At 36.5% G+C, this 115,343-nt stretch carries 106 protein-coding genes and 3 pseudogenes (1 of these 109 cut by a window edge); 24 read left to right on the top strand and 85 right to left on the bottom strand.

Annotated elements, in window-relative coordinates; translation table 11 throughout:
* Positions 1-246 precede the first annotated feature (246 nt).
* Positions 247-597: a YugN family protein gene (locus LDX58_RS04685; protein ID WP_227935693.1), complete on the top strand. Its 351-nt coding sequence runs from the start codon at positions 247-249 to the stop codon at positions 595-597.
* A 40-nt stretch (positions 598-637) separates the two neighbouring features.
* Here LDX58_RS04685 and LDX58_RS04680 read toward each other — a convergent pair whose 3' ends face one another.
* Positions 638-1,081: a TcaA NTF2-like domain-containing protein gene (locus LDX58_RS04680; protein WP_227935692.1), complete on the bottom strand. Its 444-nt coding sequence runs from the start codon at positions 1,079-1,081 to the stop codon at positions 638-640.
* Between the two features lie 169 nt (positions 1,082-1,250).
* Between LDX58_RS04680 and ytvI the strand changes: the two genes are divergently transcribed.
* A complete protein-coding gene (gene ytvI / locus LDX58_RS04675) occupies positions 1,251-2,309 on the top strand; it encodes a sporulation integral membrane protein YtvI (RefSeq protein ID WP_372459100.1) in 1,059 nt (352 codons plus the stop codon).
* A gap of 70 nt (positions 2,310-2,379) precedes the next feature.
* On the opposite strand, the gene LDX58_RS04670 is transcribed toward ytvI, so the two are convergent.
* The 7 genes from LDX58_RS04670 to cyoE all read right to left on the bottom strand — a co-directional run bounded on the left by LDX58_RS04670 (position 2,380) and on the right by cyoE (position 8,852).
* Positions 2,380-3,093 carry a FixH family protein gene (locus LDX58_RS04670; RefSeq protein WP_227935691.1) on the bottom strand — a complete coding sequence of 238 codons (714 nt, stop codon included), beginning with the start codon at positions 3,091-3,093 and terminating at the stop codon, positions 2,380-2,382.
* A gap of 97 nt (positions 3,094-3,190) precedes the next feature.
* On the bottom strand, positions 3,191-3,745 hold the full coding sequence (locus tag LDX58_RS04665) for a DUF420 domain-containing protein (protein ID WP_227935690.1): 555 nt from the start codon (positions 3,743-3,745) through the stop codon (positions 3,191-3,193).
* A 194-nt stretch (positions 3,746-3,939) separates the two neighbouring features.
* The gene (locus tag LDX58_RS04660; RefSeq protein ID WP_227935689.1) at positions 3,940-4,284 is read right to left on the bottom strand and encodes a cytochrome C oxidase subunit IV family protein; all 345 of its coding nucleotides are present in this window, start codon (positions 4,282-4,284) and stop codon (positions 3,940-3,942) included.
* Position 4,285: 1 nt separating this feature from the next.
* Positions 4,286-4,906 (bottom strand): cytochrome c oxidase subunit 3, encoded by a 621-nt coding sequence (locus LDX58_RS04655; RefSeq protein WP_227935688.1) that lies wholly within the window; start codon positions 4,904-4,906, stop codon positions 4,286-4,288.
* Positions 4,907-4,909: 3 nt separating this feature from the next.
* Entirely contained in the window at positions 4,910-6,778 is a 1,869-nt protein-coding gene (gene ctaD, locus LDX58_RS04650; RefSeq protein ID WP_227935687.1) for a cytochrome c oxidase subunit I, read from the bottom strand.
* A gap of 29 nt (positions 6,779-6,807) precedes the next feature.
* Positions 6,808-7,830: a cytochrome c oxidase subunit II gene (gene coxB / locus LDX58_RS04645; protein WP_227935686.1), complete on the bottom strand. Its 1,023-nt coding sequence runs from the start codon at positions 7,828-7,830 to the stop codon at positions 6,808-6,810.
* A 77-nt stretch (positions 7,831-7,907) separates the two neighbouring features.
* Positions 7,908-8,852, bottom strand: coding sequence for a heme o synthase (gene cyoE / locus LDX58_RS04640; protein WP_227935685.1), 945 nt, complete (start codon positions 8,850-8,852; stop codon positions 7,908-7,910).
* A gap of 292 nt (positions 8,853-9,144) precedes the next feature.
* On the opposite strand from cyoE, the gene LDX58_RS04635 reads away from it, so the two are divergent.
* Positions 9,145-10,041, top strand: coding sequence for a COX15/CtaA family protein (locus LDX58_RS04635; RefSeq protein WP_227935684.1), 897 nt, complete (start codon positions 9,145-9,147; stop codon positions 10,039-10,041).
* Between the two features lie 136 nt (positions 10,042-10,177).
* Here the strand turns inward: LDX58_RS04635 and pyc are convergent, their stop codons facing one another.
* The 3 genes from pyc to glsA all read right to left on the bottom strand — a co-directional run bounded on the left by pyc (position 10,178) and on the right by glsA (position 15,156).
* A complete protein-coding gene (gene pyc, locus LDX58_RS04630) occupies positions 10,178-13,624 on the bottom strand; it encodes a pyruvate carboxylase (protein ID WP_227935683.1) in 3,447 nt (1,148 codons plus the stop codon).
* Positions 13,625-13,840: 216 nt separating this feature from the next.
* A complete protein-coding gene (locus LDX58_RS04625) occupies positions 13,841-14,122 on the bottom strand; it encodes an Fpa/YlaN family protein (RefSeq protein WP_227935682.1) in 282 nt (93 codons plus the stop codon).
* Positions 14,123-14,226: 104 nt separating this feature from the next.
* Positions 14,227-15,156 (bottom strand): glutaminase A, encoded by a 930-nt coding sequence (gene glsA / locus LDX58_RS04620; protein WP_227935681.1) that lies wholly within the window; start codon positions 15,154-15,156, stop codon positions 14,227-14,229.
* A gap of 230 nt (positions 15,157-15,386) precedes the next feature.
* On the opposite strand from glsA, the gene LDX58_RS04615 reads away from it, so the two are divergent.
* Positions 15,387-15,902 carry a peptidyl-prolyl cis-trans isomerase gene (locus LDX58_RS04615; RefSeq protein WP_227935680.1) on the top strand — a complete coding sequence of 172 codons (516 nt, stop codon included), beginning with the start codon at positions 15,387-15,389 and terminating at the stop codon, positions 15,900-15,902.
* Between the two features lie 119 nt (positions 15,903-16,021).
* Positions 16,022-17,359, top strand: a pseudogene (locus tag LDX58_RS04610) (IS3 family transposase).
* A gap of 59 nt (positions 17,360-17,418) precedes the next feature.
* Here the strand turns inward: LDX58_RS04610 and LDX58_RS04605 are convergent.
* Positions 17,419-18,750 (bottom strand): PhoH family protein, encoded by a 1,332-nt coding sequence (locus tag LDX58_RS04605; RefSeq protein WP_227935679.1) that lies wholly within the window; start codon positions 18,748-18,750, stop codon positions 17,419-17,421.
* A 339-nt stretch (positions 18,751-19,089) separates the two neighbouring features.
* Positions 19,090-19,545, bottom strand: coding sequence for a pyridoxamine 5'-phosphate oxidase family protein (locus LDX58_RS04600; protein ID WP_227935678.1), 456 nt, complete (start codon positions 19,543-19,545; stop codon positions 19,090-19,092).
* A gap of 161 nt (positions 19,546-19,706) precedes the next feature.
* Here LDX58_RS04600 and LDX58_RS04595 point away from each other — a divergent pair, with 161 nt between their 5' ends.
* Positions 19,707-19,910 (top strand): YlaI family protein, encoded by a 204-nt coding sequence (locus LDX58_RS04595; protein ID WP_227935677.1) that lies wholly within the window; start codon positions 19,707-19,709, stop codon positions 19,908-19,910.
* Between the two features lie 46 nt (positions 19,911-19,956).
* Here LDX58_RS04595 and LDX58_RS04590 read toward each other — a convergent pair whose 3' ends face one another.
* Together LDX58_RS04590 and typA are read right to left on the bottom strand one after the other, a co-directional pair.
* Positions 19,957-20,289, bottom strand: coding sequence for a YlaH-like family protein (locus tag LDX58_RS04590; RefSeq protein ID WP_227935676.1), 333 nt, complete (start codon positions 20,287-20,289; stop codon positions 19,957-19,959).
* An 11-nt stretch (positions 20,290-20,300) separates the two neighbouring features.
* A complete protein-coding gene (gene typA / locus LDX58_RS04585; protein WP_227935675.1) occupies positions 20,301-22,136 on the bottom strand; it encodes a translational GTPase TypA in 1,836 nt (611 codons plus the stop codon).
* Positions 22,137-22,392: 256 nt separating this feature from the next.
* On the opposite strand from typA, the gene LDX58_RS04580 reads away from it, so the two are divergent.
* Positions 22,393-22,578 (top strand): DUF5325 family protein, encoded by a 186-nt coding sequence (locus LDX58_RS04580; RefSeq protein ID WP_227935674.1) that lies wholly within the window; start codon positions 22,393-22,395, stop codon positions 22,576-22,578.
* Positions 22,579-22,644: 66 nt separating this feature from the next.
* On the opposite strand, the gene LDX58_RS04575 is transcribed toward LDX58_RS04580, so the two are convergent.
* The 3 genes from LDX58_RS04575 to LDX58_RS04565 all read right to left on the bottom strand — a co-directional run bounded on the left by LDX58_RS04575 (position 22,645) and on the right by LDX58_RS04565 (position 25,002).
* Positions 22,645-23,532 carry an NAD(P)-dependent oxidoreductase gene (locus tag LDX58_RS04575; RefSeq protein WP_227935673.1) on the bottom strand — a complete coding sequence of 296 codons (888 nt, stop codon included), beginning with the start codon at positions 23,530-23,532 and terminating at the stop codon, positions 22,645-22,647.
* Between the two features lie 3 nt (positions 23,533-23,535).
* Complete coding sequence (locus LDX58_RS04570; RefSeq protein ID WP_227935672.1) at positions 23,536-24,336, bottom strand: inositol monophosphatase family protein; 801 nt, start codon at positions 24,334-24,336, stop codon at positions 23,536-23,538.
* 477 nt (positions 24,337-24,813) lie between these two features.
* On the bottom strand, positions 24,814-25,002 hold the full coding sequence (locus LDX58_RS04565; protein ID WP_227935671.1) for a YkzI domain-containing protein: 189 nt from the start codon (positions 25,000-25,002) through the stop codon (positions 24,814-24,816).
* A gap of 265 nt (positions 25,003-25,267) precedes the next feature.
* Here LDX58_RS04565 and LDX58_RS04560 point away from each other — a divergent pair, with 265 nt between their 5' ends.
* Positions 25,268-25,897 (top strand): YktB family protein, encoded by a 630-nt coding sequence (locus LDX58_RS04560; protein ID WP_227935670.1) that lies wholly within the window; start codon positions 25,268-25,270, stop codon positions 25,895-25,897.
* Positions 25,898-25,976: 79 nt separating this feature from the next.
* On the opposite strand, the gene LDX58_RS04555 is transcribed toward LDX58_RS04560, so the two are convergent.
* Both LDX58_RS04555 and LDX58_RS04550 read right to left on the bottom strand, forming a co-directional pair.
* Positions 25,977-26,243, bottom strand: a complete 267-nt coding sequence (locus tag LDX58_RS04555; protein ID WP_227935669.1) for a UPF0223 family protein — start codon at positions 26,241-26,243, stop codon at positions 25,977-25,979.
* Positions 26,244-26,259: 16 nt separating this feature from the next.
* A complete protein-coding gene (locus tag LDX58_RS04550; RefSeq protein WP_227935668.1) occupies positions 26,260-27,213 on the bottom strand; it encodes an NAD(P)H-dependent flavin oxidoreductase in 954 nt (317 codons plus the stop codon).
* 146 nt (positions 27,214-27,359) lie between these two features.
* Between LDX58_RS04550 and LDX58_RS04545 the strand changes: the two genes are divergently transcribed.
* Complete coding sequence (locus tag LDX58_RS04545; RefSeq protein ID WP_265416567.1) at positions 27,360-28,835, top strand: aminotransferase class I/II-fold pyridoxal phosphate-dependent enzyme; 1,476 nt, start codon at positions 27,360-27,362, stop codon at positions 28,833-28,835.
* A 122-nt stretch (positions 28,836-28,957) separates the two neighbouring features.
* On the opposite strand, the gene LDX58_RS04540 is transcribed toward LDX58_RS04545, so the two are convergent.
* The 4 genes from LDX58_RS04540 to LDX58_RS04525 form a co-directional block, all read right to left on the bottom strand.
* A complete protein-coding gene (locus LDX58_RS04540; protein ID WP_227935666.1) occupies positions 28,958-29,086 on the bottom strand; it encodes a GapA-binding peptide SR1P in 129 nt (42 codons plus the stop codon).
* Positions 29,087-29,268: 182 nt separating this feature from the next.
* Positions 29,269-29,721: a hypothetical protein gene (locus tag LDX58_RS04535; RefSeq protein ID WP_227935665.1), complete on the bottom strand. Its 453-nt coding sequence runs from the start codon at positions 29,719-29,721 to the stop codon at positions 29,269-29,271.
* A gap of 108 nt (positions 29,722-29,829) precedes the next feature.
* Entirely contained in the window at positions 29,830-30,912 is a 1,083-nt protein-coding gene (locus LDX58_RS04530; RefSeq protein WP_227935664.1) for a M23 family metallopeptidase, read from the bottom strand.
* Between the two features lie 224 nt (positions 30,913-31,136).
* Positions 31,137-32,000, bottom strand: a complete 864-nt coding sequence (locus tag LDX58_RS04525; protein ID WP_308017464.1) for a polysaccharide deacetylase family protein — start codon at positions 31,998-32,000, stop codon at positions 31,137-31,139.
* Positions 32,001-32,118: 118 nt separating this feature from the next.
* Here LDX58_RS04525 and LDX58_RS04520 point away from each other — a divergent pair, with 118 nt between their 5' ends.
* From LDX58_RS04520 to LDX58_RS04510, 3 genes are all read left to right on the top strand, one after another.
* Positions 32,119-33,159 (top strand): FUSC family protein, encoded by a 1,041-nt coding sequence (locus LDX58_RS04520; RefSeq protein WP_227935662.1) that lies wholly within the window; start codon positions 32,119-32,121, stop codon positions 33,157-33,159.
* A gap of 87 nt (positions 33,160-33,246) precedes the next feature.
* A complete protein-coding gene (locus tag LDX58_RS04515; protein ID WP_227935661.1) occupies positions 33,247-34,866 on the top strand; it encodes a glycine betaine uptake BCCT transporter in 1,620 nt (539 codons plus the stop codon).
* Positions 34,867-35,128: 262 nt separating this feature from the next.
* Positions 35,129-35,587: a thioredoxin domain-containing protein gene (locus LDX58_RS04510; protein ID WP_227935660.1), complete on the top strand. Its 459-nt coding sequence runs from the start codon at positions 35,129-35,131 to the stop codon at positions 35,585-35,587.
* A gap of 302 nt (positions 35,588-35,889) precedes the next feature.
* Here LDX58_RS04510 and lpdA read toward each other — a convergent pair whose 3' ends face one another.
* From lpdA to LDX58_RS04485, 5 genes are all read right to left on the bottom strand, one after another.
* On the bottom strand, positions 35,890-37,299 hold the full coding sequence (gene lpdA, locus LDX58_RS04505) for a dihydrolipoyl dehydrogenase (protein ID WP_227935659.1): 1,410 nt from the start codon (positions 37,297-37,299) through the stop codon (positions 35,890-35,892).
* Between the two features lie 4 nt (positions 37,300-37,303).
* The gene (locus tag LDX58_RS04500) at positions 37,304-38,596 is read right to left on the bottom strand and encodes a dihydrolipoamide acetyltransferase family protein (protein ID WP_227935658.1); all 1,293 of its coding nucleotides are present in this window, start codon (positions 38,594-38,596) and stop codon (positions 37,304-37,306) included.
* Between the two features lie 94 nt (positions 38,597-38,690).
* On the bottom strand, positions 38,691-39,668 hold the full coding sequence (locus LDX58_RS04495; protein WP_227935657.1) for an alpha-ketoacid dehydrogenase subunit beta: 978 nt from the start codon (positions 39,666-39,668) through the stop codon (positions 38,691-38,693).
* A gap of 3 nt (positions 39,669-39,671) precedes the next feature.
* Positions 39,672-40,757: a pyruvate dehydrogenase (acetyl-transferring) E1 component subunit alpha gene (gene pdhA / locus LDX58_RS04490; protein WP_227935656.1), complete on the bottom strand. Its 1,086-nt coding sequence runs from the start codon at positions 40,755-40,757 to the stop codon at positions 39,672-39,674.
* Between the two features lie 422 nt (positions 40,758-41,179).
* Positions 41,180-41,827 carry a YkyA family protein gene (locus tag LDX58_RS04485; RefSeq protein ID WP_227935655.1) on the bottom strand — a complete coding sequence of 216 codons (648 nt, stop codon included), beginning with the start codon at positions 41,825-41,827 and terminating at the stop codon, positions 41,180-41,182.
* 375 nt (positions 41,828-42,202) lie between these two features.
* Here LDX58_RS04485 and LDX58_RS04480 point away from each other — a divergent pair.
* The 4 genes and pseudogenes from LDX58_RS04480 to rnjA all read left to right on the top strand — a co-directional run.
* Positions 42,203-42,280, top strand: a pseudogene (locus LDX58_RS04480) (YjcZ family sporulation protein); the annotation flags it as partial.
* Between the two features lie 146 nt (positions 42,281-42,426).
* The gene (gene def, locus LDX58_RS04475; RefSeq protein ID WP_227935654.1) at positions 42,427-42,963 is read left to right on the top strand and encodes a peptide deformylase; all 537 of its coding nucleotides are present in this window, start codon (positions 42,427-42,429) and stop codon (positions 42,961-42,963) included.
* Between the two features lie 448 nt (positions 42,964-43,411).
* Positions 43,412-43,621 (top strand): DNA-dependent RNA polymerase subunit epsilon, encoded by a 210-nt coding sequence (locus LDX58_RS04470; protein ID WP_227935653.1) that lies wholly within the window; start codon positions 43,412-43,414, stop codon positions 43,619-43,621.
* 3 nt (positions 43,622-43,624) lie between these two features.
* Positions 43,625-45,292 (top strand): ribonuclease J1, encoded by a 1,668-nt coding sequence (gene rnjA / locus LDX58_RS04465; RefSeq protein WP_227935652.1) that lies wholly within the window; start codon positions 43,625-43,627, stop codon positions 45,290-45,292.
* A 127-nt stretch (positions 45,293-45,419) separates the two neighbouring features.
* Here rnjA and LDX58_RS04460 read toward each other — a convergent pair whose 3' ends face one another.
* The 4 genes from LDX58_RS04460 to LDX58_RS04445 form a co-directional block, all read right to left on the bottom strand.
* Positions 45,420-45,659 (bottom strand): hypothetical protein, encoded by a 240-nt coding sequence (locus tag LDX58_RS04460; protein WP_227935651.1) that lies wholly within the window; start codon positions 45,657-45,659, stop codon positions 45,420-45,422.
* Between the two features lie 368 nt (positions 45,660-46,027).
* Positions 46,028-47,260, bottom strand: a complete 1,233-nt coding sequence (locus LDX58_RS26380; protein ID WP_227935650.1) for a peptidoglycan recognition protein family protein — start codon at positions 47,258-47,260, stop codon at positions 46,028-46,030.
* Between the two features lie 98 nt (positions 47,261-47,358).
* The gene (locus LDX58_RS04450) at positions 47,359-47,811 is read right to left on the bottom strand and encodes a TlpA disulfide reductase family protein (RefSeq protein ID WP_227935649.1); all 453 of its coding nucleotides are present in this window, start codon (positions 47,809-47,811) and stop codon (positions 47,359-47,361) included.
* A gap of 80 nt (positions 47,812-47,891) precedes the next feature.
* Positions 47,892-48,443 (bottom strand): peroxiredoxin, encoded by a 552-nt coding sequence (locus tag LDX58_RS04445; protein WP_227935648.1) that lies wholly within the window; start codon positions 48,441-48,443, stop codon positions 47,892-47,894.
* Between the two features lie 534 nt (positions 48,444-48,977).
* Here LDX58_RS04445 and LDX58_RS04440 point away from each other — a divergent pair.
* Positions 48,978-49,817 carry a mechanosensitive ion channel family protein gene (locus LDX58_RS04440; RefSeq protein WP_227935647.1) on the top strand — a complete coding sequence of 280 codons (840 nt, stop codon included), beginning with the start codon at positions 48,978-48,980 and terminating at the stop codon, positions 49,815-49,817.
* Positions 49,818-49,855: 38 nt separating this feature from the next.
* Here the strand turns inward: LDX58_RS04440 and LDX58_RS04435 are convergent, their stop codons facing one another.
* The 16 genes from LDX58_RS04435 to ku all read right to left on the bottom strand — a co-directional run bounded on the left by LDX58_RS04435 (position 49,856) and on the right by ku (position 67,663).
* Positions 49,856-50,101 (bottom strand): YkuS family protein, encoded by a 246-nt coding sequence (locus tag LDX58_RS04435; RefSeq protein WP_227935646.1) that lies wholly within the window; start codon positions 50,099-50,101, stop codon positions 49,856-49,858.
* 207 nt (positions 50,102-50,308) lie between these two features.
* On the bottom strand, positions 50,309-51,427 hold the full coding sequence (locus LDX58_RS04430) for an N-acetyldiaminopimelate deacetylase (RefSeq protein WP_227935645.1): 1,119 nt from the start codon (positions 51,425-51,427) through the stop codon (positions 50,309-50,311).
* 149 nt (positions 51,428-51,576) lie between these two features.
* Complete coding sequence (dapD, locus tag LDX58_RS04425; protein ID WP_227935644.1) at positions 51,577-52,299, bottom strand: 2,3,4,5-tetrahydropyridine-2,6-dicarboxylate N-acetyltransferase; 723 nt, start codon at positions 52,297-52,299, stop codon at positions 51,577-51,579.
* A gap of 103 nt (positions 52,300-52,402) precedes the next feature.
* The gene (locus tag LDX58_RS04420) at positions 52,403-53,299 is read right to left on the bottom strand and encodes an AEC family transporter (protein WP_227935643.1); all 897 of its coding nucleotides are present in this window, start codon (positions 53,297-53,299) and stop codon (positions 52,403-52,405) included.
* Positions 53,300-53,565: 266 nt separating this feature from the next.
* The gene (gene aceA, locus LDX58_RS04415) at positions 53,566-54,855 is read right to left on the bottom strand and encodes an isocitrate lyase (protein ID WP_227935642.1); all 1,290 of its coding nucleotides are present in this window, start codon (positions 54,853-54,855) and stop codon (positions 53,566-53,568) included.
* A 307-nt stretch (positions 54,856-55,162) separates the two neighbouring features.
* A complete protein-coding gene (locus LDX58_RS04410; RefSeq protein ID WP_227935641.1) occupies positions 55,163-55,687 on the bottom strand; it encodes a DUF4309 domain-containing protein in 525 nt (174 codons plus the stop codon).
* 136 nt (positions 55,688-55,823) lie between these two features.
* Positions 55,824-57,320, bottom strand: coding sequence for a glycine betaine uptake BCCT transporter (locus LDX58_RS04405; RefSeq protein ID WP_227935981.1), 1,497 nt, complete (start codon positions 57,318-57,320; stop codon positions 55,824-55,826).
* Between the two features lie 187 nt (positions 57,321-57,507).
* Positions 57,508-58,620, bottom strand: coding sequence for a mechanosensitive ion channel family protein (locus LDX58_RS04400; protein WP_227935640.1), 1,113 nt, complete (start codon positions 58,618-58,620; stop codon positions 57,508-57,510).
* A gap of 351 nt (positions 58,621-58,971) precedes the next feature.
* Positions 58,972-59,208, bottom strand: a complete 237-nt coding sequence (locus tag LDX58_RS04395) for a hypothetical protein (protein WP_227935639.1) — start codon at positions 59,206-59,208, stop codon at positions 58,972-58,974.
* A gap of 152 nt (positions 59,209-59,360) precedes the next feature.
* The gene (locus tag LDX58_RS04390) at positions 59,361-59,672 is read right to left on the bottom strand and encodes a DUF2680 domain-containing protein (RefSeq protein ID WP_227935638.1); all 312 of its coding nucleotides are present in this window, start codon (positions 59,670-59,672) and stop codon (positions 59,361-59,363) included.
* A 359-nt stretch (positions 59,673-60,031) separates the two neighbouring features.
* Complete coding sequence (locus tag LDX58_RS04385) at positions 60,032-60,268, bottom strand: YozQ family protein (protein WP_227935637.1); 237 nt, start codon at positions 60,266-60,268, stop codon at positions 60,032-60,034.
* A gap of 77 nt (positions 60,269-60,345) precedes the next feature.
* Positions 60,346-60,501 carry a hypothetical protein gene (locus LDX58_RS04380; RefSeq protein WP_227935636.1) on the bottom strand — a complete coding sequence of 52 codons (156 nt, stop codon included), beginning with the start codon at positions 60,499-60,501 and terminating at the stop codon, positions 60,346-60,348.
* A 520-nt stretch (positions 60,502-61,021) separates the two neighbouring features.
* A complete protein-coding gene (locus LDX58_RS04375) occupies positions 61,022-62,614 on the bottom strand; it encodes an ATP-binding response regulator (RefSeq protein WP_227935635.1) in 1,593 nt (530 codons plus the stop codon).
* A 66-nt stretch (positions 62,615-62,680) separates the two neighbouring features.
* Complete coding sequence (locus tag LDX58_RS04370) at positions 62,681-63,511, bottom strand: CheR family methyltransferase (protein ID WP_227935980.1); 831 nt, start codon at positions 63,509-63,511, stop codon at positions 62,681-62,683.
* A 36-nt stretch (positions 63,512-63,547) separates the two neighbouring features.
* Entirely contained in the window at positions 63,548-66,259 is a 2,712-nt protein-coding gene (locus LDX58_RS04365) for a response regulator (RefSeq protein ID WP_227935634.1), read from the bottom strand.
* 528 nt (positions 66,260-66,787) lie between these two features.
* Complete coding sequence (gene ku, locus LDX58_RS04360; protein WP_227935633.1) at positions 66,788-67,663, bottom strand: non-homologous end joining protein Ku; 876 nt, start codon at positions 67,661-67,663, stop codon at positions 66,788-66,790.
* A gap of 94 nt (positions 67,664-67,757) precedes the next feature.
* On the opposite strand from ku, the gene LDX58_RS04355 reads away from it, so the two are divergent.
* The gene (locus LDX58_RS04355) at positions 67,758-69,614 is read left to right on the top strand and encodes a DNA ligase D (RefSeq protein ID WP_227935632.1); all 1,857 of its coding nucleotides are present in this window, start codon (positions 67,758-67,760) and stop codon (positions 69,612-69,614) included.
* Positions 69,615-69,949: 335 nt separating this feature from the next.
* Here LDX58_RS04355 and LDX58_RS04350 read toward each other — a convergent pair whose 3' ends face one another.
* Together LDX58_RS04350 and eutH are read right to left on the bottom strand one after the other, a co-directional pair.
* Entirely contained in the window at positions 69,950-70,621 is a 672-nt protein-coding gene (locus LDX58_RS04350; protein ID WP_227935631.1) for an NAD(P)H-dependent oxidoreductase, read from the bottom strand.
* Positions 70,622-70,696: 75 nt separating this feature from the next.
* Positions 70,697-71,773 (bottom strand): ethanolamine utilization protein EutH, encoded by a 1,077-nt coding sequence (gene eutH / locus LDX58_RS04345; protein ID WP_227935630.1) that lies wholly within the window; start codon positions 71,771-71,773, stop codon positions 70,697-70,699.
* A gap of 238 nt (positions 71,774-72,011) precedes the next feature.
* Here eutH and LDX58_RS04340 point away from each other — a divergent pair, with 238 nt between their 5' ends.
* Positions 72,012-72,203, top strand: a complete 192-nt coding sequence (locus LDX58_RS04340) for a YjcZ family sporulation protein (RefSeq protein ID WP_308017452.1) — start codon at positions 72,012-72,014, stop codon at positions 72,201-72,203.
* Between the two features lie 225 nt (positions 72,204-72,428).
* Positions 72,429-73,130 (top strand): purine-nucleoside phosphorylase, encoded by a 702-nt coding sequence (gene deoD / locus LDX58_RS04335; protein ID WP_227935628.1) that lies wholly within the window; start codon positions 72,429-72,431, stop codon positions 73,128-73,130.
* Positions 73,131-73,794: 664 nt separating this feature from the next.
* On the opposite strand, the gene LDX58_RS04330 is transcribed toward deoD, so the two are convergent.
* From LDX58_RS04330 to LDX58_RS04295, 8 genes are all read right to left on the bottom strand, one after another.
* Complete coding sequence (locus LDX58_RS04330; RefSeq protein ID WP_227935627.1) at positions 73,795-74,751, bottom strand: hydroxymethylglutaryl-CoA lyase; 957 nt, start codon at positions 74,749-74,751, stop codon at positions 73,795-73,797.
* On the bottom strand, positions 74,751-75,956 hold the full coding sequence (locus LDX58_RS04325; protein ID WP_227935626.1) for a CaiB/BaiF CoA transferase family protein: 1,206 nt from the start codon (positions 75,954-75,956) through the stop codon (positions 74,751-74,753). The genes LDX58_RS04330 and LDX58_RS04325 overlap by 1 nt, the downstream gene beginning before the upstream one ends.
* Before the next feature lie 21 nt (positions 75,957-75,977).
* Positions 75,978-76,697 carry a FadR/GntR family transcriptional regulator gene (locus tag LDX58_RS04320; protein ID WP_227935625.1) on the bottom strand — a complete coding sequence of 240 codons (720 nt, stop codon included), beginning with the start codon at positions 76,695-76,697 and terminating at the stop codon, positions 75,978-75,980.
* Positions 76,698-76,883: 186 nt separating this feature from the next.
* A complete protein-coding gene (gene aroD, locus LDX58_RS04315) occupies positions 76,884-77,666 on the bottom strand; it encodes a type I 3-dehydroquinate dehydratase (protein WP_227935624.1) in 783 nt (260 codons plus the stop codon).
* A gap of 329 nt (positions 77,667-77,995) precedes the next feature.
* Positions 77,996-78,835 carry a sugar phosphate isomerase/epimerase family protein gene (locus LDX58_RS04310; protein ID WP_227935623.1) on the bottom strand — a complete coding sequence of 280 codons (840 nt, stop codon included), beginning with the start codon at positions 78,833-78,835 and terminating at the stop codon, positions 77,996-77,998.
* Between the two features lie 146 nt (positions 78,836-78,981).
* Positions 78,982-80,739, bottom strand: coding sequence for a thiamine pyrophosphate-binding protein (locus tag LDX58_RS04305; RefSeq protein ID WP_227935622.1), 1,758 nt, complete (start codon positions 80,737-80,739; stop codon positions 78,982-78,984).
* Positions 80,740-81,735 (bottom strand): zinc-dependent alcohol dehydrogenase, encoded by a 996-nt coding sequence (locus tag LDX58_RS04300; protein ID WP_227935621.1) that lies wholly within the window; start codon positions 81,733-81,735, stop codon positions 80,740-80,742. It lies immediately after the preceding gene.
* 72 nt (positions 81,736-81,807) lie between these two features.
* Complete coding sequence (locus LDX58_RS04295; RefSeq protein WP_372459116.1) at positions 81,808-83,232, bottom strand: aldehyde dehydrogenase family protein; 1,425 nt, start codon at positions 83,230-83,232, stop codon at positions 81,808-81,810.
* A gap of 333 nt (positions 83,233-83,565) precedes the next feature.
* Here LDX58_RS04295 and LDX58_RS04290 point away from each other — a divergent pair, with 333 nt between their 5' ends.
* Positions 83,566-84,915, top strand: a complete 1,350-nt coding sequence (locus tag LDX58_RS04290; RefSeq protein ID WP_227935619.1) for a hypothetical protein — start codon at positions 83,566-83,568, stop codon at positions 84,913-84,915.
* A gap of 84 nt (positions 84,916-84,999) precedes the next feature.
* Positions 85,000-85,551, top strand: a complete 552-nt coding sequence (locus LDX58_RS04285; RefSeq protein ID WP_227935618.1) for a shikimate kinase — start codon at positions 85,000-85,002, stop codon at positions 85,549-85,551.
* 139 nt (positions 85,552-85,690) lie between these two features.
* Here LDX58_RS04285 and LDX58_RS04280 read toward each other — a convergent pair whose 3' ends face one another.
* The 8 genes from LDX58_RS04280 to LDX58_RS04245 all read right to left on the bottom strand — a co-directional run bounded on the left by LDX58_RS04280 (position 85,691) and on the right by LDX58_RS04245 (position 91,557).
* On the bottom strand, positions 85,691-86,704 hold the full coding sequence (locus LDX58_RS04280) for a LacI family DNA-binding transcriptional regulator (protein WP_227935617.1): 1,014 nt from the start codon (positions 86,702-86,704) through the stop codon (positions 85,691-85,693).
* A 90-nt stretch (positions 86,705-86,794) separates the two neighbouring features.
* Positions 86,795-88,075, bottom strand: a complete 1,281-nt coding sequence (locus tag LDX58_RS04275; protein WP_227935616.1) for a TRAP transporter large permease — start codon at positions 88,073-88,075, stop codon at positions 86,795-86,797.
* A gap of 34 nt (positions 88,076-88,109) precedes the next feature.
* The gene (locus tag LDX58_RS04270; protein WP_227935615.1) at positions 88,110-88,643 is read right to left on the bottom strand and encodes a TRAP transporter small permease; all 534 of its coding nucleotides are present in this window, start codon (positions 88,641-88,643) and stop codon (positions 88,110-88,112) included.
* Positions 88,644-89,167: 524 nt separating this feature from the next.
* Positions 89,168-90,202, bottom strand: coding sequence for a TRAP transporter substrate-binding protein (locus LDX58_RS04265; RefSeq protein WP_227935614.1), 1,035 nt, complete (start codon positions 90,200-90,202; stop codon positions 89,168-89,170).
* Positions 90,203-90,420: 218 nt separating this feature from the next.
* Positions 90,421-90,681 carry an HPr family phosphocarrier protein gene (locus LDX58_RS04260; protein WP_227935613.1) on the bottom strand — a complete coding sequence of 87 codons (261 nt, stop codon included), beginning with the start codon at positions 90,679-90,681 and terminating at the stop codon, positions 90,421-90,423.
* Positions 90,682-90,833: 152 nt separating this feature from the next.
* On the bottom strand, positions 90,834-91,004 hold the full coding sequence (locus tag LDX58_RS04255) for a hypothetical protein (protein WP_227935612.1): 171 nt from the start codon (positions 91,002-91,004) through the stop codon (positions 90,834-90,836).
* Between the two features lie 34 nt (positions 91,005-91,038).
* On the bottom strand, positions 91,039-91,332 hold the full coding sequence (locus tag LDX58_RS04250) for a spore coat protein (RefSeq protein ID WP_227935611.1): 294 nt from the start codon (positions 91,330-91,332) through the stop codon (positions 91,039-91,041).
* A gap of 21 nt (positions 91,333-91,353) precedes the next feature.
* The gene (locus tag LDX58_RS04245) at positions 91,354-91,557 is read right to left on the bottom strand and encodes a hypothetical protein (protein WP_227935610.1); all 204 of its coding nucleotides are present in this window, start codon (positions 91,555-91,557) and stop codon (positions 91,354-91,356) included.
* A 193-nt stretch (positions 91,558-91,750) separates the two neighbouring features.
* On the opposite strand from LDX58_RS04245, the gene LDX58_RS04240 reads away from it, so the two are divergent.
* Positions 91,751-92,659 (top strand): PucR family transcriptional regulator, encoded by a 909-nt coding sequence (locus tag LDX58_RS04240; protein WP_227935609.1) that lies wholly within the window; start codon positions 91,751-91,753, stop codon positions 92,657-92,659.
* A 112-nt stretch (positions 92,660-92,771) separates the two neighbouring features.
* Positions 92,772-93,869, top strand: coding sequence for an ABC transporter ATP-binding protein (locus LDX58_RS04235; RefSeq protein ID WP_227935608.1), 1,098 nt, complete (start codon positions 92,772-92,774; stop codon positions 93,867-93,869).
* Positions 93,870-94,002: 133 nt separating this feature from the next.
* On the opposite strand, the gene LDX58_RS04230 is transcribed toward LDX58_RS04235, so the two are convergent.
* The 18 genes and pseudogenes from LDX58_RS04230 to LDX58_RS04150 all read right to left on the bottom strand — a co-directional run.
* Positions 94,003-96,180, bottom strand: a complete 2,178-nt coding sequence (locus LDX58_RS04230) for a malate synthase G (protein ID WP_227935607.1) — start codon at positions 96,178-96,180, stop codon at positions 94,003-94,005.
* Positions 96,181-96,393: 213 nt separating this feature from the next.
* Entirely contained in the window at positions 96,394-97,143 is a 750-nt protein-coding gene (locus tag LDX58_RS04225) for an IclR family transcriptional regulator (RefSeq protein ID WP_227935606.1), read from the bottom strand.
* 737 nt (positions 97,144-97,880) lie between these two features.
* A complete protein-coding gene (locus LDX58_RS04220) occupies positions 97,881-98,849 on the bottom strand; it encodes a sugar phosphate isomerase/epimerase family protein (protein WP_227935605.1) in 969 nt (322 codons plus the stop codon).
* Positions 98,850-98,861: 12 nt separating this feature from the next.
* Complete coding sequence (locus LDX58_RS04215; protein WP_227935604.1) at positions 98,862-99,902, bottom strand: Gfo/Idh/MocA family protein; 1,041 nt, start codon at positions 99,900-99,902, stop codon at positions 98,862-98,864.
* Position 99,903: 1 nt separating this feature from the next.
* Complete coding sequence (locus tag LDX58_RS04210; protein WP_227935603.1) at positions 99,904-100,941, bottom strand: Gfo/Idh/MocA family protein; 1,038 nt, start codon at positions 100,939-100,941, stop codon at positions 99,904-99,906.
* A gap of 270 nt (positions 100,942-101,211) precedes the next feature.
* A complete protein-coding gene (locus tag LDX58_RS04205; protein ID WP_227935602.1) occupies positions 101,212-101,934 on the bottom strand; it encodes a ThuA domain-containing protein in 723 nt (240 codons plus the stop codon).
* Positions 101,935-102,018: 84 nt separating this feature from the next.
* A complete protein-coding gene (locus tag LDX58_RS25830; RefSeq protein WP_308017450.1) occupies positions 102,019-102,282 on the bottom strand; it encodes a substrate-binding domain-containing protein in 264 nt (87 codons plus the stop codon).
* Complete coding sequence (locus tag LDX58_RS25825; RefSeq protein WP_308017462.1) at positions 102,254-102,730, bottom strand: substrate-binding domain-containing protein; 477 nt, start codon at positions 102,728-102,730, stop codon at positions 102,254-102,256. Before LDX58_RS25825 ends, LDX58_RS25830 begins: the two co-directional genes overlap by 29 nt.
* 38 nt (positions 102,731-102,768) lie before the next feature.
* The gene (locus tag LDX58_RS04195; RefSeq protein ID WP_227935601.1) at positions 102,769-104,301 is read right to left on the bottom strand and encodes a response regulator transcription factor; all 1,533 of its coding nucleotides are present in this window, start codon (positions 104,299-104,301) and stop codon (positions 102,769-102,771) included.
* The gene (locus LDX58_RS04190) at positions 104,298-106,055 is read right to left on the bottom strand and encodes a sensor histidine kinase (RefSeq protein WP_227935600.1); all 1,758 of its coding nucleotides are present in this window, start codon (positions 106,053-106,055) and stop codon (positions 104,298-104,300) included. Before LDX58_RS04190 ends, LDX58_RS04195 begins: the two co-directional genes overlap by 4 nt.
* Before the next feature lie 145 nt (positions 106,056-106,200).
* Entirely contained in the window at positions 106,201-107,484 is a 1,284-nt protein-coding gene (locus LDX58_RS04185; RefSeq protein ID WP_227935599.1) for an ABC transporter substrate-binding protein, read from the bottom strand.
* 83 nt (positions 107,485-107,567) lie between these two features.
* Positions 107,568-108,395: a carbohydrate ABC transporter permease gene (locus LDX58_RS04180; protein WP_227935598.1), complete on the bottom strand. Its 828-nt coding sequence runs from the start codon at positions 108,393-108,395 to the stop codon at positions 107,568-107,570.
* Positions 108,395-109,261: a carbohydrate ABC transporter permease gene (locus LDX58_RS04175; RefSeq protein WP_227935979.1), complete on the bottom strand. Its 867-nt coding sequence runs from the start codon at positions 109,259-109,261 to the stop codon at positions 108,395-108,397. Before LDX58_RS04175 ends, LDX58_RS04180 begins: the two co-directional genes overlap by 1 nt.
* 229 nt (positions 109,262-109,490) lie before the next feature.
* Complete coding sequence (locus tag LDX58_RS04170; protein ID WP_227935597.1) at positions 109,491-109,874, bottom strand: hypothetical protein; 384 nt, start codon at positions 109,872-109,874, stop codon at positions 109,491-109,493.
* Positions 109,875-110,251: 377 nt separating this feature from the next.
* On the bottom strand, positions 110,252-111,919 hold the full coding sequence (locus LDX58_RS04165; RefSeq protein WP_227935596.1) for a glycoside hydrolase family 13 protein: 1,668 nt from the start codon (positions 111,917-111,919) through the stop codon (positions 110,252-110,254).
* Positions 111,920-112,118: 199 nt separating this feature from the next.
* Positions 112,119-113,087 carry a S8 family peptidase gene (locus tag LDX58_RS04160; RefSeq protein WP_265416563.1) on the bottom strand — a complete coding sequence of 323 codons (969 nt, stop codon included), beginning with the start codon at positions 113,085-113,087 and terminating at the stop codon, positions 112,119-112,121.
* Between the two features lie 689 nt (positions 113,088-113,776).
* Positions 113,777-114,124, bottom strand: a pseudogene (locus tag LDX58_RS04155) (biotin synthase BioB); the annotation flags it as partial.
* Between the two features lie 125 nt (positions 114,125-114,249).
* Positions 114,250-115,343, bottom strand: partial view of a glycosyl hydrolase family 18 protein gene (locus LDX58_RS04150; protein WP_227935595.1) — the 3' portion only. The gene runs 199 nt beyond the window's last position; the window shows 1,094 of its 1,293 coding nt (coding positions 200-1,293); its start codon lies off the right edge, out of view — the gene reads right to left on this strand; it ends in the stop codon at positions 114,250-114,252.

Below are 115,343 nucleotides of genomic sequence, written 5' to 3'. Positions count from 1 at the left end.
TAGCATTATCTAAAAGAATTAAACTCCTACCCTTAAACTAATAATCTAAATTGACATGAAGTGTTTGTTTTGACTACGAGATTGCATCGAAATCCGTTTTTGGCTACATTCATTCCTGCAAAACTAAATAAATTAAACAGCATTTAGAAGGATTCCATAAAACATTCACGATTATGGATTGCAACTGTAAGCTTTTCATACTATCATAAGTAGAGTACATATTTATGAATTGGAGGCAGATTCAAAGTGAAATTTGAACATATTGAACTTGCAGATAAAGAAATTAAGTTTGAAACAATTCGTTACGCAGCAGAGTCAATCGGCTTTATACATGCTGGTCAATGGGACTACTCCCGTGTAACGTTTGACTACAAAATTGAAAACCAAGGTGATATTTACTACCTTCGATTACCAGCATATGCAATTAAAGGTGATATTCCAAAAGACGATACCATCGTCAAATTGATGACTCCTATGCTTGGAAAGCATTACTACCCTCATGGTGTTGAATATGAAGGAGAAACTTTCCCTGAAGCGATCGTTAATAAATGCACTAAAAAACTCGAGTTACTTAAAACCACTTTAGAAGCTAAATAAACAAGAGGAAATAAGACAACAAGGCATGAGCCTTGTTGTCTTATTTCGTCTCCTTTATAGTAACAATCCGTAAAGAGTCGTCACCACCTCGTACAATTTCAAAACGAACGGATCTTTCAATTATATTTTCCTGACCGAACTCTACTACTTTTACTTTCTCATTCACGTCTGCATGAAATTCACCTAATTCATCTTCATAGATCGTTTCAACAACGAAAGCATTAAGTTCTTTTGTTGTATTATTACTATGCATATCATCGACATAACGCCTTAACGAATGGTAAAAACTATTATTCGTTATGAGATAAGATTCCAATTCATTAAAATTACCTGTATTAACAGCTTCAATCAATGTTTCTTTATAGGATTGTAAAAATAACTCTATTTCTTCTGCTTCTGAGCCCTCTACTATTGTGAACTGATCTGTATCGGCCCCACAGGCTGAAAGCAGCAGGATGAAAATTATCAGGCTTAAATGTTTCATTTATACGCTCCTTACTATTTCAAATTAAACAAACTAGCAAGATTATATCATAATCTATCTTCATATGTGTGAACGTCTAATGGACTTTAAATAGTTTGCCTGTTATTCTAGTCTGGTTCGTACTATAATAGATAGTAGCATTTCTTTTTTATGAGAGAGGAGTCTCAAATTGCCGGTATTTATGAAAAAAAAGACATTTATTATTTTACTTACTATAATTGCAACTGTTATTGCAGGTTATTTTATCTTACCAATCTCCATCCCACTTATTTCCGCATTCGTAACAGCACTTATTTTATCACCTGCTGTGAATGCTCTTCATAAACGCGCGAAACTAAAAAGAAATATAGCCGTAATGATTGTTTTTACATTTTTTGTTTTTTTTATTGGACTTACTGGATATTTCATTACGACACAAGTCATTACACAAGGTACTCAAATCGTTGAAAACTTTCCACAATATATAAACGATATCAACCGTGCCTGGTGGAATTTTCAACGTGATTGGGAAGTAAAGTATGAAACTCTCCCTCCAGAATTTGTACAGGAAATTAATGTTCATGTCTCTAAAACTCTATCTAATATAAGAACAACTATAGCCGAAAGAAATTTAATAAATGATGTCGCCTCAATTATAACAAGTATTCCAGGCTACCTAGTCACATTTATTGTTTATCTAATTGCTCTGTTTCTATTTTTACTTGAACTTCCATCTCTAAAACGTAAAACTTTTTCATATCTATCTGATCGAACAAAAGAAAAAGTGAATTTTATGACATCAAGATTAAGTTTTGTAATTTGGGGCTTTTTTAAAGCACAGTTTCTAGTAAGTATTATCATTTTCATATTTTCTCTAATTGGCTTGTTGCTTATAGTTCCCGAGGTTGCTTTGTTAATGGCATTTATTATTTGGATTATTGATTTTATCCCATTAATCGGTTCAATTGCAATATTAGCACCATGGGCCATTTTTCAATTAATAGCTGGGAATGCAAATATTGGGACCCAACTACTTATTCTAGCAGCGGTACTCTTGATCATTCGACGAACCGTAGAACCTAAGGTAATGGGACAGCATATTGGTTTATCACCTCTAGCCACTTTAATTGCCATGTACCTAGGCTTAATGCTATTTGGAGTAATGGGCTTTATAATTGGTCCACTCATTGTGATTGCTTTTACGTCTGCGAAAGAAGCCGGTATTATCAAATTAAACTTTAAGATATAAAGAAAACACGCTCTTATGGAGCGTGTTTTCTTTAATCTTAAGAATAAATGAGAAAGAGATGTTACTATCATTAAAAGTTTAGCTCAATATCGACATGCTCGTGGATATTATCATCTTCAATATGTAAAATAGCATAATACATCCCCGAGAAATCATCAATGTTTGAAAGGACGTATTGCCCATCAGCCCCTTCTATTAGATCAATCCATTTTGCTTGTTCTTCTTTATTCTCAGACATTTCAAGTGCTACTCTTCCTCCTTTATAAGGAGAGCCGTCTACTTCAACAGAAATAATAAGTCGGTCTTTTTTTAATACCTTTTCAATATTAACATCGGAATGTTGATGTTGATGTTGATGCACATCTACCTGTCTATCGTTGTTTTCTTCTGCATCTCCAACCTGAATTTGAGCGGTTGGCATTCGGTGTAATCCCCTTGCTGTAACATGAGTTTGTACATGGTAAATGCCAGATTCTGCAAATGCATATTCAATGAAATAAACATGGCCATCTTGTCGATCAGCCACTATGAGATCACTTTGCTCCCTTTCACCTTCCAACCATATTTCAAATCCTACCTCATTGGCATCATCAACTAAATCTTCACCTTGAGTAACAGCACTACTAAATATAACTGATTCTCCTATTTCTGCCGTTTCAGGAACACTCAGTTCAACGTCTATTGGAGTCAATTTATCCATATTTCCTGCTCCAACTTGTTCTTCTTGACCACAAGCCGTCAATAATAATGTTACCAATAAAGGGAGATACCATATTTTTTTCATTTCTTCCACCTCGTCATATCATTTAAGTATCGCTGAACAAAAAGACTAAATCCAGAGAAGAATTTAGTCAACGTTTATCTAGATTGTATAATTAACGTTAATAATACGGTGAAATCATAACATATACAAGAACACCAGTTAAACTTACATATAACCAAATCGGCATCGTCCATCGAACAATTTTACGATGACGTTCATTTTCCATATTCCAAGCCCGTGCTACTGATATTAACGCAAGTGGCACAATAATAGCTGCTAAGACAATATGTGTGATTAAGATAAAATAATACACTCCTGCCATTAAGCCAGTCCCACCATACGGAGTCGAATCTGATAGCAAGTGATGACCGACATATGTTACTAAGAAAAGAGTCGTTGTAATAAAAGCTGCATAAATAAAACGACGATGAACTGTTACATTCTTCTTTATAATAGCGACTAGTGCACCCACTAAAAATAAAAATGTGAAAGAATTAAAAATTGCATTTAACATCGGAAGGATTTTAACATCAAATGCTGTGAAATTTTCTACTCCAGGTAAACCCGCTAAAAGAGCGACTAATCCATTTATAACAATTGTGATAATTATGATGGCCGGCTTATAATTTCGTTTTCTATCTGTCTGTTGTAAGACATCTTGGCGTTGATTCAAGACCTTCACTCCTTTAAGGTTAATTATTAAACCATTTATATTATACAACAATACAGAACAAAATAAGCAAACTAGGTCTTACAAACTTATGAACAAAAAAAAGCTTTAGTTTTATCTTCAAATTTAGACGATCAAAACAAATCGATGAAAAAAACAGCTCTCATCAAAAGATGAAAGCTGTTTCATTTTGTATCTTAGTACTTTACAACACCAATTAGCAACATTAAAGCTGCAATCGTTGGAACTGTAATAAAGATACCTGAAATCATAAATGCCGTTGCCCAACTATGATCCTTATCTTTCAAATGCATAAAAAAGATCAATTGAAGAGCAAACTGAATCACTGCTAAAAGTAAGATAAAAGGAATCGCAAATGATCTTGGAATGATATCCGCACCAACTGCTAAAAACGACATAATTGTTAAGAAAATCATTAAAGCAAATACAACAATTTGCTTGCGAATTTCCTTACTAATTTGGCGTTTTTCTTCCTCTGTCATTGCACTTTTATCGAATGGTTGACTTAAGTTATCTGCCATATTAATGACCTCCTACTCCCATAAGATAAACGACTGTGAAGATAAACACCCACACCACATCAATGAAATGCCAGTATAAACCAGCAACGTAGAACTTAGGAGCATTAGTTAATGTAATGCCACTCTTATTGTAACGAATAAGCAAGACTGTAATCCAACTTAAACCAAACGCAACGTGAGCACCATGCAAACCAACAAGTGAGAAGAACGAAGAAGAAAACGCACTTGTTGTATAACCAAATCCTTGATGGACATACTCATAGAATTCATAAACTTCAAAACCTAAAAACCCAATACCAAGTAATACTGTAATCCACATCCAAACTTTGAATGAAGTGAAATTATTTTTCTTCATTGCAAACATCGCCAAGACACTTGTTAAACTACTAGTTAAAAGCAACATCGTCATGATGAAAACTAATGGTAAATGAAACATTTCCTCTGAACTAGGTCCATCAGCAATTCCATTACGGAGTCCTAGATAGGTTCCAAAGAACGTTGCAAATAAAATCGTTTCACCGCCAAGGAAGAACCAGAAACCGAGAAACTTGTTTTTTCCTTCTAATGTGGCTCTCTCAGGATGAGATGGAAGCCCTTTTGAAGTATCTACATGACCCGCCATTTCTTAGTTTCCTCCTTTCTTAAGATCCGCTTTTACTTGCTCAACTGGAATGTAATATCCATGATCTTCTTTTACTGATCGAACGAACATACATCCGAATGTTAAGGCTAAACCACCAATGGCGACAATCCAAGGATTAATAATTGGATTTTCCATATTCATCATAATGAAACCAAAGCCTGCAAAGAAAAGGCCAACTGACATGATCAATGGAAGAATTGAACCGTTTGGCATATGAATAGCTCCAACTGGTTCAGCTGGCTTCATCGTCCCATCACCATGAATCTTTTCATAAAATAAAGGATCCAAAGAACGAACTTGTGGTAATTGAGCAAAGTTATACTCTGGTACTGGAGTAGGTATTGCCCACTCAAGCGTACGAGCATCCCAAGGATCTGCAACCGTCACACGCTCACCTTTAAACGCTGAATAGATAACATTAATCACGAGTATGATAACCGCAGTAGACATAAAGAATGTACCAATTGTACTAATAAAGTTAAATGTATCCAGTCCTTGATCGCCAAGATACGTGTACACACGACGAGGCATACCCATAAGACCGAGTAAATGCTGAATAAAGAATGTTAAGTGAAAACCAATAGTGAAAACCCAGAAAAATATTTTTCCTAGTGTTTCATTCAACATATGACCAAACATTTTTGGATACCAATAAAATACACCTGCAAATATTCCGAGTACGATACCACCAACAATAATGTAGTGGAAATGGGCAACTACAAAGTACGTATCATGGTAAAGGTAATCAACAGGTGCCATTGCAAGCATTACCCCTGTTACTCCACCAAGTACAAATGTCGGAACAAATGATGAGGCAAATAACATTGCCGTATTAAATGTAATTTTCCCGCCCCACATCGTAAAAAGCCAGTTGAAAATCTTAATACCAGTTGGGACCGCGATGGTCATAGTAGCAATCGCAAAAATCGAGTTCGCTACCGGCCCCATACCTACTGTGAACATATGGTGAGCCCAAACCATGAATCCTAAGAAAGCAATAACAATTGTAGCAAATACCATTGCTGTGTATCCGAAGAGACGCTTTCTTGAAAAGGCTGGAATAACCTCAGAAATAATTCCAAAAGCAGGTAATACAAGAATATAAACTTCTGGGTGTCCGAAGATCCAGAAAATATGTTGCCATAAAACAGTATTACCACCCATGCCTGGAATGAAGAACTGCGCTCCAAAAATACGATCTAACATAAGAAGGGCAAGTCCTGCAGCAAGTGGTGTAAAAGCAAATAAAATTAATGTTGAAGAAATAAATGACGTCCACACAAATAGTGGTAAACGCATCATTGTCATACCAGGTGCACGCATATTAACAACTGTTACTAGAAAGTTAATAGCAGAAATTAATGTACCAATACCTGAAATCTGTAAACCTAGTACGTAAAAATCAAGTCCTGTTCCAGCGTAATCACGGCTAGATAGTGGAACATATGCTGTCCATCCCGCATCGGGACCTCCGCCAAAAAACCAGCTCATGCTTAGTAATAATCCACCGGCAAAGAAAATCCAGAAACCAAGTGCGTTTACAAATGGAAACGCAACATCCCGGGCTCCGATTTGCAGTGGGATGACAAAGTTCATAAATGCAAATAACAAAGGTGTGGCAGCTAAGAATAGCATTATCGTACCATGCATTGTGATAAATTCGTTAAATGTTTGACCACTTAAGAAATTCATCTGAGGATACATGAGCTGGATCCGCATAAATAACGCCATCACACCAGCTTTTACAAAGAAAAGCGTCCCTGCAATCAAATACATGATTCCAAGCTTCTTATGGTCAACCGTTGTTAACCAATCCCAAACAACGCTTTTTTCCTGTTTTTGTGCAGCCAAAGGGTTTACCTCCTTTTTAATCAATTAATTTAATTCTTTATATCTAACGAACGTAAATAACCAATAAGCGCTTCCATATCTGAATCGCTAATTTGTGGAAATGCCGGCATATTGTTTCCTTGTTTAAGTGACTCTGGGTCACGAATCCAAGCTTCTAAGTTAGTATCATTGTTTTCTAAATAGCCAGCAACTACTTCACGGTTTGCAAAGTTTGATAAAGCAGGACCTGCTGCTGTACCCATACCGCCTATAGCGTGACAGCCAATACAACCATTCTCTTCAAAAACCGCGCGGCCATCTGCTAATGCTTCAGTAGGTGCTTCTACTTCAGCTTGCATACCAGCAACCCAAGCATCATACTCTTCACGCTCAAGTGCAATAACTTTAAAGTCCATTAAAGCATGTGCAGGTCCACAAAGTTCCGCACACTTTCCTTTAAAGACTCCTGGTTCAGATGCTTCTAACCATAAGTGATTAGTGATTCCAGGAATCGTATCAACTTTACCACCTAAAGCAGGCACCCAGAATGAATGCTGCACATCTTGTGCGTGCAATTCAAAGATGACTTTTTCGCCAACAGGAATATATACTTCCTGACCAGCCGTAAAACCTTCTTCTTCATAATCAAACTGCCACCAAAATTGGTGACCTGTTACTTTGATAGAGACTGTATTTTCCCCAACCTCAGGGTCAGGTTCTGTATCTGCTAACATAAATTGTCCAGTAATCGTTGGAACAGCTAAAATAGTTAACAAGATAATTGGGATAACAGTCCAAGTAATTTCAAGAGCCGTATTTCCATGTACTTGCTTAGGAATCTCATCGTCTCCAGGAGATCGACGGTACTTTGCAAGAATAATGAAAAAGATTGCAAATACGACAATTGTCACTAAGGCCATGATGTACAACGATAATAACATGTTGTCAAATAACCATTGTGATTGTGGTCCCTTTGGATCAAGGGCAGTTAAGTTCGTCTCTCCACATGCTGTAAGCACAAATGCTAACAGGGAAAGAGGTAGAAAACGCCATGCAGTTTTCCAAAGTTTCATCTGACAATCCAACCTCACTTTCATAACGTAGTATTATACTACTAATAAATATATCTACAATTATCATTCATATTGGTTTAAATGAGTTTAATATGAACAATAACCATAAGAACAAATAAAATAGTTAAATAGTTGAGCGAGTAAACAAACATCCATCTAGCCCATTTAATGTCGTCCTTCATTTTAAAACCTGCAAAACCTAGAACGACCCAACCTAAACCTAATATTGCCGCAACAATGGTATACACTAATCCAAAAGGATACAGCATTAATGATACAGGTAGTAATGCAATCACATAAACGACCATTTGACGTTTTGTCACTTCAAAACCTGCAACAACTGGCAACATTGGAATTCCAGCAGCACGGTATTCTTCCACACGTTTCATTGCTAATGCAAGGAAGTGCGGAGGTTGCCAAAAGAACATAATAAAGAATAAAACCCATGCATAAGTGTGTAATCCTCCGTCAATCGCAGCCCAACCTATTAATGGAGGGACAGCTCCAGAAAAACTACCTACAATTGTATTTAAAGTCGTAGTACGCTTTGTCCACATTGTGTAAAGCACTACGTAAATAAATAACCCAACCAATCCTATTACAGCTGCTGTTGCAGTTGTAAGTGCTAGAAATCCAATTCCAATTGCAGATTGGGATAAACCTACTAACAAGACATGATTAGCAGAAAAACGACCTGTTACTGTCGGACGATCTTTCGTTCGCTCCATTATGTGGTCGATATCTCGATCAATATAGTTATTTAATGTACATCCACCTGCCATCACAAGCGCTGCTCCAATTAAAGCAAAAATCATTGGCCATAAATGTGAACCGATTCCTGTACTTGTATAAACAGCCGCTAAGTAGATTCCGGCAAACGTAGTAATTAAATTAGATGTAACAATCCCCTGTTTAGCAAGCACAAGGTAATCTTTCCAATATTTTTGCTGACTAGCAGCTACTGATGAATCAGGACCAGCTATTACCTCTGTTGCTTCAAACGCTGTATTAGTCTTATTCATCAATTCTTCACCTCCTTTATAGAGTCAACCAATATGAGCACATAAAAAAACAAACTAGGCAATGTATCTCACCCATGTGCTACAAATCACATTATATCTTAAAATCTACTTAGTTTCATTAAAATCCTGAGTTTCACATTATCTTCACATTTAAACATATCCATAAAAAGTTCACCTTAGTTAATTTGACTTTTATATCGGTTCTTTTTAAGATCAATAAGAAAGCTATTAAGATTCCATTGCTAACTCTAGCATAAATCAACTCAATTTTATAGAAGGAAAGGTGAATTGAATGCATAAAAGATTAAAAATCTACGGCATTCTGACCTCTATTGGAGTTCTAATCGTTCTCTTACAAGGTGCACTCGTAACAAAGACTGGATCTGGAGAGGGATGTGGCGCAACTTGGCCTTTATGTTTCGGTGAAGTGATTCCTACGAATCCTGCTATTGAAACGGTTATTGAATACAGTCATCGAATCGTCTCTGGTTTAGTCGGAGTGATGATTATCATCCTTGCAATCTGGTCATGGAAACAGTTAAAGCATGTGAAAGAAGTAAGATTCATGGCAGTTGCTTCAGTTATTTTAATCATTTTCCAGGGACTACTTGGAGCAGGTGCTGTTGTTTTTGGGCAATCTAATGCGATATTAGCGTTGCATTTTGGTATTTCAGCTATGTCACTTGCAGCAGTCGTTTTATTAACAATTTTAGCGTTTGAGGATGGCAAGTTACAAAAAGTCGCAACAAAGGTTTCCACTTCTTATAAAGCCTTTTTCTTCTTTGTCATCACATATTGCTATGCTGTTATTTACACCGGTGCCTATGTGAAACACATGGAAGCAACACTAGCATGCGCAGGGTTTCCTACGTGTAATGGCGTTTTATTCCCTGGGTTTTCAGGACCTATTGGTGTTCAGTTTCTTCACCGACTGGCAGGGATATTCTTAGTCCTCGTTTTACTTATACTAATGATTTGGACCATCACTCGTTTTAAGAAAGAAATCGTCCTTGTTTGGGTAAGTGTTGTTGCCTTTAGTTTAATCATCTTGCAAATGATTACTGGAATCTCTGTTGTCTTTACTCAAAATGAAATTCTTACGGTCGGCTTATTACATGCACTAATTATATCTGTTTTATTTTCTAATTTATGTTATATGGCTATGATTTTACTTCGCAAATCACAATAGTTAATACAGAAAAAATGACAGCATTTGCTGTCATTTTTCATTTATGTCCTTTATTTTAACAATTATACCTTAACGACCTATGATAGATATGTTATCTTAAAACGGTTGAAGGAAATCAATTCCTTCAACCGACTCATTATACTAGTTCAATTAATAAATCTCCCGTTAAGATTGGGTCGCCATCACTAACAAAAACATCTTTTACAACTCCATCAAATTGTGCTTGAACCGTTGTTTCCATTTTCATTGCTTCAGTAATCATTAAATGATCACCTTTCTTTACTATATCACCTTTAACAACCAATGTTTTCACAACTGTCCCCGGCATAGAAGCTCCTATTTGATTAGAGTTATTTTTATCTACCTTCGGACGAGTTACCGTTGAGGATTTAACATTTAAATCCTTAATAATGACTTCACGAGGCTGTCCATTTAACTCAAAGTAAACAATTCGTGTCCCATCATCTTTTGGTTTTGAGATCGAGACAAGTTTAACAATTAGTGTCTTTCCTTTTTCAATCTCTACTTCAATTTCTTCACCAAGACGTAGACCATAGAAGAAGGTTGGCGTGTCTATTACTGAAACATCACCAAACTGTTGGCGGAACTGTTCAAAATCGATAAACACTTTAGGATAGAGAGCATAAGAAAGCATATCATGGCTCGTTACTTGACGTTCTAAAGTCTTAAAGAGCTCTTCCTTAATCGCTTGGAAATCTACTGGCTCCATCGATTCTCCTGGTCTACCTTCAATTGGTGTTCTTCCTTTAAGGACAATGTCTTGAAGCTTTTTAGGAAAGCCTTGATAAGGTTGACCCAGCTGACCTTGAAATAATTCAACAACAGAATCTGGAAAATCTAGCTTCTCTCCTTTTTCGTATACATCTTCTTCCGTTAAGTTATTTTGAACCATATAAAGGGCCATATCACCAACTACTTTCGAAGATGGAGTTACTTTTACAACATCGCCAAACATATCATTAACAGTTCTGTACATTTTCTTTACTTCATTCCAACGAGCTCCTAGTCCAACTGCTTTGGCTTGTTGTTGCAAGTTACTATATTGTCCACCAGGCATCTCATGCTCATACACTTCTGTATGTGGTGCATTCATTCCGCTTTCAAATCCTGCATAGTATTTACGAGTATAATCCCAGAATTCTCCTAACCTTTCTAGTGACTCAATATTCACATTAGGTTGGCGCGAAGAACCACTCATTGCATAGTACAAGCTATTGGCACTTGGTTGAGATGTTAATCCCGCCATTGAACTAACTGCTACATCTACAATATCAACACCCGCTTCTATTGCACGCGCATACGTGAAAATTCCGTTTCCACTTGTGTCGTGAGTGTGCAAATGAATAGGGATATCTACTGACTCTTTAAGTTCTGACACGAGTTGATAGGCTGCCTCTGGCTTCAATAAGCCTGCCATATCTTTAATACCAAGAATATGAGAGCCGGCTTGTTCAAGCTCCTTTGCTAGGTTTTTGTAATACGTTAAATCATATTTAGAACGAGAAGGATCTAAAATATCTCCCGTATAACAAATAGATGCCTCTGCAATTTTGCCGCTATTTCGAACAGAATCAATTGCAAGTGTCATTCCTTTAACCCAATTCAAGCTATCAAAAATTCGAAAAACATCCACTCCGGCATCTGCTGATTTTTCCACAAATTCCTCGATGACATTGTCTGGGTAGTTTGTATACCCGACGGCATTTGATGCTCGAAGCAACATCTGGAATAGAACGTTCGGAGCTTGCTTTCTTAATGTTAACAAACGCTCCCACGGATCTTCGTGTAGAAAACGCATCGTAACATCAAATGTCGCTCCTCCCCACATTTCTAATGAAAATAAATTAGGCAGTAGTCTCGCAGTTGGTTCAGCGATCCGCTTCAGATCATGTGTCCGAATTCTCGTCGCCAGCAACGATTGATGTGCATCACGAAATGTAGTATCAGTTAAAAGAACTTCTTTTTGCTCCTTGACCCAATTAGCTAAGCCTTCAGGACCTCTTTCATCAAGAATCTGTTTCGTTCCGGTTGGAATTGGATCAGTTAACTTCAATTTTGGAATAGGTGCTTTATCAAAAATAGGCTTTTTAGATTGTTCTAATCCTGGATAACCATTCACAATCGTTTCGCCAATAAAGGAAAGCATCTTTGTTCCACGGTCTTTTCTTTTTGGGAAAACAAACAGCTCCGGAGTTCGGTCAATAAAGGATGTGTTATACTCTCCATTAAGAAATTTCGGATGCTGAACTACGTTTTCAAGAAAAGCAATGTTCGTTTTAATTCCACGAATACGGAATTCTCTTAAATTCCGTAACATTTTTGCTGCAGCACCTTCGAACGTTAATGCCCATGTAGACACCTTCACAAGTAAAGAATCATAATAAGGTGTGATCACCGCTCCTTGAAATCCATTTCCAGCGTCTAATCGAACTCCAAATCCGCCACCTGAACGGTATGCATTAATTCGACCGGTATCTGGCATAAAGCCGTTACTTGGATCTTCCGTCGTTACACGTGATTGTATAGCAAAACCAGAACAAGTGATCTTTTCTTGAGGTGGAATAGCTAGCTTAGCCCCATGTAATGGTTCGCCATCTGCAATAAATAATTGTGATTGGACAATATCTATACCTGTAACCATTTCGGTTATGGTGTGTTCTACTTGTACACGAGGATTAACCTCAATAAAGAAAAATTCACCTGAATCAGTAACTAAAAATTCAACCGTTCCTGCATTAACATAGTCAATATGTTCCATTAACTGAACAGCCGCATCACAAATTTTCTCTCTAACTCCTTCACCAAGAGAAACGCTAGGTGCAATTTCTACTACTTTTTGATGTCTACGTTGAACTGAGCAGTCTCGTTCGTATAAATGAACGATATTGCCATGTTTATCTGCTAGAATTTGCACTTCTATATGCTTAGGATTTTCTATGAATTTTTCTACATAAACCTCATCATTACCAAATGCAGATTTCGCTTCAGATTTCGCACGATCATAAGACTCTTTGAGGTCTTCAGCACTCCGGACAATACGCATTCCACGTCCACCACCACCGAGAGAGGCTTTAATAATAAATGGAAAGCCATGTTGATCCGCAAACGTTTGTACATCTTCCACACTTTCTACAGGTCCATCACTTCCTGGAATAACAGGCAAGTTAGCTTTTAGTGCTTGCTCACGAGCTTGGACCTTATCACCAAACATGACTAAATGCTCCAATTCAGGACCAATAAAGATAATCCCCTCATCCTGGCAGCGTTTTGCAAAATCAATGTTTTCTGATAAGAAACCATACCCAGGATGAATGGCATCTATATCATGAAGTTTAGCGATTTCTAAAATGCCTTCAATATCTAAATAAGCCTCAATTGGTTTCTTTCCTTCCCCTACTAAATAAGCTTCATCCGCCTTATAACGATGATAGGCACCTGAATCTTCTTTGGAATAAATGGCAACCGTTCGAATATGTAATTCTGTACAAGCACGGAAGATACGAATTGCAATTTCTCCGCGATTAGCAACTAGTACCTTTTTGATATTTGTTAAGCCGTTCATAAAAGCACTCCTCTTCTACTCTCTAAATTGTCTGTACTCATTGCACATTTGTTTTTCTTTTTTGCAAAAAACAGTGTTCACTTCTATAATCTAGTATAGATAAAAGGTAAGCGTTTTGGCAATGTATTTTTAGATTGTTCAAATTTATCGAAATTATGAGAACGATTTCATTCCATTGAATAAATAAAAATCAAGCTATTCAAAATAGCTTGATTTTTATTTTCGAACAGATGCCTCATGTAAGTCATCTAGTTTCCGTTGTAGTTCACCCAAGATTTGCTTGCCGTTTTCTACATTTACTAATCCAAGACGTACAGCAAAGTCTATCTCCCTTGATAATCCAAACATTTGTGTATCGAGAACCTCTTCATAAAGAGGACACTGAGGCATTGTTAAATTTTCCAACTGAACTTCAATAAGCTGCTGAATTTTTCCCGCATCTGATTTCAGAAGGGCAATAGCTTTTTCTTTATCTCCAGTCATCATTTCTGTTGACATGTGACCCCTCCTTCAAGTGAATTTCCCTTGTCTTAATAGTATCTTTTTCAAATCAAAATTGCAACGATTTTCGCACTGTCGGAGCGGTCAATTGCTTTTGAATTTTAAAAAATACTTAAATGATAACGAGATGCTAACAGTTCTAATAATTTCATTCCTGCAATACTATTCCCTTTTTCATCTAAAGCAGGACCATAAATACCAATGCCGATACTACCCGGGACTGCACCGACAATTCCACCTGAAACACCACTTTTAGCAGGTATTCCAACACGTATAGCGAATTCACCAGAAGCATTATACATTCCGCATGTAACCATAAATGTTTTAACTAAACGTGCAATTTCTGCTGGAATAACAGAATATTTATCGCTGGGGTGTTCCCCTTGATGCGCTAAAGCATAGCCAATCTTTGCTAAATCTTCACAATTTACCTCGATAGCACATTGCTTCGTATAAAAATCAAGAAGTTCATCCACATCACTTGTAATAATACCATGCTGTTTCATAAAATAAGATAATGCGCGATTTAAATTTGCCGACTCAAATTCCGACTTAGCAACTTCTTTATTTATATTAATTTGATTATTTCCACTTAACTCTCTAACCAAATTTAAAAGACGCTTTAATTTTCCCTCATTCGAATTCCCTTTAATTAGAGAACTGACTGCTAATGCTCCAGCATTGATCATTGGATTTAACGGTTTTGATGGAATATTCGACTCTAATTTCGATATAGAATTGAATGGGTCTCCAGTTGGTTCCATTCCTACTTTACTAAATACAATCTCCCTTCCATGATCCATCAGTGCTAATGCGAGCGTAAGCACTTTTGAAATGCTTTGTAACGTAAATAATTGATAATGATTTCCTTCGCTAAAGCATGTATCCTTTCCATCATAAATAGAAACAGCCACATCTGCAGGATCAGCTAACGATAAGGCTGGAATATAATTAGCAACGTTCCCCTCTTTAGTGTATTGCTTAACTTGATTAACCATTGATCTTAAGTCATCACCGTAACGACAAACCAATTGAATCACTCCAAATTTATTATTGATGATACTAGTAGAACTTTGTTTAAACGTTTTACCCCATTTAAATTAATTCCATTTCTAACAGTTTTAAAGAGTGTAAATACGCTGTCTGTGATTGCTTAGTGTGAGAAACGATATGAATCAACTAATTATATCTTTTACCAGAAGTGACAAAAACATCGAAACACTTTATACTTTAAGAGGAATTTGTTTTAGGAGGGAACGATATGCAAGAGTTTGTTTTTTTTATTGAGGGTGATGTATCCCATCCTCTCACCATTGATCCTACTGTATGGATTTTCGACGAAAGAAAGGTTGATCTAGATACATACTTTGATGAAGTGAAGTCTTTAGACGACGAGGAGACCGCTTATAAAAAAGCGATATCTGCTCAGTGGGATAAAGAAATCACAGAAGGATCTGAACCTCCACGTCCAGATTCAAACGACAATAAGATAAAATATGATAAGCAAAAACTTCAACAAGGTTCTTTCGGTATGCCATTAAATCCATTTTTATTAAACGCAGAACCACAACCAGACATAACAAAAGTCGAGATCATTCAAGCTGATGGTCAAAGTCAGTCCTTTGAGTATTCAGTTCTTAAATCTGGCATCATCGGCTTTTCACACAAAGGTAAACCACTTAAGTCAGATGGTCCTATCCATTTTTACTTCGGCGATGGATCTAACCGAAACCAGCCTATAAAAAACGTCAGGAAATTCATCCTGCATCATTCATAGGAAATCTTAAAAAGGATGACTCGCCATAAACTGTACCCTATAGAGTAGACACTTTTAAAAAAGTCTACCTATAGGGTACTTTTTTGTATAATTAAGAAAAATGGCATTGGGGAAATCAAATGAGCAAAAAAATCTTTACAGAGAAGGAAATTAAATTTATTATCAAATAATCCACATGTGAAATCTGTCAGTTCTAAGGGGATTACTTATACTGACGAATTTAAGCGTATTTTTATTGCTGAAAATGAAAAAGGGAAATTTCCTAGGCAGATATTTGAAGAAAACGGGTTCAATATAGATATTATTGGACGAAAGCGAGTTCAATCATCAGGCAACAGGTAGCGTGCTGCCTATAGAGATAATGGAGTATTAGGATTACGTGATACTAGAAAAGAAGGTTTAGGAAGACCTCGAGAAAGAGAACTTTCGTTAGAAGAAAAATATGCAAGGCTTGAAGCTCAAACTCAATTACTAAGAGCTGAGAACGAGCTACTAAAAAAGTTAGACATGATGGAAAAGGGGTTAAAGGAAACAGATAGAAGTATCATCTGAACAGAAGTTTCTCCTTATTCAGACGGTTATTAAAAAAAATAAACTTAAAATTATGGTTAGTTTCTTATGTCAAATTGCAGGAGTTTCACGCTCTGGTTATTATAACTACTTCTCTTTGGAATCGAAGGGAAAAAGGGAGCAATATGAGAGAGAGGATGTAATTCTGAAAGAGAATATCTTGAAAGCTTTTAATTTTAAACGACGTAAAAAGGGTGCGAGACAAATTAAAATGACTTTAAAGGGTCAGTTTAACCTTATCTATAACTTGAAACGAATCCGTAGAATTATGAAAAAATATAATATAGTGTGCCCTATTAGGAGAGCCAATCCGTATAAAAAGATGATAAAAGCAACTCAAGAACATACAGTTTTACCGAACTTATTGAACAGAGAATTTAAGCAAGACTTACCAGGAAAAGTATTACTAACTGATATTACCTACTTGTATTATGGGGAACGGCCAGAAAACTTATTTATCCACCATCGAAGACGGTTCAACCAATGAATTTCCGGCCTATCACGTATTAGATTGAATTACGTTAGACCTAGCCACAGATACATTAGTAAAGCTTAAGAAGAATAGAAGAGTAAAGCTCACAAAAGACGCCTTCATTCATTCTGACCAAGGAGGACACTATACTAGCCCCACTTTCCAGAAACACGTTAAAAAGTTAGGTCTAGGACAATCTATGTCTAGAAGAGGAAACTGTTGGGATAACGCTCCACAAGAATCATTTTTCGGGCATTTTAAGGATGAAGCATATATTAAACCGTGTTCGACTTTAAAAGAGCTTAAAAAGGAAATAAAAAGTTACATGACGTATTATAACCATTACAGATATCAATGGAATTTAAAGAAGATGACCCCTGTTGAATACAGAAATCATCTTCTAGATGTAGCATAGTCTTTTTTAAAAATGTCCTTTACATAGGGTACAGATTACCAAGAGCCTTCCTTTTCCCATTATAATAAATCAGCTGCGAGTTGAGCTAAACCTGATCGCTCACCTTTTACTAACTTAACGTGTCCACTTACTGTTTGGTCTTTAAATCTTTCTACTACATAGGTTAACCCATTGTTGTATTCGTCTAAATACGGATGATCAATTTGTTGAGGATCTCCCATTAACACTAGTTTACTTCTTTCACCAACACGGGTTAAGATCGTCTTCACCTCATGCTTTGTTAAGTTCTGTGCCTCATCAATAATAATAAATTGATCGGGTATACTCCGCCCCCTAATATAGGTTAAAGCTTCAACTTGAATCGAACCCATTCCTGCAAGTATATGATCTAACTCTCCTGGTTTCTTTGTATCAAAGAGAAACTCTAAGTTATCATAAATAGGTTGCATCCAAGGCCTTAATTTTTCTTCCTTTTCCCCGGGTAAATAACCGATATCTTTACCAAGAGGAACAACAGGTCTAGCAACGACAAGTTTTTTATATTTTCCTAAGTCTTCTGTTTGCATAAGCCCCGCTGCTAATGATAACAGCGTTTTCCCAGTACCAGCTTTCCCTACCATTGTCACTAAATTGATGTCGTCACGTAATAAAAGTTCAAGTGCCATTCTTTGTTGAACATTTCGTGAACGTATACCCCATACATGATCAGGTTCACTCACAAATTTCTTCACTTTTTTCCCGTCTGGTTCAACCTTACCTAGCGCTGAACTTGAACTCCCAAGTGCATCTTTCATAATGATAAATTGATGTGGATAAAATGGGTGTTTGGTTAGCTCAGATATCGCAAGTTCACCATTTGAATAAAATTTCTGCATCACATCGGCATCAACATAAATTTCAACATAACCAGGATACACATGATCAAATTCTACTACACGATCGCTAAGGAAATCTTCTGCAGGTAAGCCAAGTGCGTCCGCCTTTACTCTTACAAGGGCATCTTTACTTACTAAAATAACTTGTCTGCCATCTAACTTCTCTTCTTCCTCGAGCATTAGATTCAATGCTACAGCAATAATACGATTATCATTTGTCATTTCCGCAAAAGAATCTTTTAACCTGAGGAATGACCTGTGATTTAATTCAACTCTTAATTTACCTCCTGATTCAACCGGGACACCTTCATGCAATTTCCCCATCCCTCTAAGATTATCTATAATTTTTGAAAATTGACGTGCATTTCGCCCAATCTCGTCCATATTTCGCTTTTTAGAATCGACCTCTTCAAGTACAACTGCTGGTATAACCACTTCATTATCCTGAAATGAATTGATAGAGTATGGATCCTGTAAGAGTACGTTCGTGTCCAATACGTAGATTTTTTTCAACATTCCGCCCCCTGACTAAAGAATCGTTTGACAACTACTTACTATTAAACTTATGCAAAATTCAAAAGTTTGTTCACTACCTCTTACTATGAATGTATGTATAAGCTCTTGAAGTTAGACGAACGAATCACAGATACAAGTTAATATTAAAAAAGGCAACTCACCAGGGTATTGAAAAAGATACTTCGAGGAAGCAAAAATGGCGCTGGACGTTGTGCGCCTGAGGATTGAGAAACCCCCTCATACCAGGCTTTAAAACAAAGCAACGGTTCCGTGCATAGCTTAAAGAGCACTGAAAAAGGCGCAAATCGTCCCTTTTTTAGTGGCTTCCTTACTACAGACTTACCCCTTTTTCAAGGCTTCCATCACTTGACGATCTAACTTTGCAGCTGCTTGCGCATCATATGTTTTTATATATTTAGGTTCTGTTGACATTTTAGAACCGTAAAACATTACATCACGAACCTCTGTAACATCAACTTCTAATAAAGCCAATTTCAAGGGGATATTATTCATTTCTTCACTTAAGATTTTGGCGTCCCCTGCAATCGAATAAGTAGAGCCTTTAGCAATTAAAGTAATAACAATCCCTTTATTCGCTAATATATTTTTAATTATTCGAGATCGATTATCAACAGAAAATCTAACTGTTTGCAGATCTGGTGCATATACCCAAGAAATAGCGTGCACATTTGGAGTTCCCATTTCAAAATCTACAGTTGAAATCGTAACATATTGTTCTTTCTGGAGAAGTGGTAACATTTCCTCGGTTAAACCTTGTTCAACTTGGTTTGCCATCATAAATCCCCCATTTCAATTACAGTATAGAAATGATTATTTCTATACATATCATAACGTAAAACAACCCTTATATGAAAGCTTTCTCTATATTATTTAAAGAAGATAGCTTTTTATCATAAAATTGCTTACAATAAAAGGAGAGATTGGAGTGTTGTTTGATGAGAGTCAAATGTGTATTATGTGATAAAATCGATAAATTAGATGATCAATTACCTTTAGCAAAACGTTTACGCAATCGTCCGATTCATACATATATGTGCGATACATGTTATGATCGAATAAAAAAAAGAACAGAAGCGAGAAAAGAAGCAGGATCTTTTCAATTAGCTTTTGAAAAAAAAGAAGAGAGCGATTGGGTGTAAGCCATCGCTCTCTTTGCTTGGGTTAAAACAATTAAACACACCTATTTTAAAGTTGTTCTTTTTCTTTCCGGTGACGATGAAGGCGAAATCTATATAAACCAAGAATTACGCCTGAAATGATTAACACAGCTATAATAGGAGCTCCGAATGCAAACTCAAGAAACCACATTACAAAACTTCCAACCAACAGCATGATGTAAACAATCACCTTCTTTAGAACAGGAAGTTCCGTAGCAAAACCTAGATTAAAAACAATAATCGTAAGAGCTACGACAGCAAGAAAAGAATAAAAACCATTCCACGGATTTTCTAACGTAGCTTGCATAAGCCACGTTAGGCCTTCCACTTCTTGTTCTGTCAACTGCTCGTTGTTCATCATAAATCACCCTCTTACTTCGCTGCTAACTTTCTACGTTTCTCTTCACGCTCGCGTTCTGATTTAACAAGAATCTTTTTACGTAGTCGAATCGATTCAGGAGTAAGTTCACAATACTCGTCTTCGTTCAGATACTCAAGCGCTTCTTCAAGTGTCATGATTCTAGGCTTTTTCATTGTAACAGTAAAATCTTTATTTGCAGAACGAACATTTGTTTGTTGTTTCATTTTCGTAATATTCACTGCTAGGTCGTTATCACGAGTATGTTCCCCAACAATCATACCTTCATAGATTTCAGTACCTGGTTCAATAAATATCGTCCCACGATCTTCAACTTGCATAATTCCATATTGACTTGCCTTCCCCGTTTCCATAGAAACAAGAACACCTTGACGACGTCCGCCAACTTGGCCAGGAGCCATTGGAGCATAACTATCAAATGAGTGATTTATGATTCCATAACCACGTGTTTGCGAAAGGAATTCTGTTGTATAACCAATCAAACCACGAGCAGGGACTAAGAATTCTAGACGAACTTGTCCACTTCCGTTGTTTGTCATATTTAACATTTCACCTTTACGCTCACCAATTGATTCCATAACAGAACCCGTATATTCTTCTGGAACATCAATTTGTACACGTTCCATTGGCTCTGATTTAACTCCATCAATGACACGTATAATAACCTCTGGTTTTGATACTTGCAATTCATATCCTTGACGACGCATGTTTTCAATCAAAATAGATAAGTGAAGCTCACCTCGACCGGAAACAACCCAAACATCAGGTGAATCGGTATTCTCAACTCGAAGACTTACATCTGTTTCTAATTCTGACTTTAAACGTTCTTCAATTTTTCTACTTGTTACAAATTTACCTTCTCGTCCAGCAAACGGGCTGTTGTTTACAAGAAAAGTCATTTGAAGAGTTGGCTCATCAATACGTAAGATTGGCAATGCTTCTTGGTGTTCTACTGGACAAACCGTTTCTCCAACATTAATTTCTTCCATTCCAGAAATGGCAATCAGATCTCCAGCTTTTGCTTCTTCAATCTCCGTACGCTTTAGACCTAAGAAACCAAACATTTTCGTTACACGATATTGTTTCACAGAACCATCTAATTTCATCAAAGCTACTTGTTGTCCAACTTTGATTGTACCTCTGAAAACTCGTCCAATCCCAATTCGACCAACATAATCGTTGTAGTCAAGCATTGTAACTTGGAACTGAAGTGGCTCATCACTGTTATCAATTGGGGCAGGGATCGTTTCAATAATGGTATCAAATAATGAAGACATATTTTCATCTTGCTTATCTGCATTCATACTTGATGTTCCATTAATAGCTGATGCATACACGACTGGGAATTCCAATTGATCTTCATTCGCTCCAAGGTCAATAAAAAGATCAATAACTTCGTCTACAACCTCTGCAGGTCGAGCAAAGTCACGGTCAATTTTATTTACAACTACAATTGGAGTCAGGTCTTGCTCTAGCGCTTTCTTTAAAACGAAACGTGTTTGTGGCATACAGCCTTCATATGCATCAACAACAAGAAGAACACCATCAACCATTTTCATGATTCGTTCCACTTCGCCACCAAAGTCCGCATGTCCTGGTGTATCCATAATGTTAATTCGTTTATCTCCATAATTAATCGCTGTATTTTTAGCAAGAATGGTAATACCACGCTCTTTTTCAAGTGCATTCGAGTCCATTGCTCGCTCTTCTACTTGTTCATTTTCACGGAATGTACCCGATTGTTTAAGCAATTGGTCAACAAGCGTTGTCTTTCCGTGATCAACGTGGGCAATAATCGCAATGTTACGTATATCGTTACGAGTTTTCATTTTTTTCTCTCCTTATTTGTTCATTAACTGTACAAGTATATCATAAATTCAATTTAATGCTACAGTTATCGACGTTTTTCACATATTTATTATTTCACCTTTTATACTAGCATTAACCTTTTTGACTTGCATTAAATCATGTATTTTTACTATCTATGACATGTTTACCTTATTTGTCACATTGTTAGGGTTTTTCTTTTTTAAAATTAGCGTTAAACTTAGGAAAGTGAAATGATCGTTTTAGGGGGATTTTTAGATGAAGAAGGAGAACGTATTGTTTTTGTTACTTGCCACTATTAGTGTCATTTGTATTATGAGTATCGGTGTAGCTATTGCCGAAAAAAGTTTCTTAATTGGTATTTTAGCTATTGCAGGCGTGATAATTGCCACAGGACTTGGCTTCACCCTTCGTAAAAAACTGAGGGAATCGAACGAATTATAAAATGAAGTCAAGAGTACTCTCTCGACTTCATAAATTGAGGTAACGTTAATCGACACGTTACCTTTTTTATCTTCTTTTCAGAGTAATTCCTGTTTTTTCTTCAAGAGGCCGTATTATCGCACTAATATCTTTATTTCCATACTTTTCTTTTGCTTCAGCTACTTTTCGTTCTCCTAACTTAACTACATCTAAAGGCATATCGATTTGCTCAGCAAGTTCTAACGCAAGCCGGATATCTTTATGTAATAGATCTATCGAAAAACGGGGTTCAAATTTTCGATCAAGTATGGCATCAACAGACCAATCCATACTTTTTGAAAATCCAGCACTTCTTTTAATCAAATCATAAGCAATGGCAGGATCAACACCTGATTTCTCAGCCATTACATAGCACTCCGCTAAGGCTGCTTGATGAACTCCAACCAACATATTGTTTAACAATTTAACGACTGTTCCACTTCCTGTAGGACCAACGTGCACAATATAATCCCCAAACGCTTCCATGATTGGTTTAGTGAGCTCAAATGTCTCTTGCTCGCCTCCGCACATAATTGTTAATGTACCAGCTTGTGCACCCATTGGACCTCCACTAACAGGTGCATCCAAAAACATTGCTCCTTTTTCAGCTAATAAGGTAGACACATGGATATTTGTCTCCCGATTTACAGTTGAATGATCGATAATGATCTTTCCTTTGCTCGCCCCAGCAATTAATCCTTGTTCTCCTTCATACACATCAATTATTGTCTCAGGTACTGGCAAACATGTCATTACTACATCTACTTGTTCCATTAACTCTTTTGGTGTTCTCGATTCATGAGCACCGTATGAGATAGCGGTTTCGATGGGACCTCTGCTACGACTGACAACATAAGTTTCATGACCTATATCGATGAGATGTTTAGTCATAGGTAATCCCATTGTACCTAATCCAATAAAACCGATCTTCTTCATTTTTTACAACTCCTCTCCAACGTACGAAGAAACCATTTCTTTATGTAGTTGCGGTTTACCAACAATTACTGGGCTAGCTGTTAAAAAGTCAAGTGGGTCGCCTCTAAACGTTGACGCTTTACACCCAACCTCATCTAATAAGACAATTCCAGCTGCGTAGTCCCAGGGTGAAAGATTTACACTTATATATCCATCCAATCGATCAGCAGCAACATATGCAATTTCAATCGCTGCTGATCCATATGAGCGGATACTTCTCACATCTCGAACAAGTGCCATTAATGGGTTTTTGTATGGGTTTCCCTCTTCAATTAACCATTTAGCATTTAATCCAATAATGGACTCATGAAGAGGCCGTTCCTTAACAGGCACTAATGCCTCATTGTTTATGTATGCTCCATGATCTCGGACTGCATGAAATAATTCATCATTCATCACGTCATAAATAAGTCCAACCATTCCTAGGCCTTCATGGTAGATCCCAACCGAAATAGCAAAATTATATTTTTGGTGAATAAAGTTCATTGTTCCATCAATTGGATCTATAATCCAAACCGTTCCAGTTAATGAGTCAAGTTCTTCAGCAATTCCTTCTTCGCCAAAAAAATAATGTGTAGGAAATTCTGCTTGGATTTTTTGATAGAAGAATGATTCAATTGCCCTGTCAACTTCTGTAACTAAATCATTCGCATTCGACTTCGTTTCAATATGAATGGGGTTGGCTAAGGATTGCTTAACCAATCCAGCTGCTTCATAGATCCATGCTCTTGCTTTTTTCTCAAGCTCTAACCAGTCCACCGACATTAACATGACCTCCTAATAGGAACTTAACTTTCTTTTTCCATTATGACATAGATTTTCCAAATAGAAAAATACTTAATATAGTTTGTCCATTAGGCTTGCTCTATTGTTTAGCACAAGATGCCTTAAGCTTAATGTATAAGCACACTGAACAAACATTCCAGCTCTATATACTTTCCGAAAAAATCATTTTTTAGTCAGTTATCATATAAGCCGTTTATAAACTTTCTGATTTATAGAGTCTGTTCATAGTTTTTTTCCCTTTATGAATAGACTAAGAAGCAATAAGCTACATCTTTAAAAGTCTCACTATGAGTGGGTTTCTCATAGTAAGACGAGTAGCGAGCGGAGCCATTTCAAGTCTTATAGTTGAACACGCTCTTATAATGTAAAGACAACAAAATAGAGGAAGATCCAGATGAAAGAACCTCCCTCTATCACATTATTTTAAGATTTCCATTAGCAATTCTTAACGAATGTTCATACCTCTAACTGAATCAGTTCACGTCGAAGCTTTTCAAGACGTTGCTTGGTTGCCTTAATCATCACTAAATCCTCATCAAGCATTGCATCGTGTAGAGTTGCGAGCTCATAATCAATTTCAAGGCGTAATACGGGAATTCTCAATTCTCCATCTTTGCGAATAAACGTTTGCATCACTTGTTCCATACGGCTTCACTCCCCTAGCTTTTTTTAATCAATTACTAACCATTCAGTATAAAACTAAATTTTCTGTTATTTTTACTAATTTTATTATAGCATAAGAAAAGAAAGAATTAAATGCAAATTAAAAAACAAATTTTTACAATTTAATTCGCAATTTATCCTTGATTTAAATCGTCTCATCTAACTTATTCCATTAACTCTTAAAATTCGAGATCATAAGTCGTCTATGATAAAATACTGTTATAAATGAAAAAGTGAGGTTAGGTATATGAGCTTAAAAGGGTTTACCAAATCAGATTTTGATGTTTTTACGCTTGATGGTTTAGAAGAAAGAATGAAAGCCATTCAAACACAAATACAACCAACTTTCAAGCAATTAGGAGACATCTTATCGAATGATCTTTCCATTTTACTTGGGAATGAAATGTATCTTCATATCGCAAAGCATGCAAGAAGAAAAGTGAATCCCCCCAACGACACATGGATGGCTATTTGTCATGATAAACGTGGTTACAAAAAGCATCCTCATTTCCAGTTAGGACTTTTTGATGATCATTTATTTATTTGGTTTGCATTAATATATGAAGCACCTAATAAATCTTTGATTGCCACTTCGTTCCTAGATGACCTTGAATTACTATTGAATTTACCAGCTGATTTTGTCATTTCGCTAGATCATATGAAAAAAGAAGCTACTACACTTAGTGACAAAAACGCAGATGAATTGAAAGCTGACTTAATACGTTTACGCGATGTTAAAAAAGCAGAGTTTTTAGTCGGGCGCCACATTACACCTGATAATCCCCTGCTAAAAGACGGACAAGCCCTAGTTGACTTCACAAAAGAAACATATGAGCAATTGCTTCCTATCTATCGAAAGGCAATGCAGCAAACATAATACTAAATCATAACAACAAAGAAAACGCATTGAATTTTAATTACGATTCAATGCGCTTTCCTATTTTAGAACTTTGCCATTACATTTTTATTTTTGTTGATGTCTCTTCGCGTGCCTTTTTTATCACTTGATAGCTAGAAATACTAAGTTCCTCATCATATTGCTTGAATAATTGTTTTTCCTCGCTCTTACCTGGTACTATTTCCTTAAAACGGCGATAGTGCGCCAACAGTTTTTCTCGATCAACTCCACCTTTATAAGCCTTTTCGACGATCTCAAAAAACTGAATTACGTCTACAACCTCTTCTGTTGACCAATCTATTGAAATTGGCAATTTAGAATCCATCTCTTATATCCCCTTTCTAAGCCTTCCAATTCAATCGAATTTGCTTTGCTTCCTCCATTATTTTAGTCATTAAATCAGCAACTGACAACTCCTCTTGAATGCGTCCAACAACTTGCCCTGCCCATCCAAAGCCTTTATCTTGGTTCCCTTCATAAATGTAGTTTTTGTTAGCCTCACCACTGATATACTCTTTTAGATCATCATAAGTAGGGTCTTTCGTTTCAATTGCAATGATCTTTTCTGTCCAAGCGTTTGTGAGAGCCCTTGCCGGGGTTCCAATTGAGCGTTTTATGACAGTTGTATCGTTTTCTGTAGCTGCAATCAACTGTTCTTTATAAGTAGGATGCGCATGAACACATTCCTTTGTAGCAATGAACCTTGTTCCCATTTCAATGCCTTCTGCACCTAAAGCAAGAGCAGCCATTAAGCCCCTGCCGTCTCCAATTCCACCTGATGCTATAACAGGAATAGAGACAGCATCTACAACTTGAGGGACTAAGACAATTGTACCTGTATCAGCCCTCCCTAAATGCCCGCCCCCTTCATATCCTACAACCATTACTGCATCTGCACCTAACTCTTCAGCTTTTACCGCTTGCCTTTTTGCAGCAACTAAAACTAATTTCTTAATAGTAGTCCCCCTTAGCTTTTCTAAAATCGGCGCTGGATTGCCTCCCGTCATTGAAATAACAGGAACATTTTCTTCGATAGCGACTTGTAACATATGTTCGAATGTACGACCATGTTCGCCGATTGCAAAGTTAACACCAAATGGTTTTTTCGTTTGTTTTCTGACTTTTTGTATTTCTTGTCTTAGTGCTTCAGGTGAAGAAAGCGACATAGCCGTTATTTGACCTAGTCCTCCAGCCTCTGAAACGGCTGAAGCTAATTCTGAATAAGCAAGATAGGCTAGCCCACCTTGAATGATTGGATATTGTATTTCTAACAGTTCAGTAACTTTAGTCCTCACAAAAACTCCTCCTTAAAAATTGCTCCATAGTAAAATAATGTTTTAACTATTGCTATTATTGATTCTTTGCTTTCAGCTTCATTTTTGATATACTCAAATTTGTTTTACAGTTTCTTTTAGTAATTATAAAAAAAGAGGTGAACCTGTTGTCACAACAACATCTTACTCCGTTGTTCACCGGTGTTCGTAGTCACGCCGAAAAACAACCTATCCAATTTCACATTCCAGGACATAAACAAGGAAAGGGCATGGATCCTGATTTCAGAAGATTCATTGGTGATAACGCTCTTTCTATTGATTTAATAAATATCGAACCTTTAGATGACCTCCATCATCCACATGGCATTATTAAAGAAGCTCAAGATTTAGCTGCTGAAGCATTTGGTGCGGATCATACCTTCTTTTCTGTACAAGGGACGAGTGGTGCTATTATGACAATGATTATGTCGGTTTGTGGACCTGGTGATAAAATCATTGTTCCTAGAAATGTACACAAATCAATTATGTCTGCGATTATTTTCTCTGGTGCAACGCCGATTTTCATTCATCCTGAAATTGATCCTAACTTAGGAATCTCTCATGGAATAACAACTGAATCAGTTGAAAAAGCATTATCGGCACACCCTGATGCAAAAGGGCTTCTTGTTATCAACCCAACTTATTTCGGTATTTCGGGTAACCTAAAAAAAATTGTGCAAATTGCGCACTCTTATAACGTTCCAGTACTTGTTGATGAGGCACATGGCGTGCATATCCACTTTCATGATCAATTGCCCATTTCTGCTATGCAAGCAGGTGCTGATATGGCAGCAACTAGTGTTCATAAATTAGGTGGGTCTATGACACAGAGCTCCATTTTAAATGTGAAAGAAGGTCTTGTATCGCCTAAACGAGTTCAGTCCATTATTAGTATGCTGACAACAACCTCAACATCCTATTTATTACTCTCTTCACTTGATGTGGCAAGGAAACAATTAGCTACAAAAGGAGAAAAATTGATTTCTAACGTCATTGACTTAGCTGAAACGACTAGAATTGAGATCAATCAAATTAATGGATTAGCTTGTGTTGGCAGAGAAATACTTGGAACAAAAGCAACTTACGATTTGGACCCAACTAAATTAATTATCACTGTAAAAGATTTAGGCATTAATGGCCATGAAGTAGAAATGTGGTTACGTAAAAATTATTGCATAGAAGTCGAAATGTCTGATTTATATAATATCCTTTGTATCGTCACTTTAGGAGATACGCAAGATAAAATGGATATTTTAATTCAAGCGTTAAAACAACTTGCCAATGAGCATTCATCTAATGTAAAAACTAATCAAATTTCATCCGTAAACGTTCCTGATATTCCTACACTCGCATTATCTCCACGCGATGCTTTCTATGCAGAGACAGAAATCGTTCCGTTTGAAGAATCTGCAGGTAGAATAATCGCTGAGTTCATCATGGTATATCCTCCAGGTATCCCCATTTTAATTCCTGGTGAGATTGTTTCAGAAGATAACCTTTCCTATATACAAGAGAACCTAGAAAGCGGATTACCTGTTCAAGGTCCTGAAGACGAAACATTTCAATCTCTTCGTGTAATCAAGGAACATCGCGCTATTAGATAGTTGCAGTAAGTGCGACTATCTAAATTGATCTTCCCTTCGGTTAGATGCTTACAACTATGACTATATAAAAAGAAGGACCCCAGAAGAGTCCTTTCATGCTGCCTGTATTTAGGCAGCTTTTTTTATTTATTTTTTTCTTGAGTCGATTTGCAATGTTCACAACTAGTTCCCTTAGCATAAAGCGTTGTGACTTTTTCACCTTCAAACACATCGATCGTCTTATTACATGATTGGCAAATGATAATTCCCATTTGAGTCATCCCCTTTACGCAGTTTTGTAAGCGGTTTACCTTTTCTTGTTTTTATAATAATACATACTAATTGAGACGTCAACACTTATTTGTATGTCACAATTAATTAAACGATGCTCAAATAAAAAAGAATGACTCTCAACTCGTATAACCTGTATGGCTAACCGAGTAAGAGTCATCCTCTAAAAAATGGTTGGAAAAAAGGTTTCATGCTGTACTTCAATAAATCTACCAACTTCTTTAATGAACACCAGATCATCTTCTGTTATTTGATAAATTTCCTTCGGTACATGTCCCACAACTACGCCTAATAAATGATGATTCTTATAAAAAGGTAAAAAGACTTTTTGTAAGATATCATCTTCTTGAACAATCAGCTTTCCTTGAATTGCAACTGAACTAAGAATCCCTTCCCCGAATGGTACTTTTCTTTCAATATAAGAAGGACCAACACAAACTTTCATGATAAAAGCATCATCAGTTGTTTCGTAAATAGCAACAGATGTCCAACTATTATCTATAAATTTTGCAAATTTACGTGTTATACCTATGTAAAAACTAGACAAAGTCTGAGCTTGCTCACGCACAAGTCCAATTTCAAGACGTAACTCATCAAGTAAATTCGATTTATCCATTGAAGCGACCTCCATCACTACGAGCATCCAGAAAAAACTTATATCTAGTTTATCATAAAAGCACTTGTCGATAGTTGTATAGTTGTGACTTCTATTGTCGAAATTTTTTTATTCCCAAATGCGTTCAAGAACTTTTAATGTTTCATCCTGTGATAAATATTTCCAAAAGTATTCTCCGAAAATCAAAATATCTTGATGAAGATGAAGGCCTTCTTCATAGTTCTGATTCACTCCATCACTTGTTCCAGAATTCCCAACATAACCGATGACAGTTTCAGCAGTTACTAGGTTACCTACTTGAATCTCACTTGGTATATCATGAAGATGAGCAAACCGGTTCAGAACTCCACCTTGATACTGCACCCATACTTGTCTACCTCTTAAACGATCAATTATATACTCTGGAGTCATTCCTAGTTCATTCGTAAAAGCTAAATCAAGATTTCTGGCTTCGACAGAATCATATTCTTCATAACCATGATCAGCTCTCACCACAATTCCATTCCCCATTGCATAAACCGGAGTATCAGTAGAAATCCCACCACCTGATGCAAAGGCATACCAGTCAATTCCCTCGTGAAAACCGTTCCGATAAGCTCTTGGAGCACCTGGAAGATGACCAGCAATTTTACTAACTTCTGCTCCCTCGATGGGCTTTTCTAAAAAAGATAAATGGCTAACCATTTGATCAGCATCCCAATCCTCCATTCGTACCACTTCAGAAGTTGAAGACACTTGCTGAGTGGTTCCTAACCATTGAAAATGAACATGTTCATTTTCAATGGTTACTCCTGTATTTAAAGCAACCTCAATAAACTCAACTGGCAAATAGATATTTTCATTCTCATCAGTGATAAGATAGATCTCATCTGTTGCAAGAAATTTTCCATCCTTCTCTAAAACAGGAACACCATCCGTTAAAGAAAAGGAATGATGATTAACATTTACATTTAGCGTACGGTGAATCGAATCAAATTCAAATTCCCCACCAACTATTTTAGTAAAATCATCTAGGAGGAATTTCACTTCTGTTTCGGTTATGTTAATTGGTATACTCATATTTGCAAGATTATGTTTATCTTTATTTAATGGTTGAATTATATTATCCTCTGCCTCGTTTTCATTCCACTGACAACCTACAAAAAGGAAAAGTGAAAGTATAATACAAAATAAATTCTTTACGGGTCTCATTCCCTCAACCTTCCTTTATTTTATTCAGTCCTTTTACCTTTATTGACATTTCGCATCTAAGAAATACAAATTAGAATAATCAGACAGTAAAAAAGAGTCAAAAGGCCTAATTTGCCGTTTGACTCTGCATCTAAAGAAAGATTAAGTACCCAAATGTGACCTAAGAGTTGATACAATCGATTATAAATAGATTTTAACTTTTACAGGGAAACCGCACTCCTTACCTAGTTGATTTTTATTTCACGTGGATCAATTGGTTCATAACCCCGTTCTCTGAGTCCTATCACAATATTTTCTATAGCCTCTGCTGTCCATTTTCGATCATGCATAAGGAGATTTGCTCCATTAGATAAAAGCGGTGATTCTACCATGATTTTCGCTAGAGCTTCAGCATCTTGGTATTCTTGCTCCCAATCATAGCCGTACGTCCAATTCATGAAGATCATTCCTTCTTGTCCAACAATAGCTCTAGACTCATCCGTATTAACGCCAAACGGAGCACGATAGAATTTGGGCCGTTCCCCAATGATCTCCTCAATTAAATCATTTAACTCGATGATTTCTCTTTTCTGATTCTCTTCTGAGAGATCACTCATATTCGGATGATTCATTGTATGATTTCCAATCTCAAACCCAAGTTCATGTATGACTTTTAACTTATTCTGTTCTTCCTCTGACTTAAGAAAATGTCCATTCACAAAGAAAATGGCACCAGCTCCTAGTTCCTTAAGTTTTTCTGCTATCACAACACTATATTGATCAGGAGCATCATCAATTGTTAATAGTATGACTTGATCATCACTATCATCTAAAGATTTAATTCGCCAACTAACCGGGTCAATTTCATACCTCTCTACAAATACTTCATCCTCAATTGTCGCTTCTACTTCATTATCTAATTCAATTTCTTCCTGTACTTCTAGTTCACTTTCCTCCGTTTCGTCTCCTTCTATTTTTTTACTATCTCCAACTAACTCCTTCCTATCATTCGTTAGATTATTCTCATCCGAAAGTGTCTCATTAGTCTGGCAACCAACTAATAGTAAGAAGGATAAAACTAGCATAACTAGTTGTTTCAAAAGGAACACCTCACTTAATTTTTTTGACATTCAGTCCTAAAACGATGCGTATATGAAAGTTACTTTTACCCAATAATAAAGAATGAAATATACATAAAACGATTTATCTTACAAGGAGTTTATATCTATGAAAAGCTGGATTGGCAGACGGGTAATCAAAACGGGTGTAGCAGTTTTCATCACAGCTCTCATTTGTCATTTAATTAAACTACCTCCGACATTTGCCGTTATTACCGCCATCGTGACAACTGAACCTACCGCTGCTGACTCTCTAAAAAAAGGGATGATTCGTTTACCCGCAGCGGCACTCGGAGCAAGCTTTGCCATCGCAGTCGACTTTTTCTTTGGGCAAAACGCTCTTACATATGCTCTAGTTGCAATGCTAACCATCATTGTTTGTTCTAAATTAAAATTTGATACAGGTACTCTTGTCGCTACGTTAACAGCTGTTGCAATGATACCAGGCACAACAGACCATGCGATATTTGATTTCAGTACGAGGATATCAGGTACATCAATTGGCATTATCGTGTCAACTTTTGTTAATTTTATTATTTTACCACCGAAGTTCGGACCCATTCTTGTAAAAAAAATAGATGAACTCTTCACCAAATCTGCAACAAACTTCTCATTAATTATTCAATCACATTTCTTAGATGATACGAATGATCGAGCGAAATATTACCGTCATTTGCACGAAGAATTGACAAAGGCTTACCAATTAATTCAATTTCAACATGACGAATGGCAATACAGACGTTCAACTGATTTTGAACGTCGTTCATTTGGTTATTTAGAAAAAAAATTAAGCTACTTACACCTTATTCTTTTTCACATTGGTAAAGTTTGTCATTTGAGACTGAACCAAACTCTGTCTCAGCAAGATCAAAAATTGATAAAACAGGCAGTTGACTCTTTTAGCAACATTTATCAAGACGATTATCATCAAATCACCACCAATCATTACATCACTATTGAAAAAATAAAGCAACTACGAAACAAACAAACAAAACAAGATACATTTTTATCTCAAATTTGTCATGAATTCATTTCACTCCATGAAGTTACTGCAGAATTAGCCGAAATCACAACAGATGAACGAAGATTTTCAATGGAAGAAAATGATTACCCAACTTATATATTCAAAAAGCAACTTCTCTATGATTAAGTTGCTTCTTAAAAAAGCAAACTGTTTGCCCTTGTAAGTACAGTTATGTTAATGTGAAAATTGTTTTCACAAGAAAGGTAGTTGATTATGAAAAAAGTTACACCTGTTTTCACCATTTCTGTAGGCATTGCAATCGCCTTTATTTTATGGGGAGTTATTGCACCTGCTAACCTAGAAACTGTTACTAGCTCTATTCAAGGTTTTATTACAAATGAACTAGGTTGGTTTTATTTATTAGCAGCAACGGGCTTTTTAACTTTCTGTATTTATCTTATTTTTAGTCCGTATGGAAAGATTAAATTGGGGAAGCCCGATGACAAACCAGAATATAACTCTTTAACATGGTTTTCCTTTTTGTTTACAGCTGGTATGGGAATCGGGCTCGTATTCTGGGGAGTGGCCGAGCCGCTTTACCACTTTTTCGACCCACCAACAGCTGAATCCGGTTCAAATCTAGCCGCTGGAGAAGCCATGCGTTACGCATTTTTTCATTGGGGCTTACACCCATGGGCTATCTACTCTGTTGTTGCTTTAGCATTGGCTTACTTCAGGTTTAGAAAAGGTTCACCTGCAGTCATGAGTGCTGTTTTAAAACCACTGATCGGCGAAAGATCCAATGGAGGACTTGGAACAGCTATTAATGTCCTTGTTGTCTTCGCGACTATTTTTGGCGTTGCGACATCTTTAGGCTTTGGTGCTGCTCAAATTTCAGCTGGATTAGCTTATTTAATTCCTGGCTTGCAAACAGTGAATGTAAGGCTCCTTCAATTTATCGTCATCATCATTGTGACTGTCTTATTTATGATATCGGCCCAAACAGGATTAGATAAAGGGATCCGCATCTTAAGTAAAACCAATGTCTACTTGGCCATTTTCCTCATGCTATTTGTCCTATTTTTGGGACCTACTAGTTACATTATGGGGGTATTCACTCAAGGCATAGGTAGCTATCTGCAAAATTTAGCAGGGATGAGCTTTCGATTAGACGTATATAATCCAGAAACGACTTGGGTTGAGGGCTGGACCATCTTTTACTGGGCTTGGTGGATTTCATGGGCACCATTTGTTGGTACATTTATCGCCCGCGTTTCTAAAGGACGGACGATTCGTGAATTCATTATCGGCACCCTTGCCGTCCCATCTCTTTTCGGCGCATTTTGGTTTGCAGTTTTCGGGGGAACTGGAATACACATACAGCGTTCAGGTGTAACCGACGTTTTTGCAACCATGTCTGAATCAGGTATGGAAGTCGCTCTATTCGCTGTACTTGAACAATTTCCATTAGGCGTTCCCTTGTCAGTCTTAGCTGTATTTTTAATTTCCTCTTTCTTTGTAACATCAGCTGATTCAGCCACTGTCGTATTGGGAATGCAAACAACGAATGGGAACCTAAACCCTCCAAACTCTGTTAAATTTGTATGGGGTCTGATTATCTCGTTAACAGCTGTTGTTTTGTTGGTGCTAACAGATAAAGGCCTTGGTTCCTTACAAACAGCAGCTATCATTGCCGCATTGCCGTTTACGATAATCATGATCGCAATGGTTTTCTCTTTAATGAAATCGTTACAATCTGAGAAACCTACTTTAGTTTCTGAGAAAGAAAGAATCATGCATGAACGCTATGAATTAAAAAAGGAACGTGAAAAGTTTAAAGAAGAAAAAGTAGCTTTTAAACAAGAAAAAGCTGAAATGAAAAAGAAAAAATAAGAAAACCGCAGAGCGTTCAGTTCTTAGAATAAACTTTCATACTTCATTGAAAACCATCTGGTATTCACTCAAATTTTACACTTCCTTATCTTTTAAGAAGAAAGGATGTCCAATCCATGATTGGACATCCTTTCTTCTATATATAACTCCTAAATATTTCTATTTCATTACATTTCTATAACAGACACTCAAAGTTGAATAATGCATGTTAGAATGAATTATCATAGAGTATCATTTTGTAAGATAAGGAAGTGAAATAGTAATGGATAAGTATATCGAACTGATGATTATAAGCTCTATTTTTTTATTAAGTTCTTGTTTTTCAACAGCGACGTCGATAGAACATCCTTTGCTGAAACATGACGAAGAAACCATTACTGTTCTATTTTCCGATTCCTCTAAAATGCAAGAGGAAAAAACGTATTATGATGCTTTATTAGAATTAAAACAAACATATCCAAATAATATTCCTTCGCTGTTAATCATCGATGCAAAAGATCGTGATTTGGTACGGTATTTTAATATTGAACAATTCCCAACCATGTTGGTCCTAACAGGAGAGCAAGAGGATTTGAGAATGGAAGGCATATTCTCAAAAGATGAAATATTAGCACATTTAGTGGAGACTTTCCATCTTGAGAAAGAAACCAAACTTTCTTACTCTTTCTTTTCTGATACGGTCTTACAACTTTATACATACAAAAAGCCAGTCTTTTATTAGTAAAAAGACTGGCTTTTTACTGCCATAAAATGCAACCTATGCACCATTTAAATGCACAGGTTGTATTCCAAATGGATAACGCTCATAGTAAATTTCTTCTGCTTTTTGTTTCATCTCTAACCAAGTCGTAAAGCTTGTCAGTTCTCTTAATTCTTTTTGAGCTTTAAAAACCTTTATTTTTCTCTACTCATTTAATTCCGATAAGTTTAATTTGTTACACTAACAATATCCCTGTTATTCCGAGTTGACAAGTATGTTTTAAGACCAAAAAAAGACACCCTAATAGATGTCTTTTTTGGTCATTATTTTATGATGTGAATAGGTGTTCCTAACGCTACTTCTGCCGCTTCCATTGTAATCTCACCGAGAGAAGGATGAGCATGAATGGTTAAGGCAATATCTTCAGCCGTCATCCCTGTTTCAATGGCAAGACCAAGTTCAGCAATCATATCAGAAGCATTCGGACCAGCAATTTGAGCTCCGACTACAAGGCCGTCCTCTTTGCGGGTTATAAGCTTCATGAAACCGTCAGCCTCATTAAGTGATAATGCACGTCCATTGGCTGCAAACGGGAATTTAGAAGCTATTACATCGAATCCAGCTTCTTTAGCTTCTGCTTCAGTGTAACCAACACTTGCAAGTTCTGGCTCAGAGAATACTACTGCTGGGATAGCTAAGTAATCAACTTCTGATTTCTCTCCTGCAATAGCCTCAGCTGCAATCTTACCTTCATAAGATGCTTTGTGAGCAAGTGGAGGTCCTTCAACAATGTCTCCAATCGCATAGATGTTAGAAACATTCGTACGACATTGTTTGTCAATTTTTACAACACCACGTTCAGTAAGTTCAACACCAATTTGTTCAAGACCAAGCTCATCCGTATTTGGCTTACGACCTACCGTTACTAAACAGTAATCAGCTTCAAATACTTCTTCTTTGCCTTTTACTTCAGCGGTAACTTTAACACCCGTTTCAGACTCTTCTACGCCTTTAGCAAGTGCTTCCATCTTAAATTCTACACCGTTCTTCTTTAGACGACGTTCAACAAGCTTGGCCATTTGCTTTTCAAAACCGCCAAGAATTTGCTTACTTCCTTCAAGAACAACAACTTCTGCTCCCATGTTAGAGTAAGCCCCTGCTAATTCGATACCGATGTAGCCTCCACCAATTACAACCATCTTTTTAGGTACTTCTTTAAGAGCAAGCGCTCCGGTTGAATTAATTACGCGATCCGTGTATTTGAATGCAGGAATTTCTATTGGACGTGATCCTGTTGCGATAATACAATTTTTAAAATTGTATGTTTGTGCACTTTTTTCGTCCATAATACGTACAGAATTCTCAGAAGCAAAATAAGCTTCACCACGAACGATTTCCACTTTATTTCCTTTAAGAAGTCCTTCAACCCCACCTGTTAACTTTTTAACAACAGATGCTTTCCATTCTTGAACTTTATCAAAGTTTATTGAAACTTTTTCTGCGATAATTCCCATATCCTCAGAATGATTAGCATTATGAAAACGGTGACCAACAGATATTAATGCTTTAGAAGGAATACAACCAACGTTTAAACAAACGCCGCCCACTTCTCCTTTTTCAACAATTGTTACTTTTTGTCCTAGTTGTGCTGCACGAATTGCTGCAACATAACCTCCAGGACCTGAACCAATGACAAGCGTATCTACTTCTTTTGCGAAATCTCCTACAACCATGTACTTACCCCTCCATTAATAATAATTGCGGATCATTTAAAAGACGTTTCACGTGGTTTAGTGCATTCTGAGCTGTAACGCCATCAATTAGACGGTGATCATAACTTAAAGATAAAGCCAAAACAGGTGCAGCTACAATTTCACCGTTCTTTACGACTGGTTTTTCTTCAATGCGACCAATACCTAAAATAGCTACTTCAGGATGATTAATAACAGGTGTAAACCAAAGTCCTCGAGCAGAACCCACATTAGAGATCGTGGCTGACCCGCCCTTCATTTCTGCACCACTAAGTTTACCATCACGAGCTTTTGCTGCCAACTCATTAATTTCATCAGCAAGAGCAAAAATCGATTTGCGATCAGCATCTTTAACAACAGGTACAAAAAGACCATGCTCCGTATCTGCTGCGATACCAATATTAAAGTACTTTTTATAAACAATCTCTTCATTTGCATCGTCAATAGATGCATTAAGAGTAGGAAATTTACGTAGCGCTGCTGTGAGAGCTTTAACTACATACGGCAAGTAAGTTAACTTTGTCCCTTGCTCTGCAGCAATGGTTTTATATTCTTTACGATGAGCCACTAAATTAGAAACTTCAATTTCGTCCATGTGAGTAACATGAGGTGCAGTGTGCTTTGAATTAACCATCGCTTTTGCAATTGCCTTACGTACCCCTTTAAGCGGAACACGCTCTTCAAGTTCACCAACTGGAATCGAAACGGGTTCAGGTTTTGTTGTCGCTGAAGGAGCAGTCGCTTCCTCTTTGGCTTCAGATAGCGCTGTAGCTTCCGTTGTAGCACCGCCGTTTAAGAATGCATCTACATCTTCTTTCAGCACTCGACCATTTTTACCAGTAGCTGTTACTTTTTGAATAGCAACACCTTTTTCACGTGCATACTTACGAACTGAAGGCATTGCAATAACGCGAGCGCCACTATTAACATCATCATTAGCTGTATCAGCAGCAGGCTCAGAAGACTTAGTTACTTCTTCTTTAGTTGGTTCAGCTTCAGCAGCTGGTTCTTGAGCACTTTCCTCTTCCGCAGGATTTGCATCGCCTGCGTCAATTGTTAAAAGAACATCACCAACAATACTAACTGTTCCTTCTTCCACTTTAATTTCAAGAACTTTTCCATCGACTGGAGATGGAATTTCTACAACAGCTTTATCGTTTTGAACTTCAAGAAGAATATCATCTTCCTTGATCTCATCACCTGGTTTAACAAACCACTTTACAATCTCACCTTCATGAATACCTTCACCAATATCAGGCAGTTTAAACTCATATGCCACTTGAAGTGCCTCCTTTTAATAAACACATTATTAGTTAAAAAGAAAAGACTAACATCTTTTCTTTTCAGCGCTTGTCTATTGTTTAAAAGTTATATTAGAAATTAATAACTTTCTTTGCCGTTTCAACGATTCCTTTATAATCAGGTAGCCAAGCATCTTCAGCTGCTGCAAATGGATAAACAGTATCTGGAGCGGTAACTCGAAGTACTGGTGCTTCAAGACTTAAAATAGCACGTTCTGTAATTTCTGCAACTACATTAGCTGCGATCCCAGCTTGTTTTTGAGCTTCTTGAACAACGATTGCGCGGTTCGTCTTTTCTACAGAAGAAATAATCGTATCAATATCAAGTGGGCTAATTGTCATCAAATCAATGACTTCCACATCAATTCCCTCTTTTTCTAGCTCTTCCGCAGCTTTAAGGGAAGAATGGACCATTGCTCCGTATGTAACAATAGTTAAATCTTTACCTTCACGCTTTATATCAGCTTTCCCAAGTGGAATTGTGTACTCTTCTTCTGGTACTTCCGCACGGAAAGAACGATAAAGCTTCATATGTTCAAGGAAAACAACTGGGTCGTTATCACGAATCGCTGAAATTAATAACCCTTTTGCATCATAAGGAGTTGCAGGAATAACAACCTTTAATCCTGGAGTCTGTGCAACTAGCCCCTCTAAACTATCAGCATGCATCTCAGGCGTTTTCACACCACCTCCAAAAGGAGAACGAACCGTAATTGGAGACGTTAGCTTACCACCTGTACGGTAGCGCATACGGTTCATTTGACCAGCTACAGAATCGAATACTTCAAATAAGAATCCAAAAAATTGAATCTCCATAACTGGACGAAAACCGGTAAGTCCTAAACCAATTGCTAAACCACCAATACCAGACTCTGCAAGTGGTGTATCAAATACGCGTTCTTCGCCAAATTCTTTTTGTAAGCCTTCAGTCGCACGGAACACTCCTCCGTTTTGACCAACGTCTTCACCAAACACAAGTACATCTTCATTATTCTTAAGCTCATTACGCATCGCATCTGTAATTGCTTGAATCATCGTCATTTGTGCCATTGGTTACTTCGACTCCTTTGCTGTATATTCTTCCATTTGTTCTTGAAGATTTCGTGGTAAATCTTCAAACATGAAACTGATTAGGTCTGTTACTTTTTGTTTAGGAGCACTATCAGCCTTTTTCATAGCTTCTTTAATATCTTCTTTTGCTTGATCTACAATTTCAGTCTCTCTTTCTTCTGTCCATAGATTCTTTTTCTCTAAGAACTTACGGAAACGAACAAGCGGATCTTTTTTCGTCCACTCATCATCAAGATCAGAAGAACGGTAACGAGTTGGATCATCTCCTGCCATTGTGTGAGGTCCATAACGATATGTCATAGTTTCAATCAATGTAGGGCCCTCGCCAGCTAAAGCACGCTCGCGAGCTTGTTTCGTTGCTACATAAACAGCCAAGACATCCATTCCATCTACCTGAATTCCTTCAATACCAGCTGCTACCGCTTTTTGTGCAATAGTTTTTGCTGCAGATTGCTTTTCAACAGGTACAGAAATCGCAAAGCGGTTATTCTGAACTACGAATACCGCAGGAGCATTATAAGCACCAGCAAAATTCATTCCTTCATAGAAATCACCTTGTGAAGCCCCACCATCACCTGTATACGTAATTGCAATGTTATTTTTCTTTTTTCGCTTAAGACCAACAGCAACACCAGCTGCTTGAATAATCTGTGCTCCAATAATAATTTGTGGATACAATATGTTTAATCCATCAGGAAATTGACTTCCTGCAAAATGGCCACGTGACCATAAAAATGCTTGGTGTAATGGTAAACCGTGAAACACTATTTGAGGGATGTCACGATATCCAGGTAAAATCCAATCTTCTTTATCTAAAGCAAAATGACTTCCAAGCATTGAAGCCTCTTGACCAGCTACTGGTGCATAGAAACCAAGACGCCCTTGACGGTTTAATGAAATAGCTCGTTGATCCCAAATACGCGTATAAACCATACGTCTCATCATTTCTTGTAAATCTTCATCACTCAATTCAGGCATTGCAGCTTCGTTAACGATTTCACCTTCTTCGTTAAGAATTTGAAACGTTTCAAATTGCTCTTCAACTTGTGCTAACGTTTTTGTACTCACTACCTTCACCTCTTCCTTTCGAATAGAAAAATTACTCAATCTTCTTGTTTTCCGACATTTCTCAACTGATTATGAGAATTTAAGTTATTTGACAAATCTCACACATAGGATACCCAAACTATACTCATCCATAACCTCCGAGTATGAAATTCAGTAACCTTATTACTGAGAGAATCTTTAAGATCCATCTCGACAAAACCAAAAAAATTATCTGTATTAGTCATTTAACCAACAAAGTAATACAATGATACTTATAAAAATAAGTCTACTCTATTTACACAAACTCCGTCAATCCTTTTGCTTAACGTTTTTACCAAAAAAAAAATAACTCAATAATTATTCCTGAGAAAAAACTGTTGTATTACAATTACAAATAATACTAGTACAGGACGTTGGAATTCAGACAAAAAAAGCCTAACGCACTATTCATACTGTACGTTAAGCCCTGCCACATCATAAAAGTCTCTTTTTAGTTGATTATATTGATCTGTTGAATGATTAAAATTTTCTTTATAATTCTCTACTTCTACATATAACTCATTAACTTTATCTATTTGTGTTTGAAGATCTTCAAGCTCCAATTCCTCTGTTTTTAACATTTCAAATAGAACTCGATCCTCAGCGGTAGTCTTTATATAAATATCATGTAAATTATTATAACTTTTATACCTTGCTTGCATACTATCTACTAAAGGTTGAATCATTTCAACTAACTTTTCTTCAGTTATATTTTCTATTTCTGCTTCTACTTTTTTAAATTCAACAAAGCTTTTTTCAAGACTACTTTTCTCTTTAGCTACCATTGCTTCACGAGCTTCAATTGATACAATTGCCTCATCTGCAAGACGAACTACTTCGTCAAGATCACTAAGGCCTAGAGCAATAATTTCTTCGAAAATCTTATTCTCTTTCAATTCGGCTTTTTGTAATGGTTCTTGTTGTTGTTCAAATGGTTCTTCAAAAACAACAGCAGCCTCTAGATGCTGATATATCGTATCTATCGACTGCTCTCCACACCCCGCAAGCATTCCAATAACAAATAAAGTCATTACCCATTTTTTAAAACTCAACATTTAATCCCCCTATCCCAGTTTCACTGTACCCATAAACTCACAATTTTACACTAATCCAATAAGTACCAAATGACAACTAGTTTTGATAAATCTTACCTCTGCTAGTATATGAGCCCAACAAATCTAATATGAGCCTGTCCATTAAAAATTTTGAATTTAATGGATTAAAAATAGGCATTCGTCCAACCACAATTCCTTGAGATGCATAATGTAATATTGAATCGCAGTTACTGCGGTACAAAGATAAAGGAGGAATGCAAAATGTTTGGATACGGATATGGTGCAGGTTATGGTGCAGGTTATGGATGTACGGACCCTTGTGGTTACGGTTATGGCGCTCCGGCTGTAGCTGGCGCTTATGCTCCAGGTGCAGGAAGAGGATTCGCGTTAATCGTAGTACTTTTCATCCTGCTTATCATCGTTGGCGCTTCTAAATTTGGCCATTGCTAAACTGATAAAAAAGAAGGAGCTAAGGAAGTGCCTTGCTCCTTCTTTTTCCTATTTTATTTATAATTCATTATAAAACAAAGAATACTACTTGATATTTTGATTATTTCTTCATAAAGTAAACGTAGGTGCAAAAGGAGTGAATACATATGTTAACAATGAAAGACATCGTTAGAGAAGGTGACCCTGTACTTAGAAAAATTGCAGAAGAAGTCCCTCTTCCAGCTAGTGCTAAAGACAAAAAAATTCTTAAAGATATGTTAGACTTTGTCATCAATAGTCAAGACCCTGAACTTGCTGAACAATATGAACTAAGACCTGGAGTTGGTGTAGCCGCTCCACAAATCGGTATTTCTAAAAGAATGTTCGCAGTCCATGTAACAGATGAACAAGATAAACTTTATAGTATGGGTCTTTTCAATCCAAGAATTGTAAGTCATTCAATTGAAGAAACGCATCTTGAAGGTGGAGAAGGCTGCCTTTCTGTAGACAGAGATATACCCGGTTTAGTTCCTAGATATTCTCGTATTACCGTAAAAGGAACCACTTTAGAAGGTGAAGAAGTCTCATTAAGATTACGGGGCTTAGTAGCCATCGTTTTCCAACATGAATTAGATCATCTAAATGGAATTATGTTTTATGATCGAATTGACGAATTCAAAGATAAATTAAAAAAAGAACTTTGAAATTGAATATATTAATTTAGTAAACCCAATTTAGTACTGATTTTTAGATGTATTGACGAATTGAATTCAAGAAGTCAGACATTCCTAATTGATCTAATCTACTAACTTGGGTTTTTTTATCCATTTATTACCTTGAACAGGCGGGTCACATCCAACACATACTATACATATCAAACCTCACTAACGACTGTTATTTACATGTATAAGCAAAACTAAAAGGATGTGAACCATAATGCTACGTAGATGGAGAAAGAAAATCGTAAAAGGTTGTAAAAATTTACTTCCGAAAAACCGTTTAATTGAAGTTTAATCAGAAACGTAACCGTCAATACTTATCATTTATAATTAAGAAAAAAGCTTCATAATGTACCGGATAAAATAAAAACATGAAATACGGTGACATTTGCTTTATAATGAAAATATAACCAATGGTAAGGAGAGGTACAAAATGATTTTTAAAGTGTATTTTCAAAAGAAGTTTAACCAGGTTCCAGTTCGTGAATTTACGGAATCGATTTACGTGGAAGGTGATAGCGAAGCTGATGTGCGGAAAAAGCTGGCTCCTCGTGAATATAATATTGAATTTGTAACACCGATCTCTGGAGAATATCTCGAATATGAACAGTCAAAAGGTTCATTCACTGTGGAGTCTTTGTAATTTATGAAACAAGTAAAAAATAATCAAACCGCTGTTTTCGCATTAGGCGGCTTAGGTGAAATCGGAAAAAACACGTATGCTGTTCAATTCCAAGATGAAATAATTTTAATTGATGCCGGAATTAAGTTTCCAGAGGACGAACTTCTAGGTATTGATTACGTCATTCCAGATTATACGTATTTAGTTAAAAATGAAGATAAGATTAAAGGCCTTTTTATCACGCATGGTCACGAAGACCACATTGGTGGAATTCCTTATCTATTACGAGCTGTGAATGTTCCTATTTACGGAGGTAAATTAGCTTTAGGTTTATTAAAAGGTAAATTAGAAGAACATGGGCTTTTACGTAAAACAAAGTTACATGAAATTCAAGAGGACCAAGTCGTTAAGTTTACAAAAACATCAGTGACGTTCTACCGCACAACTCATAGTATTCCTGATGCTTTTGGAATTGTAGTAAAAACACCTCCAGGAAACATTGTTCATACTGGAGATTTTAAATTTGATTTCACCCCAGTTGGTGAACCAGCTAACTTGACGAAAATGGCTAAAATCGGTGAAGAAGGGGTTTTATGTTTACTATCAGATAGCACAAATAGCGAAATCCCAGAATTTACGATGTCTGAAAGAAAAGTTGGAGAAAGTATAAATAGTATATTCCGTAAAGTAGATGGACGTATTATATTTGCGACATTTGCTTCTAATATTTATCGTGTTCAACAAGTAGTTGAAGCGGCTGTACAAAACGGACGTAAAATCGCCGTATTTGGCCGAAGCATGGAAAATGTTATGGCGATCGGTCAAGAACTTGGATATATTAATGCACCAAAAAGTACATTTATTGAACCATCTCAAATTAATAAATTACCAGATAATCAAATAACCATCTTATGTACAGGTAGTCAAGGAGAGCCAATGGCAGCTCTTTCACGAATTGCAAATGGTACACATCGTCAGATTCAAATTATCCCAGGAGATACAGTTGTATTTTCTTCATCACCAATACCTGGAAATACATTAAGTGTTAGTAAAACCATTAATCAACTGTTCCGCGCTGGAGCTGATGTCATTCATGGCACATTAAGCGATATTCATACATCAGGCCATGGTGGACAAGAAGAACAAAAACTTATGCTTCGTTTAATGAAACCGCAATATTTCATGCCTATACACGGTGAATACCGTATGTTAAATATGCATGTAAAATTAGCTGAAGATTGCGGAATCCCTAAGCAAAATAGCTTTATAATGGATAATGGAGATGTCTTAGCTCTTCATCCAGACGAAGCTGGTGTTGTTGGGAAAATCCCTTCTGGATCTGTTTATGTAGATGGAAATGGAATTGGTGATATTGGTAATATCGTATTGAGAGATCGTCGCATATTATCTGAAGAAGGACTGGTTGTAGTTGTAGTTAGTTTGAACATGAGAGAATTCAAAGTAACAGCTGGTCCAGATTTGATCTCCCGTGGATTTGTGTATATGAGAGAGTCAAGTGACTTAATTCATGAAGCACAAAAACTATTAGCCAATCATTTAAATGATGTAATGGCGCGTAAAACCACACAATGGTCTGAGATCAAAAACGAAGTAACTGACTTACTCGGACCATTCTTATACGAAAAAACAAAACGTAAGCCAATGATTTTACCAATTATTATGGAAGTATAAAAAGAGGACTCAAATGGTTTTTCACCTTTTGAGTCCTTTTCTTTATCAATTTCAAATAAAACCTCACTTTAATCAGCTTGAGCTAGCAAGTCTAAGTTTTGCGCGTGAACATTGTTATTTAAGAACGTTAATCCTTCCCCATAGTAATAATTGATAAAGGTCCATCTAATACACCTAGGACATCAGTAATATATTCTTCATTATTGAACATTTCCTCATAAAATAAATCTCCTCCTTCTTCAATAAACGCTTTATCTACTTTTACAGCACCGTTATGTAACGAAAGCACCCTTTGATCTTTTTCTTTCTCCGCTTCTTCCTCAAAAACCGATAAACCCCATATGTCGTATCCTAATATATCGTTCACCTCATAGGCAATCGGGTGATTAAATGAAAGCACTGATGAAGGGTTGAGAGCGTAACCTGGTTCAAGATAATTCAAGCTAATATATAATACAATACAACGATTGCAGCAAATATACTCATTCCAATAAAAAGCGACGTTTCATTTGCTGTCCTCCTTCTCACTACTTATATGATTAGGATGAAGTAAATAAGTGGAGCCTATTCCTAAAGGCTCTGATTATAAATGCCATTGTATCGGGAAGACTATCGAAAAAGTTCGATTCTTTACCTTTTCCAGTAGCTTGGTAACAGTTTTTTTAAACTAAATTACAAATCAATACTAAAAATAGAGAAAACAGTCACGACAACTGAGTTCTCTATTTCTTGAAATCACTCATTGAATAACCTTCTCCACGTTTGAGGACCGACGATTCCATCTACCGCAATTGCTTCATTTCGTTGAAAATTCCGGACAGCTCTTTCAGTTTGTGGACCATATTTTCCATCAACTGTAAGATTTAAAGCTCTTTGAACTCTTTGAACATCCTGCCCTCTTAAATAAGGAGTTTGAACGGACAATAAGCGTTGATAACTAACTCCTGTACCTTGAGTTCTATCTAACGCTCTCCACGTTTGCGGTCCGACGATTCCATCAATCGATATTCCTTCTCTTCTCTGAAATTCTCGAACTCTTTCTTCTGTTTCAAGTCCATATATTCCATCCGTTGCAGCGCCCAGCTTCTGTTGCACATCTTGCACATCTGCGCCTCTCATCATCGGAGAAATTAATCGTAACATTCGTCTCGTCTCACTACGGTACATCTCTTCCCTCTGATCTGGCTCATCCGTTGGAGACGCATGTTCAGGTTGCTCACCTGTTTGCTCAAAGTCCCTAAGCTTCTCTCGCGTCTGCGGTCCAAAAATGCCATCTACCGTAATAGATGCTACTCGTTGAAAACGTATGACCGCATCAGCAGTTAACGGTCCAAAAATGCCATCTATAGGACCTGGATGCATTTGTAACTCATCTAACCGCTCTTGTAGAGCCTTTATATCATCACCTTGATCTCCAAGATTTAAAATGGTCCGCTGTCTAGCTCCAGCTACATACGTCACAGCCGGAGCAGGCCTTTCTGTTAGGTTCGCCCCATCCTCTCTTAACCAATTTCGAAAGCTTTGCATACTAATCGATGGACATGGTTTCCACGCATATCCTGGAAATTCCATATGTCCCCAAACATTATCGACCGGTATGTTTAGTTCACTCATTAAACTTCTCGTTATAATAATGGTAGATTGCCTTTGAGCATCGGTTAAAGACTGCGTTCTAAAATCACCGACCATACAAATCCCTACGGCAAAACTATTGCTATTACCAACATGATAACTGACAACTTCTAAATTGTGACATAAACTAATTGACCCATCTCTATCAACGACATAATGATAACCGATCCCTGGCCAGCCTAATTGATTTACATGATAGCGAGCAAAAGCTTCGGCACTTCCTGATGTTGTGGCACTATGATGGATAGCAATATTTCTAATGGAACTTCCGGCTCTTCTTCGATACGACCTAGAAGAACTCGAAGCAAGAGAATTACGTTTATCAATAATGTTCACATTTCATCACCTCAAGATATATATATATGCTAAAGCATGAAATGTTGATATTTGACCGATAAAAAAGAGGAACTGAAAAGTCTCAGCTCCTCTCTATTTTATTCCTTAATTCCAAGTACGCGATTAACTCGTTTCGTTAACATTTTCATTCCGCCACCACCGGCTTGAAAGTGACGTAATTGTCCCTCTTCGTCAAATACATAATAAGCAGGAACATATTCGTTTTCAAAAGAATCTGTTAGCTTATGCTGATCATCAACAAAGATCGGCTGAGTAATTTCATGCTCTGCAGCTACTTTTTTAATCTCATCAAGATCCAAGTCTTTTTCTGATCTTGGCATATGAACAGCGATCACGTTCAATTTGTCTTTGTATTGATCACGAAACTCATTTACATTTGGCATAGCTTCTTTACATAACCCGCAACTAATTGACCAAAAATGGATTAACGTTGGCTTATCGCCTACGAGATCTGTTTTCATAACTTCACCATTTAACCATGTTGAAGCTCCTTCTAATTCAGGCATTTGAGATCTTAACTTTAAAGCCATAACAACAACCATCCTTTCACCTTGTGTTGGATAAAAAAAAGTCTAACATTGCTGCTAGACCCTTTTTTCTATATTTCTAATTACACGTTAAGTGTTGCTTGACCTGGTTTCCAGTTTGCTGGGCAAAGACCACCAGTTTGAAGAGCTTGAAGTACGCGAAGTGTTTCTTCTACGTCACGGCCAATGTTGTTATGGTTAACTACAGAGTACATTAATTCACCTTCAGGGCTAATAATGAATAAACCACGTAGTGCCACACCTTCTTCTTCAATAAGAACACCATACTCACGAGATACAACGTGATTTGTGTCAGCTGCTAGTGGGTATTTTAACTCGCCAAGACCATTTTCATCACGAGAAGTGTTGATCCACGCTTTATGCGTATGAACTGTGTCAGTTGATACCCCAATAACTTCAGCATCTAAATCTTCGAACTCGTCATAACGATCACTCAAAGAAGTGATTTCAGTTGGACATACGAAAGTAAAGTCCATTGGATAAAAATAAAGAACAGTCCATTTATCGTTCTTCATGTTCTCCTCTAAGCTTACCTTTGCAAATTCTTTGTTCGGCATTACTGCATCCATTTCAAAACGTGGTGCTTGCTTTGCTACCATACGCTTGTCTGTCATATGTACAACCTCCTAGTAAAATTAAATTCACATACGCCGTCATTATAAAAGAAGAATTATTAATAGTCAATATTAAATAATAATTAAACTAATTAAAACGTGAACTTACTTCACATAAAGTATTATATCCACACTTTCCTCTTCTAAACGGCCTATATTTTAAATTATAGCAATCTTTAATTGGTAAAGCGACAAATATGCTTAGTATTCTTGTTAGAGAGACATGATATTTGAGAAGATTGCTGAAAAAGACCTTTTTAGCAGATTCGAGAAAGAAATGGCTCCACACGTTGCACTCCTGCGAATTGAGAACCCCACTCATTGCAGGTTAAGACAAAGCAACGCTTCCGCTCATTGCTTAAAGGCCAATAAAAAAACGATCTTTTTTCAGCAGACTCTATTTGAGAGCAATTTTTATTTATGCTAGGATAGATGTTTAAAGAGGGTTACTACCAATAAAATGGAGTAACAAATAGAAACTCTTCATGATCCGTAACAATATGTACAGGGGTTAAAAAATTTAGGAGTGATTGGATGGAACAATGGTTGAGTCAATATTCGGGCGGGGAATTCTTTCTAGGAATCGCAACAAGTATTGGCCAGATTATACTTGCTTTACTTGCCTTTTTAATTACACGATCAGTAGGGAAAAGACTCATATCTGGTAGTTTCTCAAAAATGGAAGTACAAAGAGGAATGTCAGCTGGAAGAGTAAAAACACTCGAAAAGTTAACGATTAACGCTTTTTCTTATGTACTTATATTTGTGTTTATTACTATAGTCATTAGTATTTTTGGGTTGGATGCAACAGGACTTATAGCCGGTGCTGGTGTAGTTGGCTTAGCAATTGGTTTTGGAGCCCAAGGACTCGTTAGTGATGTTGTAACTGGATTTTTTCTATTATTAGAAAAACAACTTGATGTTGATGACTATGTAACTGCTGGTGGTGTAGACGGTATTGTTGAACAAGTCGGTCTACGCAACACACAAATTCGTGGATTTGATGGCACTCTTCATTTTGTTCCTAATCGTGCGATTGGTAATGTAAGCAATCATTCTCGCGGAAATATGAGAGCTCTTGTTGATATGAGCATATCGTATGAGGATAACATTGATGAAGCCATTACCGTACTTCAAGCAGCATGCGACCGTGTTGCAGCAGAAGATGAAGCGATTAAAGAAGGACCGAACGTTATTGGAGTTCAAGGTTTAGGAGATTCTGATGTTGTCCTCCGTGTCATTGCTAAAACGGAAAACATGCAACAATGGGCTGTCGAGCGTAAACTTCGTAAAGCTTTGAAAGAAGCTCTTGATGCAAACAACATTGAGATTCCTTTTCCCCACCAAGTTTATATCGAGAAAAAAGATCAATAAAAAACTTTAGGAGGCTAGTCGTTAGCCTCCTTCTCTATTTACTGTCCTACCTTTTGTTCTACTTGCTTACAAATCTCTTCTGCCGTCATCCCGTGTGCATTAATGACAGATCCTCTAATAGCCGCATCCTGAACACCCATCACATTTTGATCTTGTCCAGTAATCACGCAGCAGTCACATCCTTGTGCATCTTGCTCTTGTTTCAACTGTACCACTTCATAACCCTTTGATTGTAACTCTTGTTGTACATCTGATAATGATTGTTCAACACCGATTCTTGGCATGTTTGTACCTCCGCTAGAAATAGTTAATGTATTTCATTCCTTAAATTTCCCAAGATAGTGGCAATTATACATTCTGATAGAAAATAACCTATATTCTTAATCAATTCTTCTGTAAGCCTAACTTTTATGTTATCTGGGTAACGTTATGCTTGATCAATCTAAAAAGAGAAAAGCCACCTGCAAAAAAGCAAATGACTAGATCAATTTTTATTTAAGATAGTCAATAATTGTCTCTACAGCAAATGGAATAGCTTGTTCATTTGGCTCCAAACGAGCATCATGCAAACCATATTTACTATCTACACCGAGCCAAAACATGAAGCCAGGAATTTCCTCTAGGAAATAACCGAAATCCTCTCCTGTCATAGCCTCTTCACAAATCACAAGGTTAAGAGACTTTTTCGCTTGCGCAAATGCAATGAAGTCAGTTGTCACATCTTCATCATTGAAAACTTGGCAATAATTTGCTCCGTAATCTATAGATAGGGTGCATTCAAATCCAACCTCAATTCCTTTGACGAGCGCTTCTATCCGTTCTTTTATTTTTTTCATCGTTTCAATTGAGCGTGTTCTTATTGTACCTTCAATAACCGCTTTATCCGCAATAATATTCTGTTTTGTTCCACTTTTAATTACGCCAATTGTTATAACCCCTGCATCTAGCGGGTTCACATTACGTGCTACAATGGTTTGAAGTTGGGTAACGAGATGACTTGCTGCTACAACCATATCATTGGCTGTATGAGGGTAGGCGGCATGACCGCCCTTTCCTTTTAAAGTGATGAACAATTCTGATGTATTAGCGAATAACAGTCCCACTTTCGTGGCGATTGTCCCTACTGGGTGTTCTGGTGCGATATGTAAGGCAATGATCTTATCAAGCTTCCATTTTCTGAATTGATCAGATTCAAGGATAGGCTTCGCTCCACCGGGTCCCTCTTCTGCAGGTTGAAAGATAAACAAGCGATTGCTATTAGGTTGATTATGAGCAAAATATGATAACACACCTAAAGCGATGGTCATATGAAAATCATGACCACACGCATGCATGGCCCCTTCATGAGAAGATTGGAATTCAGTATAAGACGTTTGTTCTTCGATTGGTAAACCATCAATATCAGCCCGATAACCGATAGTTTCGAGTGTATTAATACCTTTTACAAAAACAAAAATTCCCGTTTTCCATGTTTCAATAGTTAAAAAATCTTGAGGCAAACATCCAATTCTATCTATTAAATAACGTTGCGTTTTAACTTCTTTGTATCCAAGTTCCGGAATTTGGTGCAAATCACGTCTAATTTTAATAAGTTCATCAGCTGTTAACATTTACAATCACCACAATTTATTTTTTTCTTCGAACATCATTCCTAATACAATTATTCTTCTTCCAGTCAAACACTAGAATGAATCCTAAGGAAAGAGCTTTGTCGCTAGGAAAAAATCCCCTAACGACAAAGCTGCTTGTCCCATCTCTATTAGTTATCTTCGTTTAAGCGTCTAAGTTCATGCTTAATTTCAGTTTTTCCTTTTGTTTTCTCGTCAATTTCTTTAATGACTCGAGCTGGTGTACCAGCAACGACTGTATTAGGAGGAACATCTTCAATGACAACAGCTCCAGCAGCAACAACTGCTCCCTTACCAACTGTTACACCTTCTAATACTACACAATTTGCTCCAATGACAACATCATCTTCAACCACTACAGGTTTTGCAGAAGGCGGCTCAATAACACCAGCTAAAACGGATCCAGCTCCGATATGGCAGTTCTTACCTACCGTAGCACGACCACCTAAAACTACATTCATATCAATCATAGTACCATCACCGATGACTGCTCCGATGTTGATGCTAGCTCCCATCATGATAACTGCATTATCACCAATTTCAACTTGATCACGAATGATAGCACCCGGCTCAATACGAGCTTTGATGTTCTTCATATCTAATAGAGGAATGGCAGAATTACGACGATCGTTCTCAACGACTACATCTTCAATTTTTGCTTCGTTTTCGTTTAAGATCGGTTCAATGACACTCCACTCACCGAAAAGAACCCCAACAGAACCTGTAATAAAAGCTTTTGTTTCGGCACCGAAGTTTAATCCTTCTAAATCACCTTTAATATGTACTTTTACTGGTGTCTTCTTCTCACTTTTTGAGATAAATTGAATAATTTCGTTTGCATCCATCATTTTCATCTTTTAAGTCCTCCTACTTTTTAAAACAATCTCTTTATTATGATAAAGATTTAAACTCAAAAATGCAATCAGAAAGAATATTTCTTTTTAAAATGAAAAGGACTTAACCTAGAATAATCAAAAGAGCTGTAATCGTAAAAACACTAATTACAGTCGTAACTATGGTTGTGCTAGAAACTAATTTTGGTTGCGCGTCAAATTGAACGGCATACATCACAATAGTAGCCGCTGTTGGCATCGCAGAAGAAACAATCAATACATTTGCCATGAGCGGGTCCATGGGTAACATAGAAGAAAGTCCGATTGCCAGTACCGGTGAAACAAAAAGTCTGACAATGGTTCCATAAGTTACTTTTTTCCATTCAAAATTGCCCCATTCAATTCTCGCTAACTGCATTCCCAATATAATCATCACCGTAGGAATAGCAGCCTCTGCAATAATATCAATGGTCAACATCAGATTGTTGGGGATGGATAGTTGAAACAACTTTATACATAAGCCTATTAAAACGGCGTACGTTGCAGGCATCTTTACAATTGCTTTAAGAGCAACAACAATCCCAGCTTGTCCTCTAGCAGCATAATAAACTCCAAAACTATTCATAATGACAGATTGCAGCACTAGGAACATAATGGCGTAAGCGAAAGCTTCTTCACCGTAAGCAAATAAAATAATTGGAGCTCCATAATTACCCGCATTCATAAATGCCGTTGATAAAATAAGTCCACTTTCTGTTGATTGATCAAATTTGTTCATTTTTGAATAAACCTTATTAATTGCTATTAGACCCGCTAATAGTAAAACAGCAAAAACAACCATATAAAAAAGTTGAATCGTTAGCTCTGTATTATAAAAAGTACGAAAAACTAAGGTAGGTGTCATGATGTAAATAGCAACTGTAGAAACAGATCTTACATCTATCTTCTTCCACCTCTGTACAACAAACCCAATTAAAAATACGAATAATACCGGCAGAACAACTTGAATGAAAATTTGCATATGTATCCTCTCCAACTTTAAAACACGGATGATCCATCTATATGTTTTAATTCTCTTTAACTATTATAAAGTTTAAAAAAAGAGTTGAATAGATAAATACCATTTATTTCTTCGACAAGAAGTTAGAAAAAGAAACATAATCGTTGTCCAATCGACACTTTCGAACAAGATTTTTGTTACACATTAGGGTTGTTATAATCGCCTGTATTACAACAGTCTCTGCAATAAAAATTGCAGAGACTGGCCAGATTCATATTTAGCTATTATTATTTTTGAAATTGAGCTTCTTCCGTAGATCCTTTCAAAGCAGTTGTAGAGGAAGTTCCTCCTGATACCACCTGAGAAATCTCATCAAAGTAGCCCGTTCCTACTTCACGTTGATGGCGAGTTGCTGTATAGCCTTTTGTTTCACTAGCGAATTCCGCTTGCTGTAATTCAGAATACGCACCCATTCCTCTAGTTTTATAGCCATGAGCCAGTTCAAACATACTATGATTTAAAGCGTGGAATCCTGCAAGTGTAACAAATTGGAACTTATAACCCATTTTCCCAAGTTCCACTTGGTACGTTTCAATTGTATCTTTATCAAGATTTGCTTCCCAGTTAAATGAAGGTGAACAATTATATGCGAGCATTTTTCCAGGGAATTTCGCATGGATGGCATCAGCAAATTGTTGTGCCTCCTCAAGTGAAGGCTTTGATGTTTCACACCAAATTAAATCTGCGTAAGGAGCATAAGAAAGTCCTCTAGCAATAGCTTGATCAATACCCGCATTCGTTCTATAGAAACCTTCTGGAGTTCGCTCACCTGTTATAAATGGACGGTCGATTGGATCAATGTCACTTGTAATTAAATCAGCTGCGTCCGCATCAGTTCGAGCTATAATAATAGTCGGAACTCCACTCACATCTGCCGCTAACCTAGCTGCAGTAAGATTTCGAACCGCTGTTTGTGTTGGAATAAGAACCTTACCACCTAAATGTCCACACTTTTTCTCCGAAGCAAGTTGATCTTCAAAGTGTACACCTGATGCACCTGATTCAATCATTCCCTTCATTAACTCAAATACATTTAATTGACCGCCAAATCCAGCTTCTGCATCTGCTACTATTGGGGCAAAGTAATCGATATCTCCTTCCTCTTCCATGTGTTGAATTTGATCAGCACGTTGAAGAGCTTGATTAATTCTTTTTACAACGCTTGGTACGCTATTTGCAGGATACAAGCTTTGGTCTGGATACATTTGTCCAGCTAAGTTTGCATCTGCTGCTACTTGCCACCCACTTAAATAAATCGCTTTTAAACCCGCCTTCACTTGTTGAACTGCCTGGTTCCCAGTTAATGCACCTAAAGCGTTAACAAAATCTTCTTCATTCATTAATTTCCATAGCTTTTCTGCACCATGGCGAGCAAGTGTGTGTTCCACTTGAACCGATCCTCTTAGACGAACAACATCTTTACCGGAATAAGGTCTTTCAATCCCGCTCCATCTAAGTTCGTTAGCCCATTGTTCCTCTAATTGCCTTGCTTCTCTTTGTCTAGATTCGTTTGTCATTTTCATCTCTCCTAATTCTTATTGTAGTTTACTAGTCTTGCAGTTATTCAATTTCAAATAAAGAAACAAAGCTTTTGATCAGGTGACTACTAGTGCCCATTAGTTGGCAGTTTTGATAATCAATACCTAACTACACCTACCCCTCGTTCCCCCTATAATGTTTTCCTCTGTGTTAATACAGTTTGTATCTTACTTTTTTATAATATAACAGACTTATTATTGTTGCAACCTTTATTTTCTTATTTTTTTAAATTAATATTTAATTCACATTTTAGAAACAAAAAAATAGACGACATAAATCTAGGATTTATTTTATTTTTTCTTTTAACCAGGCATGAGTGAGAACAGAGTGCTCCGATGACGCCTCAAATATAAGCTCATATTCATCTAATTCATACACATACATCCAAACTCCGTCCATTTCATTAAACTCACTTTGGTCCGGTGTACCTAGTTTTCGTTTTAACTCTTCGTCTGTAAGTTGTTCTCTTTTAATATCAATCACAATGGCTACGTTTTTTTTCGTGTCTGGATTAAAAAAGTACGTTATATCCTTATACTGCAAGAAAGTGCCTCCCTCATAATTCCCCTCACTAACTGGTCTCCCTAATTTTTCTATTAGCTCTCTTTCACTTTGACCTAGCTTTTTATTTATAGGGGCAAAGACTCCATTAAATCCTTGCTCAATCCAAGAAAACGAAAGAAATGACTGTTTTTGTGAAAGAACTGAAATAATCGATTCATCGACTTTCTCAATTTCTTCACTTAGGCTTTGACCACAACCCGTTAAAACTATAAATATTACAACGAAACATAACCCTTTTATTGGCATCACTCCACCACTTTCCAATTAACCTTTTGTACAAAGACTTGACGATTTCACATTGATTTATTCAATTATGTATTTGATGTTTGTCCAGATTCAATTCAAATAAGAAAAAACGCTCGAATTTGAGCGTCTCAGATTGTCATGTATTCTTTTTTGTTTTAGTTTTTCCAATCTCTGTTTTGAAAATTTTCACGATTCCAACACTCATAATAAGTAATATAATCGTTAGTGGAAAAGCACTAACGATGATCGCTGTTTGAAGTGCTTGTAAACCACCAGAAGCCATCAACACAATAGCAGATGCTGATAAAATAAGTCCCCATGTGATTTTAATAAAATTAGAGGGATTCATGCTTCCTTCTGTTGTTTGCATGCCTAGAACAAAGGTTGCTGAATCTGCTGATGTAATAAAAAACGTCGAAATAAGTAACACCGTTATAACAGAGAGAAAACCACCTAATGGCAAATGTTCATATACAAAAAATAAACCTGTCTCTAAACTTTGTCCAGCAACATCGACACCCTCCAAAAGATCTAAGTGAATCCCAGTTCCACCAAAAACACAAAACCAAAATGCGCACACCAAAGTGGGAACAATCAACACCGCTACAGTAAATTCACGAACGGTTCTTCCTTTAGATACACGAGCGATAAACATTCCGACAAAAGGAGACCAAGAAATCCACCATGCCCAATAAAAAATGGTCCAACCTTGAGTCCATGCTGCTCTTTGCTCATCAAACGGGAAAATTCTCAAGCCCATCTGTGGGAGGTTTTGTATATACTCCCCTAACGTGTGAGTAAATAAGTTTAATAAAAATAAGGTAGGCCCAAGTATTACCATCGCTATAAGTAGAATGGTGGCCAAAATCATATTCGCATTACTTAAATATTTGATTCCACGCTGTATTCCTGTACTTGCTGATAAAATAAATAGAACCGTTATAATTAAAATAATGGTTACTTGTACTGTAAAATTAACCGGGATCCCTATTAAATAACCTAAACCAGCATTGATTTGTTGAGAGCCTAACCCAAGAGAGGCGCAAACACCAAATATCGTTGCAAAAACCGCAACAATATCTATCGTGTATCCAATAGGCCCCTTTACATGGTCTCCTAATATAGGAGAAAGAGTTGTACTAATTAATCCAGGGGCATCTTTTCTAAATTTAAAGTAGGCTAGTGCAAGAGCTACGACTGCATAAATAGCCCAAGCATGAAAACCCCAGTGTAAATACGTGTAGCGAAGAGCAAGTAACGCAGATTCTTGAGTTCCTCCCGTGCCGACAGGAGGAGCCGCATAATGTGATACAGGTTCTGATACCCCATAAAATAATAAACCTATCCCCATTCCAGCGCTAAAGAGCATAGCAAACCAGGTAGGACGACTGAATTCAGGTTTGTCCGCATCCTTACCTAGCTTTATTTTTCCAAATTTACTAAAAATCAAGAAAAGGGCAAAGAGTAAAAAGAATGATGCCGCTAAATTATAAAACCAACCAAATGCATTTAAGAAGAAAGCTTGTGCAATCGTCATGATATTCCCTAAATGCTCTGGAAAAAAAGCCCCCCATAATACGAAAATCAGAGCCATAATAACTGAGATTTTGAACGTGATCGTTAAATTTCTCATCAATTGACCATCTCCTCTGTAAGGATAGGATGCAACAAAAAGCATTGTAATATGTATTTATGTGGAATTTTTTACTTAATATTAAACTAGCTCATTCCCCTATTCACTCATCATATTGAACAATCATTACACAAGAAATAAGGCCAAATCTAATAACGATTTGACCCTGCTGTACCTTTTATTTAAATCAGTTTTCTTGTGCTAGTATTTCATTCTTCCCCTTTTCCTCTTGCTTTTCCATATGTATGCTTCTCGTTGGAAACGCGATAGTAACATTTTCTTCTTCAAGAATATTCATGATTTTAAAATTGACATCTTCTTTAATTTTAAACCACTCGGTCCACATGGTCGTTTTTGTAAAATAGTATATAAATATATCTAAACTCGAATCATTAAACTCATTAAAACGAACCATGATCAAGTCTTGGTCTACTCCTTCATGTAAACGTAATACTTCTTCAATTTTTCTAGCACATTTTTCTACTTTCTCTTGTGGCGTTGAGTACGTTAGACCAATGGAAAAAGAAACACGACGTTTCCCCATCTCTGACCAATTTGTAATCGGTTCATTTGCTAATTTTGAATTAGGAATTGTGATAACAGAATCTGCAAATGTGCGAATTTGTGTACTTCTAAAATTAATATCTTCAACGGTCCCCTCTACAGAAGGCGTTTGAATCCAATCTCCCTTTGAAAATGGTTTTTCCGTTACAATAATAATGCCACCAAAGAAATTTCCAATTGTATCTTGAGCAGCTAACGCAAAAGCTAAGCCCCCGAGTCCAAGTCCAGCAATAAAGCCACTAATTTCATATCCCCACTCGCTTGCTATAACCACGATCGTGAGCGCTATAACAGCAAAGCGCAACACCTTAGATACAAATGGTATGAGCATACTCTCTTCAACATCGCTATTACGAGCAAAGCGAAAAAAAGCCATCGAATGCTCTGACGTATAGTTGTATAATCCCCATCCAATTAAAATAATGATAATGGACCGATAGATTTGATCAACAAAATCAATCGTTGTAAAATGGAATGGAAGGTACATGAGAGCTAAATAAGTTCCTAACACAATCCAAAACGTTCTCAATGGTCGTTCGAATGATAACAAAATGTTTGTGAATAATTCCGTTGGTGTTTTTCGAAGTGTAGCTAAAACAAGTTTGAAAATATATCTTGTGAAAATTTTCCTAAATAGTAAAAACACAGAAAATATAGCGATTGCTATTCCAATATGAGTCCATTCTACTCGACTCAATGAACGGACAAATGCGTCCCATTTCCAACTATCTATCATCTTAATCCCACCTTTATACCTTTCTATTCTAACATAATTAGGTCAAACATGAATAGAAAAATAACCCATCACAATTAACGGTTAGACTAAAGGGAGGAACAAAGAGAATTGAGCGGACCTTAGTTCCTTGTTTGTGTAAAAAGCATACTACCCTAGAAGGGAACGTTCTATAACAATGAAGGACCCTTAAAGTACAACCATCTATCAAAGAGGAGTAATAATTTAAAAGCGCATTAGGCCGTTTCATCTCGTTTGCCTGTTAATCTATCTGTATTTCCAACATAAAGTAAGGACAAATATCTTTTCTTCTTCTTAACCGAACCCATCCGATCTCAAATTACCTTTTTCATTTTACGGTCTCATCTTTTTAGTTGAACGAGTTTTCACTTTGATAACATCTCCGAACTCCGACCAATCTTTACTCGTTTCACTTAAAAGATTTGCAATATTTGAACCATCTAATTGACTAACTTTATCTATAAACTCTTTTCTCCAAGTTTTCCCACGTTCAGTTGTCATAACAAGTACACCTGTCGCTCCTAGAATTCCACCGAAAAGAACACTCCGAATATAACCATTCTTAGCCATTTTCTTCACCTCAATTAAATTAAAAAAACTTGACCATTATGTATGTAGGTTGGACGGCAAGTTGTAGGACGGGTTCAAGAGAACTATTTAAATAGAAGTATTAAGAAAAGGCTGTAGCCCAGCTTCACAGCCTTTTAAATTTTTCATACAGACTAATGCCCCTTGTGCTTTCTCTTGCCATCCCATTTAGGAATAAACTTATTTTCCTCTAATTTTTGATAGTGTTTATCAAACATAGCATTAATTTTCTCAGCTTTTTCAGGACTAAAAATGCCAAACTCAACGTATTTGGCTACTACTTCTTTCTTTTTTTCTAAAACCTCCATATGTAGCTTTGCCATTTCACCTTTCTGTTCCTCTGTTAATTCAGTAGTAACTTTCTCGTTTACTTCTTCTGCTTGAATATAATTTGGCATTACAATTACTGCAAGCATCATTGCAAACGCTAAGAACCATTTGTTCATAACATCCACTCCTTTTTTCTATCCTGTAGTATAAACTAACTATTTTTATTTATTCACTCATTTGATAGATAAATATCGAAACGAGATAGAGCATCTAATATACTGTCGCTAACGACCTGCTGCTATTATAAAAAAAGATAGCTTTTGAGGAGGGTACTGAAAAAGTTATAAAACTAACCTTTGAAAGAAATTCGAGGGAGCGGCAATGGCTTCCGTCTATGAGAAACCCACCCATAGCAAGCTTAAAGGCGTGAGACACTTCTCACACCTTTAAAAACGGCTTCGCTTATTGCTTAAGAGGCCACTGAAAACCAACCTTGTTCAGCAGCCTCTTTTTAAGCTATCATCTTTTCAATACATTATTTATCTTTGAAGATATCTTCAGAATAACCGTCTTTGGCAAGATCAATATCTTCACCTTCGACATCATCTATCTTGCCATCAATTGTCCCTTCCACAAATGTATCACTTACTTGTTCGTGTGTTGTAGCAAGACCCTGCTCGACTTCATTGGAACTATGAACATCTTCAGCCTGGAATGAACGCTCAGCAACCTCTTCAGTTTTCGGTAGTTTTTCATTTTTATTATTTGCCATTTTAACCCTCCTTCACTGAAATTATTATTTTACTTTTCCAATAAAAATATGAGCTGTTTTTTAAAGTTGCAGAAAAATCAATGCGTAAACTTGCGATTAACTGTTGGTCCTTCCTTCTTCATTGATCGCTGAATTAACCATTTGATAAACATTCTTTCATTTTCAGTAGTCTTACGTGTTAAATTTTTTTCAAAAGAGCGTCGTAAATTAGGATAATTTACTTCTCTAGTCATTAGAAAGCCCCCCTAAATGTTGTTATATTCCTTATCCAGCCAACATAAAATTAAACACTTTTCCTTGACTTTTTTTACCTCACTGGTTAATTTGACTATGTTAAGATTTGGGAGAAAATTATTCACGGACAAGTCGCAGATTCCGATAATATCGTATTTTTGATAATCTCGGTTGAGACTGTGTGTAACTGGAGAGATACTATTTACTTTTTTCACCACTTATATTTTTTAACTTGAGTACCCGAGATGAGCAAGACGAGTAATTTACATGTTTTCCTCATATTTTTAACTTTTCACGCCAAAGCATCAAGAAATTATTTGGAGACATTTTGAACAGCCGATGGTTTTGTTAACGAGGGTTATCTATACTTTTATTCCGTTTCTTCTCCAACATCAAAGAATGATCGTATAAACTATGTCGGACAGTGGCGATGGGAAGAGCCCCTTTGTTCGAAGGTGATTCATCCCCACCCTACTCATTGGGCAAAAGCCCTTCACTTTCCATGAGGATGAGATCTTCTCACCTGTTTGATAAAAGTCTGCTATTTACTTCTACTGCTTCACCTGTTTGCTGAAAGTGAATAAAAAAAGAGGTTCCTTTTTTATTTGTATTAATATTTATATGAGCAGAGTGTCTTGCTGCAATGCTGTAACAAATTGCTAGGCCTAAACCTGTACCCGTATCTTTCGTCGTGAAAAAAGGAGTACCGATATTTCCTAAAATGTCTTCTTTGATTCCAGGTCCTTCATCCTTTATTTCTAATACAACCTGTTCATTCTCAAGAAATGTTCTGATTACTAGCATTCCACCTGAATTCATGGCTTCTAAACCATTTAAACCAATATTTAAGATTAATTGTCTGATCTCTTTTTCATCAAGATATAGATGAGGACAATTAGCTAAATCCAACATAACTTCTTTAGAGCTCAGTAAGGCTTCTGCTCTTAGTAAAGGATGCAATGTTTGAATAATTGAGTTAAGGTCTTTTTGCCTTCTATCATTTGCTTTATCTTTTGCTAACGTCAGAAACTCTGTAATAATACCATTTGCACGATTTAACTCATCAATCATTAAATCGATGTATTCCTCAGGCTGTGGCTCCTTTAGGTTTTTTGCTAATTGTAAAAATCCATGAACAGTCGTCATCGGGTTACGGATCTCATGGGCAAAACCCGCTGCCATCTCCCCAACTAAATTTAATCGGTCTAAGCGAGAGATTTCTTTTTCTAGTTGTACACGCTCTGTCACATCAGTAATCGTACTTATAATACAAGCTTCTCCATTAATATTAGCCGTCTCCGTAGAAATCAGTCCATTTCTAACTTCTTTACTTTTCGTAACATAAGTCATTTCAACATTATAAATCCCTGCCCTTAAATCATACGCTAGGGCATCTTGTACCAATGCAGTTTGATTGGAACTTTTAATTTGAAGTAAGTCCAGAGGAGAACCTTTAGCCTCTTTTGAATCATAACCTGTAAATTGAGTCCAACTTTTGTTGACAACTATGTATTGCTTGTTTTTTAACGACCTGATTGCCATTAAATTAGGACTATGTCTAAAAATTTTCTTAAATCGTTCTTCAGACACTTTTAATTCTTCATTTTTCTCAAGTAACTCAGTTGTTTTAGCTTGGATAATGGATTCCAAGTTATTCTGTTTTTCCTTTAATCTTTCAGATTGATCCTTTAAATAAAGATTTTTATGCTTTATTTCAATCTGTTTCTTGTGTATTTGAACAAAAGCTTCAACTTTACTTCGTAATATAATCGGATTAAACGGTTTAAAAATATAATCTACTGCTCCTGTTAAGTAACCTGCTGAGACATGTTCATTTGCTTTACTCAATGCTGTGACAAAAATAATGGGGATATGACTCGATTGTTCTCGTTGCTTAATCAATTCTGCTGTTTCAAAGCCATTTAATCCCGGCATTTGTACGTCTAATAAAATAACAGCAAATTCATATTGCAGCACATATTTTAACGCCTCTTCTCCTGATTTCGCTGCAATTAAGTGATATTCCTTGGAGTCTAGTACAGCCTCTAACGCTATCAAATTTTCCGGTCGATCATCAACAATTAAAATGTTTACCTTATCCTCAGTTAACATGAAATCTCCCTCTTATTTTTAATGTTTTATCAATTGCCAAAAGAATAAGGTTAGTTTTTCTACATTCTATTTAACCTTTTTATATAGTCTTTCAACTGTATCTACTTCTTCATATGTATTAGCTGCCTTGTACATGCTTATAGATTCTTTACTACCTAAGCCTAAGTAACCACCATCACTCAGACTATTATAGAAAAGATCATACACACGATTCGTTAATTCATTATTAAAGTAAATAAGTACATTCCTGCAAACAATCATTTGAAATTCATTGAATGAATGATCGGTTACTAGATTGTGTTGGGCAAATATAATATTTCTTTTTAAATATGGTTTTAACTTCACATAATTATCCATCACCAAGTAATACTCTGAAAACTCTTTGTTCCCCCCTGCTTGATGATAATTCTTTGTATAAAGCTTCATATGATCGAGAGTCAACTTACCTTCTTTTGCTTTTTCAATAATTCTCTCATCCATATCAGTTGCATAAATTTTACATTTATCATAAATTCCTTCTTCTTGTAAAACGATCGCCATTGAATAAGCTTCTTCTCCTGATGAACAACCTGCATGCCAAATTCTAATGTAAGGTAGCTCCCGTAAAATAGGAACTACCTTTTGACGAAACACCTTGAAAAATCCAGGGTCACGAAACATTTCGGTCACATTAATTGAAAAATCCTCTAAAAGCTTTTTCATCAACTCAGGATCGTAGAGTACTTTTGCTTGAAATTCTGAAATAGACTTCACTTCTTCAATTTGAGCTCGATACCAAATTCTCCTTTTAATAGATGAGAAGGCGTAATTTCTAAAATCACACCCGTATCTTTGGTATATCCCTTCTAATAGTAATTTGATCTCTATTCTTTCGATCTCTTCCTGCTCTTGACTCATAGACCACCCAATTATTGTGCTCAAATCAACCTCTCCTTACTTATGGAGCCAAACCTTAATTAACGAAAGTAATTGTTTCATATTTACAGGTTTACTTATATAATCTGATGCCCCTGCTGTAATACATTTTTCTCTATCATTTTTCATTGCCTTAGCCGTAAGAGCAATAATTGGCAAATCTATCCACTCCTTATTTTTCCTTATCATTTCCATCGCTTCGTATCCATTCATCTCTGGCATCATGATATCCATAAGGACAATGTCAATCATCGATTTTTTTTCTAAAAGTTTAAGAGCTTCCTTACCGTTTTCAGCAAACAGAACTTTCATATTTTGCTCTTCTAACGCTGTAGTTAGAGCAAAGACATTTCGCATGTCATCATCAACTATTAATACGCATTTACCTTGCAACTCAATTTTATTCGTTTGCTTCTGTTCCGCTGTCTCTTTCTCAAGGTTTGGATTATTACCTTTAGATTCTTGAACTATTACAGAGTCTTCCGTACTAACAGCTACCTCATCTATTACTTTATTGAGAACAGAAATGCCGTTCAAGTCAGGAATATGCAAAGTGAACGTACTTCCTTGATTGATAACACTTTCAACCTCAATATAACCACCTAGTAATTGAGAAAGTTCCCTACTAATCGATAGGCCTAAGCCTGTACCACCGTAGCTTCGAGTGATGGTCCCATCCTCTTGATAAAAAGCATCAAAGATTTGTTGTTGTTTTTCCTCTGATATTCCAATTCCTGTATCGATTACAGAGAATGAGACTTTCATTTCTCCATTCTCTAATCCTTTTTTTACGTATAGCTCTACGCTACCGTTACTTGTGAATTTAAATGCATTTGAAAGTAAATTTTTTAAAATTTGTTTTAAACGTTGATCATCGGTAAATACAAGTGAGGGTGCTGTTTGTTCGATATTTATTTTGAAATCAACACCTTTTTGATTTGAGATCGGCATAAACTGCCTTTCCACAAAAGCTTTCACATCGACTATTGAAACTTCCTCAGGAGAGACCTCTACTTTACCAGACTCAATTTTTGACAGATCTAATATATCATTTATAAGATCAAGTAAATCTGTCCCCGAAGAATAGATCGTGTTAGCATGTTCAACTTGCTTTTCTGTTAAGTTCTCATTTTTATTTTCAGCAAGTAACTGGGATAAAATTAACATGCTGTTTAAAGGTGTACGTAATTCATGTGACATATTCGCAAGAAACTCAGATTTATATCTTGATCCAAGTTTAATGCTTCTATTTTTATGCTCTAAATCCTCTTTGATCCTTTCTAACTCTTTTTTTCGTCGATCAGATTGTTTATACTGCTCGTGTAACTGGTCATTAGTTAATCGTAATTCTTCTTGTTGCTGCTGAAGTTCTTCTGATTGAGTTTGTAATTCCTCTGATTGTGTTTGTGATTCTGCTAGTAACTCTTCTAATTTCATATGATGTAAAATTCGTTCAATGCTAGACCCTGATGCTCTACATACTTGCTCTAAAATAGTGATTTCTGGTTTCGTAAACGACTGAAATTTAGCTAGCTCGAGTACTCCTAGTACTTCTCCATTAAATTCAATAGGTATAAGAATTAATGAAGTAGGTGTTGCTTCTCCCAACCCAGACCTAGTTGCGATATAACCTTTAGGAAGCGGTTCTATATTCATCATTTGTTTATCTGAAGCGCATTGTCCAACTAATCCTTGACCGAGATGAATCGTTTTGACTCCGACCTCTTCTCCATTTTCTGCGCTTGCAAACGAAGCTAATTTTTTCAACTTTGTCGTCTCATCTCTTAAATAAATCACACCATGAGTTGCTTTTACAAACTGAGCTATATTCGTCATTAAGGTTCTACCAAATTCATTTAACTCTCGCACACCTTGAAATTTCATCGCAACCTCTGCATAACGAGACTTAATCCAATTTTCGTCTTTTAGCGCATCTGCCACTTGCTTTTCTTTTTTTGAGATGTTCTCAAGAGCTTCCGCCATCTCATTGTAAGCGCTTGAAATATCACCAATTTCATCTTTTGTTGTCACTTTAATTCGAGGTAACTGATCTAATGAATGTGATGATACACTTGTAATGACTTTGCGTACGCCATTAATACTTTTAGAGATATTTTTGACTATTAAGAATACAATTACAATGACAGCCGATATTGAGATGGCGATAAGAATAGTTACAATTGTTACAGCATTTTCATACGTTTGTTCTGTTGCAGCGAAAGCCGTTCCTATCGTTTGTTCTTCCATAGCTATTAAAGTGTTTAGCTCTTGTGCCAGTTCTTGCCTAACACCATTATTCATTAAGTACTCTGCACCAGCTTCAACTCCGTCGGTAGTAGCGATATTAATGACATTCTGAATTATTTCGCCATAGGATTGTTGCAACGCTTGAACAGAAGAAATTTGCTGCAATTTTTCATCATCTAAAGTGATTCGCTCTAAAGAAGTAAAGATGCCGGAGAGATTTCTCATCGCTTGGTTAATATTCTTGACCTTCTCAGTTCGCTTCGATTCTGAGGATACCAAAAGTAATTCACGAGCCTCTCTAGCAGCCACATTCATTTCATTATTCAATTCATTCACAAGTATTAATCTATTGTAATCACTAGTGAAAATTTCACGCATAGAATTATTCTGCTTATCAAGCGTATAAAATACTGTCACACTTAGCGCAATAATAATCACAGCAATTGTTCCCAACCCTAAAATAAGCTTTGTTTTTAATTTCATTATTTTTAATCCCTTCTCAACTTATGAATTTATTTCTTTTTCCCAACAGTGATATTGCATAATTACTATAATAAGCATCCGGAAGTAAACGCATTCATTCTAAATATCCAGATTTGAATTTCCGAACATCTATGTGGGCTCCCTTTTGATTGAGCATTGAACAGCATGACCAAACCTAATTATAAGGAGCTCTTTAGGCCTTCAAACCATTAATCCCTATACCCTATTACTTGATAAATCGTGAAACGCTTTCTTAAATAAAAAGTATATTTCTAGTTTACTATATATACCATTTTGTTTCTATATGAATCTAAGCCTTTTGCTCCCTATACCAACAAGTTTGAACCACCTTAGGGATTTTGTCTTTTTATACCATCAATAACCTTCTTCATAATAATAGAGCTTGTTCAAAAAGGGTGGTCTTCCCTTTTTGAACAAGCTCGAATAGTGAAAATCTCTTTTAATTAATTAACCACAAATCTCTCCAAAAAAAAAAAAACTGACCAAAGTGGCCAGTCCAGACACATGCTATGCATTTTTCATTGTCTCGGTCGCTTTTACAGATTTCTTTTCTGTCGTTGGTTTTGTCGCAGCTGTTTTTCGTTTTCGCGTTGTCGGCTTCTTTGTTTTAGTCTTATCAAGCGAGGCTTGCAGTGCGGACATTAAGTCCGTCACATTAGACGCAGCAGCGGGTTGCTTTTCTGTTGCAGAGATAGTCTGTTTACCTGTTTTCTTCTCTTCAATCAGGTCCATTAAAGCGGTTCGATACTCGTCACTGTATTTTTCTGGATCAAACGTAGTCGTTAATTGATCAACAAGCATTAAAGCCGTATCAAGTTCCTTTTGTACGACTAATTGTTCTTGAGGTACATTGGGAACTTCCTCGACATTACGGACTTCATCAGGAAAGTGGATCGTCTCCATTAATAAAGTGTCCATATAAACACGAACGATAGCCAACTGTTCTTTCGACCGAATAACTATTTTCGCTACGCCAATCTTGCCTGACTCAACTAGCGCTTTCCGTAACAAAGAATAGGCTTTTCCTCCTCCACTATCTGGAGCAATAAAATAACTTTTCTCAAAATAAATCGGATCAATTTCTTCTAATTTAACAAAATCAATAATTTCAACAGCTTTTTCTTCATTTTCTTTTTTCAATTTCTCAAGTTCCTCGTTATCCAACACAACAAATTTATTTTTGGCGTACTCATATGCTTTTACGATATCCTCGTTCTTTACTTCTTTCTCGCATCCTGGACAAATTTTTTGGTAACTAATTGGTGTGTGACACTCTTTGTGTAATTGTCTTAACTTGATATCCTTATTCTCCGTTGCTGTATGAAGCTTAATGGGAATATTAACAAGACCAAAGCTAATACTTCCCTTCCAAACTGTATGCATCACAGATCACCTACCTTTTTTCTTAATGTGCAATGTTTTGGCTAAGAATATGTATGGATAAAGAAAAACTGTAACAGCCTAGTGGGTAACAAATATGAAAGTAGGTAAAATAGTGAAACCAATGCTGTTGTCACCTTCCATTGATATCCCTGCTGGAAAAGGATGGCTTTACGAAACCAAATTTGATGGTTTTCGTTGTATCTTACAATGGGAAAGTGAAATCCCACAGTTAATTAGTCGTAATGGTAAAAACCTAAATAAGCAATTTCCAGAAATCGTTGAATTTTGTCGTGAAATATATAACACAATAAAGGATTCATTGCCCTTAATTTTAGACGGAGAAATTGTTTACCTTTCAAACAATTACAAAAGCGAGTTTAGTCATATCCAATTACGCGGGCGAATGAAAACGAAAAGTGTCATTAGCAAACATGCTGAAAATTTCCCTTGTCATCTTGTCGTGTTCGATTTACTTAAACTTAAGGGAGAAAATTATAGTAATCAACCTTTGCCGCAAAGAAAAAACGTACTTCAAACTCTTTTCAAAAAACGGCAACTACCTACTTCGATTGATTATGAGAAGACAGCGCGTCTCCAAGCCATTGAAAGTAAAAAAAACAGCAAGCAACTATGGAACGCTATAATGGTTCATAACGGTGAAGGCATTGTTGCAAAACGGGAAACAAGTCTATGGGAAAGTGGCAAGCGTACACCTAATTGGTTAAAAATCAAAAATTATCGTTTTGTCACTGTTTGTTTAACGAAATTTGATAAAGAAAATAGCTATTTTCATGGGTCTGTCTATCAAGAAGAACAACTTGTTGAAGTTGTTGTGTTTAAACATGGCTTAACAGAAGAAGAAGAACAAACACTACTCACCTTTTTCAAACAGAATGGTCAAAAAACGTCCAAACATGTTTGGCAATTAGAGCCATCGATTTGTGTTGAGATTGCCTGTATCGGTTTTGACGGCAAACAATTAAGAGAACCACGATTTCATGCTTTTAATTTTCAAATAGAACCAAATGAGTGTACGTGGCAATCATTATTACGTCAGCTTCACCCATTACCTCAAAACATTAATATGACAAGCGCTGATAAACCCATTTGGTCAAATTTAAATATTAAAAAAGACGATTTCTTGCTTTATCTTCAAAAAGTAGCTCCATATTTACTTCCATTTTTACGAGAAAGACTATTAACTGTCATTCGTTATCCTCACGGAGCTATAGGAGAACATTTCTATCAAAAACATTGTCCCGATTACGCTCCTAGTTTTGTCGTAACGGAGTTAGTCGATGGCATTGAATACATTATTTGTAATGAACTTGAAACACTTTTATGGTTAGGGAATCAGCTTGCGCTAGAGTTTCATATCCCTTTTCAAACCCGAGATACAATAAAACCTACTGAGATTGTTTTTGACCTAGATCCACCTTCCGTAGAGGAATTTTCACTAGCTGTTGAAGCCGCCCTACAAATGAAAGCGATCTTTGATCAATTTAAGCTTGAATCATTTGTTAAAACGTCAGGAGGGAAAGGGTTACAAGTTTACATTCCGTTGCCTGGACAACAATATTCATATGAAGAAACTCGAGTATTCACCGAATTTGTATGTCGTTTCTTGTGTGAGCAACAACCGAACTGGTTTACAACTGAACGCCTAAAAAAAAATAGAGGAAATAAATTATATCTCGATTACATTCAGCACGATGAAGGAAAAACCATTATTGCTCCTTACTCGCCTCGCGGAAGTGAATATGGGCAGGTTGCAACACCCTTACATTGGAACGAAGTAAACACTTCTTTAACACCGGCTATGTTTACACTGCCTGCTGTTCTTGAACGATTAGAGCATCATGGTGATCCATTTATCCACCTTCGCCTCTTACAAGAGCAACAAGTATTTGGCGATGTACTAGCACAACTTTTTGAATTAGTAAAAAAATAAAAGGTATTGAAAAAGCTAACGGGTTCGCAACAGAGGGAGAAAACATAAAAAAACACATCATTTAGAGACGAAAATCGAACCGATTTCGTCTCTTCTTTTTTATAGTTATATCAAGAGTTTTGTCATCTTAACAAGTAAAATAACAGTCAAATTAACACCTGTTTTAGTAAAGATTTAGTGTACTGTTTAAAACTGGTGTTAAAACAAGTGCTTAATTGTATGTTGATTTTAAGACGATTTGATTACGAGTTTTGCACGGAGTTTTTAAAAGCTCGGTAGGATTTTTCCTAACGGGTTTCCTTTGGCGGCAAAACATCAAAATTCAAGTTAAATCACTATCTAATCCATGTCACTATGTCGCTCATTTCCTTTCTCGTTTTTGGGCGCGGTTCGTTTGCTCGATATCCAAATGCAGCCATAACAGACACATCAAAATGTCCATCTTCTAACAACCCTTTATCCTCAAGAAAATCATGAACTAGCTGATAATCAAAACCTTCCATTGGACATGAATCAATTCCAATTTGAGCAGCAGCGGTCATCATATTCGCTAAGGCGATGTAGGTTTGTTTCGAAGACCAATCAAAGATCGTCCGCTCGCTTTCTAGTATACGAAAATTTTCTTGAAAATTTTGATACCCTTGTGGAATTTCTTTTAATTTTTCTTCCGGAAACTTTTTGACTGTTCGCAAATGATTAGTTATATATTCTGAATCGTATTTTACATCTTTCATTGTTCGTGCAAGTAGAATGACAAAATGGCTTGCTGTTGGCAGCTGTCCTCTAGCTCCGCCGGCTATTTCTTTAAGCTGTTTTCTCCATTCCATATCTTGAACAATAACAAATTTCCATGGCTCTATTCCAATCGAACTAGGTGATAGCCTAGCCGTCTCTAAAATAAATTCAAAATCTTCATCGGTGATTTTCTTGTTTGGATCAAATGTTTTAGTTGCATGCCTGAAATGAAATGCATCAAGTATTTGTTGTTTCACAATATTTTTATTCATTTTTTCTCTCCCATTCCTCAATTTAGGAAGTATAGTAACACAACCCGATGTAAGAAAACAAATGAATTGCAATGTTCAAGCCTCTTTCCTCATTACAACTTGAGCTAATAAAACGGCACTGATGCCAGCAATTAATTTTCCTAAAATCATCGCAAAGACCATCTCTTTTTCAATTCCTGCTACAAATCCTAAATGTCCACCTAACACAAATGCCCCGCTTACTGCAAAAGCGGTATTAACTACTTTTCCTTTTGGCTCCATATCTTTAAGTAGAGCTAGCATTGGAATGACATGGGCTAAGGAGGCAATCAAACCAGATGTAGATGTCTCACTAATACCAAGTTTTCCCCCTGCAAATTTTAAGTTTTTCTTAAACACTTTATTTATAAAAGTAACCATTGGAAAGGCCCCAGCAAGGACAATGACAATCATTCCAACAATTTTAATTCCTTCTTCAAGCGGGGTCATATTCGGGATTAAAATAAGACCAGTTAATGTCTCGACACTAATCGCAGCAAGTCCAATAATCGCTATAACTTCAATCACCTTACCAAAATATTGAAATCCCTTAATCATTTTTTCTGTCGCTTTCCATAAGCCAAGCGCTATCAGTAATGATAAAATTATAGTTGGCACTAGATTGGCAACAACTATTTGTATATCGAGCTTCGCAACCAGCCCTCCTGCTAAACAACCAATAGGCACGGTTATAATCCCTAGTAGTATCCCTTTTGCAAAATAACCATGATCCTTTTTGTCAATGATCCCTAGCGCTACTGGTATTGTAAAAACAATCGTAGGCCCCATCATCGTCCCTAAAAACACCCAAGAAAACAATTCGGCATCAGAACTTTCGGCCATCTGGGTAGCTAAAGCATATCCCCCCATATCTAGAGCTAAAATCGTATTAGCAAATGCAGCAGGGTCGGCTCCGACTAAGCCGTAAATTGGGGCTATGATTGGAGTTAATATAGTAGCAATTACTGGGGCTAAGGAGATAATTCCAACCATCGCGAGTGTAAGTGAACCCATCGTCATAAATCCATTAGTAAAGCCCTCACCTAACCCCCATCTATTTCCTAAACATGCATCGAATGCACCTAAAACTAAAAAAGCGACCATGATGTAAATAATGATGTCATTTATCCCCATCTTTTAATCCTCAATTCTTTTTAAACTTGTTTCATAGATTCTGTTTTTAAATAGTCAATTTATATTCGAAACAAAAATATGAGTTCACTACTATTTTAAATGATTTTATAGAAAATGAAGAACGAAATGAGCAAAAATCTCTCTCATTCAACATTTTCTCTTTAAATACGGATAAGAGTGAACTTCCTATAACTCTAAACATGTCCTTAAAATTCCACTCTTACCTAGTTCAGAAGCAATGGCCTATGCATACTGTAAATTAACCTCCCTATTGAAAGGTGGTGTAGATATGGGTTACTACGGTCCTTGGTACAGTAGTTACGGGTACTGTTGCCCCCCTGCACCTAGGCACGGTTCAGGCTTTGGCTTTGCACTAATTGTAGTGCTTGTCATCCTGCTCATTATCCTCGGCGCAAGCTGGTTTAGGTAAGGTTATTAAGCGCCTGTATCGGGCGCTTTATGACTTCTATTTCATATTTCTCCTTTATTATAAACGAGAGTAAGACCTAATTAACTATCCAAGATACATCTCAATAATAATCGGGATTAAACTGGTACACTCTCATCTCCTCAAATTTGAGAAGTAAAGCGATTATGTTATAGTAATGACTGATATAAAATCATTTCAATTAAGATTTTTTAGGAGGGCCCTTTAATGAGCGTACATATTGGTGCAAAACAAGGTGAAGTTGCAGAAACGATACTTCTTCCTGGAGACCCTTTACGGGCAAAATATATTGCAGAAACGTTTTTAGAAGATGCCGTTTGCTACAATGAAGTAAGAGGAATGTTAGGGTTTACTGGTACTTATAAAGACCAAAGAATTTCAGTTCAAGGGACAGGCATGGGAGTACCTTCTATTTCGATTTATATTAATGAACTCATGCAAGAATACAATGTCCAAAATTTAATTCGTGTTGGTACATGCGGGGCTATTCAAAAGGATGTAAAAGTAAGAGACGTTATTTTAGCGATGAGCGCATCAACCGATTCGCAAATGAATCGTCTCACTTTCGGCGGAGTCGACTACGCTCCAACAGCGAACTTTGATTTACTCAAAAAAGCCTATGATGTTGGAGTTGAAAAAGGCTTGAATTTGAAAGTAGGGAATGTATTTACTGCTGATATGTTCTATAACGACAATGGGGAGCTTGAAAAATGGGCAAAGTATGGCATTTTAGCTGTTGAAATGGAAACTGCGGCTCTTTACACGATCGCAGCTAAATTCGGCAGAAGTGCTTTATCGGTTCTCACAGTAAGTGATCATATTTTAACAGGGGAAGAAACGACTTCAGAAGAACGACAAACAACATTTAGTGATATGATGGAAGTTGCTTTAGAAGCAGTTTCAAAGTGATTTATTGTACTAAACAGGGTGTCATTTTTCACCTTTTCCATTTACTCTAACTTTGAAAATCAACAACAACTTTTATTCAAACCAATCCATAGAAAAAAGCATCTTAGATTTTTATCTAAGTAGTTCCGATAATGTGGAGAAAAAGTAAAAGAACAGTATAAATCACAGAAATAACAAGTGAAATAACAAAACAATTAGTACACAAAAGCGCTTGGATTATTATTCTAATCCAAGCGTTTGATGTGATGATTAGCGGACATACAATCCGTTATTTCGTGAAATTGGCTACTTTCGTGATACAAGTAGACAGCAGGTTCACTATTTCAAAAAATCTTTAACAAAATATCCTCTAACGCAAAATATTTATCGTAGTTTAAGTGCACTTATTCACAATATTTATATGTATTTTAACATGAAATTACAATTACCTTTTGAAGTTTATATAATTAACATAGCAAAAAGCATTCCTTTTAACATACCAATTCACACGTTAACAACAGCTATTGTCACGATAGGATTTATTGTGTTATTTGCATTGCGATTTCATATGTTAAAACTATATAATCATTGATATAACAAGGATTTTAAAAGCCCAAATCACCATGCTATTTGGGCTTTTAATTGGTATGTTATTTCTTGTGTTGCTCCACAAAAATTAAAACAATTACCCCAATTTTTCCTGAGAGGCAGGTTTTATATGCAACTCTGAAGAAGGACCGGCTTGAAGCATGTAACTACCACCATCGTGCCCCATCTTTTCTTTTACGCCTTTAGCTACATTGATCATCGAATTTAAATTAATCCCTGTTTCAATTCCCATCTCATGGAATGAGTGAACAAGATCCTCTGTAGCAATATTACCTGATGCTCCTGGTGCATAAGGGCATCCACCTAACCCAGCAACCGAACTATCAAAGTGAATAACCCCTTGTTGAAGAGCGGCAACTGCGTTAGCTAATGCCATTCCACGGGTATTATGAAGGTGCATAGAAAATGTCATAGCTGGGAATTGATCTTTTAGTTGCCCTAACAGATTATATACTTGCACAGGATTAGCCATCCCTGTTGTATCTGCTAATGAAACTTCATCGATGCCCATTTTAGTATATCGATCTAATATAGCTGCAAGGCGGCTTAAAGGAACGTCTCCTTCATATGGACAACCAAAAGCAACCGATATAGAACCACCGACTTTCACTCCTCTTTTTGCTGCTACCTCAATGATCGGCTCCAATTTATTTTGTGCCTCTTCAGAAGTGCTATTCGCATTTGAAAGACTATGCGCATCGGTAGCTGAAAGCATTAGCTTTAATTTTATAATCCCTGCATCAATAGCTCGCTCGGCTCCTTTTACATTTGGTACTAAAGCTCTAAATTTGATACCCGTAAGATCCTGAGACTTTCTCACTACTTCCTCTGCGTCTTTTAACTGAGGAATGGCTTTAGGGTGAACAAAAGAAGTAATTTCCATTGACTTAACGCCTGTATTAGCCAATTCTCTTATAATACTAAGCTTTGTTTCAGTCGGAATCCATTCCGTCTCCGCTTGAAACCCGTCACGAGGAGCCACTTCACAAATTTCTACTTTTGAAGGTATCGAAAGCTGTTTAAATTCACTCATTAGATAATCCCCTTTTCTTTTAAGTTTACTAAATCTTCCGCAGTTAATCCTAGACCCGTTAACACCTCTTCATTATGCTCTCCAAGTTCTGGAGCACGATGTCTTATGCCACCTGGTGTTTTTGAAAATTTAGGAACAACTCCTGGAACCTTAATCGTACCTAAGCGTGGATGTTCAACTTCAACGATGTTCTCTCTTGCTTTATATTGCGGATCTTTAAAGATGTCTTCAATCGTTAAAATTGGACTAACTGGCACACCAAATGAATCTAACTTATCTGTTAATTCTTGCTGTGTTAATTGTCTGATCCAATTTGAAACAATTTCTTGTACGTCCGCATCGTTCTTTAAGCGCTCTGAGTTTGTATAATAACGAGAATCCTCCAACATATCTTCGCGCTCCATCGCTTTAGCCAGACGGTCGAACGTTGAATCTGTGCTACACACTAATACAACATACTTTCCATCCTTTGTCTCATATGTTCCAGCTGGACTTGAATGTCCTGCAAGTCCCGGACTTCTTTCTCTCACTTTTCCGTTTTGATCATACTCAGCTATTAGAAATTCCAACATACGGAAAATCGATTCATATAATCCCATCTCCACTACTTGGCCCTCATCATCATCATTTACCTCTTGACCGTAGAGAGCACTCACCGTCGCAAACGCCACATAAATGCCTGTAATGTAATCAAGTAACGAATAAGAAGGACTAACTGGTGGTCGATCTGGATAACCTTGAATAGCAGTATGACCACTAAAAGCTGTACCTGGAGTTCCAAATCCTGCTTTTTCCTTGTAAGGACCAGTTTGACCATAACCAGAAACTCTTGTCATAATTAATTTAGGATTAACCTTTTTTAATTCTTCATAACCTAGACCCCATTTTTCTAAAGTTCCAGGACGGAAATTCTCAATTAGTACATCAACTTTTGCTATTAACTTCAAGAAAATTTCTTTTCCTTCTTCTGAACGGATATCCAATGTAACTGATTTTTTATTACGAGCTAATCCAGGCCATCTTAACGGCTCCGTACCTTTCCAAGGTCCAACAGTACGAAGGGTATCTCCTTTTCCTGGTAGCTCAACCTTCGTTACTTCAGCTCCTAAATCAGCGAGTAATGTCGCACCGAATGGCGCAGCAATCATCGTAGATATATCCAAAATATTAACGCCAGTTAATGGTCCAAAATTCATTTTTGACATTTTTTCTACACTTCCTTTTCATTAATTAGATTTATGTTCACTATTTCCTAAAACATGGTCACGGATATGTTTTAAATGATCAAGAGTAGCTTCAACTGCTTTTTCAGCGTTTTTTTCTTTCACTGCCTCTAAAATGGCTCTATGCTCACTTAACGACTTAAGATACCGAGATTCTGAATGTAGCGTCTGCTTTCGAACTTGACGAATCATATTTAAATTGGATTCCATCATTGACACAAAAATAAAATTTTGCGTCGCCTCTGCCAAAGCTAAGTGAAAACTGCTATCTGCTTCAACATGCTCATCTGGGTGCTTTAATTTTTCCTCCATCTTTGCCATTACATTTTCAAGCTTACGTATATTTTCAGATGTTGCCCTTCTACTAGCTAATTCTGCAATCTTTGGCTCAAGCGCTTCTCTGGCCTCTAAGAAATAAATAATGGCTGTTTTTTCTAACATATCGACTGTATTGAACTGATACTTTAGTGTCAAAGTTTGATCGACGCGCTGAATAAATCGTCCACCACCTGCTTTTGATATAATAATTCCTTCAGATTCTAAAACTCTACATGCTTCTCTTAACGATGTTCGGCTACAACCTAAACTTTCAGCTAATTTGCGTTCAGCAGGAAGTCTGTCTCCGGGTTGTAACTTTCCATCATTAATTAATTGCAAAAGCTGCTGGATAATTTTCTCAAAAAGCCTCTCACTTCGTACCGTTGAAAAATGTGAATGGGTCATAATTAGCCACTCCTAAAAAGTTAATTGGACTATTGGGTAGTCCAATTATATTAATTACTATTATATTAAACAAAACGTTGACAGTCAATCATTATATACCTTAAGAGATTATTTAGAATAAAAAAAGTTGTCCCCAGTACTTGAGACAACTTCAGAAAATGCATTTAATTGTATTTTAATGTAAGATTACGATGACTTTTTAATGATCTCAATAACTGATCTTAATTCTTCTACAGGTATTTGCCCTGGAGCTGAACTATTTTGCCCCATACCAAACGTAATAGTAGACCCAAAAACGAAACCAAACATTCTAGTAATCGCACCATATTTCCCCATCGAGATCGTTACTAAAGGAATATCGACCAATTTTCCCGCATCCTGTGTTGCCTGTAATAAAAGTAAAACATCATCTAACTTTAACGACATAACAGAGATTTTAACCAAATCTGCCCCATATGACTCAGCTGCAACACATTTGTCTAGAAGGAAAGAAAGCTCAGGTGTATATTCAAAATTATGGTAGGATAAAACAAGTTTGACGTTATGTTTGTTTGTTAACATTCTTAAATAAATAATATCATCTTTCTCATTAATTAGTTCATAATCAATTATATCGACATGATTAGTTGCACAAACATCTGCTATTAACTTGATTTTTTCTGACTCTGTTAATAGAATGGGGTTTCCCCCTTCTTTTGTCGAGCGAATCGTAAAGAGAATTGGAACATCCTCCATGTGATTACGTATCATGGAAAGCATTTCAACTACTTTTACAGTATCATTTAAATTTTCGAAAAAATCAGCGCGCCATTCAACAAGATCAGGCTTTTTTACTTTAGCATCTTCTAACTCCGATATGATTTCCATTTTATTTTTACCAACTAAGGGTATACAGATCTGCGCATTTCCATCTCCTAGTTCTATCCCTCTCACTTTTACGCTTTTTCGTTGAGCAACCCTTCCATTCATGCCTAACTCCCCCTTGTTATGAAATATTCTTACAATCAACTTCTTTCTATATCATTTTAAAATAGTTCTTCTTATAATAAATGAACTATATACTATTTAGCAACCTTAAATAATGGACTTCCTAGATTGAATTAGTATTTGCAGTCTTTTACTTTTTCACTTTCACGCTTTTAAGCTTTTATGTACTAAAGTATAATACAAACGCTTGAAATTATCAACCTCTAAAAAGAATATATTTTATTTTATTTCTTTATCTAAAAAAATACACTCCTGAATGAACAGGAGTGCATTTAATGAACTATGTTAATAGATACATAAGCTGTTTTTCATTAGATTACTTGTTTACCGTTCTTATTTCGAAGATGAGCTGCAAAATAATCTTTGGCCGTTTCTAAGCAGCGCCTTGCAAATTCTTCGTAACCCAATTCTTGCGCACGCTTAATATTAGGAAGTTCCAGCGCGTAAGGCATCTCTGGTAGTCGATTAACCATGCTTGCAATATCGATACCGCCCTCTCCCACATACAAGCGTTCTTCCCTCAGGATACGAACCATTTCATCCTTTGAGGTTGGGATTTCAGCAGGGGCATCACAGAGATGAAAGTAATGGAACCATTCACGAGGTACTGCATCCAAGTCTTCTATCTTGTCTTTTGAACGATGAAAATGGTGTGCATCAATCATGAGACCAGCGTTTTCTCTTTTTGCCTTATTTAAGACATCAAGCGCACCGTTTAGATTGTTAACACTAGCAATCGGTACAAACTCTAAATCTATTGTTAATCCAAATGGTTTTGCTAAATCACATAGCTCTGCGAATCGTTCAATTGCAAAGTTACGATCATCCGTCCAGATACTACTAAGTACATGCCTGGCGCCAAGCTCAGCTGCAACTTCAAAAGCAGGGAGGTACTTTTTCGGATCAAGACCATCGTAGATACGTGCCAATTCGATATCTAAAACCTTGATGCCTGTATCAGTAAGAGCAACCTTTGTTTGTCGCATCATTTCCTTATTTTCAGCTAGGGCATAATTAGGTTCACCTGGCAATCCCATATAAATAGGACGCAAACTAATAAAATCATACCCGGTACGTGCTGCAATATAAGTTAATTCTGGCGGTGAACAACCAAGTGCAGTAAGATGTGCTATAGAAAATTGCATTGTCATTTTTATATTCCTCCAATCGTGTTTACTTCTATCATTTATGCAAGAAACATAACTTTCACAGGAATAAACATTACCTGGAGAGGGCGTTGATTTTTCAACAAATTCAAGAGTCCTACCTAGGAGATTAGGACTCTTGAACATTAAAATTACGTAGTAACGTGGTGTACCTTTTTACCTGGTGAATAGATGTCCATAATGTTCCAGTGACCAGATGTTGGAGTTGGATTATTAATCATTGGCACATCAAGAACGACTGGTTTATTCATGGCAATTGCTTTTTCAAGAGCAGGCTTAAATTCTTCAGCTGAGTTCACTTTAATGCCTTCGATACCATATGCTTTAGCGATTGCTGCATAATCTGGCGAGTAGCTTTCTCCATCTGCATGGAAAAGCGTTCCAAGAGTTGTACCGAAGTGAGCTTTTTGTAAACCTGCAATCGTTCCGAATGCAGAGTTATTCATAACAACCCAAACAACAGGGATATTTTCTTCTCTTGCTGTTGCAAGAAGAGCTGGATTTTGACCAAATCCACCGTCCCCTACAAGAGACACAACCACTTTCTCAGGATTTGCTACTTTCGCACCAAGAGCAGCAGGTGCACCGAATCCCATTGTTGCAAAACCACCTGGAGTTAAAACGGAACCTGGCGTATAAATTGGGAACTGCTGCCCTACACCGTTTTTATTCCAACCAACATCTGTTGTAATATAAGCATCTCTTGGAAGCACTTCACGTACTTCACTTAAAATACGTTGTGGTTGCATTGGAAACGCATTGTCTGTAACGAATTGTTGATTGCTATTAATAAACTCCGCACGCACCTTCGCAATTTCTTGCTCAAGTAGTTCATTTTTAAAACCATCTGGGTAAAGTTCTTTAGCTACACGGTTAATGACTTTAAGAGCTTGTTTTAGATCTGCGACAATCCCCATTTCGGCTGGGTAGTTTCTTCCAATTTCACTTGAATCAATGTCAATTTGAATCAGTTTTGTATTTGGAATATCAAATGTATATTCCGGTTCCCATGAACTACTGTCTGCTTCAGCAAAACGAGTTCCTAAACCAAGAATCCAATCAGCTGTTCTTGTTTTCTCATTAATGAATTTAGTACCCCAGAATCCTGTCATTCCTAGAGTTAGAGGATGATCATCAGGTAACACACCTTTCCCCATTAAAGAGTGAGCAACCGGGATACCTAAGTGATCAACTAATTCTTTTAATTCTGCCGTTGCATTTGCAAGAACGACTCCACCACCTACATAGATAACTGGATTCTTTGCATCAACAAGTTTTTGAATCACTTTTTTCGCTGTTACATCATCAATAGAAGGCTTTTCAAGCTGTTTTGTGTGGTGCTTCACTCGCTCAAACGTACTTTCTTCCACTTCTTTTGAAAAGATATCCATAGGAACTGAAACAAGAACTGGTCCTGGGTTTCCGCTCTCAGCTAACTGAAATGCTTTTTCAAGAATCTCTGCCACATGCTCAGGGCGTTCAACACGCCATGCGCGTTTAACAAACGGTTTATAGACGTCAACTTGAGCTGCATCAGAATGCAGGTTGATCTCTTGGTGAGGATGCTTGCCATAGTAATGGCTTGGGATATCCCCAGCAATAACAACCATTGGGATCGAATCTAGTGCGGCATTCGCAACACCCGTTGCTGCATTTGTCATTCCTGGCCCTACGTGACTTAAAACAACAGACGTTTCTTTCTTCACACGTGCATAACCGTCAGCAGCATGAGAAGCAATTTGTTCATGACGAACATTGATAAAACGAATTGAACTCTTTTCTAGTTCTGTTAAAACGGCAATATTTGTATGTCCACAAAGACCAAAAATATGTTCTACACCACGATCTTCAAGGTATTTAACCAACAATTGTGAAACTAACTTTTTCATTTAGAGTTCCTCCTTGAAATTTAAAATTATTTTTCCATATTTACCTGATACCGCATCTTTATATGCTTGTGCATACTCTTTAAAAGGAAAGATTTTAGAAATAACTGGTTCTGCATTAAAACTTTTTTGAGATAGAAACTCAACACTTTTCTCAAAATCCGTCGGAAAATTATAAATAATAGAGCCATGTATCGTAATTTCCTTGCGAACGATTCGAACAATCGGTAAGTTAGCTTCTGGTGCCATTCCTACTAGAACAAGATCTCCGCCTGGTTTTACGATATCTATTGCTTGAATAACAGCAGATCCTACTCCAGCAGCTTCAATTACAACTTCAAAAGCATTTTCTGAAACATTATTAGGTAGTAAAGATTTCAGTCCTGTAAAGTGATGTTCAGCCTTAGCTAATTTTTCCTCATTAATATCAATTGCTGTAATGTCAGCGCCTAAATAATGCGCCAGAGAAATAGCTAACATTCCTTCTGTACCACAACCAATAATAGCAACAGTCGTTCCTTGTGTAATATTTACTTTCTCAAGTGCATGAACGATTACGGAGAAGGGTTCAATGAGTACGGCTTGTTCATCCGTTAGATGATCTGGAACCGGCATAACAAACTTTGAAGAAATGACGAATTCTTCCGCAAAACCACCGTCCATATTTACACCTAAAGATCCCTTATTTATACAAATGTTTTTTTGACCTTTTAAGCAATAATCACATTCATCACAGAAGGTATTCGGTCCAACAACCACTCTTGTACCGATTTCATAGCTTCCCTTTTCTCCTGATTCAATGATAGTCCCAACCAGTTCATGTCCAGGGCAAACTGGGTATGTAGCATGAGGGATTTTCCCTTTATAAACACCAACATCTGACCCACAAATTCCAGCGTGAATCAATTTAATTTTCACTTCATCCTCTTTAAGAGTAGAAGCTGTTGGATATTCTCTTAATTCAAGCTCACTTGGATTTTTCAAATATAACCCTAACATTTTTATTCACCTCAGCCTTCTGTAACATGATCTCATTCACTGTCTGAATGCGAACGAGATCACGTATCTAAATTATTCTGGCAATCTAAGCACAATCATTTTCGTTTCAGTCATATCTTCGATCGCATAACGTGGACCCTCACGGCCGATACCGCTATTCTTCACGCCGCCATATGGCCAATGATCTAAACGGAAATTAGATGAGCCATTAATAACAACTCCGCCTACTTCAAGCGCATGAGCAACTTGATAAGCAACATCCATTTTATTTGTGAAAATTCCAGCTTGAAGTCCGAATGATGAATCATTGGTTTGTTCGATCGCTTCTTCAATAGTGTCATAAGGAATGAGGCCGACTATCGGTCCAAAAACCTCTTGGCACACAACATTACTTGTCTTGGAAGGATTTAGTAATAATGTTGGTTCAACTGATGCACCGTTTCTCTTTCCACCTGTTAGTAATGTTGCTCCTTCTTTAATCGCTTCCTCAATCCACTGTTCGATTCGAAGAGCCGAGTTTTCATGAACTAACGTACCTACATCTGTGTCTGGAAGTAAAGGATCTCCCACTTTAAGCTTTTGAATTTCTGCTTTCAGACGTTCCGCAAATTCATCTACAACTGCTCTATGCACATACACTCTTTGAACAGAAATACAACTTTGCCCTGAGTTACTAAAGCCCGTTTTCGCGCAAATATCAGCAGCTCTTGCTAAATCAGCATCTTCATGGACAATCGTCGATGCATTTCCTCCAAGCTCAAGTAACACTTTTTTCATTCCCGCAATTTCACAAATGTTCTTACTAGCAATCGTTCCACCAGTGAAAGAAATAATATTTACACGATCATCTTTAACAATTTGTTGACCTGCTTCAACACCACCGAGTACCATATTTACAGCTGTTTCAGGTAATCCAGCTTCTAGTAATAATTTAAGAAACTCTGTTGCAATCAATGCTGTTTGAGGTGCTGGCTTTAATATAGTACTGTTACCTGCTGCAAAAGAAGGACCCACCTTGTGACAAACCAGATTTAAAGGCGCATTAAATGGTGTAATAGCTGCTACAACACCTACTGGTACACGAAATGTACTAGCAATTGCTTTTGCTCCTCTTTCTGAAGCATCTCCTGGCAATGTTTCACCAGTTAAACGCTTTGCTTCTTCTCCTGAAAGCTCTAACGTTTCAATCGAACGGGCAACTTCGTCTAATGTATTTTTCAAAGGTTTTCCTAACTCAAGAGAAATTAGTTTAGCGAACCTTTCTTTTTCTCGTTCCATAAGAGCCGCCGCTTTTTTTAATATTTTTGCACGGTCGTAAGAAGAGATTTTTGCAATTTCTTTTTTAGCTGCGTAAGTTGAGGCTAATGCATCTTCAACATCTGCTTTTGTTGCAAGAAATTGTTTTCCAATTACTTCTCCAGAATAAGGACTTTTCATTTCAATAACTTCACGATCAGAAGAGATCCACTCTCCATTAATGAAAGATTTAGCTTCCATAATAGTCATTACTTATCACCCGCTTATTAAATTTGTTTTTATTAGATCGATCTAATAGTCATTTAAAAAAATTTGCAACTATGTTACACTTAGATCGATCTAAAACTAATATTATATCTGCAAACGTTACCACAATCTTACGATAAATATTGAAGTTTAGCAATACTTTTTTCGAAATAACATTCTAAAATTTCTCGTTTTCAGATCGCAAATTAAGCTAATAGCAAAACCTGTTAAGTCGCTCTTAGCTTACACATTCTTATATTAGATTCAATACATGAAAAAAGCTTAATTTACAAATTAATTATCTCTTGAAGAAAGGATCCAATTTAAATGCTAGTATTTATTTATTCTTCACTCGCTATATTGTATATTATTTCAAGATTTGTTCATGAGCCGTTTTTGCAATTTTCAATCGGCCTCATAGCAGCCCTTTCGCTAGTCATTTCCTTTTTATTTTCTAAGGGGCTATATCGTAATTCTGGTCTTATTTTTCTTAGTATTGGATTGCTATTATTTTCACACAATGATTTACCATGGTACCAACTATTCTTTTATTTCGAAACGATGCTTGGGGTGCTTTCCTTATTTTTAGTCTTACCTTTCATTAACTCTCTTATTCGCGTCGGGAAGTATGATAAAAATCTAAGCTTGTTTCTTGAACAGGGAGTGACGAAACTAAATAAATTATACAAACGAAGCTTTTTAGTAACTCATCTTCTTGGATTATTTTTAAACATTGCTACGATCCCTTTATTAGCCAAATCATTAAAGACAACATTACACCAACTTCCTACTAAAACAAGCAATAAATATTATTCACAAAATCTCTTGCGTGCATATGCTTTGTGTCTAACTTGGAGTCCGATGGAAGTAATGGTTAGTACTTCACTTGATATTACTAATACTACTTATTTACAAATTTTCCCGATTGTTATCTCAATTGTTTTCATTGCGATTGTAACCGATTGGATTCTTTCTTCTTACAAATTTAAAGAAGAGTTAACTATTATTTCTTCTAGTCAAACTATTTCAACTTTAAGAATCAAGAAGAAGATCTATGAAATGCTTGTATTACTTGTTATTCTTATAGTATTCGTTTCTATTCTTCAATCAACACTTAACAAAGGGTATTTATTTTCAATCATCTTGCTTATTATTCCTATTTCAATAGGATGGTCTTTTATTATTGGTAAAGTAAAGCGATATTTTCAGATCACAATTCCCCATTGGAAAGAACGTACAAATGGACTATCAAATTACTTTTTTATGTTTCTAAGTGCAAGTTTATTTGTTGATATGCTTTCTTTATCGGGGCATCTAATGTTTCTACAATCCACTTTTGTACATCTGGCTGACAAAACCTTTTCACTTTATCTAGTGATTGCTGCTTTTTTTCTAGTTACATCTTTAATAGGTTTTCATCCGTTAGTTTCAATTACGCTAATTGCAGAACTGTTAAGTCCTATTGTATTTGGAGTGTCTAATATAGCACTTACGATTGTATTGATTGCTTGTAGCTTATCTACTGTGATGTACAGTCCATACAATTTATCCGTCTCAATTTTAGCGGAACAAATTAAAGTGAATCCCTATAAATTAGGGTTGTGGAATTTACCTTATGCTCTTTTCTACATTTTATTGAGCATAAGTATCGCTTATTTTATCAGCTTATTTTTTTAAAATTCGAAATGTTTTTTTTACATGTTAACAAATCTATATTATACTGTAAATAATGTTACTAACTAAATTGAAAGAGAGCTCAAAATGACTAACAAAAATGTATCTCCGAGGGAAAAGAGTATTGTGTTTATTGGTTTTATGGGCGTTGGGAAAACGACAATTGGAAAGCTTGTCGCACAAAAGCTTTATCGTACTTTTATAGATATAGATCATGAAATTGAAAAAGAGTACAATATGCCCATTCCTGAAATATTTAATACGATAGGTGAGGAAGCTTTTCGTAAAAAAGAAAAAAGTATGATTACAACTTTTTGCAATCAAAAGTTGAAAGTTATATCACTTGGGGGCGGTGCTTTTTTACAAGAGGAAATTCGTGATCTTTGCATAGCCAACTGTATTGTTTTTGCTTTAGATATTTCTTGGGATAGTTGGAAAGAACGGTTAAACATTATTATTGATAACCGTCCTGTATTACAAGGACGCTCTATAGAGGAAATAGAAGAGCTATTCTATAAAAGAAAAGAAATTTATTCAACACATAATTCTAAATTATCAACAGATAATTTAGATGTTGAGGAAATTGCAGAGTATATCACCGATTCTTTAAAATTAGCATGGGAACTTTATGATAACTAATTTAAATAATCAAAAAAGCTGAACCAAATGGTTCAGCTTTTTTTGAGTAAGTGAAGAAAACAACTAAAACAAAAAATAATTTTATATTTTCATTAGTCTTCGAGTTTGTAAAATGAAGACCAACTTTCCCACAAAATTATTATGTACTTTGACGAACGACTAATTCAGGTTGTAAAATTATACGCTTTTGTTCACGGTCACGGTCTACAATGCGATCATGTAATAGCTTAGCAGCTTCTGTACCAATTAACTTGGGGAAAGAAGCAATAGTCGTTAGCGGTGGACTATATATAACCGTTTCTTGTACATTATCGAAGCCGACAACTGCCATATCTTTTCCAGGTAGTAAACCTGCTTCTTTCAGTCCTTGCATAACACCTCTAGCTACTAAATCATTAAAACAAAAAGCTGCTGTTGGTGGCTTGGCTAAAAGAAGGGCTTTGTTAACAGCGCTAATTCCTCCTTCTCTTGTAACCGTATTTTCAATTATTAAAGACTCATCAATTTCTATTCCTGCTTCTTCAAGTGCCGAGTAATACCCTTGTTTACGTTCCTTCCATGCCGAGGATTCAGATGCCCCTCCTAGAAACGCAATACGACGGTGACCCTTCTCAACTAAGTGTTCGATCGCAAACTTAGAACCTAAACTATAATCAACTCCAACATAGTCACACTGTAACTCTTTTATTTCTCTAACAGCTAGAACAAGAGGAATATTTAAATGACTTATCCGTTCAATAGTCTCTTTTGAACTGTCAGATACTGGACATAATATGACTCCACCGACTCGATGTTCAAGCATCGTTGAGAGCAGTTTTTCTTGCTTTTTATCTGAATCAAACGTCGTTCCTAAAAAGACGGTATAGCCATTTTCTTCAAGAGCATTATGGACACCCACAAGTAGCTCGGAATAGAATGGGTTTCCAATATCAGTAATAATTAAACCTACTGTTGTAGATTGTTGAGATCGTAAATTAGCCGCTACTCGATCATAAACATATCCCAATTCACGAATTGATTTCAATACCTTTTCTCGTGTTCCTTGAGAGATATTTGGACTATTCCTAACAATTAATGAAGCGGTCGCACGAGATACCCCTGCATGGTTCGCCACATCTTGTAATGTAATACGGGAGCCTTTTTTACGTGTCATATACAAATCATCCACCAGTTAAAGGATTTTTTTATTAATACTTACTAGTCATTATAGTACATTTTCACTACTTTATAAACTTTAAATCCATTATCTAAGAATGCTAATTAGATAAAGTGATAGTTGTGGTACGAAAATAATGATGATCAGAGTCGTAAGCATCGCTATAAAAAATGGTAAGACTGCTCTTGAGATTGATTCAATGGAAAGTCCTGAAATACCAGAACCTACAAATAAATTTACCCCTAAAGGAGGAGTAATGAAACCTATAGCTAAGTTAACAACCATAATAATCCCAAAATGAATCGGATCAATTCCGATATTCACTGCAATTGGCAAAAGAATAGGTGTTAAGATAATGATAGCTGCTAATGTATCCATAAAACAGCCAACAAGTAAAAGCAATACCGTAATTAGCAAAATAATGATAATTGGATTTTCAGAAATTGATAACAAAACTTCTGTAACCTGTTGAGGAATTTGTTCGATCGTAAGTAACCGTCCAAATGCTGTCGCTGTACCAATAATGATTAGTACCGTTGCTGTTGTTAAGGATGAATCCGCAAGAATCTTTGGTAATTCTTTTATATCCAACTCACGATATAACAGTAATGATGCCACTAACCCGTAAACTACTGCAATAACAGCAGCTTCGGTAGGTGTGAATATACCGCCATAAATTCCGCCTAGAATAATAACTGGAACTAATAAGGCCCATTTAGCGTCCCAAACCGATTTGAAAAAATCTCCTAAAGAACTTTTCTCCTCTGTACCTCGATAACCTTTTTTACGTGAATAAATATAAGCCCAAACGATTAAACCTAACGCTACTAGTAAACCAGGTATTACTCCTGCGATGAATAAATTACCAATTGATACACTTCCAACTACACCATAAATAACCATAGGAATACTAGGAGGAATAATAACACCTAGTGAACCTGCAGCGCAAACGACCGCTGTTGCAAACTTCTTATCGTAGCCTTGTTTTACCATTGCTGGAATCATCATTCCACCAATTGCAGCTACCGTTGCTGGTCCTGAACCGGAAATGGCTGCAAAAAACATACATGTAATAATTGTCGCTATTGCAAACCCACCTGTTTTATTTCCAACAATCGTGTTTGCTACTTTGAAAAGACGCTCAGTCAAACCACCTTTGGCCATAATTTCACCTGCTAAAATGAAGAAGGGAACGGCCATTAAAGGAAAGGAATCAATTGATGTGATTAAACCTTGTGCAAGAAAATCCACCGGAATTTTTCCGCTGTATACAATTGTAATTAATGTAGCTACCCCTAATGAGATACCAATAGGTACACTTAACAATAGTAATAGAGCAAAACTTACAAATAAAACAGTTGCTGTCATGATGCTACCTCCTACTCTTTCATTCCTTTATCAATTACACCTCTTGATTTTCTAAAAGACGTTCTTTCTCCGTCTTAATCTCAACGTGATCATCTCCAATTAAAGTACGAATCAATTGAATAAGTTGTTGGATTAAACGGAATGCAGTTAATCCCATTCCAACAGGTGTGGCTAAATAGACTAGTCCCATTGGAAGCTGAAGAGCTGGCGATGTCTGTCCAAAAGCAAGCAACTTACTTGCAATGCCGTAACCATAAATGATCACAAATACAGCAAATGCTAAGAAAATTAGATTGGCAACTATATTTAAAACAACTTTCCATTTATCTTTCAATAAAATTAGAACAATATCGACTTTAATATGACGTTGCTTCCTCACTCCGTAACTAATTCCTAGGTACACTAGCCAAATAAAACAATACCGTGCTAATTCCTCTGACCAAGCAAGAGATGAACCCAATACATACCTCATAAATACTTGCATGAAAATAGCCGTAACCATAATTACTGAAAAAACGACTAAAAATACTTCCTCAATATGTTTATCAAGCCATTTCAAAACTCTCATTTCTATTCCTCACTTCCATTGTAATATCTATTAATTGCAAAGAAAAACAAAACTATATACCTCAAGTGTTAGCCATATTTCGAGCATGAGATGTGTCTTACACCTTCTATGACTAGATTCCCAAAGTGGGCACTTTAAGTGGAGTCTATGCATAATCCCCTTAGCTACTACCAATCAATATTAAGATATAGACTTTTGTTTATCCTCAATGACTGTTTAGTATGTATCTTTTACCTGTACCTTTCTTTTATCTGTTCACTAGTCTTAAAGAGCTTGTTCAAAAAGGGAAAACCGCCCTTTTGAACCTTTAATATCCTCTCTCCTAATGCGGCGTTGCAATGGCTTCACTCACTGCGCGTCTATCCGAGAAAACCACTCGGATCGACTTAAAACATTGCAGTGGCTTCGCTCATTGCTTCGAGCTTGTTCAAAAAGGAAAAACCGCCCTTTTGAACAAGCTCTTAAAGATTTCAAAGGAAAATAAATTACAAGGAGAGTTTCCTCTCCTTGTGACCTTAACGATTTTACTTTACAGCGTCTAATAATTCGTTTACAAGGTCTTCACCAATACTAGCAGCATACTTTTCATAAACTGGTTGAACTTTCTCAAAGATCTTTTTTTGTTCATCTTGTGATAATTCAGTAATAGTCATACCATTTTCTTCTAAGAAATCATAAGCTTCTAGCTCTTCTTGTTGATTTAGCTCACGTTGATAATCTCTTGCCTCATCTGCAGCTTTAGTCATAATTGCTTGCTCTTCTTCAGTAAGAGTATCCCAGAACCCTTTGCTAATCAAAAACAAACTAGCGTTATAGATATGTCCTGTTTTAGTCAAATACTCTTGAACTTCATAAAAGTTAGAAGTAGTCACATTCCCAACAGGGTTCTCTTGTCCATCCACAACACCTTGCTGTAAGCCAGCAAATAGTTCAGTAAAAGCCATAGGCGTTGGATTAGCTCCTAATTCGCGCCACATATCTATATGAAGATCATTTTCTAACGTTCGAATTTTCAGACCTTTTATATCTTCCAATAAAGTGATTTCCCGAACATCATTCGTCATATGTCTAAATCCGTTTTCCCAATAATTTAAACCGATAATTCCTTGTTCAGGTAGGTCATTTAGTAAATCCACACCGATAGGACCATCTAATACTTCATAAGCAACATCTACGTCTGTAAATAAAAATGGTAGATCAAACATTGCAAATCGTGGTGCAAACTGAGCTACAGGTCCGGTTGAAACCGTTGTGCCTTCAATTGTTCCTAGTTGAAGTCCTTCAAGAACCTCGCGATCTCCACCTAACGCACCATTAGGATGAACTTCTACTTTAATTGAGCCATTTGTCTCTCTCTCAACAATTTCTTGAAACTTGTATAAGCCCTGTGTTAGTGATCTTTCTTCTGGTGTAACAACCGCTAACTTCATAAGTTTCGTCTCTCCTGAAGCTGTTTCACCATTTTCTCCCGAAGTCTCTTCACTTTGGCCGCCACATGCAACAAGAGCTAACATACTCGCCACAGATAATGCAGTCAATAATTTCTTCAAACTAAACACCCCTTTTATAAAATAATCAATTCATTACAATTAGCTAGCGCTTACAACGCATATCTAAAAATATTAGACCGGCATTAGATCGATCTAAAACTTTAGTTTAATTCTACTCAAAAAAAGTTAAAATAGCAATATGTTCTTTTATCAGATTGCCTATTATTAAGTTTTTATTGCAAACTACAATCTATTAGTCTATTTCGACCAATATCATTTTCGGTAGCTTATGTGAGAAACTCGACTACTTTATTAAGAGCTTCATTGCAATCTAGACCGATCGTGCGAACCGTAATCCGATCATTGTTTTTTAACTGAAGAGTAATTAAGCCCAAAAAGCTTTTAAGGTTCACTTCTATTACATTTCCATTCACAACTTTCTTCAAATAAATCTCTGCACGAAAAGGTTGAACTAATTCACTTAATTCTGTAATAGTTTGTTCTTCGGAAATATGAATAATAATTTGCTTAGAAGCCGTTTCATTCATTTGTTTTTCCTCCTAGTGATTTAGTAAAAGTATTATCATCATCTCTATAACCGTAACTATAATCTACTGCATATAAAAAAGTAAATCACTTTTTAGGCAAGATCATCAAAAGAGACGAAACTCTAGTCAGTCTCGTCCAATATCACTTTATATTATTTAGGTTTATTAGTTAATTCTCTTCCTTCAGCTCCTACCGATGTACCAGTATTCGTATTATCATTCTGATTTTCCATTCCTTTTTGGGGTCCGTTTGCCCCTTTTAGATATCTTGATTTATGTTTTTGTTGGATTTGGTTAAATTCATCGAACTCTTGATTAATCATAAGTTATTTAGCCTCCAATTTAAAGAATTGTGTTTTAGTATGCATCATCCGGATGTAAGTTGTTTTTCATTAATTCTTGCACCTCTGCAATTTGTTCCGCACTAGCTTGGCTCATTTTATACCAGCCTTTTTCACTCATTACTCCATATAATTTATATTGGTTATCACTTGCATTATCGAAACACTGATGATAAATTTCACGAAGTTCTTGATGACTCGATTCTAAGAGTGTTTGACTTAAACTTTGGCATCTGCCTTTCTCTAATTGCAAGCATAGTTGTAACATCTCCCTATCGGTCAAACCTCTTCCTTCTATATTATTTGGCATCATTTATCCCTCCTTGTTTTATTATTGAATGATTCCAGACCGATTAAAATATTGCGCAAGATCTGCCGTTTTTAGTTGATGTTTTTCTGCAAGTTGTTCTAATAATTTTCGTAGATCTTGATCCTCACATTGAGAAGCACACCAATTCATTGTTTTAGCTGTAATTTCCTCTGCTCTAATCTCATCTTCAATAAATGACAACTCTTTTGTTGTAAGTCGACTCACTTTTTACACCTCCTAGATCTTTCTATTTCTCTGATAGTATTGATTACATTTCCAGTTATTATCCGACCAGGCATTTGGAAAAAAACTGTTTTCATTTTTCATAATAAGACCCCATATGGTATCCTTATTTTAGATCTTACTTCTTTCCTTCATTCTATAATGGTTTTCATTTCTTCAACGAAAGGAATCTTCTATGTTAGATAAACTCAAACAACACTTTGGTTATCATTTAGTTCTGTGGAACGATGAATTAGCTCACGATGAGTATGACTGGTTTAGAACACCAGATAACCTCACTGTTGGCTTTCCTATAGATCAATTAAGCAGTAACGAACGTTCCTTATTATCAATATTTCTAACTCCCATAACGATCACAAAAAAATATCAACCGAAATCAAAAGAAGAAAAACTTTGGTCTTCAATCTTATTTGATTCAGATAATACGATGATTCCAAGTGAAAAGGTTAACTCATCTTATCGCTTAATTCATATTACTATTAAGGGTGAATCACCAGAACTTACTACGTTATCTGAAGCTATAGCTAGTTTATTTACGACAAAAACAGTCATTCTCTGGGAATCGGAGAGACAGGGTGTCCTTATAGACTTACAACCAGAGATAACAGCTTCATTTGAGAATTTATATGAATCCATCGCAGATACGATTACGAGTGATTTTTACATTGATCTATTGTTATACATAGGGTTAAAGAATTCTACGTTAAAAGAAGCAAGAAGGCTTTACCTTTGGGAGAAAATGTGTTTTTCTAAAGTCAGTCAGTCGCTTCGAAAGAACGTTTATAACGGTGAAGCTGTAGTCCCTCACCTTCTATTGCATGAAACAAGTCCTTCAACCTTACAAACAATTTCTGAGCAATTATTATACAGTGTAAACAACGATAAAGATCTTATTAAAAGTATACAAATGTATTTAGATTGCAACATGAATATATCTTTAGCCGCTAAAAAACTTTACCTTCACCGTAACACTATGCAATACCGAGTTGATAAATTCATTGAAAAAACAGGGGTAGATATTAGGCATTTTAGTTATGCTGTATCTATTTATCTTGCCCTGCTCATAAACGGTTCTAGTAAATAATGCATTGTGCACAAAGACAATGCATTATTTTTTATGCACTATTACAATATGAGAAAACGCTTTCTTGCTGTAGACTAACCTTATATTAAGAAATGAAAAGGGGCGAGTTGATATGGGAGAAATTCGTTTAGAAAATGTATATAAAATTTATGATGGTGATGTTACTGCAGTTACTGATTTCAACTTAAAAATTGAAGATAAAGAATTCATCGTCTTTGTTGGTCCTTCTGGTTGTGGTAAGTCAACGACCTTACGGATGATTGCAGGTCTTGAAGAGATATCCAAAGGAGATCTATACATTGGTGATCGCCGAGTCAATGATGTCGCTCCAAAAGACCGTGATATTGCAATGGTTTTCCAAAACTACGCACTTTATCCACATATGAATGTATATGACAACATGGCTTTTGGTCTTAAGTTACGTAAGTTTAAAAAAGATGAAATTGATAGACGCGTAAAAGAAGCTGCAAATATCCTTGGCTTAACTGAAATGCTAGATCGTAAGCCAAAAGCGATGTCTGGTGGACAGCGCCAACGTGTTGCACTAGGACGAGCGATTGTTCGTGATCCACAAGTATTCTTAATGGATGAGCCATTATCTAACCTAGACGCCAAGCTACGTGTTCAAATGCGTGCTGAAATCGGAAAATTACATCAACGTCTTCAAACAACTACGATTTATGTAACTCATGATCAAACAGAAGCAATGACGATGGCTACTCGTATCGTTATTATGAAAGACGGTTTCATACAACAAGTAGGAACTCCTAAGGATGTATACGACAATCCTGATAACGTTTTTGTTGGTGGTTTTATCGGATCACCTGCGATGAACTTTTTAACTGGTACGTTAGAAAATGGTGTCTTTACAATGGGAAATGTTAAAATAAAGGTTCCTGAAGGAAAAATGAAACTTCTAAAAGAAAAAGGCTACGTAGGGAAAGAGGTAATACTCGGTATTCGTCCTGAGGACATCCATGATGAGTTCCTTTTCCTAGAAGCTTCTCCAGAAACACAAATTGACGCAACCATTGAGGTAGCAGAATTATTAGGAGCAGAATCTTATCTATACTCTAAAGTTGCAGGCCAAGATTTCATCGCTCGAGTTGATGCTCGTTCAGATGTTAAAAATGGAGAAAAGGTTAAATTAGCTTTTGATATGAATAAAGTTCATTTTTTTGATACTGAAACGGAACTTAGAATTCACTAATTGAATGAAAAGCACCTCAAGCCTAATTGCTTGAGGTGCTTTTCATAATGAAGTGATGACATGTTACTTGATATAATGGTGTAATTATTACTCCTATGACATCGCCTTAGCTATGATTATTTTATTACAAAATCTAAGCCTTTTGAGCCATTTTGGCTTTCGCTTCCTGACGACGACGATGTAAGATCGGTTCAGTGTACCCATTTGGTTGTTTGCAACCTTCAAATACCAATTCGGATGCAGCTTGGAAAGCAACTGAATTAGTATAATCTCGAGACATTGGACGATACTCAGGATCACCTGCATTCTGCTCATCTACTACTTTAGCCATTCGCTTTAATGTCTCATTAACCTGTTCTTTCGTACAGATACCATGACGAAGCCAATTTGCTATATGCTGACTTGAAATTCGTAAAGTTGCACGGTCTTCCATCAAACCAACATTGTTGATATCTGGTACTTTAGAGCACCCAACTCCTTGCTCCACCCAGCGCACAACATATCCAAGAATACCTTGTGCATTGTTATCAAGCTCTTGCTGAATCTCTTCAGAGCTCCAGTTTTTGTTTTTAGCCAAAGGGATTGTTAGTATATCGTCTAATAATTCAACAGACTGTTTAGCTAAATCATCTTGAACTTGCCAAACATCGGTTTGATGATAATGAAGAGCATGTAAGGTTGCTGCAGTTGGCGAAGGAACCCATGCGGTATTTGCTCCCGCTTGTAGTTGACTTCCTTTTTGCTTTAACATTTCATCCATCAAGTCTGGCATTGCCCACATGCCCTTACCAATTTGAGCACGTCCTTGTAACCCACTAGCTAGACCGACATTCACGTTGGACTTCTCGTAAGCGACTAACCAGTTCGTTGATTTCATTTCACCTTTACGAATAACTGGGCCCACTTCCATCGATGTATGAATTTCGTCACCTGTCCGGTCCAAAAATCCAGTATTAATAAACACTACCCTGTTTTTCACTTCACGAATACAAGCTTTTAAGTTTATTGTTGTTCTGCGCTCCTCATCCATTACCCCAATTTTAAGCGTATTTCTCGTTAAACCGAGCATGTCTTCCACTCGATTGAAAAGAAGATTCGCAAAAGCCACTTCCTTTGAACCATGCATCTTTGGCTTAACAATATAGATAGAGCCTTTTGTTGAATTATTTTGTCCTTTTCTTATAAGGTCTTGCATAGCAAGAAGGCTCGTAACAACGCTATCCAAAATCCCTTCAGGAACTTCCTGACCTAATTCATCTAATACAGCATTGGTCGTCATTAGATGTCCGACATTGCGGACAAACATAAGCGAACGTCCTGATAGTGTTATTTCTTCTCCCATAAGTGAAGTATACGTTCGGTCAAGATTTAATGATCTTGTCAGGGATTTATTCCCTTTTTTAAGTGTCGCAGAAAGCGTTCCATCCATTAAACCTAACCAGTTCCGATAAACTAACACTTTATCTGCTGCATCAACAGCAGCAACAGAGTCTTCACAGTCCATAATCGTCGTTAACGCCGACTCCATCAATATATCTTTTACACCAGCAGCATCGGTTTTACCAATTGAATGATGATGATCAATCTGAATTTCAAAATGGAGACCATTGTTTTTCAATAATATAGCTGAAGGATCTTCAGGTTGACCTTGATAACCAAGAAGTTTTTCAGGTGTCTTGAGCTCTGTAATTTCTCCATTACTTAGAGTAATAATTAACTTTCCATTTATAATTGCGTATTGTACTGCGTCCGCGTGAGATTGAACAGCTAATGGTGCGGCTTGATCTAAAAAGTCTTTTGCAAAAGCAATAACTTTTTCCCCACGAAGCGGATTATACGCTTTTTGACGTTCAGCTCCGTGTTCTTCGCTTATCGCATCTGTTCCATAAAGAGCATCATATAAGCTTCCCCAGCGAGCATTAGCAGCATTGATTGCATACCGTGCATTATTCACTGGTACAACTAATTGGGGTCCTGCTTGCACCGTAATCTCACTATCTACTCCCTTAGTAGTAATTTGAAAATCTTCAACTTCTGGTTCTAAATAACCAATCTCTTTTAGGAAAGCTTTGTACGTAGGAAAATCAAATGTCTCTTGATTAGCTCTATGCCAAGCATCTATTTTCTGTTGAAGGTCATCTCTTTCTTCCAATAATATTTTATTCTGAGGTGAGAGGTCATTAATTAACGTTTCTAGATCTGCCCAAAATGAAGGGCTAGTAACACCACTTTTGGGAAGCGCTTCCTCATTAATGAACTGAAATAATGCTGAAGCCACTTGAAGATTTCCAACTTTCACGTACTCTGACATTTGATTTCCCCCTTTAGATAATAATCTTAAATAAACAACAAGTTGTTGCCTATTAAGAAACTGTGTTTCCTTATTTAAATAAAGAGTAACATGAAGACCTTCTCATTTCAATAATTTTCTTAACTTTCTTTTAATTTGTTTCTTGTGTCAACTGCTTTCATTACAAAGACCATACTCAAACGAAAAAACAAGCTAATATATAATCTAGCCTGTTTAAAAATAGCCAAGCCGGCGAGATATTTTACTCCCTACTCCAATAATAACTGAACTCAAACTCTCAATTCGTTCATTCGTCAACCTGGTTGAAGGTCCAGAAATACTAACTGCAGCCGCAATCTTCCCTCTATTATCAAAAATCGGTGTAGCCATGCAGGTAATACCAGTCTCATTCTCTTCCCTTTCTACTCCATAACCTTGTTGTTTGATTTTATGTAATTCTAATAAGAACTGTTCTTTATCTGTTATCGTATTTTCTGTATGCCTTGGTAATCCATATTTATCAATGATGGCTAATACTTCATACTCTGGCAAATGAGAGAGTATAACTTTACCAACACTGGTACAATGCATCGGAGCCCTTCTTCCCACTTTAGAATGAGTTCGTAAAGTCTCACTTCCTTCTAGCTTTTCAATATAAATCACTTCCCCTTGGTCATAAACAACCAGATGGATGACTTCATTCGTTAGCGTTTCTAGTTCTTCTAAATAAGGTTTCGCTTCCGCACGCAGATCGATTGATTCAAGCAAAATGGAACTAAGCTCTAAATATTTATACCCGAGACGGTACTTTTTCGTTACCTGGTCCTGTTCAATATATCCGTGGCTTACAAGCGTACTTAATAATTTGAAAATAGAACTTTTATTTAACTCTAGATGTGAAGCTAGTTCAGTCACTCCACGCCCTTCTTTATTCTGACTAACTAACTGAATAAGCTGTAACGCCCTGTCTACTGATTTAACCATATAAATCCCCCAATAAAGATTTGACATCTTCCTACTCTCATCATAACACCCGTTAACAAGTACCACGGAAGAGAGTCTTACATTATTTATAATGGCAGAAAGATAGCTATCCCATTTGTGCTTTTACTATATATCATAGCCTTATAATTTATCAACTTGATCAGATTACAGATCATTCATGAATTGATTTCTTACTGTTTGCCTTTTTCCTGCTGTGAAACGGACAGAGGATCCGTTATTTCCTTGAAATCTTCCACTTTCATTATGTTATAGGACACAGGATCCGCTATTCATTAAAAATCATCATAAATTAAGTGTCAGTATAGAGAATAACGAATCCTGAGTCCGCTAACCTTCTAGAAATAACATTTTAATTTAAATAACAGAACGAGAGTCCGCTTACACAAAATACTCTTCGCTTCTACTAGATTTCTAGCATAACATCCACTAATAAAGCTATTAAAAATTAAACATCGTAGCTAACCAGACCAATTATCGTCATTTTTACAAATTCACATGTCCCTTTTAGTGCTATTAGTCATTAAGTGATAAAAAGCTTTGATATAAAGGGGGAAAGAAAGAGACCAAATCTTGTAAGATTTGGTCTTAAAATAAATACTGTTATATAGTTTTTGCTTCCTAGTGCGAACCCGTTAACCACATAGTTATGTCCTAGGATATTCTCGATATCGTTAATATACGTTTTAAACTACCTCATAGAAAAAGATATCGTTAAATCAAACCCACCACATATCCGAAGGTTTTTCTTCTATTAAGATTGAATTCAAGTTTTTAACCGCTCTAGCAAACCCTTCTTCAATCGACATGATTGGATCTTCGTGTTCAATACTTACCACATAATCATAACCAAACGTCCGTAATGCACTAATCATATCGGACCACTCTTTGACGCTATGTCCACACCCAACTGAACGGAACGTCCATGCTCTTGTTTGCACTTCCCCATAAGGCTGCATGTCAATCAATCCATACATATTCACGTTGTCTTGATCAATATACGTATCCTTTGCATGAAAATGGTGGATCGCATTGGCTTTTCCTAGAATTTTAATTGCTGCTACAGGATCAATTCCTTGCCACCATAAATGGCTTGGATCAAGATTCGCACCAATAGCATCACATGTTTCTTCCCTTAATTTAAGAAGTGTATAAGGGGTGTGAACTAAGAAACCACCATGAAGCTCTAAGCCAATTTTCACATTATGTTCCTTGGCAAATTGGCCCCATTCCTTCCAGTAAGGTATTAACTTTTCTTCCCATTGCCATTTTAAGATGTCACCGTATTCAGTCGGCCAAGGTGTGACGGGCCAATTCGGATACTTTGCCCCCTCATGATCCCCTGCTGTTCCTGAAAAACAATTCACGACAGGTACATCCATTAAGCTCGCTAATTTTATTGTTTTTACTAACGCTTCATGTGATTGTTCAGCAAACGATTGATCTGGAGAAATTGGGTTACCATGACAACTGAAGGCACTTATTTCTAGTCCTCGAGACGTTACTTTCTCTAAGTACTCCTTACGCTTTTTTTCACTTTCTAGCAGAACATCAATGTCACAATGAGCATTTCCAGGGTAACCCCCTGTTCCAATTTCAACTGCCTTAACACCTGATTGTTTGACATAATCTAGCATCTCATCTAGATTTTTTTCTGAAAATAATACAGTAAACACGCCTAACTTCATATTCAACCTCCTCTATGTTAACTTTATACTCTGACCTGTTTCACTACTTAAGTAAATCGCATCAATAATTTTCGAAACTTGTAAGGCTTCTTCTGGTTTAACGACAAGCTCATCTTTACCTAAACACGATTCAATAAAATTTCTAACCTGATGGAGGCCAGGATTTTCTTCACCTGGAATCCAATTTGCCTGACTGTTCATTAGCATGCCATGTTTTGCTTGATTAAGCTCAAGTGGAAACAAATCAATTCCTCCGGTTAATCCGGAAATACTTACGCTCTCAACATCCTCTTTGATATTTGCTGCCCAAGACGTTTCGAACAACATCGATTCCCCATTTTCAAAGGTGATATAAGCCGTAACGTGATCATCTACTTCAAATGTCTCATGGTTAAATTCGCCCCATTGATTGATTTGATTGGCCATTTTACTTAAGTGGTTATACGTTTTTCCCATCACCTCAACAGGCTTTGGACTTCCAAGTAACCATAACGACAAATCTAAGAAATGACAGCCCCAATCTATAAGACTTCCACCACCTTGAAGGTCTTTGTTTGTGAAAACGCCCCAACCTGGTACTTTTCTTCTTCTTAATGCCTGTGCTCTAGCTACAATTGGTTCGCCAATTTCGTTCTCAACTATCACCTTTTTGGCAGCACGGGAATCTTTCATAAAACGATAATGATAACCGATCGCTAACACTTTACCCGACTGTTCTGCTGCTTCTATCATCGCTTCACACTCTTCTGTGTTCATTGCCATCGGTTTCTCACAGAATACATGAACACCAGCTTTTAAAGCTGTAATTGTCATTTCAGCATGGAATTTATTTGGAGTACAAATGGTTACCGCATCAACCTCATTTAATAGTTCCTCGTATTCCGTGTACACTTTGTTAATGGCAAATTTGTAGGCAACTGCCTTTGCCGTCTCCATATTCACATCACATACTGCTTCAAGAATGACAGAGTCAGTTAATTGGATATAAGCTGGAATATGGCGATCTTGAGCAATTCCTCCAGCACCAATGATTCCCATTCTTATTTTTTCCATATCATTCTCCTTCACTAATACGAACCATACGTTTCGTATCGTTTGATTCAAGAGCAGATAAAACTACTTGTAGAGATTTCATCCCATCTTCTCCCGAAACAGCTGGTTCCACATTTTGAATAATTGCATTTACAAACTGATCGATGACTTGAGTGTTTGTTTGACCACCAGATACATTTGTTTGAATTCCACCAAGCTCATATTTAACAACTTCTCCGCTCTTATATTGAACAACTAGAGAATTTACTGGGTCATCTTCTAAGCGAAGGATCGCATTTTCTCCGTAAATAAGTGTTGAATTATCTTCTTTTGAAACATAAGACCAGCTAGCAGCCAGTGTTCCGATAATACCTGTTTCTGTTTTCAGTACACATACTGCGGTATCATCCACACTAGCATTAACCTTTGCAGTCGTTTCAATAAAAGCACCGACTTCAACAAATTCTTCTCCTAGGATGAATCTTAATAAATCTGTTTTATGAACCCCAAGATCTCCCATTGCCCCGATAAATGCTTCTTCTTTTTTAAAGAACCAACTGTTTTCTCCATCCGCACTCCATCCTTCTGGACCACCATGTCCAAACGCTGTACGGAAGCTGTATATCTTTCCAACTTCTCCATCTTCAATTAATTGTCTCGCTTTTTGATGAGATGGGACGAAACGTTGATTATGAGCGATCATTAGTTTTTTGTCGTTTTCTTGTGCTGCCTTTATCATTTCCTCTGCATCAGAACGTGATGTTGCCATTGGCTTTTCACAAAGAACATGTTTGCCAGCTAGTAAGGCTGCAATTGAAATCGGTGCATGTAAGTAGTTTGGTGTACAAACGCTTACTGCATCAATATTAGGATTAGCGAGTAAATCTTCATAACTAGTATAAGCTGTTGCTTGATATAGTTCTGCAAATTCATTTACGCGTTCTTCCACAATATCGCAAACAGCAACAATTTCTACTTCTTTATTATTAGCATACTCTGGTAAGTGACGATGCTTGGCGATGCTCCCACAACCGATAACAGCTATTTTTAATTTTCGCATACTGAATTCCCCCTAGTTATTAGTACGATTTTAAAAGTGACTTTCTAATTCATAAAATTTTATCCCGCACGATTATTCAAGAGCTTGTTCAAAAAGGGCGGTCTTCCCTTTTTGAACAAGCTCGGAGCAATGAGCGAAGCCACTGCAATGTTTTAAGTCGATCCGAGTGGTTTTCTCGGATAGACGCGCAGTGAGTGAAGCCATTGCAACTCCGCATTAGGAGAGAGGTTCTTAAAGGCTCAAAATAAAAAAACATTTTTGGGATAATCTCTATTTCGCCTTAATCTCCTCAAGTGGCTTAGCATTTCCATAAACAGGGTACGAACGATTGGTAGGCTTTGCCCACTGAACTGCATTTTTGATTACTTGTTGAATTTCTTTATTGTGATACGTTGGGTAGGTCTCATGTCCAGGACGGAAATAAAAAATCTTTCCATTTCCACGTTGATAAGTACAACCACTTCTGAACACTTCTCCACCCTCAAACCAACTCATCAAAATTAGTTGGTCAGGTGCCGGAATATCAAAATGTTCTCCATACATTTCTTCTTTTTCAAGTTCAATGTATTCACCAATTCCTTCAACAATTGGATGACTAGGGTCAATGACCCAAAGACGTTCCTTATCATCTGCCTCACGCCACTTCAAGTCACAACTAGTTCCCATTAACGTTTTAAAAATTTTAGAAAAGTGTCCGGAATGAAGAACAATCAGACCCATTCCTTCTAATACTCTATTCTTTACTTTTTCTACAATGGCACCGTCTACTTCTTCGTGTGCAAGATGCCCCCACCAGATTAAGACATCCGTATTATTCAACACTTCTGCCGTTAGTCCATGTTCAGGCTCATCAAGTGTGGCCGTTTTCACATCGATTTGTTCTGCTTTTAAGAAGCTAGCAATTGCTCCGTGTATTCCCTCTGGATAAATATCTCGTACGACTGGATTCTTTTGCTCATGACGGTTTTCATTCCATACTGTAACGTTTAACATGCTTGTTCCCCCTATAAGTTATATGATTTTCATCTATTTCTGGGATCGTTCTCAGAAGTATGAAATCGTTCCCATAAAAATTGATTAAACAGATTCTCGGCTAATTACATGTATCGGTAATTCGATCACTTGTTGTTCGGTTGAGCTCGCTTGATTAATTAACATGGAAAGCATAACTTCCATTGTTTTTTGTCCCATCTCTTTAGTAGGTTGCTTTATCGTTGTCAATGCTGGTTCTATTAATTCAGCAATCGGCTGATCATCAAAACCAATTACTGCGATGTCTTTAGGAATGTTTAGACCTAGATTTTTAGCTTCCTTAATGATTCCAGCAGCAAATTTCGTCACTACCTGTGAAAATGGCAGTTGGTCGGTCTTCCATTGCTCTGATCTCTCTTAAAACCCTTTTACCGCATTCAATACTATAAGGATCACGAAAAATCCATTTTTCTTTTACCTGAAGATTAAATTCATCGATTGCTTTCCTAAATCCTTTTTCGCTATCCATTCCAAGTTCACTCGCAGTTCCACCACAGTAAGCTATTTTTTGATGCCCTTTTTCAATAAGGTGAAGTGTGCCTAAATAACTCCCCTTAACCTGGTCAAGTCTTACAACCCGGAATGTAGCCTCCGATCTATATTCATTACATAAAACAATAGGATCGCACTCTTTATAGGAAGCAATCGTCTCCCATTCACTTTCAATAGAAGTAAAGATTAAACCGTCTACCAGCTTCGTTTGTAGTAGTTTTAAAAAGCTAAGCTCTTTCTCTTTGTCTTGTTGCGTTTGACAAATTAATAATTGAAAACCCTTTATAAAGTTGAATTCTACAACTATTGGCTTTGTAAAGAAAGCCGGTATTCCTTAGGTGTCTGGCCTTCACGTTTCTTGAATACTTTAATGAAATATTTATCATTCTGATAGCCAACAGTTTCTGCAATTTCATAAATTTTCAAGAATGGATTTCCTAATAATTCTTTAGCTTTTTCCAATCTTATTTTCGTTACATAATCCGTAATAGTCTCTTGATATTCCTGTTTGAATTTCCTTGAGATATACTCTCTACTTAAAAAGAATCGATCTGCTATGTCTTGTAATTTAATATCTTTTTGATAATTATTTCTAATATATTCCTCAATCATTTGAACCGTATTCTTCTTTGTTGAATATTTGCAGTCGTACACCAACTCCATGAGTTCGTAAAACTCTTTTTTCTTTTCTTCTTTAAAAAGTGAAAAAGAAAAACGACCTCCTTGATCCCAATAATGAATCCCTTTATAGATTGAATTCATATAATTGATTTCATATTCCTTTAACCAATGTTCTTTTAATATAGAAAATTGCTCCTCCCATACTTCTAACTGACCCATAGTAAAATAGCCTCGGTCCTCGATGGTGACAAAGATTTCATCTAAAATATGATCAATTTGGTCAATACTACCACTATGAATCGACCATTTAACTTTTTCCGAATAATCAAGAAGATATACTAAATCGTAGTCGCCATCCTCATTAGCTCGATCCGTTAAAGTAAGTAGATTTAATTTAGCAAGTTTGTTATTAGCCAACTCATAAGCAACCATTAGCTGATCTGAGGAATTCCCCGCTACAATCGGACAATAAATTTCAGTTTCTCTTTTAATCTCGAGAAGAACTTCATTGACGATTTTCCTCACATCATGAATCCCCCAAAACAACAAAACAATTTCTTCTTCCTTGCTCATGTTTTGGAATGCCACTCCCGTATTTTCTTTAGAAAGATAATGGTTGCAGGTTTCTATAACCTTCTTGAATGCTTCCTCAGAATTTCCCTTAAATGCCTTATGAATCAACACTGCCATTGGAATAACGGCAACCGTATATTGTTGACAACCGACAACATTCAATTGCAAGGCGACTTGTTCCGGTAGACTAGATTGAGATAAGCTATTTGAAAGTAGATGGTCGAAAACAGCTCGGTTATTTTCCAAATTAGTTAATCTAACACTATTTTGTTTTCCCCACTCGGCAACAGCCCGTGATAACGTTTCGTTTAACTCAGTTGGATTTATTGGCTTTAAAATATAGTCAAAACTCCCATACATAATGGCATTTCTAGTATACTTAAAATCATCATAACCACTTACAACAATGGTTTTAGCTGATGCTTTATTGTCATTTATCCATCTTAGTAGATCTATTCCATCACACCTCGGCATACTCATATCCGTAAAAATAATTTCTGGTTGATGTTCTGAAATCAGCTTCATTGCCTGATTACCATCAGCCGCTTCTAAAATCATTTCGATCCCGAAGGTTTCCCAATCTGCTAACAATAGAAGCCCCTCACGGACATGCTTTTCATCATCAACTATTATGGCCTTCATGTAAAAACCTCCATCTCTATCGGTAACCTGATTGTGATAAGGAAACCTCCTGAATCACGATTTTTTAGTTTAAATGAAAGATCTTCGCAATAATAAAGCTTTAAACGCTCATAGATATTTTTTAATCCTATGCTGTCTCCACCTAAACTCTGGTTTGTTTCTTCATTTAAATGTTGTCTAATTTCTTTAAGTCGTTCTTCTGGTACTCCGCTTCCGTTGTCACTTATAGAGATAAACAAAAATTGATCCTTCTTCTTGCATTTCACAGTCAATTTCCCTATATGATCACGTACATCAAAACCATGCTTAAAGTAATTTTCAATAATAGGTTGCAAGATCATCTTAGGTACTTTGATGTTAAGCGTCTCTTCATCAATTTCTAACTGATACTCTAAATCATCACCAAACCTTTGTTTTTGTAATAACATATAAGCTTTTGTGTAATTGATTTCCTTGTCTAGTGAAACAATATCTTCTTCCATATTCATGCTATATCTCATTATTTGCGAGAGATCGGTAAGCGATGAATAAATTTCTGGCACCTTACTTTTTAAAGCCAATGTTCCTATTGATTGCAATGTATTATATAAGAAATGCGGATTCACTTGCGAATGTAGTACTTTTAGTTGATTCGTTTTATTTTCTAGCTCAAGTTTGTATTCTCTATTAATCAGGTGATTGATCTTTTCAATCATTGTCTTAAATCGATCTCCAAGGATTCCTATTTCATCTTTTCCAAGAGTTTGAAATTGCACTTGCATATTTCCTTTTTCTACTTGCTTAATATTTTGTAATAGGATTCTTATCGGAGATGTGATTTTAAACGAAACGAACAAAGTTGCTAAAATCACAAGTGATAGTCCAATTACGCCAAAGAATATATTAATGATTGCTACACCATATGCACTTTCATATAAAGTCGTATTAGGAATTCTTTTCACTAAAACCCAACTACCCGTAGAATCGGAAATCGTATCATAGACCATAACGCCATCGAAAGTAGCATCCTTCCAAACCACAGTACCATTTGATTCAGAGGAATTTAATAACGTTTCCTTCCAATCAAGTTCCTTATCAACATTAGAAATCAATTCTGAACTATAAATCAAATGTCCTTCTTGAGTAAGAATGTAAAATTCTTCAGTCCCTTCATGATACAGATACTTACTTAATTGATTAATTTTGTCTGGTTTAATCTCTAAAGAAACATAGGCAAGAACATGATTAGCAGGAACATCCTTAAATGCTCGATGGATTGTAAATCGATTTAACTCATTTAAAGGTTCAATATACAGGTTAGCAGCATTTTCCCTTGCCTCTATATAATACTCAATGTCTGTAGGATCGATTAGCTGTGAATAAACAATAGAAGACCGTCTTGAAACCGTCAACATTTCTTCATGTTTCTCAATCGACATAGCCACTTTATTAATACTTTCATCACTATACAAAAGCGATTGTAAAACATTATGAACAACGCCTCTTGAAACATAATCACCTATTTCGTTCATTCTTAAGTAGTTCATGAAATCTGGATTATTATAAAAAGAGAAAGTATAATTGTTTAATTCTTTTAAATAACTCTCAATGTTTACTTTTCCTTGGTATAGTAAGTTGATATTTTCTTGTATCGATTGATCCTTTAATGATTCTTTCGTATATAAATACGTTACAATGATGGAACTACCAAAAGGGATAATCGTTATTAATAATAGTAGGACAATTAGTTTATTTCTTATGCTTGTTCTTAACAACGAAGTTCCTCCCCATCTTCCTGTATACGATTTCGTTCAAGAGGTTATGAAAAGAATCTTTTTGAACGGAACCATACAGTAAAGTATAAGCCCGAAAGCACATCTACGTATAGACATGCTTTCTACTTACTAAAATATGGAGTTATTACTTTAAGTTATCCCATGTTCGTTGAAATTTTTCTAACACTTGATCATACTCAATTTGTCCTGCAATATATTCTTGAATCGCTGCCGCAAAGTCGTCTCTTGCTCCATCCGGCCACATGAACCATGTCCAAGGAATTGTCTTTTCGTCTTTAGAATACGCTAATATTGATTCGCCTAAAGCTCCAAGGCCAGCAGGCTCAATATTGTCAAATGCCGGTATGAACCCAAACTCTTCAGTCATATAACGTTTACCTGTTTCTGAAGATACCATCCAATCAAGAAGTAACTTAGCTTCCTCAAGATGCTCTGACTCTTTACTAATAGCCCAGTTATTCGGAACGCCTACAGGTAGGCTATTCGCACTTGCCTCATCATTAAGAGGAATAGGTAAGAAAGCCATATTCATTTCTGGGTTAATCTGATAGATCATATTTTCAGTCCAGTTACCTTGTTGAAGCATAGCTGTTTCTCCTGAAGCAAATAATGTTACTTGTGTATTATAATCAGTTGTTAATGGATTCGCATTTCCAAAATTAATCTCCGTGTCGATCAATTCTTTAAAATCTTCAAAATGTGGGTTGCCTATAAACGACTCTGTTCCTTCAGTTAAAGATGTTATGAATGCTTCAGGATCATTCTGCTGAGCAAAAGCAATATTTAATAAATGCTGCCCAATTACCCAACCTTCTGCATAACCAGCCGAAAACGCTGTAATTCCGTTTTCTTCTAACTCTTTTGCTACAGCCATTAGCTCAGATAGTGTAGTTGGTGCTTCGGTAATTCCGGCCTGTTCAAATAAATCTTTGTTATAAATAAAGCCATATCCTTCAAGGTTAACTGGCATTCCATATAACTTACCATCCTCATCTGTCATAGGAACTTTTCCAATAGGTAGTAGATGTTCCACCCAAGGTTCTTCTGAAAGATTTGCTAAATGCTCTTTCCAAAGTTCTAATTCATTAAACCCACCGTTGTTAAAAATATCAGGTTTTTCACCAGAAGCGAATTTAGCTTTTAATGCAGATTTATAGTCAGCACCACCACCAACTGTTTCAAGGTTGACTTTGATGTTTGGATGCTCAGCTTCGAATTCTTTAAGCATCTCTTGCAATTGTTCATCAATTTCAACTTTAAATTGGAACATATTAAGTGTTACTGAGTCTGTGTCACTACCGCCTGCACTTGAATCACCTGATGAGCTGCTATCATCATTTGACGAACATCCTGCACTAATTCCAATAACCAACAACATTGTTAAACATAGAAATAATAATCGTTTCATGTAATTAACCTCCCAAAATCTACCAATTTTTGTACTTGCTATATTGATTTTTGCAGCATTAGCTACAAAAAATTAAACCCAACTTATTTGATTGACCCTGAAGCAATCCCTTTAATAATATGTTTCTGTAAGAATAAGAAGAAAATAACTACGGGTATAATCCCTAGCACAAGAGCAGCAAGACCCATATCCCATTGCTTTGTATATTGAGCAAAGAAAGAACTAGTTGCTAATGGAATCGTACGTAACGATGCATCTTGTAACACTAGAAGTGGTAACAAGTAATCATTCCAAATCCATAAAGTGTTCAAGATCACAACGGTTACAGTAATTGGTTTTAAGAGCGGGAATACAATTCTCCAGAACACACCAAATTGTGTACACCCATCAATTCGCGCTGATTCCTCCACTTCAACCGGTACAGTCTTAACAAAACCGTGATAAAGGAACAAGGATAACGGAACACCAAAACCAAAATACATGATGATAATTCCAGGAATACTGTTCATGATTCCAAGCATTCCTCCTAATTTCACTAAAGGTATCATTACCGTTTGAAAAGGAATAACCATTGCTGCAACAAAGAATACAAACAACATTTTACTGAACTTTCCAGGAGTACGAACCATTTTCCACGCTGCCATCGAACTAATGATGACTAGACCAATATTACTTAGGACTGTAATAACAAGCGAGTTCCAAAATGCTCTTGGAAAATCAAGAATTTGCCACACCTTCACATAGTTAGAAAATAACCATTCAGTCGGTAACGCCGCAGCATCTAGTAGTATTTCAGAGAACCCTTTTAAAGAATTCGCGATAACGAAATAAAAAGGAACTAAGAAGATGAGAGCTAAAAGAATCGCAAAGATTTCTAAAATGAATGTCCCTTTCGTGTATTTTTTATTCATTACGCCTCAACCTCCTTCTTCTTAGTAATCATCACTTGTAAAGTTGTAATAATGGCAACAATCACGAAGAAAAGAATCGATTTAGCTGACCCTAAGCCATAATTGTTGTTTGTAAACGCTTCTTGATAAATATTAATGGCTACCGATTGGGTTGAGTTAAATGGTCCTCCACCGGTTAACGACAGGTTCAAATCAAAAATTTTGAAGGCCATTGAGATTGTTAGGAAGAAACAAATCGTAAAGGCTGGTAAAATTAATGGGATAATGATCTTTGTTAATGAAGTAAATGCATTAGCACCATCAATTTTTGCTGCTTCTAGCAATGATGTATCCACACCTTGCAGGGCAGCAATATAAATGACCATCATGTATCCACTGATCTGCCAAGCGAACACAATTACAATTCCCCAAAAGGCTGTTTGTGCATCGCCTAACCAAGCCTGTTGAAAGAAAGAGAGATTTGTAAATTCTCCAATTGCTGCAAATCCCCTTACAAAAATAAACTGCCAGATAAATCCTAGTAATAAACCACCGATAACATTTGGTATAAAAAAGGCAGTCCTTAAAATGTTTCTCGTTTTCAATGCAGAGTTTAATAGTAATGCGAAAGAAAAACCAATAATGTTACTTATAACAACTGCAGCAAACATGAACTTTGTTGTAAAAAGGAAAGAATCAACGAACCTCCCATCATTTGTGAAGATTCGTTTATAATTTTCAAATCCTACCCATTCCGTAGCAGAACTAATTCCATTCCAAGATGTAAAGGAGTAATAAGCACCCATAAAAAAAGGAATAATTTGAATGACGATGAAAAATATAAGTGCTGGTCCAACGAACGCAGCGTAAGATAAAAACTTCTTCATCTTCGTATTACTTTTTGTCTTACTTTTCACATCTGTATCCGCTTTCACACTTTTTGTATCTACAGCTGTATTCACTTTTATCTCACCACCTAATTGTAATCGCTTTCATATGTACATTATAAAGTGAACGGTTACATATTGAATACTAACTAGATTGACTAAAAAGGTGCACTATTTTGACCACAAAAAAAAGCATGAGTATCAAACCCATGCCATCCTACTCTAACCTTCAACCTTCAGGTGCTACCTCTGCGTCAAGCGCTTTTAAAAAGGCTAATATCGATCTATAGCTGCTGCCAAAATCACCCAATGCCCCTTGATTCGCACAATACACATCAACCGCCGATTTAATAGGGTTTATCTTAAAAACGGTCACCACCATGATTGAAGATCCAACACCCTGCTTTTTTAACGAAATTTCTCCACGTTCATTATCTACGTGAGTGACTTGCCAATTAGGATATTTATTGCCTTTTACTATTTTCGTTACATTCTCAATCATCACTTCTCTACTTTTTTTATAATAGCGCGTCTTAAGACCGGGTAAATTCGGTTGTTCACTAGTTTCCTCATGTTTTTTCCATATTCCTGTTATTGCTCGTAATGTTGGCATGGTCTCCTCCTGAAAAAAATTGTTTATTCCCAACGAATTACTTAAAGTTCAATCTATCCCTGACGATGATTTTAGCATAAATCAAGGGTAGGGTAACTGTTCCAAGTCAGGGGTGTTTTCTCGATAATTCGGCAGATGATTAATTCTTCAAAGGATGATAGAAAATCATAAAAGGTTATTTGTTGGAATTATAGCTATATATTCATATTCATCTATTAGTATAATCCCGTCAACATTTCTTATTATATACTAAAAGAATGACAGATAAATAAACATCTTCGCAATCTTTAGATAACCAAAAAACAATCAGCCCCTAAAAGACCAACTGTTTTTTTACTGGCTTGCCATCTAATATTGTTTCACTTAGCTACAAACACTCAAGATAATTTATACACTCTAGCTTCATATGGATTTAAAACAAATTGATTACTTTCTTCCTCTAGATCAACTTCATAATTATTTAAAAGTAATGTTTTAGGCAGTACTATTAAATCTGTTGGTATGATAAAGTTTGCCTTTCGCGCAAATAAGTTCGTTATAATTAAGATCTTCTCATCATTATACGTTCTCGTATAAGCATAGATTTCAGTGTGATCTTTCAAAATCAGTTCATAGCTTCCGTAAATTAACGCAGGTTGTTTTTTTCTAAGCTGAATCAATTTTTTATAATAATGATAGATCGAGTTCGGATCTTGAATCGATTGTTTAACATTAATTTCATTAAAATTAGGATTGATTTTTAACCATGGTGTTCCCGTTGTAAACCCTGCATGATCTAGGTCACTCCATTGCATAGGAGTTCGCGAATTATCCCGTCCATTTTTCCAAATAATCTTCATGATCTTATCATATGGTGTTCCATTTTCAATTTCATTTCGATATAAATTTTTTATGGCAACATCATTGTAATCTTCAATAGATGGGAATTGGACATTTGTCATGCCAATTTCTTGACCTTGATAAATAAATGGCGTTCCTTGCATGAGAAAATACATTGTGGCAAACGCTTTGGCAGATTGCTTACGGTATTCCTTATCATCTCCCCAAGTGGAGACAGAACGTGGTTGGTCATGATTCTCTAGGAATAAAGCGTTCCATCCAATGCCATCAAGCCCCTCCTGCCATCTCGTTAATGTTTGTTTAAGTGCGTCAAGATCTAAACCTCCATCTGTACTCTTTCCCCAAAGATCTAAATGTTCAAATTGAAAAATCATATTGAAACAGCCTTTTTTCTCACCAACCCAATCCTCAGCGTGTTCCACCTTAACTCCGTTAGCTTCGCCGACTGTCATAATATCGTATTTATCAAATGTTTCACGCCTTAGCTCGTCGAGAAATATTTGAATCCCCTCTTGATTCATATGCCCATCTAGAGAAGCTACATACTTCTTCCTCTTGGGATTCGGTAAATCTGGATAACCTGCTAACTTTTTAATATGAGAAATTGCGTCTACGCGAAAACCATCAATACCTTTATCGAGCCACCAGTTAACCATTTCATAGAGGTCTTTTCTAACATCTGGATTTTCCCAATTTAAATCAGGTTGTTTACGTGAGAATACGTGCATAAAATATTGTTTAGTTTTCTTATCATATTCCCATGCCGATCCTCCAAAGATGGATTCCCAGTTATTCGGTTCTTGCCCATTCTTCCCATCTTGCCAAATATAATAATCTCTGTAAGGATTCTCCCTTGATGAACGTGATTCAATGAACCACGGATGTTCGTCAGATGTATGATTTATGACTAGATCTAGTATAAGTTTCATGTCACGATTGTGCACTTCCTTTAAGAGTTGATCAAAATCAGCCATCGTCCCGAAATCTTCCATGATTCCTTTATAATCACTAATATCGTAACCGTTATCATCATTAGGCGAAGAGAAAATCGGGCAAATCCAGACCACATTAATCCCTAATTCACTTAAATAATCCAATTTCGAAATAATCCCTTGAATATCACCAATTCCATCTGCGTTTGAATCCATAAAACTACGTGGGTAAATTTGATAAGCCACTGCTTCTTTCCACCATTTTTTAATCACATTCATTCCCCCTTACTCTAAAATAAGGTATCATAGTTTTTTAACTTGCGCGAACATTTTCACAATTTATAGTGGACTTTTAATTTTAAACATAAAAAAATACAAACCGTCTAATCATATATCATTCTATTGCGAAAGATAATGATAAAGTACAAAAGACCAAATCATTATGATTTGGTCTTTCTCATGTTAATTGAACCTAAATGGTCGTAGACACCTTATCATCATCCGCTCGCGTTATTAAACCCGTTGCTAGTTTTATTAGTCCATTCCCTTGAGACCGTCTACTGTAATTCAAAGAAACGGTTCTTTTAATCAGTTGGGCCCAAATTTCAGCTTCAGTAAATGGACGCTCAAACTCCTTCTCACCCTGTTCAATGATGAGGGCAACCGCTCCTGAAACATGAGGTGCAGCCATCGATGTTCCAGATAACACTGCAAACTCATTATTCAAGTAGGTCGAAAGAACTTCTTCACCTGGGGCAACGAGATCGATATGACAATTCGTGTTACTAAACCTTGAAATTTCCCCTTGTAAATTGACGGAACCGACTTGGACCACTTCAGGTAAAGATCCAGGATAAGCAAACTCATCGGTTTCATCATTACCATCACCCTCATTACCAGCAGCACAAACAACAAGTACATCGTTTTGAACTGCTTCCTGTACCGCTTTATGAAGTGTTATATCTTTTTCTTTGCCTCCTAGTGACATAGAAATCACCCTCACTCTTTCACCATTTGGTCCTCTCCATTTAATTGCATACCGGACACCTTCTGTTACCCACTTTGTATCTCCATATCCTTGTCCGCCTAGAACTTTCAAGACTAGTAATTTAGCTTTTGGGGCAACTCCGATGACACCAACATCATTTTGTGTAGCCGCTATCGTGCCACATACATGTGTGCCATGCCCATTGTAATCCTCAAAAATGGTGGGGTCACTGTTGTCATCAGATGTAAAGTTGTAGCCATCAATAATTCGATCTTTTAATTCAAAGTGGTCGGAATCACAGCCAGTGTCAAGAACGGCAATAACCATTCCATTACCCGAGTATCCTTGTTCCCAAATCGTTGGGGCTTCAATTAATTCAATACCTGGTGGAACGACCTTTGTCTCTTTTACGACAGATTGAATGGTGTAAGGTATAAGGCTTACTTTACTCAATGTGATTCCCCCTTAAGTTAAAATGGATGACATATATTCCATTTCCTTGAGGACATGAATGAAAATAAATTTGCATGACTTTTAACTTTTTTCGCATCATTTACCGGAAACGTATTATACTTTATTCGTAGGCATTTTTTTGTTAGCGACGATTCCTATGGGAGTCGTCTTTTCTTTTTGGATTTTTTTCTGAGTTCTTTTATATTTTTTAAGCCTAGTGTGATGGTAGAGAAGACCGTGGTAACAAGCACTAATAGTTGTAGGAACCACTCTAGCCACTCCAACACTACTATCACCTCCTATTTTAAAAAAAGCCTTACACAGCGTTCAACAACTGGTAAGACTATTTTTTCATAGATGATCGCTTAAGGATGGTGTAAACTCAAGATGATTTTTTTCGTTCTTCTCTTTGTCTTTGCAAACTATTTTCAAAGAACAAATATCATGTACACACAAGGATAAATTTGGAATATATGTCAATATGATTGTACCATGTCTTCTATACTTGTTTCATTAATATTGCGAATATTCGTTCGATTATCCTGTTTCCCAACTAACGATAACAGGTTACCCCTACTTAATACCTAGTTCCTTATTTGATAAATTTTACGATAGGGGAATAATGGATTAGATTTATTCGTTAATAAGAACAGATAAACCCTGTCTATTTAATCCTAAATGAAGAGTAATTAATGATTTTTAGTTAAATTTTGTCTCATTTCTTCTACCGTTTCTACTTCAAAACTCATCAACATCTTATGGTCTACTGTTTCCTCTTGACCTCTGACGTTAAATAATCGCCAACAAAAATGGAATTAGCAGCATAAAGCCCTAACGGCTGTAATGAGCGAAGATTGACTTCTTCCTCTAGAAATACGAATTTCCTTAGATCGATTAACGAAATGGAACATCGCCAGAACTTTTAAACAATAAAGAGGATGTAAATCATTTACACCTTCTAACGGAGTGCCTTCAATGACATGTAAGAAGTTCACAGGAATGGAATCTGCGTCAAGTTCTTTTAAGCTTAGAGCCATTGCACCCACCTCTTTTTTGTAAACTTAAAATATCAATCGAGTTAACATAAATAAATCGAATTAATTTCTATTACTTTTACAAACAGAGGTGCCCCAAAGGATCACCTCTCTTTTAAGACCTTTTTCTAAACACGTTTATTCACATTAAAATTGGCATCAACAAGCAGCCAATTTTGAGGAAATTCCCATCCTAATACCCAGTAATAAAATCCGCGCAAACCAAACTCCTTAACAAGATCAAATTTGGCTTGAATACTTCTTGCATCTTCAAACCATACTTCGTGCTCTAGACCGGCTTCATCTATATAATTAAAATATGGTGATTGAGCACTTTCATCATACTCAATCGCGGCATTATTAGATGCCGCTAAGCGAATGGCTTCCTGATGATCAATCGCTTTAGCTCTTGTTTCTCCTTCTACAAACGGCAACGTCCAATCATATCCATATAAAGGAATTCCCATCATGATCTTGTCATTCGGCATGACAGAAGCTGCATATTCAATTACTCGCCTCACCTGGTTAATAGGGGCTACTGCCATTGGAGGACCACCCGTCCAGCCCCATTCGTAAGTCATTAAAAACACAAAATCCGCAATTTCTCCATGAGCTGCGTAATCATGCCCTTCATACAATACTCCAGTCATTCCTGGTTCCACTTTTGGCGCTAAAGCACTTGAAAGAAAGTATCCTCTTTCATCTACTTTTTCGCGCGCTCTTCTCATTAATTCGATATAAGCCTCTCGATTTTCGGCACCTAAATATTCAAGATCAAAATCAAGACCCAAATACCCTTTTTCCTCCATAATCGCCAATGCTTCATCGAGTAAGCGATTTTGCAACTCCACGTTTTGAAGAACCGTTGTAACGAGCTCCGTATCAAAAGCCCCTTCCACAAGATTAGTGATAACCATCAGTGGAACGACACGATCTGCATAAGCGGCATTAATAATGGCCTGATCATTAATCTGTGTTAACGTCCCATCGGCATTTAGTTCATAACTGAATATTTGTAAATAGGTTAAAAACTCTCCTACCTGATTCACATATTGCGGTGAATCTTCGCCGGTGATTTTTAAATCGACATAGGCTCCAACATCTATCGATGGTTTCTGTCTATAGAAATGATTGGGAATATACAGTTTAGATCCTTTGGGAAGGTTATTTAATGATTGAATTTGATTCACTTCTAGTATGTCTTGAATTGGTACTTGATACC

Origin of the sequence: Alkalihalobacillus deserti, assembly GCF_020734105.1 — a bacterium.
Lineage (GTDB): Bacteria > Bacillota > Bacilli > Bacillales > Bacillaceae_D > Halalkalibacter > Halalkalibacter deserti.
This window is presented reverse-complemented; position numbering and strand designations above follow the sequence as displayed.

Bases quoted from the DNA above. Each gene is read 5' to 3' on its own strand.
- aceA (WP_227935642.1), bottom strand. From the start codon at position 54,855: ATGACAAACGAATCTAGACAAAGAGAAGCAAGGCAATTAGAGGAACAA.
- LDX58_RS04590 (WP_227935676.1), bottom strand. From the start codon at position 20,289: ATGATGAACAACGAGCAGTTGACAGAACAAGAAGTGGAAGGCCTAACG.
- LDX58_RS04570 (WP_227935672.1), bottom strand. From the start codon at position 24,336: ATGTCGGTGGACTGGTTAGAGCTTGAGAAAAAAGCAAGAGCATGGATC.
- LDX58_RS04180 (WP_227935598.1), bottom strand. From the start codon at position 108,395: ATGAATAAAAAATACACGAAAGGGACATTCATTTTAGAAATCTTTGCG.
- LDX58_RS04260 (WP_227935613.1), bottom strand. From the start codon at position 90,681: ATGAATGAAACGGCTTCTAAGCAAATTATTATTCATATTTCCGAAGAA.
- LDX58_RS04280 (WP_227935617.1), bottom strand. From the start codon at position 86,704: ATGACACGTAAAAAAGGCTCCCGTATTACATTACAAGATGTGGCGAAC.
- LDX58_RS04625 (WP_227935682.1), bottom strand. From the start codon at position 14,122: ATGTCAACAGAAATGATGACTGGAGATAAAGAAAAAGCTATTGCCCTT.
- LDX58_RS04600 (WP_227935678.1), bottom strand. From the start codon at position 19,545: ATGGCAAACCAAGTTGAACAAGGTTTAACCGAGGAAATGTTACCACTT.
- LDX58_RS04210 (WP_227935603.1), bottom strand. From the start codon at position 100,941: ATGCGAAAATTAAAAATAGCTGTTATCGGTTGTGGGAGCATCGCCAAG.
- LDX58_RS04295 (WP_372459116.1), bottom strand. From the start codon at position 83,232: ATGGAAGCTAAATCTTTCATTAATGGAGAGTGGATCTCTTCTGATCGT.
- LDX58_RS04670 (WP_227935691.1), bottom strand. From the start codon at position 3,093: ATGAAAAAAATATGGTATCTCCCTTTATTGGTAACATTATTATTGACG.
- LDX58_RS04370 (WP_227935980.1), bottom strand. From the start codon at position 63,511: ATGAGTCAAGAGCAGGAAGAGATCGAAAGAATAGAGATCAAATTACTA.
- LDX58_RS04300 (WP_227935621.1), bottom strand. From the start codon at position 81,735: ATGTTAGGGTTATATTTGAAAAATCCAAGTGAGCTTGAATTAAGAGAA.
- LDX58_RS04355 (WP_227935632.1), top strand. From the start codon at position 67,758: ATGAAAGTAGGTAAAATAGTGAAACCAATGCTGTTGTCACCTTCCATT.
- LDX58_RS04575 (WP_227935673.1), bottom strand. From the start codon at position 23,532: ATGAAGAAGATCGGTTTTATTGGATTAGGTACAATGGGATTACCTATG.
- eutH (WP_227935630.1), bottom strand. From the start codon at position 71,773: ATGGGGATAAATGACATCATTATTTACATCATGGTCGCTTTTTTAGTT.
- LDX58_RS04365 (WP_227935634.1), bottom strand. From the start codon at position 66,259: ATGAAATTAAAAACAAAGCTTATTTTAGGGTTGGGAACAATTGCTGTG.
- deoD (WP_227935628.1), top strand. From the start codon at position 72,429: ATGAGCGTACATATTGGTGCAAAACAAGGTGAAGTTGCAGAAACGATA.
- LDX58_RS04320 (WP_227935625.1), bottom strand. From the start codon at position 76,697: ATGACCCATTCACATTTTTCAACGGTACGAAGTGAGAGGCTTTTTGAG.
- LDX58_RS04270 (WP_227935615.1), bottom strand. From the start codon at position 88,643: ATGAGAGTTTTGAAATGGCTTGATAAACATATTGAGGAAGTATTTTTA.
- LDX58_RS04250 (WP_227935611.1), bottom strand. From the start codon at position 91,332: ATGCCAAATAATATAGAAGGAAGAGGTTTGACCGATAGGGAGATGTTA.
- LDX58_RS04400 (WP_227935640.1), bottom strand. From the start codon at position 58,620: ATGATAGATAGTTGGAAATGGGACGCATTTGTCCGTTCATTGAGTCGA.
- def (WP_227935654.1), top strand. From the start codon at position 42,427: ATGTTAACAATGAAAGACATCGTTAGAGAAGGTGACCCTGTACTTAGA.
- LDX58_RS04350 (WP_227935631.1), bottom strand. From the start codon at position 70,621: ATGAATAAAAATATTGTGAAACAACAAATACTTGATGCATTTCATTTC.
- LDX58_RS04580 (WP_227935674.1), top strand. From the start codon at position 22,393: ATGAAGAAGGAGAACGTATTGTTTTTGTTACTTGCCACTATTAGTGTC.
- LDX58_RS04520 (WP_227935662.1), top strand. From the start codon at position 32,119: ATGAAAAGCTGGATTGGCAGACGGGTAATCAAAACGGGTGTAGCAGTT.
- LDX58_RS04255 (WP_227935612.1), bottom strand. From the start codon at position 91,004: ATGATTAATCAAGAGTTCGATGAATTTAACCAAATCCAACAAAAACAT.
- LDX58_RS04285 (WP_227935618.1), top strand. From the start codon at position 85,000: ATGACTAACAAAAATGTATCTCCGAGGGAAAAGAGTATTGTGTTTATT.
- LDX58_RS04305 (WP_227935622.1), bottom strand. From the start codon at position 80,739: ATGAAAAAGTTAGTTTCACAATTGTTGGTTAAATACCTTGAAGATCGT.
- LDX58_RS04170 (WP_227935597.1), bottom strand. From the start codon at position 109,874: ATGCCAACATTACGAGCAATAACAGGAATATGGAAAAAACATGAGGAA.
- LDX58_RS04205 (WP_227935602.1), bottom strand. From the start codon at position 101,934: ATGTTAAACGTTACAGTATGGAATGAAAACCGTCATGAGCAAAAGAAT.
- LDX58_RS04655 (WP_227935688.1), bottom strand. From the start codon at position 4,906: ATGGCGGGTCATGTAGATACTTCAAAAGGGCTTCCATCTCATCCTGAG.
- LDX58_RS04185 (WP_227935599.1), bottom strand. From the start codon at position 107,484: ATGAAACGATTATTATTTCTATGTTTAACAATGTTGTTGGTTATTGGA.
- LDX58_RS04330 (WP_227935627.1), bottom strand. From the start codon at position 74,751: ATGAGTGAATTTAAACAGCTTTCGATACCTTCAAAAGTAGAAATTTGT.
- LDX58_RS04435 (WP_227935646.1), bottom strand. From the start codon at position 50,101: ATGCCAAGAATCGGTGTTGAACAATCATTATCAGATGTACAACAAGAG.
- coxB (WP_227935686.1), bottom strand. From the start codon at position 7,830: ATGAAACTTTGGAAAACTGCATGGCGTTTTCTACCTCTTTCCCTGTTA.
- LDX58_RS04565 (WP_227935671.1), bottom strand. From the start codon at position 25,002: ATGGAACAAGTGATGCAAACGTTTATTCGCAAAGATGGAGAATTGAGA.
- LDX58_RS04560 (WP_227935670.1), top strand. From the start codon at position 25,268: ATGAGCTTAAAAGGGTTTACCAAATCAGATTTTGATGTTTTTACGCTT.
- LDX58_RS04420 (WP_227935643.1), bottom strand. From the start codon at position 53,299: ATGCAAATTTTCATTCAAGTTGTTCTGCCGGTATTATTCGTATTTTTA.
- LDX58_RS04615 (WP_227935680.1), top strand. From the start codon at position 15,387: ATGCAAGAGTTTGTTTTTTTTATTGAGGGTGATGTATCCCATCCTCTC.
- typA (WP_227935675.1), bottom strand. From the start codon at position 22,136: ATGAAAACTCGTAACGATATACGTAACATTGCGATTATTGCCCACGTT.
- LDX58_RS04680 (WP_227935692.1), bottom strand. From the start codon at position 1,081: ATGAAACATTTAAGCCTGATAATTTTCATCCTGCTGCTTTCAGCCTGT.
- LDX58_RS04325 (WP_227935626.1), bottom strand. From the start codon at position 75,956: ATGTCAAAAATGAATTTTGGACCATTAACTGGCGTTAATATTTTGGAT.
- LDX58_RS04175 (WP_227935979.1), bottom strand. From the start codon at position 109,261: ATGAAGAAGTTTTTATCTTACGCTGCGTTCGTTGGACCAGCACTTATA.
- LDX58_RS04275 (WP_227935616.1), bottom strand. From the start codon at position 88,075: ATGACAGCAACTGTTTTATTTGTAAGTTTTGCTCTATTACTATTGTTA.
- LDX58_RS04515 (WP_227935661.1), top strand. From the start codon at position 33,247: ATGAAAAAAGTTACACCTGTTTTCACCATTTCTGTAGGCATTGCAATC.
- LDX58_RS04540 (WP_227935666.1), bottom strand. From the start codon at position 29,086: ATGGGAATTATCATTTGCCAATCATGTAATAAGACGATCGATGTGTTT.
- cyoE (WP_227935685.1), bottom strand. From the start codon at position 8,852: ATGAATAAGACTAATACAGCGTTTGAAGCAACAGAGGTAATAGCTGGT.
- lpdA (WP_227935659.1), bottom strand. From the start codon at position 37,299: ATGGTTGTAGGAGATTTCGCAAAAGAAGTAGATACGCTTGTCATTGGT.
- LDX58_RS04635 (WP_227935684.1), top strand. From the start codon at position 9,145: ATGCATAAAAGATTAAAAATCTACGGCATTCTGACCTCTATTGGAGTT.
- LDX58_RS04495 (WP_227935657.1), bottom strand. From the start codon at position 39,668: ATGGCACAAATGACGATGATTCAAGCAATTACAGATGCGATGCGTAAT.
- LDX58_RS04215 (WP_227935604.1), bottom strand. From the start codon at position 99,902: ATGGAAAAAATAAGAATGGGAATCATTGGTGCTGGAGGAATTGCTCAA.
- LDX58_RS04660 (WP_227935689.1), bottom strand. From the start codon at position 4,284: ATGGCAGATAACTTAAGTCAACCATTCGATAAAAGTGCAATGACAGAG.
- LDX58_RS04430 (WP_227935645.1), bottom strand. From the start codon at position 51,427: ATGTTAACAGCTGATGAACTTATTAAAATTAGACGTGATTTGCACCAA.
- LDX58_RS04225 (WP_227935606.1), bottom strand. From the start codon at position 97,143: ATGGTTAAATCAGTAGACAGGGCGTTACAGCTTATTCAGTTAGTTAGT.
- LDX58_RS04220 (WP_227935605.1), bottom strand. From the start codon at position 98,849: ATGAAGTTAGGCGTGTTTACTGTATTATTTTCAGAAAAAAATCTAGAT.
- LDX58_RS04445 (WP_227935648.1), bottom strand. From the start codon at position 48,443: ATGACAGACAAGCGTATGGTAGCAAAGCAAGCACCACGTTTTGAAATG.
- LDX58_RS04390 (WP_227935638.1), bottom strand. From the start codon at position 59,672: ATGAACAAATGGTTCTTAGCGTTTGCAATGATGCTTGCAGTAATTGTA.
- LDX58_RS04240 (WP_227935609.1), top strand. From the start codon at position 91,751: ATGTTAGATAAACTCAAACAACACTTTGGTTATCATTTAGTTCTGTGG.
- LDX58_RS04195 (WP_227935601.1), bottom strand. From the start codon at position 104,301: ATGAAGGCCATAATAGTTGATGATGAAAAGCATGTCCGTGAGGGGCTT.
- LDX58_RS04510 (WP_227935660.1), top strand. From the start codon at position 35,129: ATGGATAAGTATATCGAACTGATGATTATAAGCTCTATTTTTTTATTA.
- LDX58_RS04230 (WP_227935607.1), bottom strand. From the start codon at position 96,180: ATGTCAGAGTACGTGAAAGTTGGAAATCTTCAAGTGGCTTCAGCATTA.
- LDX58_RS04310 (WP_227935623.1), bottom strand. From the start codon at position 78,835: ATGACAATGCAATTTTCTATAGCACATCTTACTGCACTTGGTTGTTCA.
- LDX58_RS04340 (WP_308017452.1), top strand. From the start codon at position 72,012: ATGGCCTATGCATACTGTAAATTAACCTCCCTATTGAAAGGTGGTGTA.
- LDX58_RS04605 (WP_227935679.1), bottom strand. From the start codon at position 18,750: ATGTTGAAAAAAATCTACGTATTGGACACGAACGTACTCTTACAGGAT.
- LDX58_RS04235 (WP_227935608.1), top strand. From the start codon at position 92,772: ATGGGAGAAATTCGTTTAGAAAATGTATATAAAATTTATGATGGTGAT.
- LDX58_RS04290 (WP_227935619.1), top strand. From the start codon at position 83,566: ATGCTAGTATTTATTTATTCTTCACTCGCTATATTGTATATTATTTCA.
- dapD (WP_227935644.1), bottom strand. From the start codon at position 52,299: ATGAAAATGATGGATGCAAACGAAATTATTCAATTTATCTCAAAAAGT.
- LDX58_RS04535 (WP_227935665.1), bottom strand. From the start codon at position 29,721: ATGGATAAATCGAATTTACTTGATGAGTTACGTCTTGAAATTGGACTT.
- LDX58_RS04380 (WP_227935636.1), bottom strand. From the start codon at position 60,501: ATGACTAGAGAAGTAAATTATCCTAATTTACGACGCTCTTTTGAAAAA.
- LDX58_RS04450 (WP_227935649.1), bottom strand. From the start codon at position 47,811: ATGGCTTTAAAGTTAAGATCTCAAATGCCTGAATTAGAAGGAGCTTCA.
- rnjA (WP_227935652.1), top strand. From the start codon at position 43,625: ATGAAACAAGTAAAAAATAATCAAACCGCTGTTTTCGCATTAGGCGGC.
- ku (WP_227935633.1), bottom strand. From the start codon at position 67,663: ATGCATACAGTTTGGAAGGGAAGTATTAGCTTTGGTCTTGTTAATATT.
- LDX58_RS04470 (WP_227935653.1), top strand. From the start codon at position 43,412: ATGATTTTTAAAGTGTATTTTCAAAAGAAGTTTAACCAGGTTCCAGTT.
- pyc (WP_227935683.1), bottom strand. From the start codon at position 13,624: ATGAACGGCTTAACAAATATCAAAAAGGTACTAGTTGCTAATCGCGGA.
- LDX58_RS04375 (WP_227935635.1), bottom strand. From the start codon at position 62,614: ATGTTAACTGAGGATAAGGTAAACATTTTAATTGTTGATGATCGACCG.
- LDX58_RS04530 (WP_227935664.1), bottom strand. From the start codon at position 30,912: ATGAGACCCGTAAAGAATTTATTTTGTATTATACTTTCACTTTTCCTT.
- LDX58_RS04385 (WP_227935637.1), bottom strand. From the start codon at position 60,268: ATGGCAAATAATAAAAATGAAAAACTACCGAAAACTGAAGAGGTTGCT.
- aroD (WP_227935624.1), bottom strand. From the start codon at position 77,666: ATGAATGGAAGGGTTGCTCAACGAAAAAGCGTAAAAGTGAGAGGGATA.
- LDX58_RS04440 (WP_227935647.1), top strand. From the start codon at position 48,978: ATGGAACAATGGTTGAGTCAATATTCGGGCGGGGAATTCTTTCTAGGA.
- LDX58_RS04410 (WP_227935641.1), bottom strand. From the start codon at position 55,687: ATGCCAATAAAAGGGTTATGTTTCGTTGTAATATTTATAGTTTTAACG.
- LDX58_RS04395 (WP_227935639.1), bottom strand. From the start codon at position 59,208: ATGGCTAAGAATGGTTATATTCGGAGTGTTCTTTTCGGTGGAATTCTA.
- LDX58_RS04555 (WP_227935669.1), bottom strand. From the start codon at position 26,243: ATGGATTCTAAATTGCCAATTTCAATAGATTGGTCAACAGAAGAGGTT.
- LDX58_RS04405 (WP_227935981.1), bottom strand. From the start codon at position 57,320: ATGAGAAATTTAACGATCACGTTCAAAATCTCAGTTATTATGGCTCTG.
- LDX58_RS04595 (WP_227935677.1), top strand. From the start codon at position 19,707: ATGAGAGTCAAATGTGTATTATGTGATAAAATCGATAAATTAGATGAT.